This is a genomic window from Gemmiger formicilis, from assembly GCF_900167555.1.
Classification (GTDB): domain Bacteria; phylum Bacillota; class Clostridia; order Oscillospirales; family Ruminococcaceae; genus Gemmiger; species Gemmiger formicilis.
Window position 1 is genome coordinate 1 of record NZ_FUYF01000008.1, and the last position, 115,343, is coordinate 115,343.

The 115,343-nt window shown below is 55.8% G+C and carries 101 protein-coding genes, 4 tRNA genes and 2 pseudogenes (1 of these 107 running past the window's edge); 29 read left to right on the forward strand and 78 right to left on the reverse strand.

Annotated elements, in window-relative coordinates:
- Positions 1–131 precede the first annotated feature (131 nt).
- On the reverse strand, positions 132–797 hold the full coding sequence (locus B5D32_RS08105; protein ID WP_078784560.1) for a DUF6100 family protein: 666 nt from the start codon (positions 795–797) through the stop codon (positions 132–134).
- Complete coding sequence (locus B5D32_RS08110) at positions 787–1,326, reverse strand: DUF5697 family protein (RefSeq protein WP_078784561.1); 540 nt, start codon at positions 1,324–1,326, stop codon at positions 787–789. The genes B5D32_RS08105 and B5D32_RS08110 overlap by 11 nt, the downstream gene beginning before the upstream one ends.
- 444 nt (positions 1,327–1,770) lie before the next feature.
- On the opposite strand from B5D32_RS08110, the gene B5D32_RS08115 reads away from it, so the two are divergent.
- Positions 1,771–2,454: an alpha/beta hydrolase-fold protein gene (locus tag B5D32_RS08115; RefSeq protein ID WP_242943420.1), complete on the forward strand. Its 684-nt coding sequence runs from the start codon at positions 1,771–1,773 to the stop codon at positions 2,452–2,454.
- A gap of 1 nt (position 2,455) precedes the next feature.
- Complete coding sequence (locus tag B5D32_RS08120; protein WP_078784562.1) at positions 2,456–2,890, forward strand: YaiI/YqxD family protein; 435 nt, start codon at positions 2,456–2,458, stop codon at positions 2,888–2,890.
- Between the two features lie 72 nt (positions 2,891–2,962).
- On the opposite strand, the gene B5D32_RS08125 is transcribed toward B5D32_RS08120, so the two are convergent.
- Positions 2,963–4,123 carry a HipA domain-containing protein gene (locus B5D32_RS08125; protein ID WP_078784563.1) on the reverse strand — a complete coding sequence of 387 codons (1,161 nt, stop codon included), beginning with the start codon at positions 4,121–4,123 and terminating at the stop codon, positions 2,963–2,965.
- Positions 4,124–4,938: 815 nt separating this feature from the next.
- Between B5D32_RS08125 and B5D32_RS08130 the strand changes: the two genes are divergently transcribed.
- From B5D32_RS08130 to B5D32_RS08145, 4 genes are all read left to right on the forward strand, one after another.
- Positions 4,939–5,628 carry a response regulator transcription factor gene (locus B5D32_RS08130; protein WP_078784564.1) on the forward strand — a complete coding sequence of 230 codons (690 nt, stop codon included), beginning with the start codon at positions 4,939–4,941 and terminating at the stop codon, positions 5,626–5,628.
- A complete protein-coding gene (locus B5D32_RS08135; RefSeq protein WP_078784565.1) occupies positions 5,625–7,061 on the forward strand; it encodes a sensor histidine kinase in 1,437 nt (478 codons plus the stop codon). Before B5D32_RS08130 ends, B5D32_RS08135 begins: the two co-directional genes overlap by 4 nt.
- Before the next feature lie 481 nt (positions 7,062–7,542).
- Complete coding sequence (locus B5D32_RS08140; protein WP_078784566.1) at positions 7,543–8,097, forward strand: RNA polymerase sigma factor; 555 nt, start codon at positions 7,543–7,545, stop codon at positions 8,095–8,097.
- On the forward strand, positions 8,090–9,259 hold the full coding sequence (locus B5D32_RS08145) for a DUF4179 domain-containing protein (protein ID WP_078784567.1): 1,170 nt from the start codon (positions 8,090–8,092) through the stop codon (positions 9,257–9,259). The genes B5D32_RS08140 and B5D32_RS08145 overlap by 8 nt, the downstream gene beginning before the upstream one ends.
- A 222-nt stretch (positions 9,260–9,481) precedes the next feature.
- On the opposite strand, the gene B5D32_RS08150 is transcribed toward B5D32_RS08145, so the two are convergent.
- Entirely contained in the window at positions 9,482–10,495 is a 1,014-nt protein-coding gene (locus B5D32_RS08150) for a SpoIID/LytB domain-containing protein (RefSeq protein WP_159447012.1), read from the reverse strand.
- A 109-nt stretch (positions 10,496–10,604) separates the two neighbouring features.
- Here B5D32_RS08150 and B5D32_RS15205 point away from each other — a divergent pair, with 109 nt between their 5' ends.
- A complete protein-coding gene (locus tag B5D32_RS15205; protein WP_159447013.1) occupies positions 10,605–11,429 on the forward strand; it encodes a hypothetical protein in 825 nt (274 codons plus the stop codon).
- A 139-nt stretch (positions 11,430–11,568) separates the two neighbouring features.
- Here the strand turns inward: B5D32_RS15205 and B5D32_RS08160 are convergent, their stop codons facing one another.
- The gene (locus B5D32_RS08160) at positions 11,569–12,150 is read right to left on the reverse strand and encodes a hypothetical protein (RefSeq protein WP_078784570.1); all 582 of its coding nucleotides are present in this window, start codon (positions 12,148–12,150) and stop codon (positions 11,569–11,571) included.
- A 232-nt stretch (positions 12,151–12,382) separates the two neighbouring features.
- Between B5D32_RS08160 and gap the strand changes: the two genes are divergently transcribed.
- Positions 12,383–13,411, forward strand: coding sequence for a type I glyceraldehyde-3-phosphate dehydrogenase (gene gap / locus B5D32_RS08165; protein WP_078784571.1), 1,029 nt, complete (start codon positions 12,383–12,385; stop codon positions 13,409–13,411).
- 254 nt (positions 13,412–13,665) lie between these two features.
- Here gap and B5D32_RS08170 read toward each other — a convergent pair whose 3' ends face one another.
- Both B5D32_RS08170 and B5D32_RS08175 read right to left on the reverse strand, forming a co-directional pair.
- Positions 13,666–13,992 carry a type II toxin-antitoxin system RelE/ParE family toxin gene (locus B5D32_RS08170; protein WP_078784572.1) on the reverse strand — a complete coding sequence of 109 codons (327 nt, stop codon included), beginning with the start codon at positions 13,990–13,992 and terminating at the stop codon, positions 13,666–13,668.
- Entirely contained in the window at positions 13,985–14,251 is a 267-nt protein-coding gene (locus tag B5D32_RS08175) for a type II toxin-antitoxin system Phd/YefM family antitoxin (protein WP_078784573.1), read from the reverse strand. The genes B5D32_RS08170 and B5D32_RS08175 overlap by 8 nt, the downstream gene beginning before the upstream one ends.
- Before the next feature lie 184 nt (positions 14,252–14,435).
- Between B5D32_RS08175 and B5D32_RS08180 the strand changes: the two genes are divergently transcribed.
- Positions 14,436–15,071: a DUF6709 family protein gene (locus tag B5D32_RS08180; protein WP_078784574.1), complete on the forward strand. Its 636-nt coding sequence runs from the start codon at positions 14,436–14,438 to the stop codon at positions 15,069–15,071.
- Positions 15,072–15,135: 64 nt separating this feature from the next.
- Here the strand turns inward: B5D32_RS08180 and B5D32_RS08185 are convergent.
- A pseudogene (locus B5D32_RS08185) lies at positions 15,136–15,521 on the reverse strand (metal-dependent transcriptional regulator).
- Between the two features lie 52 nt (positions 15,522–15,573).
- On the reverse strand, positions 15,574–16,452 hold the full coding sequence (dapF, locus tag B5D32_RS08190) for a diaminopimelate epimerase (RefSeq protein WP_078784575.1): 879 nt from the start codon (positions 16,450–16,452) through the stop codon (positions 15,574–15,576).
- Positions 16,453–16,573: 121 nt separating this feature from the next.
- Here dapF and acpP point away from each other — a divergent pair, with 121 nt between their 5' ends.
- From acpP to B5D32_RS08205, 3 genes are all read left to right on the forward strand, one after another.
- Complete coding sequence (acpP, locus tag B5D32_RS08195) at positions 16,574–16,810, forward strand: acyl carrier protein (protein ID WP_078784576.1); 237 nt, start codon at positions 16,574–16,576, stop codon at positions 16,808–16,810.
- Between the two features lie 40 nt (positions 16,811–16,850).
- Positions 16,851–18,290, forward strand: coding sequence for a proline--tRNA ligase (gene proS, locus B5D32_RS08200; RefSeq protein ID WP_078784577.1), 1,440 nt, complete (start codon positions 16,851–16,853; stop codon positions 18,288–18,290).
- Between the two features lie 296 nt (positions 18,291–18,586).
- A complete protein-coding gene (locus tag B5D32_RS08205) occupies positions 18,587–19,675 on the forward strand; it encodes a calcium:cation antiporter family protein (protein ID WP_078784578.1) in 1,089 nt (362 codons plus the stop codon).
- 191 nt (positions 19,676–19,866) lie between these two features.
- On the opposite strand, the gene B5D32_RS08210 is transcribed toward B5D32_RS08205, so the two are convergent.
- The 14 genes from B5D32_RS08210 to B5D32_RS08270 all read right to left on the reverse strand — a co-directional run bounded on the left by B5D32_RS08210 (position 19,867) and on the right by B5D32_RS08270 (position 32,529).
- On the reverse strand, positions 19,867–21,327 hold the full coding sequence (locus B5D32_RS08210) for a UDP-N-acetylmuramoyl-L-alanyl-D-glutamate--2,6-diaminopimelate ligase (protein ID WP_078784579.1): 1,461 nt from the start codon (positions 21,325–21,327) through the stop codon (positions 19,867–19,869).
- A gap of 229 nt (positions 21,328–21,556) precedes the next feature.
- Positions 21,557–22,783, reverse strand: a complete 1,227-nt coding sequence (locus B5D32_RS08215; RefSeq protein WP_078784580.1) for a carboxylate--amine ligase — start codon at positions 22,781–22,783, stop codon at positions 21,557–21,559.
- Positions 22,784–23,063: 280 nt separating this feature from the next.
- On the reverse strand, positions 23,064–24,914 hold the full coding sequence (asnB, locus tag B5D32_RS08220) for an asparagine synthase (glutamine-hydrolyzing) (protein WP_078784581.1): 1,851 nt from the start codon (positions 24,912–24,914) through the stop codon (positions 23,064–23,066).
- Between the two features lie 204 nt (positions 24,915–25,118).
- On the reverse strand, positions 25,119–25,580 hold the full coding sequence (gene sufU, locus B5D32_RS08225) for a Fe-S cluster assembly sulfur transfer protein SufU (RefSeq protein ID WP_078784582.1): 462 nt from the start codon (positions 25,578–25,580) through the stop codon (positions 25,119–25,121).
- The gene (locus tag B5D32_RS08230; protein WP_370755163.1) at positions 25,577–26,791 is read right to left on the reverse strand and encodes an aminotransferase class V-fold PLP-dependent enzyme; all 1,215 of its coding nucleotides are present in this window, start codon (positions 26,789–26,791) and stop codon (positions 25,577–25,579) included. Before B5D32_RS08230 ends, sufU begins: the two co-directional genes overlap by 4 nt.
- Positions 26,772–27,854: a SufB/SufD family protein gene (locus B5D32_RS08235; protein ID WP_078784584.1), complete on the reverse strand. Its 1,083-nt coding sequence runs from the start codon at positions 27,852–27,854 to the stop codon at positions 26,772–26,774. Before B5D32_RS08235 ends, B5D32_RS08230 begins: the two co-directional genes overlap by 20 nt.
- An 11-nt stretch (positions 27,855–27,865) precedes the next feature.
- Positions 27,866–28,054 (reverse strand): hypothetical protein, encoded by a 189-nt coding sequence (locus B5D32_RS14900; RefSeq protein ID WP_143402709.1) that lies wholly within the window; start codon positions 28,052–28,054, stop codon positions 27,866–27,868.
- A gap of 64 nt (positions 28,055–28,118) precedes the next feature.
- Positions 28,119–29,537 (reverse strand): Fe-S cluster assembly protein SufB, encoded by a 1,419-nt coding sequence (sufB, locus tag B5D32_RS08240; protein ID WP_078784585.1) that lies wholly within the window; start codon positions 29,535–29,537, stop codon positions 28,119–28,121.
- Complete coding sequence (sufC, locus tag B5D32_RS08245; protein WP_078784586.1) at positions 29,534–30,292, reverse strand: Fe-S cluster assembly ATPase SufC; 759 nt, start codon at positions 30,290–30,292, stop codon at positions 29,534–29,536. Before sufC ends, sufB begins: the two co-directional genes overlap by 4 nt.
- A gap of 206 nt (positions 30,293–30,498) precedes the next feature.
- Positions 30,499–30,575 (reverse strand) — tRNA-Asn (locus tag B5D32_RS08250).
- Between the two features lie 321 nt (positions 30,576–30,896).
- Positions 30,897–31,382, reverse strand: a complete 486-nt coding sequence (locus tag B5D32_RS08255) for a GNAT family N-acetyltransferase (RefSeq protein WP_078784587.1) — start codon at positions 31,380–31,382, stop codon at positions 30,897–30,899.
- Positions 31,383–31,491: 109 nt separating this feature from the next.
- Complete coding sequence (locus tag B5D32_RS08260; RefSeq protein ID WP_078784588.1) at positions 31,492–32,187, reverse strand: L-ribulose-5-phosphate 4-epimerase; 696 nt, start codon at positions 32,185–32,187, stop codon at positions 31,492–31,494.
- Between the two features lie 153 nt (positions 32,188–32,340).
- Positions 32,341–32,416: transfer RNA gene (locus B5D32_RS08265), tRNA-Gly, on the reverse strand.
- 36 nt (positions 32,417–32,452) lie between these two features.
- Positions 32,453–32,529: transfer RNA gene (locus tag B5D32_RS08270), tRNA-Asn, on the reverse strand.
- A 162-nt stretch (positions 32,530–32,691) separates the two neighbouring features.
- Here B5D32_RS08270 and B5D32_RS08275 point away from each other — a divergent pair.
- Positions 32,692–32,775, forward strand: a tRNA-Leu gene (locus B5D32_RS08275).
- Between the two features lie 164 nt (positions 32,776–32,939).
- Here the strand turns inward: B5D32_RS08275 and B5D32_RS08280 are convergent.
- Both B5D32_RS08280 and B5D32_RS15795 read right to left on the reverse strand, forming a co-directional pair.
- Complete coding sequence (locus tag B5D32_RS08280; protein WP_078784589.1) at positions 32,940–34,214, reverse strand: tyrosine-type recombinase/integrase; 1,275 nt, start codon at positions 34,212–34,214, stop codon at positions 32,940–32,942.
- Between the two features lie 66 nt (positions 34,215–34,280).
- Complete coding sequence (locus B5D32_RS15795) at positions 34,281–34,421, reverse strand: helix-turn-helix domain-containing protein (protein WP_478292484.1); 141 nt, start codon at positions 34,419–34,421, stop codon at positions 34,281–34,283.
- Positions 34,422–35,097: 676 nt separating this feature from the next.
- On the opposite strand from B5D32_RS15795, the pseudogene B5D32_RS08285 reads away from it, so the two are divergent.
- A pseudogene (locus tag B5D32_RS08285) lies at positions 35,098–35,595 on the forward strand (type I restriction enzyme endonuclease domain-containing protein); the annotation flags it as partial.
- Between the two features lie 46 nt (positions 35,596–35,641).
- On the opposite strand, the gene B5D32_RS08290 reads toward B5D32_RS08285, so the two are convergent.
- The 4 genes from B5D32_RS08290 to B5D32_RS08300 form a co-directional block, all read right to left on the reverse strand.
- Positions 35,642–35,827 carry a helix-turn-helix domain-containing protein gene (locus B5D32_RS08290; protein ID WP_159447014.1) on the reverse strand — a complete coding sequence of 62 codons (186 nt, stop codon included), beginning with the start codon at positions 35,825–35,827 and terminating at the stop codon, positions 35,642–35,644.
- Position 35,828: 1 nt separating this feature from the next.
- Complete coding sequence (locus tag B5D32_RS14910) at positions 35,829–36,251, reverse strand: RNA polymerase sigma factor (RefSeq protein WP_143402710.1); 423 nt, start codon at positions 36,249–36,251, stop codon at positions 35,829–35,831.
- Positions 36,252–36,592: 341 nt separating this feature from the next.
- Positions 36,593–36,916, reverse strand: coding sequence for a helix-turn-helix domain-containing protein (locus tag B5D32_RS08295; protein WP_078784591.1), 324 nt, complete (start codon positions 36,914–36,916; stop codon positions 36,593–36,595).
- A 157-nt stretch (positions 36,917–37,073) separates the two neighbouring features.
- Positions 37,074–37,634: a hypothetical protein gene (locus B5D32_RS08300; RefSeq protein WP_078784592.1), complete on the reverse strand. Its 561-nt coding sequence runs from the start codon at positions 37,632–37,634 to the stop codon at positions 37,074–37,076.
- A gap of 631 nt (positions 37,635–38,265) precedes the next feature.
- Between B5D32_RS08300 and B5D32_RS08305 the strand changes: the two genes are divergently transcribed.
- Together B5D32_RS08305 and B5D32_RS08310 are read left to right on the forward strand one after the other, a co-directional pair.
- On the forward strand, positions 38,266–40,365 hold the full coding sequence (locus B5D32_RS08305) for an LPXTG cell wall anchor domain-containing protein (protein WP_078784593.1): 2,100 nt from the start codon (positions 38,266–38,268) through the stop codon (positions 40,363–40,365).
- Between the two features lie 49 nt (positions 40,366–40,414).
- Entirely contained in the window at positions 40,415–40,873 is a 459-nt protein-coding gene (locus B5D32_RS08310) for a hypothetical protein (RefSeq protein ID WP_078784594.1), read from the forward strand.
- 242 nt (positions 40,874–41,115) lie between these two features.
- Here B5D32_RS08310 and B5D32_RS08315 read toward each other — a convergent pair whose 3' ends face one another.
- The 41 genes from B5D32_RS08315 to B5D32_RS08515 all read right to left on the reverse strand — a co-directional run bounded on the left by B5D32_RS08315 (position 41,116) and on the right by B5D32_RS08515 (position 88,690).
- Positions 41,116–42,405, reverse strand: coding sequence for a glycoside hydrolase family 16 protein (locus B5D32_RS08315; RefSeq protein WP_242943421.1), 1,290 nt, complete (start codon positions 42,403–42,405; stop codon positions 41,116–41,118).
- Between the two features lie 83 nt (positions 42,406–42,488).
- The gene (locus tag B5D32_RS08320) at positions 42,489–43,334 is read right to left on the reverse strand and encodes an HAD family hydrolase (RefSeq protein ID WP_078784595.1); all 846 of its coding nucleotides are present in this window, start codon (positions 43,332–43,334) and stop codon (positions 42,489–42,491) included.
- A complete protein-coding gene (locus B5D32_RS08325; RefSeq protein WP_078784596.1) occupies positions 43,321–45,660 on the reverse strand; it encodes a glycoside hydrolase family 65 protein in 2,340 nt (779 codons plus the stop codon). The genes B5D32_RS08320 and B5D32_RS08325 overlap by 14 nt, the downstream gene beginning before the upstream one ends.
- A gap of 12 nt (positions 45,661–45,672) precedes the next feature.
- Positions 45,673–46,527, reverse strand: coding sequence for a PIG-L deacetylase family protein (locus B5D32_RS08330; RefSeq protein ID WP_078784597.1), 855 nt, complete (start codon positions 46,525–46,527; stop codon positions 45,673–45,675).
- 6 nt (positions 46,528–46,533) lie between these two features.
- Positions 46,534–47,373 carry a carbohydrate ABC transporter permease gene (locus B5D32_RS08335; RefSeq protein WP_078784598.1) on the reverse strand — a complete coding sequence of 280 codons (840 nt, stop codon included), beginning with the start codon at positions 47,371–47,373 and terminating at the stop codon, positions 46,534–46,536.
- Positions 47,370–48,275 (reverse strand): carbohydrate ABC transporter permease, encoded by a 906-nt coding sequence (locus tag B5D32_RS08340; RefSeq protein ID WP_078784599.1) that lies wholly within the window; start codon positions 48,273–48,275, stop codon positions 47,370–47,372. Before B5D32_RS08340 ends, B5D32_RS08335 begins: the two co-directional genes overlap by 4 nt.
- A 75-nt stretch (positions 48,276–48,350) precedes the next feature.
- Entirely contained in the window at positions 48,351–49,652 is a 1,302-nt protein-coding gene (locus B5D32_RS08345) for an ABC transporter substrate-binding protein (protein WP_078784600.1), read from the reverse strand.
- A 146-nt stretch (positions 49,653–49,798) separates the two neighbouring features.
- Entirely contained in the window at positions 49,799–51,529 is a 1,731-nt protein-coding gene (locus tag B5D32_RS08350; protein WP_078784601.1) for a sensor histidine kinase, read from the reverse strand.
- Positions 51,513–53,111, reverse strand: a complete 1,599-nt coding sequence (locus B5D32_RS08355; protein ID WP_143402712.1) for a response regulator transcription factor — start codon at positions 53,109–53,111, stop codon at positions 51,513–51,515. Before B5D32_RS08355 ends, B5D32_RS08350 begins: the two co-directional genes overlap by 17 nt.
- Positions 53,112–53,175: 64 nt before the next feature.
- The gene (locus B5D32_RS15675) at positions 53,176–54,849 is read right to left on the reverse strand and encodes a M23 family metallopeptidase (protein WP_078784603.1); all 1,674 of its coding nucleotides are present in this window, start codon (positions 54,847–54,849) and stop codon (positions 53,176–53,178) included.
- Positions 54,836–54,973, reverse strand: a complete 138-nt coding sequence (locus B5D32_RS15210) for a hypothetical protein (protein ID WP_159447015.1) — start codon at positions 54,971–54,973, stop codon at positions 54,836–54,838. Before B5D32_RS15210 ends, B5D32_RS15675 begins: the two co-directional genes overlap by 14 nt.
- Positions 54,974–55,063: 90 nt before the next feature.
- Positions 55,064–55,498: a DUF3846 domain-containing protein gene (locus B5D32_RS08365; RefSeq protein ID WP_078784604.1), complete on the reverse strand. Its 435-nt coding sequence runs from the start codon at positions 55,496–55,498 to the stop codon at positions 55,064–55,066.
- A 5-nt stretch (positions 55,499–55,503) separates the two neighbouring features.
- Complete coding sequence (locus tag B5D32_RS08370) at positions 55,504–57,789, reverse strand: VirB4-like conjugal transfer ATPase, CD1110 family (protein ID WP_143402713.1); 2,286 nt, start codon at positions 57,787–57,789, stop codon at positions 55,504–55,506.
- A gap of 47 nt (positions 57,790–57,836) precedes the next feature.
- Positions 57,837–58,169, reverse strand: a complete 333-nt coding sequence (locus B5D32_RS08375) for a PrgI family protein (protein ID WP_078784606.1) — start codon at positions 58,167–58,169, stop codon at positions 57,837–57,839.
- Position 58,170: 1 nt separating this feature from the next.
- Positions 58,171–59,001 (reverse strand): VirB6/TrbL-like conjugal transfer protein, CD1112 family, encoded by an 831-nt coding sequence (locus B5D32_RS08380; protein ID WP_078784657.1) that lies wholly within the window; start codon positions 58,999–59,001, stop codon positions 58,171–58,173.
- Positions 59,002–59,061: 60 nt separating this feature from the next.
- A complete protein-coding gene (locus tag B5D32_RS08385; protein WP_078784607.1) occupies positions 59,062–59,916 on the reverse strand; it encodes a nucleotidyl transferase AbiEii/AbiGii toxin family protein in 855 nt (284 codons plus the stop codon).
- Positions 59,913–60,506 (reverse strand): type IV toxin-antitoxin system AbiEi family antitoxin domain-containing protein, encoded by a 594-nt coding sequence (locus B5D32_RS08390; RefSeq protein ID WP_078784608.1) that lies wholly within the window; start codon positions 60,504–60,506, stop codon positions 59,913–59,915. Before B5D32_RS08390 ends, B5D32_RS08385 begins: the two co-directional genes overlap by 4 nt.
- Before the next feature lie 81 nt (positions 60,507–60,587).
- Positions 60,588–60,920 (reverse strand): TrbC/VirB2 family protein, encoded by a 333-nt coding sequence (locus B5D32_RS08395; RefSeq protein ID WP_143402714.1) that lies wholly within the window; start codon positions 60,918–60,920, stop codon positions 60,588–60,590.
- Entirely contained in the window at positions 60,877–62,718 is a 1,842-nt protein-coding gene (locus B5D32_RS08400; RefSeq protein WP_078784609.1) for a VirD4-like conjugal transfer protein, CD1115 family, read from the reverse strand. The genes B5D32_RS08395 and B5D32_RS08400 overlap by 44 nt, the downstream gene beginning before the upstream one ends.
- Before the next feature lie 5 nt (positions 62,719–62,723).
- Positions 62,724–63,548: a hypothetical protein gene (locus tag B5D32_RS08405; RefSeq protein ID WP_078784610.1), complete on the reverse strand. Its 825-nt coding sequence runs from the start codon at positions 63,546–63,548 to the stop codon at positions 62,724–62,726.
- Entirely contained in the window at positions 63,549–64,118 is a 570-nt protein-coding gene (locus B5D32_RS08410) for a PcfB family protein (protein WP_078784611.1), read from the reverse strand.
- Positions 64,048–65,478 carry a relaxase/mobilization nuclease domain-containing protein gene (locus B5D32_RS08415; protein WP_078784612.1) on the reverse strand — a complete coding sequence of 477 codons (1,431 nt, stop codon included), beginning with the start codon at positions 65,476–65,478 and terminating at the stop codon, positions 64,048–64,050. The genes B5D32_RS08410 and B5D32_RS08415 overlap by 71 nt, the downstream gene beginning before the upstream one ends.
- Positions 65,475–65,789: a plasmid mobilization protein gene (locus B5D32_RS08420; RefSeq protein WP_078784613.1), complete on the reverse strand. Its 315-nt coding sequence runs from the start codon at positions 65,787–65,789 to the stop codon at positions 65,475–65,477. Before B5D32_RS08420 ends, B5D32_RS08415 begins: the two co-directional genes overlap by 4 nt.
- Before the next feature lie 118 nt (positions 65,790–65,907).
- Positions 65,908–66,312, reverse strand: a complete 405-nt coding sequence (locus B5D32_RS08425) for a recombinase family protein (RefSeq protein WP_078784614.1) — start codon at positions 66,310–66,312, stop codon at positions 65,908–65,910.
- A 3-nt stretch (positions 66,313–66,315) separates the two neighbouring features.
- Positions 66,316–67,059, reverse strand: coding sequence for an adenine nucleotide alpha hydrolase family protein (locus B5D32_RS08430; protein WP_078784615.1), 744 nt, complete (start codon positions 67,057–67,059; stop codon positions 66,316–66,318).
- A 75-nt stretch (positions 67,060–67,134) separates the two neighbouring features.
- A complete protein-coding gene (locus B5D32_RS08435) occupies positions 67,135–73,275 on the reverse strand; it encodes a prealbumin-like fold domain-containing protein (RefSeq protein WP_078784616.1) in 6,141 nt (2,046 codons plus the stop codon).
- A 67-nt stretch (positions 73,276–73,342) separates the two neighbouring features.
- Entirely contained in the window at positions 73,343–74,089 is a 747-nt protein-coding gene (locus tag B5D32_RS08440; RefSeq protein ID WP_078784617.1) for a DUF3849 domain-containing protein, read from the reverse strand.
- A complete protein-coding gene (locus tag B5D32_RS08445) occupies positions 74,086–74,499 on the reverse strand; it encodes a hypothetical protein (RefSeq protein WP_078784618.1) in 414 nt (137 codons plus the stop codon). Before B5D32_RS08445 ends, B5D32_RS08440 begins: the two co-directional genes overlap by 4 nt.
- Before the next feature lie 74 nt (positions 74,500–74,573).
- Positions 74,574–74,969 carry a hypothetical protein gene (locus B5D32_RS08450; RefSeq protein ID WP_078784619.1) on the reverse strand — a complete coding sequence of 132 codons (396 nt, stop codon included), beginning with the start codon at positions 74,967–74,969 and terminating at the stop codon, positions 74,574–74,576.
- Between the two features lie 57 nt (positions 74,970–75,026).
- Positions 75,027–75,377: a type II toxin-antitoxin system RelE/ParE family toxin gene (locus tag B5D32_RS08455; RefSeq protein WP_078784620.1), complete on the reverse strand. Its 351-nt coding sequence runs from the start codon at positions 75,375–75,377 to the stop codon at positions 75,027–75,029.
- Positions 75,374–75,640 (reverse strand): type II toxin-antitoxin system prevent-host-death family antitoxin, encoded by a 267-nt coding sequence (locus B5D32_RS08460; RefSeq protein ID WP_078784621.1) that lies wholly within the window; start codon positions 75,638–75,640, stop codon positions 75,374–75,376. Before B5D32_RS08460 ends, B5D32_RS08455 begins: the two co-directional genes overlap by 4 nt.
- A 65-nt stretch (positions 75,641–75,705) precedes the next feature.
- Complete coding sequence (locus B5D32_RS15680; protein ID WP_143402715.1) at positions 75,706–76,425, reverse strand: CAP domain-containing protein; 720 nt, start codon at positions 76,423–76,425, stop codon at positions 75,706–75,708.
- A 69-nt stretch (positions 76,426–76,494) separates the two neighbouring features.
- Positions 76,495–82,809, reverse strand: coding sequence for a helicase-like domain-containing protein (locus B5D32_RS08475; protein ID WP_242943422.1), 6,315 nt, complete (start codon positions 82,807–82,809; stop codon positions 76,495–76,497).
- 95 nt (positions 82,810–82,904) lie between these two features.
- Positions 82,905–83,243 (reverse strand): TnpV protein, encoded by a 339-nt coding sequence (locus B5D32_RS08480; protein ID WP_078784624.1) that lies wholly within the window; start codon positions 83,241–83,243, stop codon positions 82,905–82,907.
- Positions 83,244–84,124: 881 nt separating this feature from the next.
- Positions 84,125–84,634: a YodL domain-containing protein gene (locus B5D32_RS08485; protein WP_078784625.1), complete on the reverse strand. Its 510-nt coding sequence runs from the start codon at positions 84,632–84,634 to the stop codon at positions 84,125–84,127.
- 69 nt (positions 84,635–84,703) lie between these two features.
- Complete coding sequence (locus B5D32_RS08490; RefSeq protein ID WP_078784626.1) at positions 84,704–84,961, reverse strand: hypothetical protein; 258 nt, start codon at positions 84,959–84,961, stop codon at positions 84,704–84,706.
- A 13-nt stretch (positions 84,962–84,974) separates the two neighbouring features.
- Positions 84,975–85,487 carry a hypothetical protein gene (locus B5D32_RS08495; RefSeq protein ID WP_078784627.1) on the reverse strand — a complete coding sequence of 171 codons (513 nt, stop codon included), beginning with the start codon at positions 85,485–85,487 and terminating at the stop codon, positions 84,975–84,977.
- 141 nt (positions 85,488–85,628) lie between these two features.
- Positions 85,629–86,033, reverse strand: coding sequence for a DUF3846 domain-containing protein (locus B5D32_RS08500; RefSeq protein ID WP_078784628.1), 405 nt, complete (start codon positions 86,031–86,033; stop codon positions 85,629–85,631).
- A gap of 11 nt (positions 86,034–86,044) precedes the next feature.
- Positions 86,045–86,980, reverse strand: coding sequence for a ParB/RepB/Spo0J family partition protein (locus B5D32_RS08505; protein ID WP_078784629.1), 936 nt, complete (start codon positions 86,978–86,980; stop codon positions 86,045–86,047).
- Entirely contained in the window at positions 86,937–87,743 is an 807-nt protein-coding gene (locus tag B5D32_RS08510) for a ParA family protein (protein ID WP_078784630.1), read from the reverse strand. The genes B5D32_RS08505 and B5D32_RS08510 overlap by 44 nt, the downstream gene beginning before the upstream one ends.
- An 11-nt stretch (positions 87,744–87,754) precedes the next feature.
- On the reverse strand, positions 87,755–88,690 hold the full coding sequence (locus tag B5D32_RS08515) for a DUF3991 and TOPRIM domain-containing protein (RefSeq protein WP_078784631.1): 936 nt from the start codon (positions 88,688–88,690) through the stop codon (positions 87,755–87,757).
- Positions 88,691–89,531: 841 nt separating this feature from the next.
- Here B5D32_RS08515 and B5D32_RS08520 point away from each other — a divergent pair.
- Both B5D32_RS08520 and B5D32_RS08525 read left to right on the forward strand, forming a co-directional pair.
- Positions 89,532–90,176 (forward strand): type II secretion system protein, encoded by a 645-nt coding sequence (locus tag B5D32_RS08520; RefSeq protein ID WP_078784632.1) that lies wholly within the window; start codon positions 89,532–89,534, stop codon positions 90,174–90,176.
- 161 nt (positions 90,177–90,337) lie between these two features.
- Positions 90,338–91,672, forward strand: coding sequence for an MFS transporter (locus tag B5D32_RS08525; protein ID WP_078784633.1), 1,335 nt, complete (start codon positions 90,338–90,340; stop codon positions 91,670–91,672).
- A 69-nt stretch (positions 91,673–91,741) separates the two neighbouring features.
- Here the strand turns inward: B5D32_RS08525 and B5D32_RS08530 are convergent, their stop codons facing one another.
- The 4 genes from B5D32_RS08530 to B5D32_RS08545 form a co-directional block, all read right to left on the reverse strand.
- Positions 91,742–92,344 (reverse strand): hydrolase, encoded by a 603-nt coding sequence (locus B5D32_RS08530; protein WP_078784634.1) that lies wholly within the window; start codon positions 92,342–92,344, stop codon positions 91,742–91,744.
- Positions 92,345–92,351: 7 nt separating this feature from the next.
- The gene (locus B5D32_RS08535; protein WP_078784635.1) at positions 92,352–92,573 is read right to left on the reverse strand and encodes a YdbC family protein; all 222 of its coding nucleotides are present in this window, start codon (positions 92,571–92,573) and stop codon (positions 92,352–92,354) included.
- 78 nt (positions 92,574–92,651) lie between these two features.
- The gene (locus B5D32_RS08540) at positions 92,652–93,590 is read right to left on the reverse strand and encodes a class B sortase (RefSeq protein WP_078784636.1); all 939 of its coding nucleotides are present in this window, start codon (positions 93,588–93,590) and stop codon (positions 92,652–92,654) included.
- Between the two features lie 218 nt (positions 93,591–93,808).
- Complete coding sequence (locus tag B5D32_RS08545; protein WP_078784637.1) at positions 93,809–94,147, reverse strand: hypothetical protein; 339 nt, start codon at positions 94,145–94,147, stop codon at positions 93,809–93,811.
- Between the two features lie 637 nt (positions 94,148–94,784).
- On the opposite strand from B5D32_RS08545, the gene rfbA reads away from it, so the two are divergent.
- From rfbA to B5D32_RS08595, 10 genes are all read left to right on the forward strand, one after another.
- Positions 94,785–95,669 carry a glucose-1-phosphate thymidylyltransferase RfbA gene (rfbA, locus tag B5D32_RS08550; RefSeq protein ID WP_078784638.1) on the forward strand — a complete coding sequence of 295 codons (885 nt, stop codon included), beginning with the start codon at positions 94,785–94,787 and terminating at the stop codon, positions 95,667–95,669.
- A gap of 18 nt (positions 95,670–95,687) precedes the next feature.
- The gene (gene rfbD / locus B5D32_RS08555; RefSeq protein ID WP_078784639.1) at positions 95,688–96,593 is read left to right on the forward strand and encodes a dTDP-4-dehydrorhamnose reductase; all 906 of its coding nucleotides are present in this window, start codon (positions 95,688–95,690) and stop codon (positions 96,591–96,593) included.
- A 3-nt stretch (positions 96,594–96,596) separates the two neighbouring features.
- Entirely contained in the window at positions 96,597–97,661 is a 1,065-nt protein-coding gene (gene rfbB, locus B5D32_RS08560) for a dTDP-glucose 4,6-dehydratase (protein WP_078784640.1), read from the forward strand.
- A gap of 243 nt (positions 97,662–97,904) precedes the next feature.
- Positions 97,905–98,783, forward strand: a complete 879-nt coding sequence (locus B5D32_RS08565; RefSeq protein WP_078784641.1) for a hypothetical protein — start codon at positions 97,905–97,907, stop codon at positions 98,781–98,783.
- A 245-nt stretch (positions 98,784–99,028) separates the two neighbouring features.
- Positions 99,029–99,508, forward strand: coding sequence for an Lrp/AsnC family transcriptional regulator (locus tag B5D32_RS08570; RefSeq protein WP_078784642.1), 480 nt, complete (start codon positions 99,029–99,031; stop codon positions 99,506–99,508).
- Positions 99,508–100,686 (forward strand): pyridoxal phosphate-dependent aminotransferase, encoded by a 1,179-nt coding sequence (locus B5D32_RS08575; protein WP_078784643.1) that lies wholly within the window; start codon positions 99,508–99,510, stop codon positions 100,684–100,686. Before B5D32_RS08570 ends, B5D32_RS08575 begins: the two co-directional genes overlap by 1 nt.
- Positions 100,687–100,703: 17 nt before the next feature.
- The gene (gene ispE / locus B5D32_RS08580; RefSeq protein ID WP_078784644.1) at positions 100,704–101,600 is read left to right on the forward strand and encodes a 4-(cytidine 5'-diphospho)-2-C-methyl-D-erythritol kinase; all 897 of its coding nucleotides are present in this window, start codon (positions 100,704–100,706) and stop codon (positions 101,598–101,600) included.
- 53 nt (positions 101,601–101,653) lie between these two features.
- Positions 101,654–102,247 (forward strand): stage II sporulation protein R, encoded by a 594-nt coding sequence (locus tag B5D32_RS08585; RefSeq protein WP_078784645.1) that lies wholly within the window; start codon positions 101,654–101,656, stop codon positions 102,245–102,247.
- Between the two features lie 225 nt (positions 102,248–102,472).
- Positions 102,473–105,802, forward strand: a complete 3,330-nt coding sequence (locus B5D32_RS08590) for a PD-(D/E)XK nuclease family protein (protein ID WP_159447016.1) — start codon at positions 102,473–102,475, stop codon at positions 105,800–105,802.
- 85 nt (positions 105,803–105,887) lie between these two features.
- Positions 105,888–109,376, forward strand: a complete 3,489-nt coding sequence (locus B5D32_RS08595) for a UvrD-helicase domain-containing protein (RefSeq protein ID WP_159447017.1) — start codon at positions 105,888–105,890, stop codon at positions 109,374–109,376.
- Between the two features lie 225 nt (positions 109,377–109,601).
- Here the strand turns inward: B5D32_RS08595 and B5D32_RS08600 are convergent, their stop codons facing one another.
- The 4 genes from B5D32_RS08600 to B5D32_RS08615 all read right to left on the reverse strand — a co-directional run bounded on the left by B5D32_RS08600 (position 109,602) and on the right by B5D32_RS08615 (position 114,075).
- On the reverse strand, positions 109,602–110,342 hold the full coding sequence (locus B5D32_RS08600; RefSeq protein WP_078784648.1) for an amino acid ABC transporter ATP-binding protein: 741 nt from the start codon (positions 110,340–110,342) through the stop codon (positions 109,602–109,604).
- Positions 110,335–111,159 (reverse strand): amino acid ABC transporter permease, encoded by an 825-nt coding sequence (locus B5D32_RS08605; RefSeq protein WP_078784649.1) that lies wholly within the window; start codon positions 111,157–111,159, stop codon positions 110,335–110,337. The genes B5D32_RS08600 and B5D32_RS08605 overlap by 8 nt, the downstream gene beginning before the upstream one ends.
- A gap of 80 nt (positions 111,160–111,239) precedes the next feature.
- Positions 111,240–112,166 (reverse strand): transporter substrate-binding domain-containing protein, encoded by a 927-nt coding sequence (locus tag B5D32_RS08610; RefSeq protein WP_078784650.1) that lies wholly within the window; start codon positions 112,164–112,166, stop codon positions 111,240–111,242.
- Positions 112,167–112,344: 178 nt separating this feature from the next.
- Complete coding sequence (locus B5D32_RS08615; RefSeq protein ID WP_078784651.1) at positions 112,345–114,075, reverse strand: carbon starvation CstA family protein; 1,731 nt, start codon at positions 114,073–114,075, stop codon at positions 112,345–112,347.
- 382 nt (positions 114,076–114,457) lie between these two features.
- On the opposite strand from B5D32_RS08615, the gene B5D32_RS08620 reads away from it, so the two are divergent.
- On the forward strand, positions 114,458–115,343 hold the 5' portion of the coding sequence (locus tag B5D32_RS08620; protein WP_078784652.1) for an alpha-amylase family glycosyl hydrolase. It continues 683 nt past the right edge of the window; only the first 886 of its 1,569 coding nucleotides appear in the window; its start codon is at positions 114,458–114,460; its stop codon lies beyond the right edge, outside the window.

Below are 115,343 nucleotides of genomic sequence, written 5' to 3' on the forward strand. Positions count from 1 at the left end.
CAGAAGAAATAGAAATCACCTCGGAATTTAACCGTGCCTTCTTTGACTCCGGCGAAAGTCGCTGCCGATTGGGGTATGAATCGGCTTACAACAACGCGGAAAAGTCACTATCAAGCATAGGTATCTGATTTTTACGAAATTTTCGGAAAAAGTGGAGGTCGATTTTCAGCCGATTCTGGGGCGTTCAGCCATGCTGAGAAGCAATTTTTAGGCATAACGGTTATCACGGTAGAGGACGAATATCCAAACCGGGTCGTCTGGAAAGAATCGCACAACGCCCCGGTATCGTCTGTCAGACAGAATGTAGCAATGACATCTATGACAGCTTTCAGTTCCAGATTGTCATAATCCCGCACGGCTTTGATTGGCAGGTTGCGGTCGTAGATATGTTCCACACAAATCACGCAATCGGAAAAGTGGGGAAGCGACCCGCTTTGTACCAGCGCGGCCTGAAGCGGCAGCAAAAGAAACTTGCAGCCGTCCCGCTTCTTTTTATCCGGCAGCAGCGCAGGGAGCAGCACACGCAAGTAATTGGTGTCCGCCCACACGCGGATGCCTTGCACCTCGGCTGCCTTGGGATAGTAATAAATCGGCGGCTCGTTAGACACAGAAAAGAACATATTGCGCAGATGTGCCGTGCTTTTCTCGCTGAGAAGTGCCGCGCTCTCGGCAGTTTTGGCGAACTGCATTGGGTCGGGCACGGGCAGCAGATGTTCCATCTCGTACAGCTTTTTGTGAATGTCGATGAGTCCGCGCTGCTCCAAGCGGATACGATTCAAAAGTACGTCAGGATTCAAGCGCGGCCTCCTTTTTGTAGTAGCTGACGGTGCCGTCTTCGGCTACCGTGCAGAATCCGGCCGCCTGCGGAATGTCCAGCAACTCAATCTGGGCAGCATCATCGACCACCACAATGCGTTTGCCTGCATCTTTTTGTGGCTGTCGCAGAAGCTGGCAAATCATGGTTTCTTTGCCCTGCGGGATAGGCACGATTTCATACAGTTCTCCGTTTGCAAAACAGAGGATCGATGCCGGAAATTCTCCAACAGCGTGATATTCCACTTGATCTATAAAATCGAGTAGAACCCAGATGCAGCGGGATAAGTCTTTATCTGCGCCGTTTTGTGCTTCTTGATTTGCGTAGCAGCGGCCATTCCTATCGCGGAAGACGCGTCCCTCTTTCAGCATATGGGCAAGCAAAGCTTTTGCCGTCGCTTCCTTTTCGGGGAAGAATCGGCAAAGCTGTTCTTCGGTCAGACCGGGGTACAGCGAAATGTTATGCAGCATTTCAGCAGCTTCCCGCTGATAGATCGCTGCGCGGTTTTTCAATACAATCACCATCCTTATTGCGCATTAAGGACGCATAAAGGCGTATTAGGTACTGCCAACAGCATAGCCACAGGCCGCTAATACGCAATCAATACGCCCTACTGCGTATTAAACTTTTTATTGCGTAATCATTGCGTCAAGGCGGACGTATTACGGTCATCTGCAAAACCTCCCAAAATCAGAAAATGCCCAAAACAAAAAGAGCCGTGCCTGAAAAAGTCAGGTACGACTCCGGGTGAAAATGTCCAACCTTTTTGGCTGAACCCTATTTTGAACATACTAATTGTAACACGCGGGATTATACACGTATATACAAGCGCAATGCGGATGTTGTGCAGATGTGATGCAAGTGCAGCAAAAAACTTTCAAGGCAGTGCATCCGGCGCAATCTTGATTCTTTGGTGTGCAGGCATTATAATGCAAAGGAAAGGAATCGTCATTTTTATGGATAACCAATTATTGCAGATGCAAAACAGAACCTGCCGCATCTACGGCACTGCCAGCGCCGAATACCTGCTGCTGCAAATGGTGGATGAACATGACCTTGCAGGGATGGAACGAGAAGTTGAAGCCATACATCGGCAAACCACACAACCATTTTTGCTGGCCGCTGTCCAAGTCAAGGATTGGAACGACGATTTGTCGCCTTGGCCTGCACCGCCCGTATGGGGCAAGCAGGGCTTTGGCGGCAGGGCAGGGGATACGCTTGCATGGCTGGCGCAGGCTGTGCCGAGCATCTGCCGGCAGTATTCTATAAAGGAAGACTGCAAGGTTGTTTTGGGCGGCTACTCACTGGCTGGACTGTTTGCTCTGTGGGCGGCAACACAAACGAACGCGCTGTATGGCGTGGCGGCGGCTTCGCCGTCCGTGTGGTTTCCCGGTTGGCCAGAATACGAAGCGGCGCACCCTATCCAAGCGCAGCGTGTTTATCTCAGCCTTGGTGACCGCGAGGAACATACCAAAAACCAGCCGATGGCGGCAGTGGGCGACAACATCCGCGCCCTGCACACCGCCCTGACCCGGCGCAGCACAGACAACGCGCTGGAATGGAATGCAGGCGGCCACTTCAAAGATGCAGACTTGCGGACGGCAAGGGCATTTGTTTGGGTTATGGAAGGAAAACAATAAAGTGACGATTCTGATTGATGCCGATGGCTGCCCGGTGGTGGATTTGACTGTGCAGACAGCCGGAAAGTACAAAGTACCCGTACTGATCCTATGCGATACCGCCCACCAAGTCCAGCGTGACGGCGCACAGACATTGACCTTTGACAAAGGTGCCGACAGCGTAGATTTCGCGCTGGTGAACCGTATACACCCCGGCGATCTTGTAATTACGCAGGATTACGGGCTGGCAAGTATGTGTCTGGCACGCCGCGCCCTCGTGCTGAACCAAAACGGCTTAGAGTATACGCCCGAAAATATAGACGGCCTGCTGTTCCGCCGCCACGAAAATAAAAAGCTCCTTCGTGCCGGAAAGCACCCTAAAGGGGCATCCAAGCGAACGAAGGAGCAGAACATGGCCTATAAAAATGCCTTAGAGAAAATCTTGCAGACTGTGTGAGCGCCATAACAAAAACAGCCTTTCCCGCGTGCTTCCAAGAAAGCATAGGGAAAGGCTGTTTTTATTTCAAAGTTATTGCTTCGCTTGCAAGATTTTACAGCGCACTGCCAGAGCATCAACCAAGATGTTGGCACGGTTTGGCTCACCGAAATGCGCTTGTTCAAAAATTGCAAGAACCTCATCTTTACAATCATCCAGCGCAGCAAGATTCAGCGCTGGCAATCCATCTCTTGCAAGGGCAAGCTGTGCCTGCTGTGTGGCAGCGAACGGTTTGGCGGGGGCATCGGCCAGTGCGTCGATTTTGGAGGCGTACTGGTCGAACCAAAGGCTCGTGCCGCTGTCAAAAATCGGTGCGAAACCGACCCATTCCAGCGTTACTGCGTCACGGATAGCGCCAAAATTGCCGAAGTGACGATCCTGATTACAAATCAGATAATCCAGAATCATCATCTGTTGCAACCGCTCGGGCACATCCGGGATACCCAGCTTTTCACAGCAAGCGAGGAAATGGTCGTAGGCGCTCACACCGTCCGCGCGGGGGAAAGCCGAAAAGATATAGTAGGCGCTGACAAAGTCCTGCCGGTCGGTTGTCATATTCGGGCAAACGGAATAGGGCTTGTCCCCCTCAAACAGCAGGCTGTATTCCACATGCGGGATGCCCACCTTGCGGCAGAGCAGGGAAGCGACAACCTCGTTGAACGGCTCCTGCTGGGCCATGCCGCTACCGCCCTTTACCAACACACGCTGGCAGTTCAGAATCTTCCATTTCTTTTTCAGCCAGCCGTCCGAGGTGTTGCAGGGGGAGGCAAGGTCAATGCTGTCCTGCTGCGGAATCTGCCCAAACAGAATGTTGCCGACATCTTCCGAAAAATCATTATTATAGAAATTGACCTTGCTCCATTCCAGTGGCTGTTCTGCAGGATTGAGCCAGTATTGATCGGACAGGCTTAGTGCAAAGCACTTCATCATCAAAGTGCTGGCGGACAGCTGTAACTTCTTCTGAACCTGCAAATCCTCCAGCGCACGGTGAAATCCCGAACGGCTGGCAGGGATGGTACGTCCGGCCAACCAAAGATTCAGATTCTTGGCAAGCTCCTTGTGGTCGGGGGCGTATAGTCCAATCGGCAGGTGAGCAGGTTGCAGCACATCGTCTACACGGTATACCGTGCCGCTGATGTCATTGACGCTCAGCACGGCAACGACAGTTTCACGGTGCATCAAAATATACTTCATATGTCCAGCCCACCTTTCAAATAAGTTATATCCATATTATACAAGGCAATGCGCATTTTAGCAACATTTTGTTGCGTGATGATTCTACTTTCTATGCCGCATAGCAACCCGTGATGTATGAAATCTGTATTGAAGAATTGAAACTGATTCCTATATCAAAAAATCCGTATGCGTGTTCAGCTATCATTCCTGTCTGCCAGCATAGTGTTCAAAGTTGTCACGCAGCAATAAAAAATAGCGCCTCAATCCGATTGCATACAGCAACAGATTAAAGGCGCTGTTTTGTTGTCCTGCACATTAAAGACAACAATGTGCCCAAAACGGCTCACAACACTTTTAGATCGAAAATCGAGGCGTTTTATCGCGTTGAGTTCCCTGTGTTTTACCCCCGTATTTACCCCCATTTGGGAGTAAAGTACATGGATTTATGTGGATTTACATGAAATGGAGGATGGCTTAAAACAGCGTATCTATGAAAATATATTGAGGTTTTTGGAGAATTATAGATATATAAAAAGTACCGCTGAAGCTACGATACCTAATTTCATATTTCAAAATTCTCCTTTGAATTTTTGCTGAATTTTTGCCATGCGGATCGGCGCACAGGCCGATTTACATATATAAATGTATTATAGCAGATGCGTTCTTTTCTCTCAAGCCGTTTTTGAAATAATCTTCCCCGAGGTGCGCCGCCTGCGCAGAAAAACCGCAAAAATTTCCCAGGAACCCGACGATCTGTTCTTTCTTTGTCCACAATTATGCGGTATAATACTCTTGTATTGATACCGCCGCAGGCGGGCAAGGAGGAAACTAAGATGGCAAATGAGAAAATTCTGGTCGTTGATGACGATAAAAATATCTGCGAGCTGCTCCGACTGTATCTGGTCAAGGAGGGCTACAACGTGACGATGGTCCACGACGGCGGCGCAGCGCTGGCAGAGTTCGACAAGCTGCACCCGGATCTTGTGCTGCTGGACGTTATGATGCCGGTCATGGACGGCTGGGAGGTCTGCCGCAAGCTCCGTGCCAAGGACAACACCCCCATCATCATGCTGACCGCTAAGGGCGAGACCTACGATAAGGTGCTGGGTCTTGAGCTGGGCGCGGATGACTACATCGTCAAGCCGTTTGACGCCAAGGAGGTCACGGCCCGCATCAAGGCCGTGCTGCGCCGCTCCTCCGCCAAAGAGGAGGAAAACAAGGGCGTTTACGACTTTGACAATCTGCACCTTGACATGAACCGCTATGAATTGAAGGTCAAGGGCAAGGTCGTTGAGGCCCCGCCGAAGGAGCTGGAGCTGCTGGCCTGCCTGGCCGGTCACCCGAACCGCGTCTACACCCGTGACCAGCTGCTGGACGAGGTCTGGGGCTTTGAGTATTACGGCGACTCCCGCACGATCGACGTCCACGTCAAGCGCCTGCGTGAAAAGCTGGAGGGTGCGTCCGAGCAGTGGAGCCTGAAAACCGTCTGGGGCGTCGGCTATAAGTTCGAGGTCAGGGAATGAGCCGCCGCAACACGATCAGCCGCGAATTTTTCGCGACCATCGCCGCCGTGCTTGTGCTGGGGCTCAGCGTTATGTGCGCGATCCAGGCGGCACTGTCGGCGGCGTACTTCATCGGGGAGCGCAAAAGCTCGCTGACCGATGTGCTCAACGGCGCGACAGCGCTGAGTGAGCGATTCGCCGATGAGGGCTCCATCGTCACAAAGCCCCTGCAGGGGGAGGATGTGCTGGAACGCGCCCACAGCGGGTTTGAGCTGTTCAACACGGCCTCCGGTGCGCTGGTGTTCATCGCCGACGAGAACGGCCAGATCCTGCTGCATACGGGGGACGACGCCTTTACAGGCGCAGGCGTGCCCGCGTCCTACATTGACGAGCTGAACGAGGGATACGACATTTTTGAGACCGGCACGCTGGACGGTGTCTACTGCGCCAAGTATTACACGGCGGGCCGCCGCATCACGGTGGGCGGGCAGGACGGCTACCTGTTTGCCGCCAGCCCGATGGCTGCGCTGGGCAGCTACATGACCGATATGCTGACGATGTTCGGCATCTCGGCGGCGGTCATCCTGATTTTGTGCAGCATCCTGTGCTGGGTGCTGGCCAAGCGCATCACCGGCCCTATCGAGGACATCAGTGAGGCCGCGCGCCGCCTGGGCAGCGGGGACTTTACGGCCCGTGCGCCGGTGGACGGCTGCGTGGAGCTGGCTGACTTTGCGACCACCTTCAATAACATGGCTGCGCGGCTGCAGACCATCGACAATTCCCGCGGGCAGTTCATGGGCAACATCGCCCACGAGCTACGCACGCCCATGACGACCATCAAGGGCTTCATCGACGGCATGCTGGACGGCACGATCCCGCCCGAGGAAACAAAGCATTATCTGGGCATCGTCTCGCAGGAGACGGGCCGCCTGGCGCGGCTGGTGCAGAACATGCTGGACATTACCAAGCTCGAGGCGGGCGAGGTGCCCATCCACGCGCAGACCTACGATCTGTGGAAAACCGTCACCGACGTCGTGCTCTCCGACGAGCAGCGCATCGAGGACGGCAAGATCGACATCCAGGGTCTGGGCGGCGATCCGCTGCTGATTTACGCGGACCCGGATTTTGTGCATCAGGTCGTGTATAATATTGTGGATAATGCCATCAAGTTCACCCCGGCGGGCGGTACGATCAGTTTTGCCGCCGAGCGCCGCGGCAATATGGTGGAGGTGCGCATCGAGAACACGGGCGCAGGCATTGCCCCCGAGGCTTTGCCCTTTGTGTTTGAGCGGTTCTACAAGGAGGACCGCTCCCGCGGCATGAACACCCGCGGCAGCGGACTGGGACTGCATATCTGCAAGATTTTGGTCAACCTTTCCGGCGGCCAGATCCACGCCGAGAGCGAGGAAGGCAACTGGTGCCGGTTCGTGTTTACGCTGCCGGCAGGGCAATAAGCAACCGCATAACAGACGCTGCACAAAAGCGGCGTCTGCTTTTTTGTGCGTGAGAAAGGCTTCCCCCTCGGGGGAAGCTGTCAGCGGCCCCGCCCGCTGACGGATGAGGGGTAGGTGTGCCACGGCAACCCGTGAACGGGCAATCGCGGCGAACTCCCCCCTCATCCGGCCCTGCGGGGCCACCTTCCCCCAAGGGGGAAGGCTTAGACTGTCGAAAAAGATGTGCTCACCCCTTGGCCCCCTCTGCGAGGGGGCTCCGCCCGCAGGCGGTGGGGGAGAGAACTGTACGGCTTTCCGAAATATTTCGGGCTATGGCAAGGTTCTCTCCCTCCGCCCCTTCGGGGCACCTCCCTCGCAGAGGGAGGTTTTTCGACACGCTGCACCTTCCCCCTCGGGGGAAGGCTTTTTTGGGTAAACCTGTAAGATTTCCCGCCCCGTCCCGGTCTATATAGTTGGAACGACAAAAAAGGAGGAACCACCCATGAAAGACCGGGAATTGACCCGTCTGCTGCAGGCACACCCGGAGGAGGGCCTGGAGGCGGCGATGCTTGAATATGCGCCGCTCGTCAAGGGCATTCTCTGCCGTATCCTGCCGCAGAACCCCTGTGACCGGGAGGAGTGCATGGCCGACGTGTTCGTTGCACTCTGGCGCAGCGCCGCAAAATTGGAGGCCGCTCGCACACCGCTGCGCCCCTGGCTGGCCGTCGCGGCGCGCAACCGCGCCATTGACTGCTACAACGCGCTGCGCCGCCGCGAGACGGTGACACTGGACGACGGCCTGGCCGAGACGCTGGGCGAGCTGGCCGAGTTTGACAGCGCGACCACCGAAGCCGCCGACCTCGTCGGTGCGCTGGTGGCGGCTATGACGCCGCCGGACCGGGATATTTTTCTGCGCAAATATTATCTGCTGCAATCGGGTAAGGAAATCGCCGCTGCGCTGGGTATGAGCGTGGAGAGCGTCAACACCCGGTTGAGCCGCGGACGGGACCGTCTGCGCCGTGAACTGACCGCGAAGGGAGTGTATAGCCATGCGTGACAAAAATTTTGATGTGGATTTGTTGAAAACGCTGAACGACCAGCCTATGCCGGAGACCCCGCTGACCGACGACGAGTTTACCCGCGTGCTGGACGCTGCCTGCGGCCGGCTGCCGCAGAAAAAGCCCGCCGGGCACCGCCGGTTCCCGTGGGGACGGGTGGCCGCAGCCGCCGCGGCCTGTCTGGCCGTGGGGCTGGGCAGCATCAACTTTGCCGCGCCCGCTGTGGCCGAGCAGCTGCCCGTAGTGGGCAGCCTGTTCAGCTGGATGAACCGCGGCGGGCAGGACGACTATGTTTCGCTGCAAAGTGAGCAGCTGAACAAATACGCCGAGACGGTGGAATCCACCGCCGAGACCTCCGACAGTCCCTACACCCTGACATTGGGGCAGGTCTTCAACGACGGCGACTGGCTGCGCATCAGTTTAATGCTGACGAGTGAGGATGACAGCTTGGCCGGGTCCAACGCCATCGGCCCCCGCGAGGACGCCGTAGAAAAGGCACTGCAGAACGGCGGCGGGCAGTACGGCACGCTGGTGCTGGACAACGGCATTGAACTGAGCGGCGGCATTAACTTTGAAAAGCGCGACGACCATACCTTTGTGGCGGGCCTGAATTATGAGCTGTTCCTGACACACGAAGATCTGGCCGGGCACACCGCGACGCTGACGCTGTCCGATCTGGTGGCCTGCAATAAGAGCATCGTGGAGACCGACGGCAAGAGCTACTGGCACTATGACTATGCCGACCAGACCCCGCTGCCCGGCACCTACACGCTGACGTTTACGATCCCGGAAGTCAGCGACGCGGGCGTGCGCACAATGGATACTCCTGTGGAACAGAACGGCATTACACTGCAAAGCGTCAGGGCGACGCCCGCTGCGACAAAAGTGCTGCTGACCTTCCCGCCGGAGCAGCACTGGGTCAGCGTAAAGCTCTACACGGCAGACGGCACAGAGCTGGGCCACGAGCGCGGCGAGGGCGGCTGGTGGACGGACGGCGCATGGACGGCCGACCCGGCGGACTTCGACCACCCGGAACAATGCACCAAGGCCAGCTATGACTACTTTGCTGCCGTGCCGGAAAATTGCCACAGCCTGACGGTGAAGGTGTATGATTTTGATACGGATGCGGAATTGACAACGTTTACGGCGGAGCTGCCGTAAAGGGCGAGAGGCTTCCCCCTCGGGGGAAGCTCAGACTGCCGAAAACCGCTTGTAGGGGCGAGCATTGCTCGCCCGTGCCCGTTTGCCTTGCAAAAGACTGTCCCGGAAAAAGCGTTGCTGCGGCAAGTTGGCGGGCGACCAATGGTCGCCCCTACGCACGCAATAAGGCAAGAATGCAATTTATTGACGGGCTGGGCTTCCCCCAAGGAGGAAGGCAGGGAATCACTCTATAACCTCACACCCCGGAAAATACCACTCCAGAATCTCCCGCCACGTTTTGCCGTCCTCCGCCATTACCTTTGCGCCGTACTGACTCAGGCCGACGCCGTGGCCGTAGCCGTGGGTGGTGAAAACAAACGCATTCTCCCCGGCGTCATACGCCACGGTGAACGCCGCGCTCCGCAGACTGAACGCACTGCGCAGACGTGTGCCCGTAAACACCTGCCCGCAGACGGGCATCTGCGCCACATAGCCCGCGCTGTCCAACACGCCCTCGCCGAACCACCCGGCGGGGGCGTTTGGTATCTCGTCGGTGTCCAGGCCAAGCCCGGTCAGGATCGTGTATACCTGCTCGGCACTGTAGGTGACGGACGTTTCGAACCCCGGCGCATCGGCGTCCCACGGCGACGCGACACCCTGTAAGTACGGCACGGCGGTCAGCCACACGTTCTGGCTTGCCTCGGTCTGCCCGGCGCTGCTGCTGTGGTAACAGGCCGCGGCGGGCGCACCGTCCCAGCACAGCACGGCCCCGGAGACCTCGTCCGCCAGCGCGGCCAGCCTGCTATAATACGCGGCAAAATCGCCGCCCCACCGCGCGCGCAGCACCTCGGCGCTCGTCCAGCCCGCGCACTGGGCGCTGTTGCAGGTGAACGCCGCGCCGCCCAGACTCAGGGCATAGCTGTGGGCGGCGGCCATCTGGGCTAAGACCGCGTCGTCGGGCCAGTCGGGCGGCAGCTCGCTGGCGGCAGTGCCGATCAGAAACTCCTGCACGGATACGGTGATCTCATCACCGCCGTCGTTCAGCAAAATAGGCGCATCTGCGTCAAAGCTGCGGCTCTCGGGCGCGGCGGGCAGCACGGGCTGCGGTGTGGCGGCAGGGGTGTCAACGGCGTCCGGCAGCACAGGAGCCGACGCTTCAGGCATCGCGGCGGCGGGCTTTGCCAGCGGCAGGGCGGCAAACGGCGCGGCAAACGCCAAAAGGCCGAGCATCACCGCCCGGCGGAATGTTTTCCTCAAGGGGCAGACCCTCCTTGCAATTTGCGGCGCGCGGTTGTACAATAGGGATATTCCGCGCGGCCTGTCCCAATATACGCGGGGGCCGCCGCTGCTATGAAAGAGGAACACCATGAAAAATAAACATCCCCACGCCGCTGTGGTGCTGGTCCTGGGCCTGGCCATGGCGGGGCTGCATCTGGCTGACCTGCTGCTCTGGTCCGAGGCCGACACCGGCTTTGCCGCTGCCGGGTCGGTCTGGCTGCGGTACATCCCGTGGCTGGCGGCGTTTGCGCTGCCCTACCTGCCCGCGCGGCGGGCGGCGGCGCAGCCTGCCGGTCTGCAGGATACCAACAAGCCGCTGGGCGTCTGCATGGCGCTGGCCGGTGCGGCACTGCTGGCCTCCGGCGTGGCGGCGGGCAATACGGCCCGGTATGCCATCCTGTACCCGGAGGTACTCTCCGGGAGCTGCCCGGTCTGGGCCGCGTGGGCGGACCTGCTGCTGCCGATCTTTGCCGGTGCGTGGCTGCTGAACTACGCCGTGCGGGCGTTCAGCGGCTTCGGCCTGCAGCGCCAAAGGCTGGGCAGCTCGCTGCTGGCGGGCGCTGTGCCGCTGGTGTTTCTGTGGCGGCTCATCTGGCGGTTCCAGTTTGCGCCCGCGTCGCTCTGCCGTATGCCCTGCACGCTGCGGGTGCTGAGCGCTGCCGCCGCACTGCTGCTGGCTGTGGTGCTGATCAAGATTTTTCTTGTGCCGGGTCTGCCCTGCGGGCATACGCTCTACGCAGCGGGGACGGGTGCGTTCCTGCTCTGCACCGGACTGGAGCTGCCCCAGACCCTGTTTGAGGCCGCCCGCGGCATGCTGACCCTGCCCGACCTGCTGACCGGCATCGGCATCGGCCTGTTCGGCCTGTGCGGTCTGGTGTGTGCGTGGGAGGCGTGCGGGAAAGAGACGGAATAAAGCAAAAAACACTCCCGTTGGCGGGTGGCGAAAAAGCCCCTCCGGCCATCGCTGTCGCTCGGCCACCTCCCCTGTGCGGGGAGCTGGCCGAGCCTGCGAGGTCTGAGGGGCTTTTCCCGCTTCCGGGAAGAAACTGCTTTTATTCCACATCCTCCACGCAAAGCCCGTCCAGATATACCTTTGCCGCGCTGTAGCGGTCCAGCACGAGATCTGCCGGGGCGGGCGGCTCGCGCAGGGGCAGAGCGGAGGAGAGCGGCAGCCGCACCGCGGCGGCCCAGGGACCGCTGCCGGTGGCTGTGACATACGCCCCGCAGCGGTGCAGCAGCGCTGGCAGGTCGCCGGGCATCCGCGCCGGATCGCCGCCCTGCAGGGCCAGCACCGCAGCACCCTGCTGCGCCGCCAGCCGCACGGCGGCGCGGCGCTCACTGCGCAAAACTCCGCGCAGAAACGTCAGTACGGTGCCCTGCAGAAGCGCCCGGGGCACGGCAGCGGGCAGCGGGGCGTATGCCGGGCAGAAGTACAGCCACCCCGCACGGCAGTCCGCCAGCTCCCGCACGGCGGCGCAGAGCGCGTCCAGCTCGGCGTTCAGCTCCAGTGCGCGGGGCGGCGGGGGCGCGGTCAGGGCCTCCGCCGTCAGCACCAGCCGCAGCGACGGCAGAATGTCCGCCCCGCGGGCCGCCGCAGCCGCCAGCGCCGCGCGTGTCGGGCCGAAAACCGGCATGAGCACTCCCTCACCTTCTGTGCAAATTCTGGGGTTAGTCTGCCCCGCAGGAAACGGTTTTGCGCTGGAAATGGCTGGGATTTCAAAATTTCCGTGGATTTTTTGAAAAAATGTGTTAAAAGAATAACAGACCCCCTTGCAGAATTGTGAAAAATGGGGTACAATAGTACCATACCGACGAGCGGGTGACCGCTCATAAGGTGAAAAAGACAAATCTTGGGAGGATTTCACTATGGCTGTTAAAGTTGCTATCAATGGTTTTGGCCGTATCGGCCGTCTGGCTTTCCGTCAGATGTTCGAGGCTGACGGTTACGAAGTCGTCGCCATCAACGATCTGACCAGCCCCGCTATGCTGGCTCACCTGCTGAAGTACGACACCGCACAGGGCTCTTTCCTGGGCAAGATCGGCGAGAACAAGCACACCGTTGAGGCTGGCGAGGATTACATCGTCGTCGACGGCAAGAAGATCACCATCTACGCAATTAAGGATGCTAAGGATTGCCCCTGGGGCGAGCTGGGCATCGACGTCGTTCTGGAGTGCACCGGCTTCTACACCAGCAAGGCTAAGGCTGAGGCCCACATCCAGGCTGGCGCCCGCAAGGTCGTTATCTCTGCTCCCGCCGGCAACGACCTGAAGACCATCGTCTACTCCGTCAACGAGAAGACCCTGACCGCTGAGGATCAGGTCATCTCCGCTGCTTCCTGCACCACCAACTGCCTGGCCCCCATGGCCGACACCCTGAACAAGACCTATCCCATCGTCTCCGGCATCATGACCACCGTTCATGCTTACACCGGCGATCAGATGATCCTGGACGGCCCGCAGCGCAAGGGCGACCTGCGCCGTGCTCGTGCCGGTGCCCAGAACATCGTTCCTAACTCCACCGGCGCTGCCAAGGCCATCGGCCTGGTCATCCCCGAGCTGAACGGCAAGCTGATCGGCTCTGCTCAGCGCGTTCCCGTCCCCACCGGCTCCACCACCATCCTGGTTGCCGTTGTCAAGGGCAAGGACGTCACCAAGGAGTCCATCAACGCTGCCATGAAGGCTGCTGCCTCCCAGAGCTTCGGCTACAACGAGGATCCGATCGTCTCCTCTGACGTCATCGGCATGCGCTACGGCTCTCTGTTCGATGCCACCCAGACCATGGTCGCCAAGATCGACGACGACACCTATCAGGTTCAGGTCGTTTCTTGGTACGACAACGAGAACTCCTACACCTCTCAGATGGTCCGCACCATTAAGTACTTCGCTGAGCTGTAATCTGCGAGTAGCTTAACTGCGAATAGCAAATAGCTGAAACCGCCCTCTCCGGGTCAAACCGGAGAGGGCGGTTTTTGGTTACGGTTTATTGCGTTCGCTGATGTAGTCTATCAGATTGTAAACCAAGCGCTTTTCCTGCTCGGTCATGCCGCGCAGACTGAAATCAAGCTATCACTTCCTTACGCAAAAGAAGCTGTATAATGGGGATAGATTCTATGCAGTAAAGCAGCGGGAGGGTAAAAACATGGATACACTTAGATTTTTTCATCCCGCAAAAGGCGCTTGAACAAGCGCGGATAATTGCTGGCACCATGCGCAATGTGATAAACGTAGACAGTATCACCCAGAACGCGGTATACACAGATGTACTTTCCCGCGACAACATAGCGATACCCATCCCGGAGCAGCACTTTATCGCGGGGAAGTGAGCCGGACAGCGGGAAAAGCTCCAGCCGGGAAAGCGCATCAAAAATTTTGTTTGTGATTTTACGTGCAGAATTTGGTCCGACAAGATTCCTGTGCAGTTGTGCGATTTCTTCCAGCTCACGCTGGGCGGGTTCAAGAAGGACAAGCTTAACCATGCTGATAAATCGCCTCCAGCCGCTTGCGCGATTCGTCCAGCGTGTAGGTAGGGGTACCAGCCAGCCGGGCCTGCTCCGCGGCCTCGAGCCTTGCGCGCAGCTTCAAAGCCTCCTCGCGCTGCTCGAAGGCTTCGATGCTCATGACAACAAGGTCGCCTTCACCGTTTTTTGTGATGTAGATCGGCTCGCCCTCGTTATGGGCCAATTCGGAAATCGTGCCGTAGTCATTGCGAAGCGCAGTGGAAGATTTGATGATCATGGAAAGCACCTCCTATAGTATTCTCTTATAATTCTAGCAGAATTATACACGGATTGCAAGGCGGGAAAGCACACCGCCCCATATAAAACCGGGAATATATTCTGCGCCGCCGCCCCCGTTGACTCCCTCTCCCCGTTCTGCTACAATAAACCCATCCCGATGCAAACCGGAGAAGGAGAAAACTATGCCGCACTCTCACAAAAAGAAAACGCTTGCTGTAAAGTGCTGCCTTGCCGTCGGACTGCTGGCGATTGCGGTGGCCATCGGCGTGCTGTTCGGGCCGTCTGCGCTTGTGCTGGCGCAGGGGCCGACCCGCATTGACCCGCTGGCGGACAACGACGTCGGCGCCCTGCAGGGGAAGTACCTGGAAGCTGACCTTGACACACTGGTAGGCTGCTACGCCGAGACGGCCCCGCGCGGGTACATCATGCCCGTCAATACGCCCGGCGCGACGATTTACATCGGTGTCGAACTGCCTAAGAGCAAACTGGCGGACGCAGACGCCGTTGTGGCGGACACCCAGCGCATGGTCAATGATGCGGACGGCAGCTACCGCTGGGACGGCTCCCGGGTGACGGTGCGCGGCACGCTGCAGCCCATGGACGCCGAAACCGAAGCACAGTTCCGCGCGTATTTGCGCGAGGCCGGTTTTGGCGACGATGAGATCGGCCCGGATGATACCTGCACCTTCCGCCCGCTGGTGCTGACCGACGGAAAAATCAACGGCCATAGAACCGGCCTGCTGATTTTCGCATCTGCCGCCGCCCTGCTGGCGCTGTTCGGCGCAGTGGGGATGACCCTTGCCGCGCGGAAAAAATAAACGAATAAACGCAAGAAAAAGGCATGCGCATCAAACGGTGCACATGCCTTTTTGGCTGGTGATTTTACAGGGGCTGCTTTGCCTGCTCGGCCTTTTCGGCAAAGGCAATCATCTTGCTGTAGGTCTCCTCGCTCAGGTCATGCTCGACCTTGCAGGCGTCTTTGGCGGCAACATCCGGGTCAACGCCTAGCGCCACAAAAAAGCGGTCAGCTTGCGGTGGCGGCCATAGATGCGCTGTGCGATCTCCATACCGGGCTGCTCCAGCTTGATGAAACCGTCCGGGTCCATCGAAATATATCCGTTCTCACGCAGATTTTTCATCGCCACACTGACACTCGGCTTGGAGAATCCCATCGCAACGGCTATGTCGATGGAGCGCACAGAACCCTTCTGCTCCTGCAGCATCAGAATTTTTTCCAGATAGTCCTCTGCGGATTCGTGAATGTTCATGGGCAAAGCCCCCTTCCAGACTGAAATACTGTTCAAATTGTTATTACTTACATCATACCACACCGCGCGGTGCTTTGCAAGGCTGAATCAAAACGGTTCCGCTAAATGTTGCTGCGGCGTCGCCGGTCAAAAGCACGGTGTCGTCCCGCTGTACACACACCTCCAGCGTGCCGCCCGGCAGCTGTACTAAAATGGGCGCGCCGCGCGGACAGCGGCCTGTCAGCACCGCCGCCGCGGCCACGGCGCAGGCCCCGGTCCCGCAGGCCAGCGTGGCCCCGCTGCCGCGCTCCCACACCGTCACAGCCAGCCCGGTGGGACTGATGGGCTGGGCAAACTCCACATTGATGCCGCCCGGGAACGCCGGGTGGTGCCCCAGCGCACGGCCCCAGGCGGCCAGCTCCGCCCCGGCGGGCGGCGGCTCGTGCGTAAAAAGTACGCAGTGCGGGTTGCCCACGGCTACACAGTGCACCCTCCACGCGCGCCCGCCTGCGCAGAGCGGCACATCCAGCAGCGGTCCGCCGCCCAGCCCCACGGCCCCCACGGCGTCCGGTGCTGCCGTAAAGCGGCCCATCTCGACCTGCCACAGCCCGTCCCCGACCCGGTGCAGCACCCGCTGCCCGGCAGAGGGCGTGTCGATACGGATACAGTCCCGCCGCACGCCGTGGGTGTATAAAAATTCCGCCGCGCAGCGCACACCGTTGCCGCACATGACCCCCTCGCTGCCGTCAGCGTTGAACATCCGCATGGCCGCGTCGCCGTCGGCCCGCAGTGGGGGACAGAGGTAGATAACCCCGTCCGCACCCACCGAAAAATGCCGCCGCGACAGCTGCACCGCCCACGCGGCGGCGTCGGGCGGCAGCCCCGCAGCGCGGCAGTCAATGTAGATATAATCGTTGCCAGCACCCTGCATTTTGGTAAAATTCAGCTTCACTTGCCCACCTCCCCGCAAATCCTATGCAATGTGGCATAAAATTAACACTTACCCCCTTGACATTCACCCGCAGATACGCTATATATTAAATGTATATCTGTGTTTATAAAGGAGTTAAATTATGGATTCCGAAGTTTTCAGCCGCATCCGTGACTACCTGGCCGACCAGCTTGAGGTCGAGCCTGAAAAGATTACCCCCGACAGCGACATTGTCAACGATTTCGGCGCAGACAGCCTTGACGTTATTGATATGATCACCACCTTGTCCGACGAGTTCGGCGTTGAGATCCCCGATGAGGACATCGAGAACTTCCACACCGTCGGTGATGTGGTCAACTATCTGGAGGAGCGTATCTGAGCGCCTGTCCCCGGTTTTACAAAGTGTGAGGAAAAGAGAAATGGCAAACGATAAGAAAAAAATGGTCGAGGCGATCACCGCTCAGGAGGTCGACTTCGCCCAGTGGTACACCGACATCTGCACGAAGGCCGAGCTGGTCGAGTATTCCAGCGTCAAGGGCTTTGTTGTGCTGCGCCCCTATGGCTACGCCATCTGGGAAAACATCCAGAAAAATCTGGACGCCCGCTTCAAGGCCACCGGCCATGAGAACGTGGCCATGCCTGTGCTCATCCCCGAGAGCCTGCTGAAGAAGGAGGGCGAGCTGGTCAACGGCTTTGCGCCCGAGGTCGCCTGGGTCACCGCCGGCGGCAGCGACCCGCTGGAGGAGCGCCTTGCGGTGCGCCCCACCAGCGAGACGATGTTCTGCGACCATTTCAGCCATGTGCTGCACTCCTACCGCGACCTGCCCATGCTGTACAACCAGTGGTGCAGCGTCGTCCGCTGGGAGAAATCCACCCGTCCGTTCCTGCGCACCCGTGAGTTCTGGTGGCAGGAGGGTCACACCATCCACGAGACCGCCGAGGAGGCCAAGGCCGAGACCGAGCAGCAGCTGAACTGCTACGCCGATTTTGCCGAGCACGACCTGTGCATCCCCGTTGTCAAGGGCCGCAAGACCGACAAGGAGAAGTTTGCCGGTGCCGAGGCGACCTACACCATCGAGGCGATGATGAAGGACGGCAAGGCCCTGCAGAGCGGCACGAGCCACTACTTCGGTGACAAGTTCAGCCGCGCCTATGACGTGACCTTCACGGGCCGCGACAACACCCTGCAGTATCCGTTCCAGACCTCCTGGGGCGCGTCCACCCGCCTGATCGGCGCCATCATCATGACCCACGGCGACGACGACGGCCTGATCCTGCCCCCGGCCATTGCGCCCATTCAGGTCGTGATCGTGCCCGTAGCCGCCCACAAGCCCGGCGTGCTGGACAAGTGCCGCGAGCTGGCCGCCGAGATCGGCAAGTATGCCCGCGTCAAGCTGGACGACAGCGACAAGCAGCCCGGCTGGAAGTTTGCCCAGTGGGAGATGAAGGGCGTGCCCGTGCGCCTGGAGGTCGGCCCCCGCGACATCGAGAACGGCCAGTGCGTGCTGGTCCGCCGCGACACCCGCGAGAAGCAGTTTGTGAAGTTTGAGGAGCTGGCCACGGCCATCCCCGCCGCCATGGAGGCCCTGGCAAAGGACCTGTATGACCGCGCCCTGCAGAACCGCGAGAACCGCACCTACAGCGCCACCACGATGGACGAGGTCAAGCAGCTTGCCAAGGAGCACACCGGCTTTATCAAGACGATGTGGTGCGGCGACCTCGCCTGTGAGGAGGCCATGAAGGCCGACGCTGGCCTGTCCAGCCGTTGCATGCCCTTTGCCCAGGAGCACCTGAGCGACGTCTGCCCGGTCTGCGGCAAGCCCGCCCAGAAGATGGTCGTCTGGGGCGTAGCGTACTAAGGCAACACCGCACAATTCCCGCCTAACGGCTTAAGCACCGCTCCGGCGGCTGCGGCACGGCATCTGCGTTGCCAAAATGCTCGATAATACACAAAGTATTATCTGCGCTTTTGGCTTAGCAGCTGCCGCACCTCGCTCGCCGTATCGGCACTTAGAATTATGCGGTATTGCCCTAAGAAAAAAGCGGTGCCCCGGCACCGCTTTTTTGTTTACAACCGTAGGGGCGGATTCCATATCCGCCCGTCAAACGGCGGCACGGCTCGGGCGGATATGAAATCCGCCCCTACGATACAACGATGAAAATTTTAGCTGCAACTTTATTAGTCTACGCCCTCGGCCTGCTGTTTACAGCGGTGGGCAGTCGGCTGGCGGGGCGGTGCACTACCTGGTGCTGCGCCCTGCTTGGGCTGCCCATGTGGGTCGTGGGCGGCACGGTGGCACCGTTCTGCCTGGCGCTGCCGCAGCTGATGCTGGCATTTCTGGCGGCGGGCATGTCGGTCACGGCGCTGGCCGTCGGCACCGCACTGGCGGGCGCTGTCACGAATCTGGGTCTGGCGCTCTCCGTCTGCCTGCTGCGCAAGAGGCACTGCGCCGTGGCGGACCGGGACGAGTTCTGCCGTAAATGCCTGCTGCTGCTGGCGGCCTGCGGCGTGCTGGCCGTGTTTGTGCGGGACGGCGAATTGAGCTACACCGGCACCGGACTGCTGATGCTGCTGTTCGTGCTCTTTGTCATGATGAGCATTGTGTTCCAGCACAAATTCACCTACGGTGATACGATCAAGGCGGTCTCCACGTCCGAAAAGCACCCCAGCCCGCAGCTGGCCGCGCAGGAATACGGCTACACCGCCCACACGATGGCCTTCCCGGTCATGAACGTTCGGAACGCACTGACAAATCTGGCGGGCGTCGTGGGCGGGCTGGCCCTGCTGGCGGGCGGTGCACAGGCGCTGCTCTACAGCGCCACGACGCTGGCAAACCTTACAGGCACGATCCAGGCCCTCTGGGCGGCGACGCTCATCAGCTTCGGGTTCTGTATCCCTCTGCTGGTCGAGGCGCTGAATCACCCGCTGGGCTCGGTCTGGAAGTGGTTCTCGGTTCGCTGCCGCTACTACCCGCCGGATTCGCTGCCCATCCAGCTTTTGAACAGCGCGATCCTGAACCTGACGCTGGCGCTGCCGATTTCCAGCCTGATGTACCGCCACAAGCTGCCCGTCGGCGCGCAGTTCCGCAGCTATGAAGTCCCCGTCTGCGCCGCCATGGCGCTGGTGCTGTTGCTCCCGCCGCTGTGCAGGCACAAGCTGAAGCGCGGGCAGGGGTGGGTGTGTTTGGCGCTGTATTTTGCGTATCTGGCCGCCGCGTTGTTGCTGCCAAGAGCCGGGGCGTAAAGGATGTATGCTTCTGCTGTCGAAAACTTGTGCGGAGGGGTCAAGACCCCTCCCTACGATACCGCTTTCCAGGGTTCTGTAGGGAGCGGTCTTGACCGCTCCGTGCCCGCTTACCATTGCAACATACAATAAAAACCCTGCAACGCAACAGCGGCCCACACTTCGTATCTCCCGAAGTGTGGGCCGCTGTTTTATTTGCTTATCTCCGCGCAAGCCTCTTTAATGATCTCCCGCTCGACGAAATGCAGCTTCTTGCCGTTGATCAGCTGGTAATCCTCGTGGCCCTTGCCCGCGAACAGAACGATGTCGCCGGGCTCGGCCATTTTCACCGCGGCATAAATCGCCTCGCGGCGGTCCGTGATGCAGGTGTAGGGTGCGCCGGGAGCCATGTGGCCCGCAATGTCGCGGATGACGTCCTCGGGCGGCTCGTTGTCGGGATTGTCACTCGTGATGATCGTATAGTCGGCGTAGGCGCTCGATGCGTCGGCCAGTTCCTTGCGGCGCACCTGCGTGCGGCCACCCACCGACCCAAATACACAAAGTAAACGGTGCGGATCGTACGCCCGCAGCGTTTTCAGCGCACTGGTCAGGGCCAGCCCGTTGTGGCTGTAGTCCACAATGAAGGTGCGCCCGGGCAGACCCTCGACGACTTCAAAGCGGCCCTGCACGGGGGTGTGGACCAGCGTGGCGGCGGCTTGAGCAGGCGTCACGCCGAACGCGCCGCACAGTGCGACGGCGCACAGCGCATCCGAAGCGCTGAACGTGCCGGGGGACATGACCTCGATGTGGGTCGTTTCGCCCGCGTGTACGCAGTCAAAGTCAACGCCGAGGGCGGTCTGGCTGCGGTACTGTGCCAGATTCTGCCCGTGATAGTCGGCGGCATTCTGGATGCCAAAGCTGATCTGTTCGCCTTTAAAGCCCTCGCGCATGAAAGCGCTGTAGGGGTCATCCACGTTGTAAACCATCGTGCGGGCGTTGTATTCTGCAAACAGGCGGCGCTTGGCGCACTTGTAGTCCTCAAAATCGGGGTGCTCGCCGGGTCCGATGTGATCCTCCGACAGGTTCGTGAAGGCCACGACCTCAAACGGCACGCCGTCCACGCGGTGGTGGCGCAGCGCCTGGCTGCTGACCTCCAGTACGCAGTGGCGTACGCCCGCATCCAGCATCTTGCGGAACAGCCGGTGCAGCTCGAGACTCTCGGGCGTTGTATTGGCGGTAGTCTCGTGCACGCCCGCAATGTCCACGCCGTTGGAGCCGATGTAGGCGCAGGGCAGACCGGCCTCGGTCATGATGGCCGAGGTCAGCAGGGCGGTGGTCGTCTTGCCCTTTGTGCCCGTAATGCCGATGAGGTGCAGCTCGTCGGCGGGGTTGCCGTAGAAATCCGCACCGATGACGGCCAGCGCCGCGCGAGTGTCGTCGGTGACGATCTGCACGGCGTCCGCGGGCAGGCCGACCCTATGCTCCACCAAAAACGCACGACAGCCGTTTTGGTAGGCGCTTTCGGCGTAGGTATGCCCATCCAGCCACGCACCGACAAGGCAGACGAACAGCGAGCCGGCGCAAGCCTTGCGGGAGTCGTAGGTGATGGCGGTGATGTCCGTTTCGGAGGCACCTGTGTGGGAGATACGTTGGACAAGGTCGTTTAGCTTCATGATAACGTCCTTTTTAAAATAAGAAAGAATAAATAATAAATAATAAAGAATGTGGAGTTTTCTCCCTTTGGTCGAAAACGAAATCCGTAGGGGCGCATTCTATATGCGCCCGCGGAAGTTTGCCTTGCCGCAAGCGGGCACGGGCGGATATGGAATCCGCCCCTACGCTTTTTGAGCGGAGCGCCAGCGACGCGATTCACCACATTTATTATTTCTTATTTGTTATTTATTATTTGTGTACCGGGTAATACGTCTTAAACTTCTTGAACTGCCTTCTCAGCTGCTCCAGCACGCAGGCATAGCGCACGGGGTTCCACAGCAGGTCGGGCTTGTACAGCAGACTGCACGCCTCCTTGCCCTGCGCTTTCAGCGCCTTGGCGCGGGCGACGAGGTCCTTGTCCTCGGTGTAGGTGAAGGCCACCTGCGCGGGGACGTGGTGCCAGAACACCTCATTCTTGTTCAGCACGCAGTCGGTGCCGCCGTCGTTCCACTTTTCCACAACCAGCCGGGCAATGTTCATGCCGGTGGCGGTCACATAGTAGTTGCTGCGGCCCTGGCGCAGGTTGATCTCAAACACGCGGTAGTCGCCGGGGGTGCCGCTGTACTTGATGTCAAAGTTGGAAAAACCGGTGTAGCGGCAGGCCTCCAGCATCTTGCGGATGTTCTCCACCAGCGGCAGGGAGGTCGTGTCCTCACTGACGATGGCGGCATGGTTGCCCAGGCCGTGGGGGGTGTGCTCCTCGACCATCGTATGGCCAAGGCACATGGCGCGGACCTTACCGTTCTCGTCGGAGAACGCCGTCAGCACGCGCATGTGGTCGTCGCCGCCCGGCACCATCTTCTGCAGGACCATGCGGTCCGGGTAGCCGCTGGCATAGATCGTTTTGACGATCTCGGCGGCCTCGGCGGGGGTGGCGGCGGTGTAGACCTTCTTCATCGTGTCAAACGGATGCTTCCAGTAATCAACGCTGGACGACGGCTTGACGATGATGGGGTAGGCAAAGCCCAATTTATCCTCGGTCAGCTCGGCGGCATCGACAGGTGCGGTCAGGATTTTCGAGTCGGGGTAGGGGATGCCGAACTTCTCGCAGACCTCGTAGAACTCGGCCTTTTTCTGGATGGAGCCGTACAGGTCGGCGGCAGGGCCGGGGGCGATATACTCGGTCAGCTCGGCCTTGCGGCGGATGATCATCGCGGCGTAATCGTCGGTGCAGCCGAACAGATAGAGCCGCTTGCCCTTATGCTGTGCCGCAAACTCGTGCAGAATGCGCAGCATCGTGTCCTCGTTGTCCATATCGGGCACGGTGGTAAAGTGGATGATTTTGGAATACTTGGTCGGAGCCATCGGGTAGCGGCCATAGGCGTAGCTCTCGACGCCGTAAGCCTCATGGAACGCCCGGGCAAAGTTGTAGCAGTTCAGGTCTGCACCAAGGAATACAGGGATAATGTCGGACATGGTTATGTGCATCTCCAATTTTCAATAGGATTTTGTTCAAATAATAAAGAATAAATAAGAAATAATAAATATTGTGGAGTTTTCTCCCGCTGGTCGAAAACGAAATTTGTAGGGGCGGATTCTATATCCGCCCGTACCCGTTTGCGGCGGCGCATACTTTCGCGGGCGCATATGGAATGCGCCCCTACGGGATTCTTTTGAGCGGAGCGCAGCGACGCGGTCCACCGCATTTATTATTTATTATTTCTTATTTTTTATTTGGAAAGCATCGCTTTCCCGCTCACGCATCAAACTTCTCAAAGAACTGCTCATGCCAGGTCAGGAAGGTGTAGGCAGTCCAGATCTTGCGGCGCTCGTGCTTGGGGTCGGCCAGCATGGCGACGAGCTTGTCCTGGTCGAAGTACTCCGCCGCCACATCGCTCGTGAAGCTCTTGCGCACCTTGGCGGAAAACGCCGGGTCCTCGAGCCACTTGGCAATCGGTACGGGGAAGCCCTTCTTCGTGCGGTTGGCCCAGGCGTCGGGCAGGGTCTTGTTGGCAGCGGTGCGCAGCACGGCCTTCGTGTCGCCGCGCAGCTTGTAGCTGTCGGGGTAGGTCTGGGCCTCGCGCAGGACCTCGCGGTCCAGATAGGGCACGCGCAGCTCAAGGCTGTGTGCCATGCTCATCTTGTCGGCCTTCAGCAGAATGTCCCCGGGCAGCCACAGATTCAGGTCAAGGTACTGCTTCTTTTCCAGCTCGCTCAAGTCCTTGACGCGGTCATAGATCGGCGCGGCGACCTCGCGGGCCGTGGGGCCGACGCGGTACTTAGGCTTCAGAATGTCGTAGGCATCCTTCTCCTCAAAGACGTGCGCCTGGCCGATGAACCAGTCCTCGGGGCGGCCGCTGCCCTTGATGATGAAGTCGTGCCCCTTGAAGTAGGGCAGGTGCTGGCTGGCATCGCTGGCCAGATGGCGCAGCGGCGCGGGGATGTGCTTATACTTCTGCATCAGCGGGGTGTCGGCGTACCACTCGTAACCGGCGTAGATCTCGTCCGCGCCCTCGCCGGACAGCACCACCGTGACATGCTGGCGCGCCAGCTGGCACAGGAAGTAGAGCGGTACGCTGGACGGGTTGGACTGGGGCTCGTCCATGTGGTACTGGATGTCGGCGAAGGCGTCGAGGCACTGCTCTTTCGTCAGCATCTCGCGGTAGTTCTTGATGCCGAGCTTCTGGCTCAGCTCGCCCGCCTCGGTGGTCTCGTCAAATTTATGCGTGCCGTCGGGGCTTGCAAAGCCGACGGAGAAGGTCTCGTCGGGCATCAGGCAGGCCGTGATATAGCTGGAATCGACACCGCCGGACAGGAACGCGCCCAGCTTGACGTCGCTGATGCGGTGGGCGGCCACGCTCTCCCGCACGCGGGCATCTATCTCATCGGCGGCGGCCTCGTAGGAGAGCGCCGTGGGGTGGCGGAAATCGACATCCCAGTAGCGCTCAATCTGCATCTTGCCGTCCCTGTAGGTGAACCAGTGGGCCGGGGGCAGCTTGTAGGTCCCCTTGAAGAACGTCTCGTTCATGGCGCTGTACTGGAAGGTCAGGTAGGGGCGCAGGGCCTCGGCGTTGACCTCGCGGCGGAAGCCGGGGTGCTCAAGCAGGCTCTTGATCTCGGAGCCGAACAGCAGCTCGCCCGCGTCAGTCTGGGTATAATAGAACGGCTTGATGCCGAAAATATCGCGCGCACCGTACATCTCGTTCGTTTTCGTGTCCCATACGACGAAGGCAAACATGCCGCGCAGCTTGGCGGCCAGCGCCGTGCCGTACTCCTCATAGCCGTGGATGATGACCTCGGTGTCGCAGTGGGTCTTGAAGATGTGCCCCTTGGACTGCAGCTCGGTGCGCAGGTCCATGAAGTTGTAAATTTCACCGTTGAACACGCAGACAACGGTGCCATCCTCATTGTACATGGGCTGCTTGCCTGCGGCCAGGTCGATGATGCTCAAACGGCGGAAGCCCAGCGCAATGGCCGTGCGCGGGTCGTCGCCGCTGATATGGTAGCCTTCCATATCGGGGCCGCGGTGGATAATGCGGTCCGCCATTCTGTGCAGGATGGCCTCGCGCTGTTCACGCAGACCGGTAAAGCCAACAAAACCACACATGGTACATTCCCTTTCTCTCTATAGGCGCAATCATAGGATTTTAACTTATATATTTGTATATTGTACCACAGATGCGGGGAAAAGAAAAGTAGACGGGGAAAATATGTGAAGAAAAGTGAAGCGCAAAATGGCTTCCCCCACAGGGGAAGGCCTGACAAACAAAAGCGGCAGGATGCCGAAACATCCTGCCACAGAAATATAACGTTACGCTTCCTCTTCCGTCGTCACCTTATCGGTTTTCCCCTCGCCGTCCAGTGCTTCTTCCAGCGTGTGCCAGGCCAGCACGGCGCACTTGACGCGGGCAGGGACGTGGGCAATGCCCTGCAAAGCGGCTACGTCCTCCAGGTCGTCCAGTTCCTCGGGCGTGATCTTGCCCTTGATCATCTGGAAGTACAGGCTGATGAGGCGGTGCGCGTCCTCGACGGTGCGGCCCTTCACAAGGTCGATCATCAGCGAAGCCGACGCCTGCGAGATGGCGCAGCCGCTGCCGATAAACCCGGCGTCCTCGATTTTGCCGTCCTTCACGCGGAGCTGCAGCGTGATGTCGTCACCGCAGCTGGGGTTGACACCCTCCAGGCTGTGGGTCGCCCCCTCGACGGGGTGGCGGTTCTCTTTGCTGCGGCTGTTCTCGGTAATGATCTGGGTATACAGTTCGTTCAGGTTCACAGGCCCATCACCTTTCTGACATTTTCAAGATTTTCCAGCAGGGCGTCCACGTCCTCGGGTGTGTTGTAGATCGCCACGCTGGCGCGGCAGCAGCTGCCGATGCCCAGGAACTCCATCAGGGGCTGGGCGCAGTGATGCCCGGCGCGCACGGCCACGCCGCCCGCGTCCAGAATCGTCGCTACATCGTGGGGATGTACGTCGTTGACATTGAAGCTGACAACGCCGTAGCGGCCCTCGGCCACAGGCTCACCGTAGACGGTCAGCCACGGCATGGCGCGCATACCGGCCAGCATACGGTCCAGCAGCGCATGCTCATGGGTCTCCATGGCCTCCCAGCCGATGCCCTTCATATAGTCGATGGCGGCGGCAAAGCCGACCTCGCCGCCGACGTTGCGGGTGCCGGCCTCAAACTTGCGGGGGCCGTCGGCCCAGGTCGCGCCGCTTTCATGCACAGCGCCGATCATATCGCCGCCGCTCATGAACGGGGGCATCTTTTCCAGCAGTCCGGCGCGTGCGTACAGCGCACCGACGCCCATGGGAGCGTACAGCTTGTGGGCAGAGCAGGCCGCAAAATCCACGTCCAGCTTCTTGACGTCCACGGGGGTGTGGGGCGCGCTCTGGGCGCAGTCCAGCACGACCACAGCGCCCACGGCGTGGGCACGCTTCACAATTTCTTCCACAGGCGCGCGCAGACCCAGCACGTTCGAGACCATCGCCACGGCGACGACCTTCGTCTTGGGAGTGATTTTTTTGTCCAGCTCCTCGGTGGTCAGGCGGCCGTTCTCGCCGGGATACATATAAACCAGCTTCGCGCCGGTGGCCTTGGCCACACGCTGCCACGGCACCATGTTGGAGTGGTGCTCGGCCACGGAGATGACGATTTCATCGCCCTCATGCAGAAAATTCATGCCGTAGCTGTAGGCGACGAGGTTCAGACTCTCCGTCGTGTTCTGGGTGAACACGATCTCGTCGTCCTCTGCGTTAAAGAACTGCGCTACGGTGTGGCGGGCTCCCTCGTGGGCGTCGGTGGCGCGCATGGCCAGCTCGTAAACGCCGCGGTGGGGGTTCGCGTTCTCTTTCGTATAGTAATCGACCACCGCGTTCAGGACCTGCATGGGGTGCTGGGTCGTGGCGGCGCTGTCCAGATAGACAAGGCGATTGCCGTTTTCGTCGGCAGCCAGAATCGGAAAATCAGCCGTCCAGTTCATCATTCAGCCTCCGTGCAACATTTTCACGTACTTCATCCTGCAAAGAATCCAACGGGATCTTATCAATGGCCGGGGCAAAGCGGGCGTCCACCATCAGGCGGCGGGCCTGTGCTTCGCTCAGGCCGCGGGAGCGAAGATAGTAGAGCTTGCTCTCGTCGAGACGGCCTACGCTGGCGGCGTGCTGGCCCTCGACCTCCTCCTCACCGCAGAGGATGAGGGGGGCGGTACGGTTGCGGGCGCTGGGGCTGAACAGCAGCACGTCCTCGCTCTCATGGCCGACGCCGCGCTTGGCACCGCGCTGGAAATCGACAGTACCGCGCAGAATTTTATCGGCGCTGCCGGTCAGCACACCGGCGGTGTGCATCTCGCACAGGGTATCCCTGCCGGTGTGGACGGACACATCGTTGAAGTCCAGCACGTCATTGCTGTGGCCGAAGTAGACGGCATCGAGATCGTACTCGCACTTGTTGTGGTTCAGCAGGGTGCGGGCACCGCAGGCGACGACGGAGCCGCCCAGCTCAATGCGGACCTGCTCCACGCGGGCGGAGGTACCCTGCTCAATGGCAACGGCGTTCCAGCGGCGGGCACGGTTGCCCAGCAGCTGCACCTGCACCAAAACTACATGCGCACCCTCGGCGGCGCGGATGCGGGTCAGGTTGGCGGAGACGCCGCCCTCGGCATCGCCGCGCACGACCTGTACGACGGTCAGGCTGCTGCCCGCCGCCGCGTCGATGGTCAGATAGGTCAGTGCGTGGGGGTGGTCGGCGTCGAGCGCCGTCTCAAACACGACGGGCGCGTCGGCGGTGCCGGTCACGGCCAGATGGTTGACAAGGTTGGCGTTTGCGGCCAGCCAGGCGTCGGTCTCGGCACCCATGCCGCTGGCGGCAAAGCTGCCGAAGTCAGCCGCGGCGGGGGCCGTCACACCGGCGGGCAGGGCAGGGGACAGCGCCTCGGCCTTAGCCCAGCCCGCGGCGGGCACGGCAGGCAGTGCCGCCGACGCCGAGGCATAATTCACGCCCAGCGGATTCCAGGTGGAAACCGGGAGGCGGTTCATGGTTGTAGTCATAGCAATATCACCTAAATATTATCTATTGCAAATAATAAATAAAAAATAATAAATAATAAATGTGGTGGAGCGCGGTGCTGGCGCACCGCTCGAAATTCCTCTGCCGCCGTAGGGGCGCATTCTATATGCGCCCGCCCTGCCGTTGGCAAGGTGCCACGGGCGGATATGGAATCCGCCCCTACGGTTTTGTTTTCGACCATAGGGAGAAAACTCCACATTCTTTATTATTTCTTATTTATTATTTTTTATTTCTGACGCATTGCGTCAGCCAATGCTTCCCTTCATCTCCAGATGAATCAGGTTGTTCATCTCCACCGCATATTCCAGCGGCAGCTCCTTGGCGATGGGCTCGGCAAAGCCGCCGACGATCAGGGCGCGGGCGTCCTCCTCGGTCATGCCGCGGCTCATCAGGTAGAAGATGGCCTCCTCGCTGATGCGCCCGATCTTGGCCTCGTGGCCGACGTCCACGGCATCACAGCGGATGTCCATGGCCGGGATCGTGTCGGAGCGGCTGCGGTCATCCAGCATCAGGGATTCGCAGCTCACGCTGGACTTGCTGCCCCTGGCGTTCGGCAGCACAACGACGGACGAGCGGAAGTTCGACACGCCGCCGTCGCGGGCAATGCTCTTGGTGGAAATATGGCTCGTCGTGTTCGGCGCGGCGTGCACGACCTTGGCACCGGTGTCCAGATCCTGCCCGGCACCGGCAAACGTGATGCCGGTGAACTCCATGCGGGCACCCTCGCCCTGCAGGACGCTCATCGGGTACAGGCAGCCCGTGTGGGAGCCGAACGAGCCGGAGACCCACTCGATCGTGCCGCCCTTTTCGACCCGCGCACGCTTGGTGTTCAGGTTGTACATATTCTTGGACCAGTTTTCAATCGTGGAGTAGCGCACGCGCGCACCCTCACCGACGAAAATCTCGACGCAGCCTGCGTGCAGGTTGGCGACGTTGTACTTCGGGGCCGAGCAGCCCTCGATAAAGTGCAGGTATGCGCCCTTGTCCACGATAATCAGGGTGTGCTCGAACTGGCCCGCGCCGGGGGCGTTCAGGCGGAAGTAGGACTGCAGGGGAATGTCCACATGCACGCCCGCCGGGACGTAGACGAAGGAACCGCCGCTCCACACAGCGCCGTGCAGCGCTGCAAACTTGTGGTCCGTGGGGGGCACGCACTTCATGAAGTGCTCCTTCACCATGTCGGCGTAGGGGCCGGTCAGGGCGCTCTCCATATCGGTGTAGACGACGCCCTGCGCTGCGACCTCCTCCTTGACGTTGTGGTAAACGACCTCGGAGTCGTACTGTGCGCCGACGCCCGCCAGGCTCGAGCGCTCGGCCTGCGGAATGCCCAGACGCTCAAACGTGTTCTTGATGTCATCGGGCACTTCGCTCCACTTGCCGCGCATCTCGGTGTTGGGGCGCACGTATGTGACGATATTGCGCATGTCCAGCCCCTCCAGGGACGGGCCCCAGTTGGGAATGGACGCCTTGTTGTAAATGTCCAGCGCCTTGAGGCGGAATTCACGCATCCAGTCGGGATCGTGCTTTTCTTTAGAGATCTGCTCCACGATCTCTGCCGTCAGGCCGGAGTTGACCTCAAACGCCGCGTTGACCTTGTCCTTGATGTCGTAGACACTGCGGTCAATCTCGGCGACCTCGGTCTTTTCAGTCTCGAAGGCTCTCATTTGGCTTCGTCCTCCTTCAGCGCGGTGAAGCCTTCCTCAATGATCTCATTGACGAGGCTGCCGTCGCCGGTGCGGACAATGCGGGCGTCGTCCAGCACATGGACGTAATCGACCTGCAGACCCTCCAGGATCTTGGCGTTGTGGGTGATGATGATGAGGGCGTTGTCCGCGTTGTGGTACGCCTTGATGCCGCTGGCAACGGTCTTGACCGCGTCAACGTCGAGGCCGGAGTCGGTCTCATCCAGCAGGGCCAGCGCGGGCTTGAGCATGAGCAGCTGCAAAATCTCAGCCTTCTTCTTCTCACCGCCGGAGAAGCCGACGTTCAGATAGCGGTCCGCGTAGGACGGGTCCATGTTCAGGGCCTCCATCTGGGCGGCCATCTCGCGGCGGAACTTCATGACCTTGACGGGCTTGCCGGTCACAGCACCGGCAGCCGTGCGCAGAAAGCTCTCCAGCGTGATGCCGGGGATCTCCTCCGGCGTCTGGAAGGACAGGAACATACCTGCGCGGGCGCGCACGTCGGCGGTCTCGTGGGTGATGTCCTGCCCGCGGAAGATGATCTGGCCGCGGGTAACGGTGTAGCGGGGATCGCCCATCAGGGCGCTCATCAGGGTGGACTTGCCGGCACCGTTGTGACCCATCAGTACGTGGGTCTCACCGGCGTTCACCGTCAGGTTCAATCCGTCGAGAAGGACCTTATTTTCCTCACCGACGACGACCTGTAAATCTTTGACTTCCAGCAGCGGGCTGCTCATGGAAAAAACACCTCCAAGTGGTATAACCGGGTTTTTGGGCACAAGTGTCCCCCGGATAGTTTTGCTCTACCGAACTATACTATACTATTTTTATAGGGATTGCAAGAGGGGAACGCAAGAAATTGACACAGAACGATGAAATCGGCCAATTTTCAGCCGATTCGGGGCAAAACAAAAAGGCTCGAAGCGAATGCTTCAAGCCTTGATGGCTGCCCCAGTCCGACTTGAACGGACGACACCCTGATTAACAGTCAGGTGCTCTAACCAACTGAGCTATGGGGCAATATTCAATTGCTGTCGCCGTCAGACGACTTTTATAGTATAGCAACCTCGAGCGCCATTGTCAAGTGGATTTGCGAAAAAAGTTGAAAAAGTTGAAAAAGGCCGCTCTGCCGCAGCGGGGCGTTTCAGCGGCGAGCTCTGATTTATGGCAATACCGCATAATTCTAAGCGCCGATACGGCGAGCGAGGTGCGGCAGCTGCTAAGCCAAAAGCGCAGATAATACTTTGTGTATTATCGAGCATTTTGGCAACGCAGATGCCGTGCCGCAGCCGCCGGAGCGGTGCTTAAGCCGTAAGGCGGGAATTATGCGGTGTTGCCTTATCAAAACGAAAGCCGCATCTGGTGCCACGCGGCATTTCCATGGGTGGATTTGTCCGTCACACCCTCATCCTGAAACCCGAATTTTGCGTAGTAGGGGAGCAGCCGCTCCTTGCAGGTCAGCACAAGCCCCTTGCGGCCCTGCTGCCTGGCATCGGCAACGGCCCGGCGGAGCAGCTGCCCCGCGCAGCCGTGCCTGCGGTACTCCGGCAGCGTGTTGACACCGAAGATCATCTGCCACGCGCCCTGCTCGTTGTGCAGGGCGGCGTCCTCGTACATCACATCCGTCAGGTCCGGCTCGTCCGTGACAAAGCCGTCCACGAAGGCAAGCAGCTTATCCCCCTCATACAGCAGCCAGAAGTGATTGCCGTAATACTGCACTCTGTCGATAAATTCCTTCTCCGTCGCGGCCTCTGCGGGCGGAAAGCATGCCGTCTCCACAGCGGTCAGTGCGGCAATATCCTTCCGGGAAGCGTGCTTTATAACCATGCGTTGTTCCTCCTGGGGACATAAGCTCTTACCCCTCTGCTATACCACAAAGGCATCGGCCCCCGGGCGTTTCAATACCAGAGATTTCAATACTTGAGAAAGAACCTGTTTACTTTTGCCCGTAATAAGCGTTGGGGCCGTGCTTTCTCATAAAATGCTTGTCCAGCACATGCTGCGGCGCGGGCAGGGCACCGGGGTCGACGGTCAGGGTCAGGATCGCCATGCGGGCGACCTCCTCGAGCACAACGGCGTGGTATACGGCCTGCGCGGCATCCTTGCCCCAGGTGAAGGGGCCGTGGCTGGCGCAGAGCACACCGGGCACATACAGCGGGTCGATGCCGCGGGCTTTGAACGTCTCGACGATGACCTTGCCGGTGTTCTTCTCGTAATCCTCGTCGATTTCCTCCGGCGTCAGCTCCCGCGTGCAGGGGACAGGGCCGTAAAAGTAATCGGCGTGGGTGGTGCCGAAGGCGGGCAGGTCGCGCCGCGCCTGGGCAAAGGCTACCGCGTGGGTCGAGTGGGTGTGCACGATGCCGCCCAACTGCGGGAAGGCCCGGTACAGCTCGAGATGCGTTTTGGTGTCGCTGCTGGGGTTTAAATCGCCCTCGACCTTGTTGCCGTTCAGGTCCATAACAACGAGCATAGCGGGCGTCAATTCGTCATATTCCACGCCGGACGGCTTGATGACAAACAACCCCTTTTCGCGGTCAATGCCCGAAACATTGCCCCAGGTGTAGGTCACAAGCCCGCGGCGGGGCAGCTGCATATTGGCCTCGTAGACCTGCTGCTTGAGTTCTTCCAGCATAGTGTACCCTTTCTGTGCCCGGCCCTGCCGGATTTTGGATGCTACCTTGATGTTACCTTTATTATAGCAGGCACTGCGGCAACTTTCCAGACCTGTTTTGAAAAAACAAAACAACCCCGCAGAAGCGATTGCTTCTGTGGGGTTGTTGCTAAATGGAGCGGCCGACGAGGCTCGAACTCGCTACCTCCACCTTGGCAAGGTGGCGCTCTACCAGATGAGCTACGGCCGCATAAAAAATCACCGAAGATAACTCGGTGATTTTTGTTGGCTGCCCCAGTCCGACTTGAACGGACGACACCCTGATTAACAGTCAGGTGCTCTAACCAACTGAGCTATGGGGCAATATCCCTGACGCCGTCAGGCGACGCTAATTATTATAGCGGCATGAAAACCGTTTGTCAATGCCTTTTGACAAAAAAATCGGAAAATTTGTCCGCAAAATCCCGGCGCGGATGCCTTGACAATTTGGCATGGGGCTGGTATACTAGCAAAGTACCTACATACGCCGGTGTGTTGGAATTGGCAGACGAGACGGACTCAAAATCCGTTGGTGGTGACACCGTATGGGTTCGACCCCCATCACCGGCATTCCTTATACCTAAGCCTTTTAGCGGCTTAGGTATTTTTTGTGTGGCAGACAAGATTTCGGCTTGTCTGCCATTTTGTCTGCCACTTTTACCCCAAATGGCAGACAAAACGGATTTATTTTCCGTTGGTTTTGGCGGACAAGTTCGCCCAACGGAGTTTTTCTCCTAAGCGATTTTTCGTTTGGGAGATTTCTTCTTTTCGGGAAGTTCGCCAAGGTTGATTTTGCTGGCAATCATATTCGCGGCTTCCATCTTGCTGTCCACGTCAATGTGGGCGTAAATATTGGCCGTGGTGGAAAAGCTGGAATGCCCCAGCCACATCTGTACCTCTTTCATCGTGACTTTGTTCTTGATGAGCAGACTGGCGCAGGAGTGGCGGAGGTCATGGTAGCGAATCGGGCGAAAACCATTCTTCAAGAGCATTTCGCGGAAAACCCGTGTCACATAGTCCGGGGTCACAAGATGCCCCATATCATCAACGCAGATATAGTCCTTATATTCCTTGCAATAGCTGTTGCCGCAAAGTTTCATTTGCTGGCGCTGGCGTTTTTGGGCTTTCAGTAAAGCTTGTTCAACTGCGGGAATCAGCGGCAAACTGCGGAAGCTGGACTTGTTTTTCGTCCGGCACTTGGAAACGTCCACCATTTTGCCATCCACATTGATGCGTTCAAAGGTGCGTGAAATCGTGACGATTTTCCGTTCAAAGTCGATGGCCGACCATTGCAGACCGATTACCTCGCTGCGGCGCAATCCATAGAACGCAGCAAGCATGACAGGAAGTTCCATTTTGGTATTTGCAAAAATAGGCAGCACTTCCATCAATTCATCCGCTGAATAATAGCTGGCAACAAAGTTGTCTTTTTTGGGGCGCTCCACTTCGGCAGCCGGGTTATAGGGAATCAGTTTGAGTTTTACTGCGTCCGACAAAGCCTTGCGGATGTTGGCATGGTAATGGAGAACCGTGTTCCCACTTACTCCACGCTTGTTGATTTCATGGGTGTAGAACATCTCAATATCCAGCACCGTGATTTCATTCAAGCGTACTTTCCGTGCGGAAAAATACGGCGCAATCCACGATCTGACATTTTGGCAATAGCCGGAGTAAGTGACCTCTTCCCAACTTTTGCGTTTCCATTGCAACCAAAATTCAAGATAATTGGAGAACAGCATATTGGGATGTGGTGTATTCCAACTTTCCTCGGTATCTTCTGTGGCGGCTGCGGCGACGCGCTCTTTTACACCATGCACTTCTTCTCCGGCGCTGGCCGCGCGAATCATCGTCTGGAGCAGCGCCTTGGCCTTAGTTGCATTGCGGTCGGTGGACAACCCCGTACTCAGCGTTTTGCGGTTTCGTTTTCCTTTTTCATCCGTGGGCAGATTCAGAACCACATAATAGAATCCGTGTTTTTGCGTAAGATAGCCTGTAACTTTCGTTTTCATTGCGTTGCTCCTTTCCGACTATCTAACGGTATAGATGGCATCTATATGATAGCGGATATATGCCTTTTACTCCACACTGTCGGTTGTCGCATTGACAGTGTTGCAATCTTCGGGTGTTTCGTTCTGCAAAAAGCGAATTACGTTTACCTTGGGGATGCGGTAACTGCGCCCAATGCGAAACGCCTTGATTTTCCCTGCATTCAGCATACATATGCCGTTTTCTTACTCACGGGCCGCGAACCGCCCAGCATCTCGCAAAGCTGTGGTACGTCCACCACATCGGGATATTTGCGGAAAATTTCTCGCTTTCCAATCGGCTCTCCCATAGTCGTCAACTCCTCTCATAATAATTGCGGATTTAATTCCACAAGCATAGCGGCCACTTGTGGAAAACAAGTGACCGCCATAATCTGAAATTAAATTGTATATCCTATTCGACACTACTTCCCGGATATAAGGGCGAACCACCGACCTGGCTGCTGGAAACAGCTCCCGCTTCCTGTACCACATTGTTGGCAGTACCGCCGACGCCTTGAGAGCATCGCCACGGTGCGTATCATGATTGCTGGCCCTTCGCTTGAGGTATGTGTTCCACGCCACCTCTCCCGCCTCTGGGGGGCGCTCCACCGCCGTGAAAGCAGTATCATCGCGTCAGAGCCGGGACGCACCTGCCGAAGCGCTCCTTGGGTTGCGGCAGGGCCAGTTTTATGTAGCCGGTGATTCGGATATTCTGCTTTCAAGGTTCTCAAGGGGAGAGGGTCTTTTTTGTCCCTCTATATATATCATCGCAATTAAAAGCCAAATCGTGCAAAAAAATCAAAAAAATTTTATAAATTTTACTATAAGCCCCCAAAAGCTATCAAATTTTGCTATAATAAAGCTAGAATTGCTGAAAAAATTGATTGCGGAGCAGGTGCAGATTTACCGTCACACCAATGTGGTAAAGTCGCAGAAGTTCAGCGAAATTATGCAGCGGGCAATGAACTCTTATCTTAATGGTATGCTGACCAACGAGCAGGTCATAGAGGAACTTTTGAACCTTGCAAAACAGATGGCAACAGCCAACAAAGAGGGAGAGCAGCTTGGCTTAACGGCAGATGAATTGGCATTCTATGATGCGTTGACAAAGCCGCAGGCAATCAAGGACTTCTACGAAAACACGGAACTTATTGCTATCACTAAAGAACTGGCAGATACATTGCGAAAGAACCGTACTATAGATTGGCAAAAGCGTGATTCTGCGCGAGCCAAGATGCGTATGATGATAAAGCGTTTGCTCAAAAGGCACCGCTACCCGCCGGAAGGGATGGACGATGCCGTGCAAACCGTTATGACCCAGTGTGAACTGTGGACAGATAATAACGATATGGAATCAGCCTAAAAGAGAAAGTGGCCGCCGCACTGAATTGCGACAGCCACTTTTTTAGTTAAATTTTGAATGCGGATACAGCCCGCACAAATTCAAGAATCAAGGACTGATATAAATCTTCATCGAAGTGTCCTTGTATAATGCTGCACTTTTTCAGCAGAGGATCGTAGCGATTAAGCAATTTCTCCATCGCCTTTTCATTCCCCTGCTGGGCCAGTAAAAGGGTGTTTTTGAACATTCCCATTTTATTTTTCCTCCATTGCTTTGCGAATTTTGTCACAGGCGCTGTCACGGCGGCGCCTGACCGTACTGGCATCAACTCTCAACTTAGCAGCCGTAGCCGTAACGGAAAGACGGTCAATGTACAAGGCTATCATAACCTCGCACTCTTTCAGTTCCAGTTTGGGCAAATATTTTCGAATAGCTTCCCACATCAGCTTGGATTCAATACTTTCCTCCAATGAATTACCTGAGCGCATGGATTGAGATTCAATATCCGAATCACAATCTTCAATCGAGCACTCATGTTCCTTAATCTTCATTAGTGCGCGGATATAATTTGCTCGCTGATTGTATACCACTCTTGTCAAATAGCTTGTAAGGCGCGCGGCTAATTCTGCATCCTCGCCGTAAATCCAATACTTATCGGCAATATTTTTCTTTGCCATCGTAAACCTCCTGAATTTTGAGTTTCATTGAATAGACCTCAAAACTCGGAGGGGCGCGGGCAGAAAACGGCGGTCCTCTGCCGCCAAAACAAAACAGAAACAAAAAAATACGCCAGATGGTTATAAAAACCATCTGGCATACGAATAATATACGAAAAACTACGCGACGAAGGGACTTTTGAAAGGACACAGTAGCGCTTGAAGTTTTCCCTGCCTTAATACGGCATGACTCCGCTTACCGGAGCGTCAAGCACATCTGCCATGCAATACGCCTTTCCACTAAATAAGCCCTATAAAAAGAAAAGCCCGGCAAGCCAAAACTTGTCGGGCAGAAAGTGGATTTACTTTTCTTCCATCCAACCAAGGAATGTCTGCAATTTCTGTATGTCACCGTCATCGAGGTCTTGCAGTCGGTTAAAAATGTTGATACGGTCAGTTTCGTCCCCAGCACCGGTAAAGAATTCCTGCGGGGTTACGCCGAGGTATTCACAGATGCGCAGAAATTCGTGCATTGAGGGCAATGCCTTGCCGATTGAAATACTGCGCATATAGCTGCCGCTTTTGCCAAGGTCAAGGCTCATTTTATGTTCAGAAACGTGGAGGCGATGGCGCAGCTGCGTGATGCGCTTACGGACAAAATTCTCATATTCGGCTACCTGTAGCAAGCAGATACACCCTTTCCCATTTATACTATAATATGTAAATATTGTAATATAAATCGCGGTAGAGCGTTCAGCATTGATGTATCAGTTTTCGCGGGATTGCCAATTTATTGACGATTGAATACTGAATTTTGAAAAAAGTTTTTTCAGGCGTGGTGTATCAGATAAGCAGCAGGTCGGGAAAGCGCAAAATATGGTCGATATGAGCAATCGCCCCGGCTAATGTATCAAAGCGCCCCTCGCACGGATCGGGCACCTCAGTTAAGGTAGTGGGGTCTGCCGTAAGACCGTTTTTCTCCAGCCACGCATCAAACGCCTTGCGCATCGCTGCGGCGTTGGCGCGCTTATTCTTGTCGGTGGCACACTCATCGAGGTAGATAATGGCATCATATTTGTGGGCTGCGGTGTTATGGGTAATTTCAGCAAAGGTGAACCTGTTTATATAGATATGGAATAAGAGTTCCACCCCCAACTTGTGCAGCTCGGTTTCTGCGCGCTGGCGCTCGGAAATTTGCGCTTTTTCGCCCAACGCAGTGCGCAGCTTCCGGAACAATTCATCCCCGTTTGCAGGATAGAACGCAGTACCCTTGGTGTCCTCAATTTCCTCAAAGCAGTACGCCTGCCGCGAGGGCGACAGCATCCCCTGTTCAGCCAGCTGTATGGCATCGACAAGATCCTGCCGATAGGATTGCGATAACGACATTGCGAATTCCTTTTTCATAAAAGATCACTCCTTGTTTATAATTGGTGAATCTAGTATGAATTATAATTCTTATTCGTGTCGAAATCGCTCGAAAGCAAGGATACGAAGGGGAAAATTCATACAACAATCATCAAAAAGAAAAGGAGCAGTTTCCAACAAACATCTGGTATCACGATATGCTAGTAATGGAAGAGGTAATGCGTTTAGAATAGTGACCGACAATATTTTGAACGCTACTTGTGGTTTTATGGAGAATCTGCTATAATATCTATGTTTATTTGTGAGGAATGGAATTGATATTCTTTTCTTACTAAAATTACGGAAGGAGGGCTTGACAATGATGCTCAAAGGCGCGAAAATGGCTCGGCTCGGCTCGGCTCGGCTCGGCTCGGCTCGGCTCGGCTCGGCTCGGCAGTAGTATTGCGCCTTTTATTCAGTGTGTCAAGCTCTATTACATCAAATCGTCAGGTAAAATCCGGAAGCAGGGTGAACTATGCCCTGTTTTCGGATTTTTTCTTTTGTGGGAAGGGGGAACACTACTGAAACTTTACGCCTGATTGTCAGGTATTGCGGATGCTTCAATCTATTTTATCGGTACGCTTACTGCGGCAACAATTTTTGATGATTCAAACACACAGGAGGAATGAAAATGAAGAAAAAAGTTCTTAGCCTTCTGCTAACGCTTTGCCTTGTCATGACTTTCGTACCAATGGCGGCGTTTGCAGCGGAAGCTAACAAAATTTCAATCACAACAGTAGATGAGCTTTTGCAATTTGCAAAAGCTGTGGACAATGGCGAATATGACGATAAAACAGATGCGGTTGTATCGCTGGATGCAGATTTGGATTTAACAGGTGTTGCGTGGACACCAATTGGCAGCGTATTTGCTGCTGATGGAACTCTGCAGCATTACTTCAGCGGCAAATTTTACGGAAACGGGCATACGATTTCCAATTTAGATTTTTCCGAAAATTATGGAAAAGCAGAGTATCCTTCTTTCGGATTTTTCAGTGAGGTTTACGGCGCTGAAATTTCCGGTTTGACAATTCAAGGCAAGCTGGATGTGTCTAATTCAGGGTATGTCTATTTTGGAACGGTAGCGGGCGCTGCGGTAGACAGCAAAATTTCTGACTGCGTTTCAGATGTGTCGTTCACGGATAAAGACAAAAATATTAACGGCACTGCGGCTTTGTGCGGATATGCGATAAATAGCACAATTGAATACTGCCAAAACAAGGGGGATTTTTCAGTAATGAAGGACACCTCCCAATTTTGGATGGGCGGTATCGTAGGTCGTGCTGAAAACAGTACCGTGCAGTATTGTGTTAATACAGGCGATATGACCTCTTGGACACCCTATACCGGCGGAATTGTTGGGCAGCTGTATCAAGCCTCAAAAATTATCAATTGTTATTCCACCGGGAAAATGGTTCCTCTTGGCAATGGAACTACGGATTTCGGCGGCATTGCAGGCACAGTTGGTGCAGGTACAGAAATCAGACATTGCTATTTCGCTGGTGAAATGGATTTATCTCAATATACTGCGACTCCACCTTATAAGCGTTTGGGCGGTATTGCAGGCAATGTTTCTTCTGATACACCTGTTTTTGGAAACAATTATTTCGTGGAAACTGAAAATGTCCCTGCTTGCTTTAAGTATCCGGATGCTGGAACAGCAAAGACCCTTGAATATATGAAAACCGAGGATTTTTGTAATGAAATCAATGCTGCCGGTGGCAATTATCGATTTAATTCAAATGGCACACCTATTCTGCCAGCACCGAAATATGCAGTTTCTTTTGTTGTAACACCTACCGAACTGACAAATGTTATCATCAAAGTGAACGGTCAGGAAGTAACAAACCCCGCCAATTTGGAGGCAGGTACTTACCCTGTCAAAGTAAGCGCAGATAATTGCGAGGTTTTTAATTCCAATATTACGATTACGGCTGATACAGCAACTCATACGCAGACCATTGCAATGACTTATTTACCTGCCGACTACACTAAGGTCGACGAAGCCATTGCCAAGGCAGATGCTCTGAACAAGGACAACTACAAGGATTTCTCTGCTGTAGAAACTGCTGTCAATGCTGTTGTCCGTGACAAGAATATCACTGAACAGAGCGAAGTGTATGCCATGGCGCAGGCTATCGAAGATGCAATTATTGCCCTGCAATACAAGGACGCTGATTATACTAAGGTAGATGCAGCCATTGCCAAGGCAAAAGCACTGAACAAAGACAACTACAAGGACTTCACCGGCGTGGAAGCCGCTGTCAAAGCTGTTGTCCGTGACAAGAACATCACTGAACAGAGCGAAGTGGATGCAATGGCGAAGGCTATTGAAGATGCTATTGCTGCCCTGCAATACAAGGATGCCGACTACACCAGAGTCGATGCAGCCATTGCCAGGGCAAACGCACTGAACAAAAATGATTACAAAGACTTCTCCGGCGTAGAATGCGCCATCAGAGCAGTTGCACGCGGCAAGAACATCACTCAACAGGCAGAGGTTGACGCCATGGCAAAGGCTATTGAAGATGCCCTTGCTGCCCTGCAATACAAGGACGCTAACAAGACAACACAGCCCACACCGGCACCTGCTGCAACAGCCACACCTCAGTACACCATTCCGCAGACCGGCGACACAAGCAACCCTGCTTTGCTGGTTGTCCTTATGCTTGTCAGCGGTAGTGCAGCCATTGGAACAGCCGTTGTTGCCAGCAAGAGAAAGAACAACAGATAACTGAACAGCCCCCGTTCCATCTTCCGGGCAAAGCAAAAGCGCCGCAGCGATGCGGCGCTTTTCTATTGCCACAAAGCAGCAAATAGCGGGCTTTCCCATCATAAGCGACAAAGTTATATTCCCAACCGTCGTAAAGCCCCTCATATCAAATAAAAACGTCCAAAATCGCCCCGAAAGCGAACAGTTTCGGGAGATGTTGGGCGTTTTCTATTTTCAAAAGCAAATCCGCAAACCCGGCGCGGGCAAGGATGTGATGCAAATGCCCCGTATGCCGAAATATCTCAAGAGAGAATGGGCGTTCTTTCTTGGAGATTGCGGACGGAAGAAATATAACCCGCTACCCAGCGACAAGCTGCTGAAGGGGATGCAGCTCATCCACAACAAACCGTTCTTCCGGATACTTGCCCGGCTGAACATACAGAATACGGATTTTGTTTTCGTTAGACATTGCAATAACTCCTTTTTGACAATAAAAATACCGCTGTATCGGGTGATACAGCGGGGGTGACAAAGAATATGTGTATTCATACATTAATACGGCATGGCTCTGCTTACTGGGACGTCAATCACTTTTACCATACAATACGCCTTTCAAATAAATAAGCCTACCCGAAAGAAAAAGCCCGGCAAGCCAAAAACTTGTCGGGCCAAAAGCAGACTCACGGTTCTTCTATCTAACCAAGGAATAGCTGCTTTTTTTGTATAGCATTGTTATCAAGGTCTTACAGTCGGTTATTAAATCATCTATCTTCAATTAGTTTGAATAAACCTCCATTGGCTTGTCCAATATGTTGTTGGCACATTCCCATACTGAATCAGCCATTGGTAATCTTCTGTATGGATCGAATAATCCGGCTGCCAACGATTGATTAGTCGCGTATAGCCATCAACCTCCGACTCTGTCCACTGTGCGCTCCACCATGTTGTTGGAACCTCGCCATGCTCTACATAGCCGGTCAAATTTTCAATATGCAGGTATTCGCCGGTTTTACAGTTTTTCAGCAAAACATAGTCACCGCGCTTTACCTTTTCCCATTTTGCATAGGCTGCATTTTCATCGGTGAGAGGACCATACTTCACTGCGGTGCTGTCCGGGTCGATGTACATATAGTGACCAGTCTGACGATTCTGGATGTTGTACTCCTTTGTCACCTTCTGGTAACCTTCATTGGATTTCCACACACGGATGTAATCTACTGCCCATTCTTTGGGCCAGACATCGTTGTGTTCGCCAGAGCCGGCGTCCGTGTAAATGTTGAGGATCATTCCCATGTCATAGTCAGGTGCGCCCTCAATCGTGTAATAGAGTTCATTGTCATAGTAGAATTTCAGGCTGTCAGGCGTCCAGTCTACCGCATAGATATGAAATTCGTTAGAGGGATCACCAGAGGGAAGTGCAGAATCAGTAATCTGCCAGTAGTTTAGGAAGTTGGGGTCATTCCAGCCATAGGCTGCAATTCGCCAGTTGTTGCTACGGCTGAAGAACGTTTCGAGAATATCAATCTCGCCGGTTTGCTTTGAGTTAAACCAGTCATCTGTGTCCTGCTGCATACCCACAAGCCACCAAGCCTGATGTCCGCCGCCACCACAGTTTGCGAGTTTTGCGCGCATTTCAAAATAGCCATAGGTGGTTTTGTAGCCATACCAAGTTTCACGGTTATGGTTGTCAGATGTGCCGCTGAAATTATGAATCCAACTCTTGTCAAAGGACATAATAGCGGAAGATTTCACGGCTCCGTCATGTGCAGGGCACCACGCTTCTTGGTCCTCGGTGATATACTCGACTAAGCAGCCATCCTCAATACGATAGTTTGCTTTTGCCGTTGAGGGGTCCTCACACCAATGAGGCAAATAATAGTCTGTCCACTTTGTGGTATCCAAAGTCGGCTCGTTGAATTCTTCTTGAAAATCCAATGTATAGCCTTCTTTTGTCGTGGGGTTTGCGGGATAGTCCTCGGCATACGCCGTTGTGCCAACAAATGTGACACAAGCCATGAACATGAATGCAAGTGATAAGAACTTGTAGATGTTGTGTTTCACAATAGTATCCCCTTTCCTAAGCGACTCATTTTGTTACCATAAAGTAATTAAATTTCACCTCCCGGCACACTATTCCTTATCGTTCACTGCTCACGCAGAAAAGTCAAGAAGGTTTGGATGCCTCCGCCAAGTTTCTTTACCTGTTCGGGTCTTACGCCCTTCAAGTCGGAGACATCGTAGAAATCGCCGTTTTGGGTCGTTTGGGTCATCATACCGGCATCACTGCCGAAAATGGAATCCGTGACGCCAATAAACTCATCGCCCCAGAAGCAGCAATCCTCGGCAGCAAAGCCGAAACGCGCAAACAATGCGTCCACGTTATCACTTTTGCCGGTGGGGCCGACTTCCAGATATTTTGCATCGGTTGTAGCGCGCAGCGGCATTTCCGGCGTACCGAAGGATTCTGCCATCGCAATGACCGTTTCAATGCTGTCAATGCCGTGCTGCTGCAAGATGTGCTGCAGGCGGGCAGCCTCGCCCTCCTGCAAAAACAGATTCTCGCCGCGGTTGTTGGCGGGCATCAGGTCGATCTTGCAGTAATTCGGGCGGCTGAAAACAATATCGGTGTTCATGCCGTATTTTTCCAACAGCTCGCGGTGGATGCGGTAGCAGGCATCGTGTACGGCAAGGATGCCCTTGGCATCCGGCACACGGTCAACAAGGATGGTCGGCTGCCCTGTAGCATCATACCCATAGTCGAACGCGCCGCGCCCCAGACCGAGATACAGGTTTTCCAGCTGCTTCGGCGTAAAATAGCTGTGCAGCTTTCCGCCTGCAATGTTCTCGTAGGTCGTACCGCTGACTATGCAGAGCTTTACCCCTTTATCCAGCAGCGGGCGCATTGCGTTGACGGCATCCTCGACAGGCGCTTTGCGGGAGAGAACCGCTGTGCCGTCCCAATCAAAAAAGATTGCTTTATAGTGCTTCATGGCAGGTTGCCCCTTTCTCGGTCAGTTCGTAAGGCTTGCCCTCGACAAGGAAGTTGACAGCATCGCCGCTTTGCAGCGTGATGGTCCAGCCGTCCGGCAGCACATCCACTGCCAGTACGGACTCTTTGATTTTCACAGTGAAGTGATAGCCGTTCCACGCTTCGGGAATATAGAATTTGAACTCCGGCACACCGTTTACAAGACGCAGACCGGCAAAGCCAAAGACAATGCTCTGCCATGTGCCGGCCATATTGGCGGCATGGATACCGGCGTAGAAGTTGTCATGGTAATCATCCAGATCCATCCGGGCAGACTGGGCAAAATAGGTGTAGGCGTCCTCGTGACGTCCGATACGGCTTGCCAGAATACCAAAGATGCAGGTGGAAAGCGAAGAATGATGCAGCGTTACGGTCTGATAGAAGTCGTAATTGCGCAGCAGCTCCTCATCGGTAAACAACGCACTGTACAGCATCATACCCATGATGGCATCGGCCTGCTTGCTCATTCGCTGGCGGTAGATGAACAGCGGGTGGTAGTTTTCGTACAGAAGATGCCGCTTTTCCGGCGGGATACGGGAATCATCCCACGGCTTGCGAAGCATAAAGCCATCGTCCTGCAAATAGACCTGCCGCTTTTCATCATAAGCAAAATACATAGCATCGGCTGTCTTTTTCCACAGGGCAGGCTCGTCCGGATCGAGCTGAATTTTTTCGATCAGCTTTTGGTAAGCATCGGGGCGCTGTTCCTTCAGCGTTTCCAGCGCGTTGACGGCGGCATACAGGTTCTGCTGCGCCATCAGGTTCGTATAGAAGTTATTGTCCACAATGGCATTATACTCATCGGGGCCGGTCACGGAGCAGATGCAGTATTTGCCGCCGCGGCACTCGGCAAAGCAGCCTACATCCGCCCAGACGCGGGCCGTTTCGCACAGAACCTCGGCTGCTTTGTCGGCAAGGTAGTCAATGTCGTTGGTGACAGTAACATAGAGCTGGAACGCATAGGCCACATCCGCATTGATGTGGTACTGCGCCGTACCCAGCGGGAAGTAGGTAGATGCTTCCTCACCATTGATCGTGCGCCAAGGATACAATGCACCGATGGGATGCCCCAGCACACGGGCACGGTCGCGCGCTTTATCCAGGGTGCTGTAGCGGTAGTCCAGCAGACTGCGTGCAAGCTCCGGCTGAGTATAGACAAAGACCGGCAGGACATACATTTCGGTGTCCCAGAAGTAGTGACCCTCATACCCTTCGCCGGACAAGCCTTTGGCACCCATACCTGTTCTGCCATCACGTCCTGATGCCTGCATGATATGATACAGGTTGAAGCGCAGTCCCTGCTGCAGAGGCACATCGCCGTCCACGCGAATATCGGCAGTCTCCCAGAAGTGCTCCATCAGGGCAGCATGGGCGGCAAACTCCTTATCATATCCGTCAGCGGCAAAGGCAGTCAGTTCCTCATTCACAAACGGGAGCATGGCATCCTTGTCCATATCAAGGGAGTCGGTGTAGACGGTCAGCTTTTCCAGTGTGATCGTGTGACCCTGCTTGGCGGCAAAATCGTATTCGATCCAAGCATCGACATCGTTTGCCTGATGCCGGGTCGCAGCTGCTGCCTCCGAGAGCAGATGCACCGAGCCGCAGGCCATCGCCAGCTTGCTGTTGACAGCGGTGCTTTGGCAGGTCATAGTTTTGTCATCGGCGGTCAGTGCATCGGGCAGCAGATGACGCCCAAACGGACCGTAGTCCACCAGCGGATTTGTGGTACGAGTATGGTTTTCCACATCGGCGTCCAGTGCGCTGTGCAGCGTCAGCGTACCGCTGAAGTTCACGGGGGTAACGCTGTAGCGCTGTGCCATGCGGTTTTTGTGAGCAAGGCTGACAAAGCGGATATTTTCCACCCGGACAGTTTTACCGTTGGGGGAGATCCATTCAAAGCTGCGCACGACCTGACCGTGCTTCATATCCAGTGTGCGGCGGTAATTTTGCAGTGTGCCGGTACGGATGTCCATAGGCTCACCGTCAATCACAAGACGAATCGTCTTGCAGTTCGGCACATTCAGGATCGTCTGGCTCTCCGTCGGGAAACCGAAGTTCCACTCGCCGTAGCGGACGTGCTCCTGCTCGTACAGCCCATTGAGGAAATTGCCCTCCAAGCCGTGCTGCTCGTCAAAATCGTAGGCTTCCTCATGGGTGCCGCGGGTGCCGATATAGCCGTTGGAAAGCGCAAACGTCGTTTCGTTGCGGTAGTTCATCGCAAGATCAAGGTGATCCTCCGTTACATTCCAAGGCTCAAAGGGATAAATTGGGGTCTTGTTGGTATCCATTGCAAATTCTCCTTACAGGTCTACTTTCCAGAATACCTCGTCTGCTTTTACAAACGAATACAGAAAATCCACGGCATCCGGCTTTAAGGCCGTTTTATGGCAGGAAATGGCGCGGTGCTTGAGGTTCTGCGCCAGATCTTCGTTCAGCATTTCCTGCGGAACGGGCAGAACGATACGATTCTCCCAGCGCAGTGTACTGGCACTTTCCAGTCCCTCCGGGCAGGTCAGCGGACGAACACCGTCACGCAGCGGCCAGTTTTCATCCCCTGCGGGCGAATGGACAATGCCGGTATAGAGGGTCGGAACTTTTTTGCCAGCCTCACGGCGGCTGCGCAGTTCATCGCAGATAAACTGGTACAGCCCGCTGTGGTCACCGTGGGTATCGCAAAGTGCCGTGGTAATGATGCTGTCCGGTTCGATTTCGTCGAGTACGGCTTTCAGATCCTGCACAAAGCCGGCTTTTGTATACGGCGCAGGCATACCGAAATGCTGCGCGTGGAAATCCGGCTTTTCGGGCAGACCGTAGGTCTCCGTGCCGCAGTGGGAGGGATGAACCTTGTTCTCATCGGTTTCGTCATACAAGCCAGCAAGGAAGCTCTCCGCCCGCGGCATACCGGTGTCAGCATAGCCGAGGAAGGTAACCTGCTCACCGGGAACCCCCAGCAGTTCCACGCCCGCCAGCGTTTCACGCAGACGCGCATAGCCTACGCTGTGGTCGTGACAGCCGTAGTCGCCGTTGGTCACCATTACCACATGGGGGTTCAGCCCCGCATGGGCAGCCGAATACAGCACACCGGCCGTCAAAAGCAACTCATCGTCCTGATGGGGAACGATTACCATGATTTTACCAAAATCTGTGATTTTCATTTTCAATTACCCCTTCACAGCACCGGCAGCAACACCGGCAATAATATACTTCTGCATGAACAGATAGAAAATCATCAAAGGTGCAACGCCCAGCATCATCATCGGGAACATAGCAGTCCAGTCGGTGGAGAACTGACCGATGTTGCGGGAAACCTCCTGCAGGATGACATCGTTGGCACGGCTCTGCAGGAAGAGCAGCGGGGTCATAAACTCGTTCCAGACATTCAGCGTAACGATGATGATAACGGTTGCCATGACCGGCTTGAGCAGCGGAAATACGATGGTGAAGAACTTCTGAATCGTGCCGCAGCCGTCGATTTCAGCGGCCTCCTCCAGTTCAACAGGCACCGTAGAGTGAACGAATTCACGGAAGAGGAACACCGCCTGCGGCATATTCACAGCCACATCGACAAGAATGACGGCGAAAGGGCTGTTCATCAGGTGCAGCGCCTTGACGATCTTGTACAAGCTGACAATGTTCATCTGAAATGGCACGACCAGACCGGCCAGAAAGAACAGGAACAGTCGACCGCCGAGCTTGGAGCTTGTGCGCGCCAGTGCATACCCGGCCATACTGCCGAACAGCACGATGAGAAAGACGCTCATTGCCGTGATAAACAGTGTGTTGGCAAACGCACGGGGAAACTCCATCTTCTGCCATGCATCAATGTAGTTTTGCAGATTGATAGTGCTGGGCAGCGCCAGTGGGCTGGCGGTAGCCTCCGCAGGAGATTTCAGCGTTGTGACGATCAGATAGTAAATAGGGACAGCCCAGAGAACAGCGAGCAAGACCATCAATGTTTCGGTAATGATCAGGCCGCGTCTTTCAAATTTACGCGTATTCATTGAATAGAGTCACTCCATTTCTGCATAATCGTGTTCATGATGGCACTCAGAATCATAACGACAACGAAGAAGCAAACGCCGAACGCCGCGCCCTGATTGTAGAAGCCGTCCGAGATGCCCTTGCGCATCATGACCATCATAACGGTCTGGGTGGCATCGCCGGGGCCGCCGCTGGTCATCGAATAGATGACATCGAATGCCTTCATGCCGCCGATCAGGCCGGTGACAGCCACGATTTTGACCGAGGGGCACATCAGCGGCAGCGTGATACGGAAAAAGCGGGTAAAGCCGCTGGCACCGTCGATCTCTGCTGCCTCGTACAAATCGCCCGAGATGCTCTGCAGGTTGGCGAGAAAGATGACCATAGCCCAGCCGGTCCACTGCCAAATCTGCGTGAGCAGGACAGAGTAAAGTGCGTTTTGCGAGGTGAAAAAGTTGAAAGTCGGCAGCCCCACCTTAGCTAGCAGATTGTTGATAAGGCCGTAGTTGGAGGAGGAAAGGATAAAGTTCCACAGGTAGCCGATGATCAACGAGGAAAATACTGCCGGGAAAAAGAAGGTCGCGCGCAGCAGATTGCGGGTGCGCAGCTTCATATTCAGGATGACAGCCAGCGGCAGACCCAGCACGACCTGCGCCCCGGTCAGCACCACGGCGTAAATCAGCGAGTTTTTAATGGCCGTGCGCATCAGGGGCGAATTCAAGACCTTGATATAATTGTCGATCCCGGTAAAATGCAGATTTATGGGATTCATATCGGTATAATCGGTAAAGCTGTAATAGATCGTAAAGAGGAACGGCACAATACTGAACACCAGATATACGATCAGCGCCGGTGCCACAAACATGGCAAAGTATTTGCCCAATGAACCGGGCACATACTTTTTTTTGGTCTTTGTAGGCATTTCTGACCTCCGTTTTTTGAAAAAAAGAGCCTCAAACCCTCGATTGAAAGTTTGAGGCCATGGTTACGAATTGATTTACTTGCTCAGCAGCTCAGCAACGGCGGCATCGACGTTAGAGAGCGCAGTGGAGAGGTCTTCCTCACCCAGCAGGTATTTCTGCATCTCGGTGCCGTAGTCCTCGTGCGCACCGGCAGCAGAGCCCCATTCATTCCACGGGCAGTAGACATTGCCGGCATCAATGGCGGATGCAACGCTGGAGTAGACATCAGGCAGGTCAAAGGAAACACCACTCATGTAGGAGGAACCGCCCTGGTTGTTCTCCCACAGGGCCTTCTGACCTTCCTCGGTAGCGATAGCAGCCAGAACCTTGAGGGCTGCTTCCTTGTTGGCGCTGTTCTCGTTAACGGCGAAGCCGCAGCCGGGGCCGCCGATCAGCCAGCCGGCGCTGGCCTTGGTGCCGTAGAAAGGCATCATGTTGAGATTGAGGTCAGGGTTCTTGGACTGGATGGCCTCCAGATCCCACGGGCCGGAGCAGAACATAGCGGCATTGCCGGTGGCGAACTCTTCCAGAGCCTGATCGTGGTCGATACCGGTCATATCGGTGGTGTAAACACCGCTGGTGATCATCTCGCTCCACTTTTCGAGGTACGGATTCCAAGTGCCGTTCAGAGTAGCCTGACCCTCGCGATATTTGCCGCCGAAGTCTTTGCCCTCATCAGTGGAGAGGTACTCGGCAGTGACAAACGCCATGGAGTTCTTCAACATCGGCTCCCAAGATTTCAGACCGGCAGCCAGCGGCTTGATGCCGAGGTCTTGGAACTTCTTGCAGACATCCAGATACTCGTCAAAGGTGGTGGGCAGTGCAATGTTGTTCTGTTCGAACAGATCAACATTGTAGTAGATGCCCTCGAACCAAGAGATGCCGGGCAATGCGTAAGTCTTGCCGTCATAGCTGTAAACGGAAGTGCCAGCATCAGAGAACTTCGCGCCGAGGTCGCTCACATCGGCCAGATAGCCAAGTTTTGCGTGCTTCAGGGCAGAAGCGGGAGATTCGCAGATGATGTCGGGACCTTCACCGGCAGAAAGCTGGGTATCCACGATGGTGTCGTAGTTGGAGTTGTCGATGAACTGATACTCGATCTGAACATCGGGAACAGCCTCGCCCAGATAGTCAAGCAGTGCCTTGACGGTGTCCTCGCTGTTCCAGTAGGTCATGCGCAGCGTAACCTTGTCACCGGATGCGGTGCTTTCTGCCGTAGTGCTGCTGGCAGTGCTTTCAGTGGCGGTGCTGCTTGAGGTGGCGGTAGAGGAGCCACCGCAGGCGGCGAGGGACAGAGCCATCGACGCTGCGAGCACGGATGCGATTGCTTTTTTCATGTTTGTTTTCCTCCTTGCAGTGTGTTCTGCTTTCGATGGCTTTATTGTACCCGAAATGTCCAAAATGCGAAATAGAACATTTTTTCGAAAACTAACACTATTTTACAGAACACCCCACCGACAGAAATTGTATCGGTGGGGTGCAATCAGGCTTCAGTGGGTGTTTCTTTTTCCAATGTACGGTTCAATTTCAAGGTGAAGCAGGTCTCGCCGTCCTCTGTGATTGATGGGAAAAGCCCGCTGCCGGAGCCGTAGTACAGCTCAATGCGCTCACAGATATTATAAATACCGTACCCTGTACCGGGGGTGCGCATGACTTCGGCCACCTTTTGCAGGTCGATAGCGCCGCCATTGTTGATGACGCGGAACACGATAAACTCATCCTCGCCGCGGCATTCGATGCGGATATGCCCTTTTCCGTCCTCCTCTTCATACTCTAAGCCGTGCTTGACGGCATTTTCCACGATGGGCTGCAGCATGAAGTTGAGCATCCGGTAATCAAGCTGGCTTTCCTCAATGTCGTATTCGGCATCAAAGCCGTTGTCATGGGTCAGCTGTTGGATACGCACATACGCCTTGATGTTTTCCAGCTCCGAGCGCACCGTGGTTAAAGGCTGACCGTTGTTCAGGCAGGTGCGGTAGAATTTTGCCAGCAATCCCGTTATCTCGCTGATGTCATCATTGCCGGAGCGCAGCGCCTTCCACTTGATGTTGGACAGACTGTTGTACAGGAAATGCGGGTTGATCATCGCCTGTAGGGCGCGCAGCTCACTGGCTTTCTTTTCGATCTCCATCGTATAGACCTGATGGATCATATCATTCAGCCGGTGCGTCATCTGCCCCATGCTGTTTGTCACCACGCCGATTTCATCGGTATCCGTGGTGGAAAGTTCCTTATCCAGATGTCCTTCTGCCACATATTCTGCGTATTCCTGTAATTTCAGGATGCGGCGGGTCAGGGCTGTAGCCAGTAGGTTAATGACGGCAATGGAAAGGAACAGGCAAATCAACACCACTAAAATCGTTGTATTCAAAATCGGCTGCAATTCTTTTGTGATGTTTGCTTTGTCCAGATAGTAATAAATGCTCCAATCGCTGACTTCCATTCGGCTTTTATAGAGCATCCCCTGTTCAAGTGCAGCGGTCTCGCTGCCATCCTCAGCCAGCAGGCGCACGGCTTCGTCCAAAGCATCCACGCCGCTGTTGCGGGCATAGACGGTCTGACCGTTTTCGTCCACGATACGGATGCCATTGTCCAGATAATTCATACTGTCAGTGGCATCCAGCAGCGAGGCCGGATAACAGAACATCCGCAGCACCGCAATGACCTCACTGCTGGAATTCGTATCGAGAATCGCACGGTTGGCACAAATCTCCGTCCCATCGTAGGTCCAGTGGGTCGCATAGCTGTCCAGCGCCTGCTGATACCAAGCCTGCTGGCTTACGGTATCATCCACCGGCAGCAGGAAGTTGCCGATTTTGTCGCGGACTTTTGTGGAGTAGACCTCCATTCCCTTGACATAGGCGTCCCCTGCGATAAAGTACCAGAAGGTCGGCTCCACCGAGGTGTTCATGACCTGCGCCATCGTGGAGGCGTTGTGGCCACTATTTTCCAGCGCGTTGCGGAATGTCAGGTTGTAGGCAAGAAACCTCACCGTGGAGCCCTCCCGCTGGAAGCGGGTATCCAGTTCTGAGGTCAGGCGCGTCAGGTTGCTTTCCATCGTGCTGCGAATTTGGCGTTCGGTGTTTTCCTTCGACTGCTGGTAGCTGTAAATGCCCAGCACAAGGATCGGCACCATAACCAAAATACTAAAGCTGATCAGCAGCTTACTGCGAATAGGCAGCTTATAGGCGAACCATTTATACAATGCTTTCATCGCGTTCGCCCTCCCTGTACTGGCGGGGCGTTACGCCGAAATAGTTCTTGAACAGCTTATTGAAGTAGGAGGGGTTGTCGTAACCGCAGTTCCTGGCAATTTGGGAAATTTTCAAATTGCCATCTGCTACCATGCGCCGCGCCTTGTACATACGCAGGTCTGTGATGTATTTGATAAGATTCTGCCCCGTCATCTGCTTAAAGATGTAACTCAGGTACGAAGGCGTAATATATACTTTTTCCGCGATGTATTCCAGGCTTAACGGTTCGCCGTATTCGGCATCCACAATTTTCTGCACCTGACGAATGATAGCGGAGCTGTCCTCCGTTTGCGGTTCTGGTGTTCCCTGCAAAGATGCCATGATTTCTTCCAGCACACCGCACATGGCTGCTGCCGTATTGCAGCTTAAAACCCGATTGATACCGCGCCCAATTTCGTTGCGGTCCTGTATGCCGTAAGCACGGTACATCTGCGCGAGCAGATCATACAGGACATGATACATATACATCTTGCTCAAAGAACAGTTCTGCCCAAGCTGCTGTATCAGGCGTTGTACCGTGGACAGAAAAATCTCCGGGTGATGTTCATTCAATGCGGCCTGCACCTCGGCACGGAGCTTTTCTATGGCTTCTGCATAGTAGCTGACCGACTCACCGATCTCCTTCTCCAGCAGGAGCGCATCGGGTGCTTCATACAGTTCGTTGCGAATTCTTGACAACGCTTGCGCACGGGCAGAGATATTCTCCAAGCCGGTGAAATCTATGCCCAACAGCAGCGATGCCTCGCAGCCATTCTGCCGGAGTTTTTCCTGTATGCCTTTTAGCTTATCGCCCAGACGATCAGACAAATCATATTTGCTGTAAAAGAGGACGAATGCTTCATCTGGGTAAGTATTGATGTATTCAAACTTATATTTCGTACAATCCTTCAGCATTTGACAAAACGCATCTTCATTTGTAGCAAAGTAGTCATTCTCGGTCTGCACATGAAGTAAGCAAAGCGTCTGTCCAGAAAACCATTCTTCCGTAATGTGTGCTTTCCCCAAGCCCGTTCCTGTCACAAGGCGGAATAAAAGTTGTTGACGATATTCCTCGCCGCGCTGCTGCTCATCTTTTTTCTTTTCAGCCAGCTCATCGCACTGTGCCAGAATCTGTGCCATAACGCGCTGGAACTCATCGACCTCGATGGGTTTTAGCAGGTAGCTGACAGCCTGCGCCGCCATCGCCTTTTTGGCAAACTCAAACTCCCCGTAGGCGCTGAAAACGAGGATACGCACATCGGGGTATTTTTCAAAAGTGTGCCGTGCCAGCTCCAAGCCGTCCATCTGCGGCATTTTTACATCCGTAAGTAAAATGTCGACGGGGTGGGTTCGCATATATTCGAGCGCCGTTTTCCCGTTGGTTGCCTGTGCGACCTCCAACGGTAGTTTATATTTTTCAATCAGGAAAGAAATGCCTTCGCGCTCGATGGATTCATCATCGACGATCAAAATTTTGTACATTTTGCACCTGCTCTGTCTAATTTTGAGTGTAGTGTTTTGCCTTTTCACATTTAAGTATACAGTATGTGCAAAATTATTCAAGACACTTTCTTAAATTTTGTTGATTTTTCTGTACAATAGCTACCGAAACACCAGCGCACTACCATTACTGTGCGACCACTAAATCCAAGGGGTTCATTCTCACGCCGTTTTGTATCACCTCGAAATGCAGATGGAAACCTGTGCTGTCGCCGGTATTGCCTACATAACCTATAACCTGCCCTGCCGTTACCGCTTCACCTGCGGTAACGGCAGTTTGCGTCATGTGGGCGTACCGCGTGGACAGGCCCGCGCCGTTGTCCAGCAAAACTTGGTTGCCGTAGCTGTTGTTCCAGCCGGAAATGATGACCGTGCCGCTGTGGGCGGCGAGGATAGGCGTACCCTCCGGCGCGGGAATGTCCGTACCGCGATGCCCGGAATTACCGTAAGCGTCGTCGTCACCAAAATTGCAGGAAATATAGGTGTGGCCGGGCAGCGGCCAACATAACTCGCCATCCTCGATGATGCCGATGCCGCCGCAGAGGGCAAGCAGCGTAGGGCGCATTTCATCGGAAAGCAGTTCGTGCAATATGTCTTTTTGGTCTTGGGTGAAATTGTACAACTCGGCCAGTTCATCCACAGTTTTGCTGTTGACGATGATGTGCAGGATGTATTCAGTCTGCTGCTCCGGGTCTGGGTCGTCCTCGGTGGGTTCGGGAGTGGTGTCTACTTCTTCGACCTCGTAGGTGATTTCGTGCATAGACCAAAAGGCGTCTTGAATACTCTGCTTTTGGGCGGCATTGATAACGACAACGTCGCTATCGGAGTTTAGGTTGGTATGTACCGCAAAGATGGCCAGCACCTCCGGCCAGTAGCTTGCCCATGTGTGACCGTTCTCGTAGTCGTAGGTGATGGTAGTTTCGCTGCACTCCGGGTGGGCAGATACGATGTCATTGATGGCCGCGCCGAAGTCGGCGTTGGTGTCGGCTACGATTTCGGCAATAGGGATGCTGTTGGGATCGCCGGATTCATCGGCAAACAAGATGCCCATCGGTGAGCCGATCACTGCCGCAGCCGCGCCTATGACCATCGCCAGCAACAGCACCACGCCGCCCGCGCCAAGCAGCGCCAGCAGCGATTGCGCGGCGCGCCGCACAGTTTGGGAGAGCAGGGCTTTGATTTTGGCTGCGATATAATGAACGCCACGGCTGATTGCTTCAACCGTGGTTTGTTTATTGCTGATTGTGGGCAGCTTGGGCGCTTGGGTAACGAGAGGAGCGGTATTGCCCGCCGCTGTGGCAGCCGTCTGCTTTTGCAGATAGCGGCGCACAGCCTCGCGGCTCAGGTGCTGCCGCTTTAAGCGCTGCTGCATTTGGGCTCGGTAGGGCGGCGGTGCTGGTGTGTCCGATGGCGACACAGGGGCTTGCGGCGCTGGTGTTTTGGCTGAGATGGCCTTTTGCCGGAAACGCTGCTTTTTGAACATTTCCCTGCGCTCGGTCTGCGTGGGAACAGTGACTTTTTCTTTTTCAGTCGGCTTTGATGCAGATTGGGTGCTGCACCGCAAGGTGAGATTCTTCCGCTTCTCCTGCATTGCACGAAACTTGCGGTAGCTCATGCGGGCGGTGCTTTTGGCGGTGTTGCCTGTACGGGCAGCCACATCGGAAATGCCCTGCTGCACCTCGGTTTGTGCGTATTCTTCGGGTGATTCCTGCCGCTGCTCGGCGGGGCGTTCGCTCTGCGCCTTGGCCCGCATAAGTGTTTTGCGCACAAGCTGCTTGCGCTTTGCTTTAATTCCGGGCATCGTCAATTACCACATCGTCCAACTGGCGCGCATATTCCGGGTAGTTATCCATCACCTTGCAGCGGTTAAGGTGGGTTAAGTATGCCCTACGATGGGGAGGGGTCATAAATTTGGGGTCGGTCATGGTGGTATCCTCCTATTTTATATAAAAGTTGTGCTTCTTGATTTCTACGGCGAGCGGCACCCCGCTTTTTGTTTGTGCAGAATCATGGTGTTAGCGCTCCCCGTGGTCGATGGGCTTGACTTTCAGTTTGTTGCCGTCACGCTGGAATTGTTCGTACTGTTCGGGGGTGCATTTCATCGGCAGGAAGCTGTGTACCATAGGGAGAAAGGCGATTGGGTGGTGGTAGAGCTTTTCATAATAGGCCATCTGTTCATCGGTCAGACTGATAAGGCCGTCATCACTATCCCCACAAACAATGAAAGACCCGGCAATGCAGCCATCATACCCATAAAGACGGTTTGGCGGCAAATCAAGGTCCTGCGCGGCGTCATTGCTGATAATGCAAGCGTTATCCCGCCACGGATGGCAAACGGTTAGATCTTCGCCTACAAGTTTCTGTCGTGCTTCGTATGTGTTGGGAATTGTGCGTTCCTCCGGGTATTTACCGGGCTGCACATACAGCACGCGGATTTCATTTTCACTCATAGGATTCACTCCATTTCACCGGGTTTGGTCGTGAGTAATTTGTAAGTCTTAGTATCCTTGGGCTGTGGGTTGTTGAATGGGATAAGGCTGTTGCCCATCTTGATGATACCCTCACCGGGTTGGGCCAACAGCAAATATTTCCGCTGCGGCTCGGACAGGCCGTACAACTCCACCACGCTGTCAATGTCCTTGGTTTGGCGCAGCATGACCACAAATTCGGAGTTTGCCAGCATGGCATAGGCGGTGTCATTGGTAAGGCAGTCCTGCACATTTTGCGTGATGCCGGTGGCGTAGGCGTTGTACTTTCTGAATCGCTTCCAACTTGTGTACAGGAAATTGGCGCTTAAAGAATCGCGCAGCAGCAGATAGATTTCGTCAAAGTACACCCATGTGGCGGCCTTGGGGTCGTTGCGTTCGTTGCTCATAACAGCGGTGTTGATGTACTCCAGCATAGAGAGCATGGCAACAGGTTTTAACTGCTCTCCCAAACTTTGGATGTTGAAGCAGATAAGGCGGTTGCTCATGTCCACATTGGTGGGCTGGGCGAACGCTTGCATACTGCCGGTGGCGAAAATCCGCAATGCAAGCGCGATTTCCTTTGACCGTTTATCGCGCTGATTGTTCAGTGCCATCCACAAGTCCTTGATAGTCGGGCATGGCGCGGTATAGTGGGATTCCATCAAGGGTTTGTAGATGTTTTCAAGGGCATCATCAATCAGACTTTTATCACCGGCCAGAATATGCTCCTTGCCCATTATCTGCTCACACAGGCTCAATACAAATTCTGCCTTGGCAACATGGGGAGGTATTTTCGTTGCCTTATCGTATTTGAAGTCCAGCGGATTAAAGTGCGTAGCGCTGTCCACCGAGATATTCACAACCTCGCCACCCAATTCCTGCACGAGGGGCGCGTACTCATTTTCGGGATCTACGACATAGAAACGTGCTTTTGTGAAGCGCAGATACAGCATCAAAATTTCCAGCTTAACAAACATGGATTTACCGCCGCCGGAGGTAGCGACAACCATTGCATTGCCGTTGACAAGGCTAGTGCGCAGCCCGATGATGAGATTGCCTGTCACGGCGTTTCTGCCGTAACAAATGCCACCCGGTGTGAGAATTTCTTGCGTATTGAACGGTACAAGTGCTGTCAGCGATTTCGTCAGCATCGTGCGCACACTTTCAATGCGCCGCAGACCGTAGGGCATGGCCGTGTTAAAGGCACGTTCCTGCTGAAAGTACAACTCGGTGAATCGGCAGTTATAGTTCGCCGCCGTGGTTTTCAGTGCATCGGTTTCCAGCGCGAGATCTTCCAGTGTGTCAGCGAAGTAAGTGACGGTGAGCAGGCTCAAAAACATCTGCTGGTCATTTTCCGTCATTTCTTTACGGATGCTGGCAATGATGCGGTCCTGCTCCTGCGTCCGCTGCGGCACGGAGGAAGTGAAGTCCAGATTTTCCACGGATTTCTTATTGAAACGGACTTTCTCGGCATCGGTTTTCATCTGCGCATTGTCAATTTCTTTGAAAGCATCCTCGGTTTCCACCGGCTCAATGTCGATTGATAACACAATGTATGGCACTTGCTGAAGCAGTGCGGAGATAAACTTATCATCAAGCTGCTGCGGGTACTCGCTGATCGTCATGCACTTGGCATAAAAATCCTCGATTTCAATATGCTTTTTGCAAAAGCGGATGCAGTCCGGGGCGATAGAATCGCGGAAGTCCTGCCCCAGTTTGGCGCAATTATCAAAGTCGAAGTTAAAACGACCCTCCTCGGAAATGCGGAAAAACTTGTGCAGTACCTCCAGCCGTGCGCGGTTGTCCAGCGGCGTGACGGCACATTCCAAGGCGGAAAATGCAGACAGCAAATGCCCCTGCACCTGTACAAAGCGTTCGCGGGCCTCTTTTACGCCGGGTTTGTTCGTGGACACGATGATGTACTTATGCTGCACCACATTTCCATTTTCGCGGGCGTTGGCCTTGATTTGGCGGTTGCGTTCGGCGCGGAGGGCATCAAAGCCGTCGTTCTCGCGGTGGTACAGCACATCACGGGCAAAGGCTTTTTCATCCATGCGCTGGCTGACGATGCAGACTTGCATCCAGCAGTCAGCAGGGATGCCCGCGTAGACCGTGCCAAGCTGCGTTAAAATATTCTGCTTGGCCGCGTCACTCTGCATGGCGTAGTTGATGTCGCTGATTTGCCACATCATGCTGAACACATTTTCCGATTGCCAAACACCGTCTGCATAGATTCTGTCGATGGGGATGCTCTGCTGCACGGAACGGGGCATTTTATAGCTGCCGCGCGTTTTTCGCGTAGATGCGTACTCACTTAGTCTCAATGCTTATCACCTTTTTTCTTTTTGCAATATTTGTTTTCGGTTTTCCATAACCGCCAATCGTTTCTGATAACTGTGCTGTCTATTACAACAAGCAGGAATTTTTCAAAGGTTAGACAGTCATAAGTAAAAAATCCTGCTGCTGCAATCGGCGCAGCGGCCACAATGCAGACCCAGCCCGCCGTTTCATGACCCAACAGCGAGGTCAGCCCCAAATAGACCGCAACTGCCACGGCAATGGCCGCGCCGGAGCAAATCATCTGCCGCAGATTCAGCCCCAAAAAGATTTCCTCTTGGTAATGGCGGATTTCTTTATTTATCGGAATTTGCATATTACAATCCCATCATTTCATGGATAATTCGGTCAGAGCCTTTGATAAGGCCAACCAATACGAGCATATTGAAAACTGTTTCCGCAAGATAACTCCACACAATAGTGGTCGCCTCGCCGCTGGCTACTGTTGGCGTACTGACAAACGCCGAGTAAATCACGCAGGCCAGCACAATGACCGCACCCTCTAAGCACACGCCGACATAACTTTTCAAAAATGATATGCCCACGGATTGTGTGCTTTCCCCCGCAAAAGCCGCCAGCGGCAGCGGAGCCAGCGCTGTGTACATATACAAGCGGAAAAAACGGCCATACACGGTAAGGATCATTACAAAGGAAAGCACCGTAATGAACAAGCTGCCGAGAATCGTTACGAGCCATAGCGGTATGCTGGCGAGAAATCCCACATTTTCGATAGCCGTTTGCATTTCTGCGGGCAGCGACACCATAGCTTCTGAGATACCGCCCATGCTGTCGGCCATATCTGTGACGATGCCGTTACAGATGGAAAACACATTCAGCATAATGTCCATGCCATATCCCACAAGTGCCTTTGCCGCCACAAAGCGGAGAAAGTAGTGGATAGCAGCTTCGGGGCGTTTTAACTCGTGAAAATTCATTGTGTTTTTGCATAGCGATATAGCAAAGAACAGCACGACCAGTGCATAGCCAATGCCAACCATACCATTGTGCAGTGTCTGCATCACGCTCCACACTGCGCCGCCCTTAAAAGTTTGGGGGCCGGTTGTCACCAGCCCCCATAACTCGCCCAGCTTTCCATTCCATGTGGAAAAAGCATTGTTCAGATTCTCAACGATCCAGTTTTGATTCAAGTTTTCACCCACTTTCAGATAAAAGAAAACAGCCGACAGAAAGTCTGCCGACTGCATAGCTTAATTAAAAAAATTGTTTGTTATTAGGGTGTCCATTGTAGAAGCAACTGCATCACACACTTCATCAAAGCTGATGGTGGAAGCGTAGTCGAAATCTTTTCGGTAATTATCCCATTGCCTACGCATAATCTCGCTGTTTCGCACCGCTTCCACAATTGCTCTATAATCTTGCAAAATCGAATCAGAGCCTCGCTTACTGGCTGTAGCCATCAGTGCCGCCCCTAAAGCGGGAAAGTCTATATTTTCTGCTTGCAGTTTGGTAAGGATATAGACATCATAATAATCTCTTGGCCGGGTATTCTGGTCACCGCGAGATATTACAGTCTCCAGCTTTTCCGCCAGAATGGTGGCCAAATTGTATGCCATAACTTGAATATGACGATCTTCCAGCATCAACTTGTAGTCATATTGAATTTCGCGTGGTGTGATTTTATCGCCAGTAGTAATGTCCAGCTTTAAGGGAACTGCCATAGGCGGAAAATCGGCTGTCAAAGCTACGCGGTATCCAGTATATTCATCACCCTCCCGGATTTCACCAATGCTTTTGAATGTAAATGTGATGTCATCGTCAACAGGAACGGTGAGAATCTTCTCTATCATTTTTTGGACGGTATCCTGCGTAACTGGATAACCCTTTATGGTAGCATCCATATCCATTGTCGCTCTGGAGTTCAGCCCCACCATAGAGGAAATTAAAAAGCCACCTTTGATAATGTAATTATCCCGATACGGGGATAATGATACCCGCTCCAAGAATCGTTCCAGCATATAATTTTGCAGAACAAGCTGTGCGGAAATCTGGTTTTCTTTCGCTAGCTTTTTCATAATCGCTTTCAGCTGCATAGCGTTTTTCATAATAGTACCTCCAAATAAGGACGCAGCCGCTTTTCTACGCGTAGTTGATGAGCATATTCCGAAAGCAAAGGAATGTTCTTATCTTTACGGCCAGCGTACCGCTTGAATGCATCTGTAATGATCTGAATATCCGTGTGGCTGATGGGCTTTAGAATTTCACATAGGGTTTTTTCTGCATTGTAGGCCCGGACTGTATTTCCGGCAGGGGTGTCAACCAGCGCGATTCCGAGACTGTAATAAGGCTCTTTCTTGCAAGAGCATAAAATCCCCGCTGCTTTTGGACTGGATGTATTATATCCATAGGGAAATGCCATGTGAAACTTGTGTGGTGTCCTGTCAGTCAAATCATGCAGAAACAGTGCGGTATCCAATGCAAATACACCACGCTTATATCGCTCTTGAATGGATACAAATTCATCCTCCCAAACTTCCGGCAGGGTATATACCCCACGGGAGACCTGATCTAATCGGCCTGTATCGGCCAAATATTTCAAACTTCCGCGTGATATTCCGGCAGAAGAAATCATAGCAGCAGTTACGATGCCATTATTTTGGGAAGCCAACTCTATAATCTTCGTTGTAGAATCCATAGCACACACCTTCTCTTGAATTGACTTTTATGCTAAACATTATACGCTTATTTAGCATAAAAGTCAACGAGACGGCATCGCTTACAGAATCATATCAAGAATATCCTTTGCAAAGTAAATGACCACGCCGCCGAAGAACGTCATAAAGCCTTGCGCACGCTGGCTGGCATCGTGGCCTTTGAGAGCAAGGCCGATTTGCACGATGCCGAACCCCAGCAGGATCGCACCAATGGCTTTGATGGCGCTGAACACAAAGTCGCTCAGATTGTTGATGGTCGTCAGCGGATCATCTGCAAACGCAGGCATGGCCATAACAAAAGCAGCGGCAACCACCGTCGCCGCCACAAGATAAAGGCGCTTGATTTTGCGGTCAGTCACCTTGGTCGTATTGAGAGAAGTTTTCTTCATTTTCATAATAATTTTCCTCCGGGTGTTTTTCTAAGTAGTCGAGCTGTTCGTACATTTCTTCGGTGATTTCGGGCGCTGTCGCGGCAGCAACAGCGTCCATTGTAATAGTAGCGGCGTCGCCCATATAGTCGGGCGGCATTACATAAGGCTCACCTCCTGCATCGGATGTATATTTTACATTCGGGTGATGAAGCAGATTATACTTTTTGTCGATGACAGGGTCCTCGCTGCGCATCAGCAGCAGGCACTCATCGTCACGCATACGGCGGATTTCATCGGGCATACACAGTTCACGGCCAGCGGTTTGCAGGCTGTCGCTGCTGCTGCCTCGGCTGCCTTTGCCAATGCTTTGGCTTTTGGTGCGTTCGGTTTCCTTGCCGAGAATTTTGGAAAGATATTCGTAGGTACCGTACTCGTTGCCGCCGAGGTAAAGCAGGGTGTCACAGTTTCCGATTATGCCTTCCCAATCGTCTTTGAACAGGCTTTTTAGCTGGGCAATGTTTTGCAAAATAATGTCGCAGCTGATATTGCGGCTGCGGCAGACTGCCAAGATATTTTTGAAGTTCTTGGGCAAGGCAACATTTGCAAACTCGTCCATCATCAGCCGCACATGAACCGGCAGCGCACCGTTGTATTCCGGCGTGGAATCTGCCAAACGAAAAAGCTGGTCAAAAAGCTGCGTGTAGAGCATCGTTGCAATGAAATTAAAAGTTGTATCATTGTCGGGCAAAACAATAAATAATGCCCGCTGCTCCAGCCCCATACGCGGCAGGAACATTTCATCGCGCGAAGTCATTTCTGCAAACTTGCGGGAGTTGAACATGTACAAGTTTGCCGCTGCCGAAATCAAAATGGATTGCAGCGTCTTTTTCGCACCCAACATAAAAGACTTGAATTGCAGGACAGCGGGGTGCTGCGGGTCACGTCGCTCCAATTCTCCGAACAGCATCATCAGGGGATTCTCGACCATTTCATTCTCACTGACCTGACAATTTAGAATCATGTACATCAACGTCGAGAAATTCTGCTCACTGGCGGGGGCTTCGTACATCAGATAGAGAATCAGCGCGGAAATCAGCAGCACCGAGGAATCATCCCAAAACTTATCACCACCGCTGGGGGCATCCTTGGGTTTGGTGTTGTTGACGATGGCGAACGCCAGCTTGATGGCGTCCTCATCGGTTTCGAGATAGGCCATCGGATTGTAATGGCCTTGAAAATGCACAAGGTCAAGCACTGTCACACTGATTCCGTTCATTTCCATAATCCTACCCTGTGTACGTAGCAGTTCCCCCTTGGGGTCCAGAAAAAGATAAGAGCCAATCAGTTGCAGCGCATTGGGCTTCACATAAAAGCGTGTCTTGCCGCTGCCAGATCCGCCGATTACGATAATGTTGAGATTATGTTTATGCGCGTGGCTGTCGGTGCTGAAGCGTACATTCTCGGTCAAAATGTAATTTTCTTTGGGGGCTTTGGTATTGCGGTACTTGATGTTTAGTCTGTGGGCGCTGCCCCACTTGGCCGTACCATGTTCCGCGCCGGGGTGGCGGTCTGCTTGGTCGAGCATATAGCAGTAGACGGCCAACGGATAAAGCACCAGCACCGCCAGCAGAAATTTTGGAGTGCTGGCGCACCAGCGCAGCATGGATGGGGTGTGCAGAATTTCGGACAACACTGCGGTGATTTCTGCCAGCCCCTGCGCCTGTTCAGTTGCCTGTGCCAGCGCTGCGGCAGCAAACAGCAGCGGTATCAGCAATAGCCCGTACAGAATAATTTCTGTGCGGCGGTCCTTATTCGGGCGCATGATATTTAGCGGACCTCATCCCGCTGCGGTGCGCTCTGGCCGCGCTGCAGGCCAAGTGCCTTTTCTACAGTGTCTCCAATAGTCACAGACAGTTCCCGAATTTCTTCCAGTGCTTTTCGTTCCTCGCCGGGTGGAATGTGGGTGCTCATCCCGTCCAAAACAGCAGCAGCGGTATCGGGCATCGGCAAGGCAAAACGCCCGCAAAACTCCACCGATACTGCCATCGCCGTTTTTCGTAGATAGGGCGCTTGGGAGATACCCGGCGTGTGTTGCTCTGCGGTTGCAATGACGATTTCGGCGGGCAGTCGTGCCAGCGCTTCATGCTGCGGCATGGCCGTTGGAAACACAATCGAGTGTTGCTCGGCATCGTACCCGATAACACCCTCATTTTGAAAAATGATGTTGACCGGAGAAAGGCGCTCCAGTTCCTTGATGGCCTTGTCCATCTGTTCCGGCTTGATTTCGGGGATGGGATACGGTTTGTTGCCGTAGGTCATGGACACATCGAAAATCGAACCGACATTATAATAGCCGTTGACCCGCACAAGCTGCGGGATGCCTTTTGCCCCTTTGTTTACGCGCCGCCCGAATTTATCCCAGTCTCTGGCGGTCAATACGGCCCGCGCTTGCGGCAGGGTTTGCAGCACAAGTGCGGCATTGCCGGATGTGATATGGTTGCCAAGCCGTCCTCTGCCGTACAGATAATCGGCAAGACGCTGGCCGTCCTGCACGACTTTCTGCAATGCGGATTTCTGTGCGGCAATGGTTTCTTTGAGTTCGGCTTGCTTTTTCGCTTTCCATTCCTCGATGGGCAATCGCTGTTCGTACATTTATCGCTCCTCCTTCGCAGTAATATCCTGTACTTTTTCCTGCGCCTGAGCTGCTTTCTGCGCTGCATTTTTCAGTGCCATAATTGTGGCCCGCACAGATGGGCGGGGGTCAATATCCAAAGGATTCTTCCCGCGCGTCAACAAGCTGTCGCCGGATTGACGGCGGGTTGGGTCTTTTTTTCGGTCTGCCGTAGTGACCTTGGGAATGGCATACCCAAGCTGCTCATAGATACGGTTCAGTTTAGCGACATCTTCGGCTTTGAACATGACATCTACTTTTTCGTTCTGTGCCTTATCTTTCACAACAGCAAACAGAACGCCGTACTGCTTGGCCAATTCCTTAAACTGTCCCACGTCTTTGCTTTGCAGGGCAATAATTTTCAATTCTTTGCCCTCCCGCAGCAGACGGTCAAGGCTGGTTTTGCCTTTCACTTTAGGATTTTCCTTGGCGTAGGCCAGCGATAAGGCCAGTGCATTTTTAATACCCAGCGCAGACAGCTTAATGGCTACTTCGGTAACCTGTAAGGCTTCCCGCACCATCTGATCGGCTGCTTCGCCTCCGTTGTTCATCCTGTTTCACCTCATTTCGTTCTTCTTGTGCGGCGAGTTCTGCTTGCCGTAGTTTTTCCTGCACCTCGGCGGCATCTGTTTCGATGTCGGAACAGATGTAAACCTCATGGCGCAGGGCTTTCATTTGCTGGGTCAGTGATTTGATTTTCTCATCCTGCGCGGCACGTTCCGGCTCACGCTTTTGCCGATATAGGACTTTGCGCTGGCGGGCAAGCTGTTGGATTTGGACTTCTGCATTTTCCTTGTAGGCCAGCAGTTCATCCATAGTTTCAATATGGTTTTCCCATAGGAATTTCGTTTGCTGCTGGTATCGGCTGAACAGCAGAAAATCCTCACGCAGCAAAAAGTAGCAGCGCTTTGTGCTCTTGCCGTGGTAGGCTTTCCGCAGCAGGGCGCAGTAGTGATAGTAGCAAGCCATAAAGCCGGACACCTTGGGATACCGGCGCGGCAGCTTGCCGAGATACCGCGCTCGCCGCACAGTGGGCTGCCATTTCGGTTTTGCCGGGGCGTATTCCTGCCGGTATTCCTGCTGCATTTCGGTGGGCATACGGTGCAGTTGGCGGTAATACTCCCGCAGCGCTGTCTCGGAAAAGCGCGGGTCGAGCCGGTCAATGCGGATATTTCGCTGGGCGTCTTTATGGCGCACAGCCATGTGTTCCACACGCGGGCCGTATTTGACCGTGTAGCCCATGTTCTGCAATTCCGTGATAAGGCCATCAAAGCTGTCGGCGGCAGCAATAGCCTGTTCCACATCTTTGCGTACCATACCACGAATGGTAGGCTTGCCGGTTTGCCCGCTCAACCATTCGTCATAAGATTTTCCCTTGCCGTCTGTTTCGATGACGGACAGCCGATTCTCTCTGCAAAGTTCATCCGATACCTGTCGGATTCCGTGGTAGTAGGTGTCAAAGTTGTTGCGGAACATTTTTCCATCCGCATAGGATACCGAATTGACGACTATATGATTGTGCAGGTGGCCTTTGTCCAAATGGGTGCTGACCGTACACTCAAACCGATCCGCAAGAAACCGCTGTGCAAATTCACAGCCAATCTCGTGTACTTGGTCGGGCGTGGCTTCACCGGGGCTGAAACTTTGTATGATGTGGTAGGCCAAAACTCCCTTATCCGTGGGTTGCTCCCACAATCGTTTGGTTAATTCCATGCTCATACAGGCTGTCTCCGGGTCACAATGAAAGCCTGTCACATACAGTTGATGCTCTGTCTTATCTTGGTTCTGCGTATAGGATAAGAGCCGCCTTAAATCATCATCAGCAAATTTTTCAGTTTTGTTTGGATTGCTGGTATAATCCAGACATCGTTGCAGATGATGCTTTACTGCTTTGATTTTTGTATAAGCTATTGGACCCCACCTCCCTTAATGTACCTCCATATTTGCTCCATGATTTGTTTTGCAGTCAGCAAGTCGGTATTACTTACTTTTCCGCTGGCGTTGGCAATGTGGGCAAGCTGGTTTAGATTGTTGCCAAGGGCTGCAATTTGGCGTGACATTTTTATGTAGTCGGCTGTCGGACGCTCCAGAAGTGGAGCGTTCATCAATACTTTGCGCAGCACTTGCTCTTGATTTAGCCCTGTGCTTTTACTTAAATACCGCAGTCGTTCCTGCTCGTCTTGATTGAGCCGTAGGAGTTTTTTATAGGTTCTTGCTTTCATAATTCACCATCCGATGCAGGGGTTTTAGGGGTATTCCCCTAACAAGTGGGCGATGTGATATCACATTGCCGTGCTTGCTCGTACTGTGCCATAGGCACAGTACGCCGCCTGCTGAAAATCACCACGGCAGCTGCAACCCCTTTCGGGTAGCATAGCGTTCGACCCGTCTGGCTAACCGAAACATATTTACCCGGTCACGCAAACTGTACTCGGTGGCTGTGACCTGTATGCCGCGCTGCATGAGCCGCTTGAAAAAGGAGTACAAGTGGCGCTCCTTGCCGCTGATCTGCCGCATACGGCAGATGTAAACGCGGTCAACTTTTCCACCCTTAATCTGCTGCATCATATCGCGGTAGCCGGGGCGCAGCAGCCAGCCGCCGCGCTCGTCAATGCTTCCACCGACAATATCACAGCCGTCATGCAGAGCCTGCATTGAGCAAACTTTATAGCTGTTCATTGTGCCATCGTAGTCGCCGGGAATTCGCGCGTACACCCACGCGCGGGGTCTTTTCTGTTCGTCCATTGTTCACCGTTCCTCATAAAAACTTAGTTGTTCGCCCTCCTGCAGAAAGCGTTCGTCTATCTCACGAAAAGTGCGCCGCCAACTAAAACGTTCGGTGGGTTTATTCGGCACGTCCTGTAATTCAAGCAAAAGCTGCCAGAGTTCGGGGTGGTATCTGTAGAGATGCCGCAGTTCGCTGATTGATGCGTTCGGGCAAAACCAACAACCCCCGCGTTTAGTGAAGTCATACAGCGGGGACAGCAGCTCCTCAGCTGCGCACATAGACCTCGCTTCGGGTTCGGCCACATGGTACTTGTCCAGCAAAGAAATCTGACCGGGCTTTAATCGTGCCAGTCGCTTGGGTTCATCTGCGGCGATGCCGATGTACTGCACCGTGTCCGGGGGCAATGCCTTCTGATATGCCTTGATCGGCGGCAGCTTGCAATCCCGCTGAATTGTACAGCGCCCACTCAGAGGGAATCCCGAAAGCATCCCCTTGGTTTTTCCTCGTGTGACAACATGGTAAAAGCAGGATAGATAGGTCTTTTCGGAGCGCAAAACCCGTGTCGGGATGCCGCGCTGTTCAAAATACGGGATTGCTGTTTCGTGGATAAATCGGTTGTGTTCGGGCAGCTCGCCGGATATTTTCTCGCTGAACATGACCTCGCAATACACAAGTTCGTCCAGCGGTTCACCATGCTGCAAGGCCAGCAGCGCGGTGGCGATACTGTCTTTTCCGAAACTGCAACTTAAAATGTGTTTTGCCATCTTCTCTCCTATAAAAATAGGGAGGGCCGCGCGGTCCTCCCCGTAAAAAAGTATATTTCATTTTCCGATTATTCCTTAGTCCTCGGTGTCCTCGTCATCATCGTCACGGGGCGTAATATCTTTGCGGCGGGCGCTCTTGTGGATCAGAACGGCCAGCCCTGCAAGAGAGATTCCCGCAATCGCCAGCAGCAGCCCCAACGGAGAATTATCGCCGGTCTTAGGAATTGTCAGCAGCGGCGTGGGGGTTGCAGTGGGTGCAGCGGGCGCTGGGGTCGTGTTCGGCGTGGGCTGCGGAGTATGGTCCGGGGTCGGCGTGTTGTCGGGGGTAGGTGTCGGTGTGTCATCGCGGACATCTTTCATTACCACGGTCTGCATCTCGCCGGTGGGCAGAACGGTAAAGTCGATACTTTCTGCAACCTTGTAGCCGTTGGGTGCGGTGATTTCCGTCAGTGTATAATCTCCTGCTGGCATCTTTTCCACATAATGTGGTTCGTTTGTGGAAATCCAACGGTCAATCTCGGTGCCGTCCTTGTCCTTGATAACCAGTTCTGCGCCGGGAAGTTCTTCCTTGGTGGTAAGGTCTTTCTTGGAAATCTGCACCTTGGTAATATCATCCTGCATAATAACGGTGGCATCGTCCAGCAGTTTCCAGTCATCCCACTTCCAGAACAAAATGTTCTTGGTGGTCAGATAGTAAACTTCGCACTCCTCCAGAGGATTGCCGCCCTCGTCAGTTTTCTGAATCAGGCGGAATGTAATATCATCGGCCAGTGCGTACCCATCAGCGGCGCGGATCTCCGTCAGCGTGTAAGATTCACCGAAATGCAGCCCGGTCACGCGATGCGGCTCATCGGTGGACACCCATGTGGTTACGGTATTGCCGTCCATGTCCTTGATAGCAAGGGTCGCACCGGGCAGTTCCTCGTCGTTGGTAAGGTCGCGCTTGCTTACCCACATTTCCGTAGGCTTATTGGAACAAGTGTTATCCAACACCATGACAGCTTGTCCGTCATAGGTGAAAGTAACCTCCATCGGCTCCTCGTTGACGTAATAGCCGAGAGGGGCGCGGAGTTCCTTGACGATGTAATTACCGCTGTTGGTGGTGGCGTCCTTGCGGATGCTGCTGCCGTAATACTCGCCGCGAATAGGAACATCGCAGTCAAAATAGGTGTAGCTGTCTGCGCCGGTTTCGGGGCTGGTGGCGACCAGTTCGCCCGCTGCAAACAGCAGTTTGCCGTCCACGCTGTAAATATCATCAGCCGTGTACAGGTTGAATACCGCACCGGCAAGGTATTTGCCGGTTTCGCGGTCAACCTTGTAAACGCCGACTTTGGCTTTTTCGCGGTCATTGTAGAATTTCAAGGTCTGCTGCTCGGTGAAATCGGCGTTGGCATCCTTGCTGCGCACGACCTCAAAACTCTGGGAAGATGCAGCGCCGTCAACCTTGGCAATGCTCGTGGCCATAACCACATCGTTCAACTGGGCATCCCAAACGAAAGTGACATCATAGCTGTCAGAAGTGCCGACATAGCCGTAAGGCGGTTTGGTTTCCTCGATATGGTAGCTGCCCAGCGGCAGGGTCACGCTGACTTCGCCAATCGTGCCGTCATGGATTACAGACAGGAAATCGTAGGTGGCCTTAGTGCGGGCCGGGGCAAAAGCGGCAATGTCTGCGCTGCCGTCGCCGGTAGTGACTACGGCGACTACATCGCCCTTGGCGTACCAGAGCGTGCGGTTGCCGTAATTGTCAAGCTGACGATCCTGCGTGTAGATGTCCTCGGCTGCCGTGATGGTGTACTCGGCACCTGCCAGCGGGCGAGTTTCGTAAGTGAAATTGCCATTCTCAGCTTCGCCGGTCATCCACGGGTCAATACCGTCCGGCGCAGACTGCCAGCCGGTCAGCACCTCGCCGGTCTTGCGGATGGTCAGCTTGCCGAGGGTTTCGTGGTTGGAATACTTCTCACCAATCACCAGCGTATCCATGCCGTTTTCGTTTTTATCACCGGTTGCCTGATAAATGCGGTCGGTGGTAATGGTAAAATCGACATAGTGGCTTGCATCGGCAGCCCACGCATTGTAATAGCCGTTGGGTGCGGTGGTTTCCACAATGCGGTATTTGCCCAGCGGCAGTTTTTCGGGCAGGGTCAGGATACCCTCGGCGTTGGTGTAGAAGGTGGTGACATTCTTGGTCAGATGCCCGTTTACGGTGTCGGTCATACGCACCAGCTTGGGTGCGCCGTTTTCCATGCGGTAGTTGCCGTCATCGTCCAGATAGTAGATCTGGAACGCCGTACTCGGCAGCAGCACGGGCTTGCCGGTTTCCTCGTCCAGCTTGGTGATGCGCAGGTAGACCTCGATTTGCTCGTCCAGCACGGTAAACTTCTGGTAGATGTCAGAGGCAGTAAGCGCGCTGCCCTTGGGCGTTGCCATCGCGCTCATCGGGCTGTTACGGTCAATGACCACCAAGTACGGTTCCGCCTGATACAAATCCTTGGGAACGGTGGTTTCGACCACCAGATAGGTGCCGTAGGGCAAGCCCTGCACACGGATGTTGCCGGTATCGTTGCTGAAAATCTCAGCCAAGCGATACTCGTTGGCGCTGCCGGTGGGCTGCCAGCCGTCGCCCTTGCCGTTTTTGTTGTCGCCCGCTGCAATCAGCGTTTTGTTGTAGGCGGCAATTTCAGCGGCGTTGACCTCGTAAGTTCTGGCAACCGCCTGTCCCTCGTCGGAGAAATCCCACTTAGGATGGTCATTGTTGTAGTTCTTGTCGAGGTAGCAGTCCAAAATGCTTTGCAGGCTGTAAGCACCCGTCTGGCTTTGGGTAAACTGTGCGGCTTTGGACAAGTCGGACACCAGATAAAAGGTAAAGCCCGCGTCCTCCAGCTCCTGCCCGTTGGATTCGCCGCTGGAAGAAATGATTTTGCTGATTTCCACATTGCCCTTGGCGATTTGGTCTTGGCTTTCGGTTTGGGCATTGTCGCGGTGAACGTGGTAGTTTGCCCTGTACACGGTGCTGTCGTCGGCAAAGGTGGTTTTCTCTACATACCAGCCTTCATCAGCGTAAGCAGGTGTAATGTAGTAGTTGTGTTCATCGCACAGATAGCCGTTGGCAAAGGAAAGCGAATAGGCATCGTAGGTTACTGTGCCGTCTAATGCCTTGCCCTTGGTGATGGTGCTGAACTGGTTTTTGTACATCCAATCGGTGTACTGCCCGCCGCTGCTTGCCAGTGCCACGACCTGCCCGGTGGCGGCTTTGGTGCGGCTGTCCACCGTGGGGCAGGTGCCGGAAACAACAAGAGCGCCGTCACGCAACGGAATGACCGTGCCGGTGGAGCGCTCTACTACATAATATTTGCCGAGGTACAGGTTTGCAAAGGTCAGCCAGCCGTCCTCGATTTTGGCACTGGCTACGAGATGGTCTTTTTTGAGAATCGGCAGATAATCCGATACCCACTGCCCGCCGTTGTCGCGGATGGTCGTGTGCCAGAGGGGGTTGCCGTCTGCATCCACGATTTTGGAATAGTCCACAACACCGGTCACACCGTCCGGGTGGGTGATGTCCTCGGCAGCGTAGAGGTCGTACACGGCACCGTCCAGCGCGGCGTTGCCGTGATTTTCAACGTACTTTGCAGCGTCCAAGTCCACCTTGGAAATGCTGATTTCGCCCAAGGTACGGTCGTTTTTCATAACGCCGTCCGTGGCGGTGGTGGTGTAGCTGTCCTCGTTGGCCGCTTTGCCGCTGTTGTCGGTGTTGTAGCTGCGGTTAGGGTTCTTGTACACATTGGAAATCGTGACAGTGGTTTCCACGCCGCCACTGGTAACCAGCTTGGTGCCGCCCTTGTCGGCTGTCAGGATGTCGGCATTGTAGTCGGCATTGTCCAGCCATAGCACTGAATTGTCGTTGGCTTCGGTGATTTCGATGTAATAAGCGCGCTTGCCCAGCGGAGTGTTGGCCATGCCGGGATGATTGATGTCTGTCCAATCGCCAAAATAGCCTTTGGGCGCTTTGCTTTCCACAAGGATAAACTTGCCCGCATTGCGCTGGGTGTAATACAACGTGTGGCGCATCGCGTCATTGACGGCATAGGCGGCGCTGTTGATGACCGCATAGCTGCCGCCGCCTTGGCGCTGTACGCTGTAGGTGTTGTAGCCCCCGGTGGGCTGGTATTTGCCGGTCACCACATCCCACTGATAGATCTCATACTGGGCATCGGCTGCGATCTGGCTGCCGGTTTCGCTGTCGCTTTTCTTGAGGTTGACCTGCAAACTCCACTCGTCATTTTTCATGACATAGTCATTGTTGGTGTTTGCGGGTACCGAAATCGTTTGGCTGCTTCCGTTCGTGCCCCAGTACTTGCCGAATCCATACGGTACTGTGATTTCTTCATAGCGGAACTGGATGCTTCCCAGCTGCGCTTTAGCCGCTGCTATAGCATTGTTGACAGCGTTCTGGGCCTCACCCTGCAATTCCGCAATTGCTGAATCGCGGGCGCTGCTGGCGGCCGCATCAGCAGCCTCCTGCGTGGTGAAAGGACCAACCTGTCCGTTGCGGGTGCCGGAGGTCTTTGTGACCGAGTAGTGCAGACTCCAGCTTGCACTGGCATCGCCGCCATTATTCTGGTAGTTGTCATCGGCGGTATGACCGCTGGTGGTCACAGTTTGCTTGCCGGCAGGGCTGATAGACCAACTGCCGCCCTCGATGGTGCCGGATTTGGTGATGGGCTCGATCTCAATGGTCGCGCCATCGACTTTTTCCTGTGTTTTCAGCTGGACCTTATCCGTGCGGATTCCATAGGAAAAATCAAAACTGCCGCTGGCGGTCTGGGCAGGTGCCTCCCAGCTGGCATAGTATTCCTGCACAACAGGTTCCGGCTCAGGTTCCTCCTCACCGATCTCAGGACCGATCAGGGCAACGGTCTGCCATCCTGCGCGACCGGGATTATAGATGTAGGTGTAGTAATCGCGGGCAGAGGCGTAGGTTTCCACGCCGTTCAGCAGCTCGTCGGCAGAGGCAAGATAAATTTCCGCGGCGGTGCTTTCGGGGAAGCTCTCGATAATATACATCTGCACATCGTCATAAATTGATGCGCAGAAATCCAAAAGAGAGGTTTCTTCACCCTCATCAGCGGAAAAAACTGCGGGCAGATCGTCTGCATCACCCAAAGAAAGCTGGTTCAAGCCGCCCCAGATGCGAATCTGGTTGCCGTAGTGGTCACCGGGGATGCACTGGTCTGCGTTGACCGTGGAAGTGTTCACATAAGTGTACGTTGGGCATCCCGCAGGCTGACCGTTGGCACCGTGGGTGCAGCAGTAGGCGGGTTCGCCGTTGAACCAGATCAGCCAAGTGCCGTTGACTTTGGCAACCTTGGTAATTTTGCCGCTGGTCACCGCAGGGGTGGGGCGCTCGGCAAAGGCGGCAATTTCGCTGTCGGGGAAGGGGTACTCGGCAGTCGCATTGCGGTCGATGGTTACATTTAATGTCTTAGTCAGTGTGCTGCCGTCCGGCGCAGTGTAAGCCAACTGCGCGGTAAAATCCGCATCTGCCTGTACATACACACCCAGCACAGCAGCAGAGGTTTCGCTGTATTCGTTGTGTAGCAGGCTTTCTGTGTTTTCAACAGGTGCGCCGTAGTAGTCCAGCAGGGTCACACCGTCCGGCAGAATTAGATCAAGGGAACTGCCATCGGCGGGGTACTCCACCTGTGCCAGAATGGGAACAATGGCATAGTCTGCGCCGTCCAACAGGGGCGCGGCCATGGTAAGGCCATCATTGTCCAGTGCAGCGGCGGTCAGATAGCTGCCGCTGGTTTCTTCCAGTTGGCTTTCGGGCCACTCGGAAATACCGATTTTAGTTTCACCGGTGGCAACCGGCAGACCCTCGCTGCCGATATAGGAACCAATGGGTGCGTTGGGGAGGTCGGTGTACAGTTCCGCGCCGACAATGGCAGCAGAGATTTCTTCTTCAGCGGGCTGCTCTTCTGCCGTTTCCGGGGTAGCTTCGGTTACATCCTCGCCGGGGTCTGGGCTGCTCTCGTCGGTCTGGCCGTTGTCTGTTTCAGACGGCTCGGTCTGCTGCTCCATCTGCACGGTTTCCTCGGTGGGCTGCGGTGTGGGTTCCTCCGCAAACGCTGCACCGGGCAGCATGGAGCAGAGCATTACCACCGCCGCAAACAGCGCAGTAACGCGATGCTTCAATTTATAATGTGTTTCTTTCATTGTGAAATCCTTTCAAAACAGAGATTTTTTCACGAAAAAAAGCGCCTGCAAAATGCAGACGCTGCGGTTATCTTTCGGGGGTATCCTGAGCGGGCTGGGCTTTGGCTTTTTCAAATTTTCGCACTTGGTTTACAAAACCGTCCAATAGGCAGGTATGCGCTTGTAGGTCAGCGTAGTAACAGGAACGGTCAAATCCACGGCGATCCATATCTTTGATCGTGCGAATGGAATCTGCCCATGCTCTATTTGTGCGCGAAATGCGACCATCTCTATCACGGGTTTGAATGGCCGCTGCCAACACATATTTTGTGCGCTCCAAACCATATTCCGCCACTACCTGTTCAACAGCGCCAGCGCCCAGCCGCATACCATCAAAGCGCTGTGCAAGCGCTGCGTCAATCTCGTCCCGACACCTTTCATTCAAGTGGCAAGACGCATGGTACTGCTGCAATTCGCCGTGTTCGCGGGCATAAGTGACGGACTGTCGATATACTTTGGGTGGGTTCTGCTGCTGCTCCTTTTTCAGCAAGTCATCTGCACGGTCTTCCACGCACTGAGCCACAATGCTCATATAATCGGTTTCCAGCTTAGAAAAATCCTTATACACATCCGCCAGCGGCACGGGAGATTTCAGCAGCGCCCGCACCTGTGCAGGGGTGAGGTTCACTTCTTCCGTTGCAAGAATAATGTCCTCACGGACGCTGTACTCGTAGGCGTGATGTAGAATTTCTTCTGGCGGCTGTGCGGTCAGCCATAGGCAATAGGCGCTCTGCTCCACCCGCATTTTTTCGCAGAGCTGCTCCTGCAGGGTCATTCTTTTGCCTCGCACACCAAAGAATTGGTTTCCAGCACATGACGCCAAAAATCGACCTGCCTGTCATAAGACATATTTTCATAGCAGACATCAATCAGCGTTGCATACAGCTTTTCCTCATCTTCAGGGGAAATGGCAAGAGAAATATTGTTTTGCGAACAATAGCACAGGTAATCAACAAGGTCGCCCATAGTATCTGCACCGCTGTTCTCCAACAATTCTTCCCACTCGTGCGGAAAATCGAGATCTTCCAGCACAATATCCACCGTGTCGTCACACATAGGAATGCTTACGGTTACTTCTTCTCCCGGATGCGGGCTGAAGCAGTCCAAAATAGGTAAACAGCCGGAACTCCCGGCTGCATCTGCCAGCGTGTTTGCCAGCAAGCTCATCATTTCATCGTGCGTCATAAAATCCTCCGAAGCAGATAAGATCCCACAAAAATTACGACTGCATACTGAATAAATCACTTCGTGTATGCAAATCATTCAACATCTCTCCATTCCAAGGAGTTGTTTTCAAGCATATCTTCCCAAAATACCATCTTGCCGTCCATGTCCATATTCTCATAGCAGATTTTGAGCAACGCAGTAAAAAGAACATCATCGGCACTTGAATTTTCGGATTTGCTTTTGTTCAGATAATCGGCAACGTCTCCAATCGTTTCAGCACCGATTTTTTTCAGTAACGGTTCGCACTCCTCCGGCCAGATTTCGCTGCCCACCGGCATGATGCGCATAACACCGTCAATAGGATACTCTATGCGAGTTTTATCCTCCTCGCACTGTGAGAAACCGTCTATAACGCTAATACAGCCCTCATACCTTGCCTTTGTAAGCAGGGTCACCGCTAATTCTTCAATAAGTTCGTCATAAATCATGTTTTCCTCCAATAGAAAAAGCGCCCACAAAAGTGGGCGCTTGGGTAAAATATTCAGTTATGAGAACACAGGCAAACTTCCGTTTGCTGCATCCGTTTTCAAAATGGTGATCCAGTTGCTTTTTCCGTAAAGGAATCGCACTATATGCACGGTCTGCGTGGCATCGTCCACCGTGTAGAACGCAAGGTAGTTCATAACGATGGTGAAGCGGATTCCCCACAAGGAAAGTAATTTATCGGCTACGACTTCAAATTTGTGCGGGAATTCTGCCAGCGCACCGATTTTTTCATCGGCTACATCCAACAGCTTGTCGGCGGCAGTTGGATTTTTCAGTACAAGGTCGATATAGTCGTAGGCGTTCGCCATATCTCGTTCGGCGGCTTGGGTGACATGAATGTTGTATTTCATCTGCGCTCCCTGCGGTGGCGCAAATCAGCCATAACATCGGCAAAGGGGCGTGTGTTCCCAGCGTCAATGTCGGCAAGGCCCTCTTGCAACTTGCTGTACAGTTCAATGCGGCCCGCCATTTCCTCGTAGGTCTCCATGCTCATAACGGCAAGGTCGCCCTTACCGTTTTTGGTAATAAAGACCGGCTCGTTGTAGGCATGGCAGTAAGAGGAAATATCATTGTAGTTGTTCCTTAAATCTGCGCTGGAACGAATGTTCGGCATAGATAGCACCTCTCTTTCATACAAAAATTATATCATAATTTCTGTATGAAAACAAGCAAAATCTATCAATTAAATGTCACAGTCCAATAGGTGTACTGCCCCTCTGCGGTCTGGCAGAACCAACAGCCGACACCCATGCTCGTAAAGCTGGCGTTGGTGATGTTGGCGTAGTGGGCAGGACTGTTCTGCCAATAGCTGCATACGCTGCTGGCCGAGCCGATAGGACCGGCTGCGCAGATTTCGCTGCGGGTAGTCATGCCGCTGTGGTCGAACTCACCGCCCGCGACAAAGCTCTCGCAGCGGGCATCTGCCGCCGCGCTCAGCCCGCCGTCCATTGCCAGCGGGGAAAGTCCCGACGCCGCACGGATGGCGTTGATGTTCTCCTGCACAGCCCAGTATGCGCTGTCGCTGCTGTCGATGCTCCACCATTGCTCCGTACCGGCTGCGAGGTCGAACGGCACCGCACCATAACTCATACCAACCTGTGCCGGAGTGTCTGCTACGGTTTCCTCCACCGGGGCTTGCGTGGGTTCTGCGGTGGGGACTGCCGTAGGCTCTGCTGTCGGCACGGGCGTGGGGGCCTGTGTCGGTTCGGGTGTCGGCGCAGGGGTTGCAGTCTGCGCAGGTTCGGCAGTTGCAGCAGCTTCCACCGGCTGCGCAGTTTCTTCGGTGGTCGGTGAGATTTCCACCAGCGCAGCCGGTTCAGCCGCAAGAGTTTCATCCGCTGCCGCTGCACACCCGGACAGCGCCAATACCATGCCCAATGCAACAATAGATTTTTTCATAAAAACTACTCCTTTCATCCTTGGGGTGGTCGCGTATACGATTTGCTTTTCTGTCTTTAATCATAAAATTTATCGTTCCTCCTGTCCACGCTGTCGATTGTCGGTCTGACACTGTTGTTCCGGCTCGGTGTCGGTCACAATGTCTTTGTCATTCATGTTCAGCAGTCCCTCCAGCACCGCAAGGCGACTGCTTTTTTCAGCAAGCTCTGCGGCCTGCGGAAATGGCCGCTTGACTTCTTCCTCGGCGCTGGCAAGCTGCTGTTCCAACTGGATTTGCATATTGCGGGTCTTTTCAATGCTCGGTTCAATACCATTTGCCAAATTGGAAAGGCGTGTCAGATTGCCCAGCACATCAGCTCCCAGCTGAGTGCTGTATGTACCAGAGCCAACCAATCTTGCATGGTACTCGTTGCCAAAAGACAGATGTTGGATTTGCAGTTCCATACCCTTGAAATACCCGATAGGTACGGGCTTATCGCTATTCAGCGCCAAGCCCAGCAGCCCCAACAACGCTTTTCCAGCCGGTTCTTTTTCGTAGTAAACTTCCTTTTCCAACTGGATACAGAAAACATCTTTGCCGTCCGCATCCACTACGGAATGTTCCTTTACGGTTACGGCATCTACGGTGGCATTTTCAATCTGTTCTTTGCATTTTCGGATTTCAGCCGGGAAACCGATGGCAATTTTGTTCTCCAGTTCATAACGCTGGCTGTCATGGGCAGCTTTCAGTGTTTTGAGACGGGTCAACTGCACGTCCAAGTCCATCTTTTCCTTGATAAGCGGATTGCCTGCCGCCAATGCCTTGACCTCGGCGTAGGACAGCGCGGCCTCGTCCATATCATTGCAGCTGCGAGCCGGAGATTTTGAGGTCATGATCTGCCCGATGAATTTCTGCTTATTCTCGATAAGCTGCCACGAGTAGGCATCAAATGTGCCCTCCGTTACATAACGGAAAACATAGACCGCCTTATTTTCATTGCCCTGTCGTAATATTCTTCCCTCACGCTGCTCAATATCAGATGGCCGCCACGGTACATCCAGATGGTGCAGCGCAATCAACCGCTTTTGGACATTGGTTCCGGCTCCCATTTTGGCGGTGCTGCCCATCAGCACACGCACTGCACCGCTGCGAACTTTTCCGAAAAGTTCCGTCTTGCGGGCATCGGTGTTTGCTTCATGGATGAAGGCAATTTCTGTTTCGGGGATTCCGCGTTCGATCAGCTTTGCTTTCATGTCATCGTAGACATTGAAAACGCCCGCCTTGGGCGTGGACAGATCGCAGAAAACAAGCTGCGCACTGCGTTGGGGCATGGTCTGCTCCCATATCTCAAAAATTTTGCCCACACAGATATTGACCTTGCTGTCAGGGTCATCGGGCAAGTCGGGGTCGATCAAGCGCTGATCCAGCGCCAATTTGCGTCCGTCGTTGGTGATTTTCAGCATATTGTCCTCATAGGGCTTTACCATTTTATTGCGGATTTTATCGGCCCGTTCGCCCAATTCCGTCACCATCTGCTTTTGTATTTCAGAGGGCTTTAGCTGGATGTTGGTCGGCTTGCCGCCCACAAGGGAAGGGACAGGCAGTTTCAGCATATCTGCTGTTTGAATATCGGCGCATTCTTTGAACATTGCCATAAGTTCCGGCAGATTGAAAAAACGAGCGAAGCGTGTTTTTGTGCGGTAGCCGGTTCCCTCCGGCGCAAGTTCGATGGCTGTGACGGTTTCGCCAAAGGTGGCCGCCCAACTGTCAAAGTTTGCAAGGCCGTTGCGTTCTAAGGTGTACTGCTGCAAATAGCGCTGCATGGTATACAGCTCGGTCATGCTGTTGGAAATGGGTGTGCCTGTGGCAAATGTTACGCCCCGCGCCCCGGTGATTTCATCAAGGTACTGGCACTTCATAAACAGGTCACTGGCCTTTTGGCTCTCGGTGGTGCTGATACCAGCGATGTTGTGCATCTTAGTAACGGTCATGAGGTTCTTGAAATTGTGTGCTTCATCGACCATGAGGGAGTCTGCGCCCAGTTCCTCAAAGGTCACCACATCATCCCGCTTCGGGGCGTCCAGCAAATTTGACAGCTTGGTTTTCAACTGCTTTTTCTTACTTTCCAACTGCTTGACGGTCAGGCGGCTGTCGCTGTTGTCCATGCTCTCCAACTGTATTTCCAATTCGTCAATTTGCTTGCGGATAAACTCGGCTTTTCTGGCATCGGAAAGTGGAATCTTTTCAAACTGGCTGTGACCGATTACCACAATGTCATAGTTGCCGGTGGCGATTTTGGCACAAAACCGTTTACGGTTTGACTTTTCAAAATCGCGCTGCGTTGTCACCAAAATGTTTGCATTGGGGTACAGCTTCAGCGCTTCACTGGCAAATTGGCCTGTCAGATGATTTGGCACGGCGACAAGTGTTTTGCTGCATAATCCCAATCGCTTTTTCTCCATCGCGGCGGCGACCATCTCATAGGTCTTGCCTGCACCGACAACGTGCGCCAGCAGTGTGTTGTGCCCGTACAAAATATGTGCAATGGCATTGCGCTGGTGGGGCCGCAGTGCGATTTCCGGGTTCATACCGAAAAACTGGATATGGCTGCCGTCGTACTCACGGGGGCGGATGCAGTTGAACTTTTCATTGTACAGCGCCACCAAACTTTCCCGGCGTTCACGGTCCTTGAAAATCCAGTCTTTAAAAGCATCTTCTATCATCCGCTGCTTGGCCTGTGCTTCTTCGGTGGCAGGACCATTGAGCTTATGCTGCTCCTTGCCGTTTTCGTCATAGATTGTATCGTAAATTTTGGTGGCCCGCAGGTTGAGTGCGTTCTCCAACAAATGATAGCCGTTGATACGTTTGGTGCCGTAGGTGTTCGTGACGCGGATATTATCGTTGCCCTGGCTCTTGTTGGAAATATACCAGTTATTCAGGTATTCATTGTAACTGACAGCTATTTTTTGTTCGCGGTAGGTTGACTGAAAAAGTTCATCGGCAAACTGCTTGATGATTTCCGGCCCGATCCATGTGACACCCAACCGAACCGTTATTTCGCCCGCCGTCAAGTCCTTGGGCTGCACCTGTTCCAACGCTTCTACATTGATGCGGAACGCCGGGTCTTGGTCGGCTGCAACATGAGCAATACGCAGCTTTTCGCGTACATTGCCGGATAAATACTCGTCTGCCATAAGGTAAACAGGGCTGCCGTCCTCCTGTTTGCGGAAAGGCTCTACAAAAATAACGCCCGCCAGTTCCTTGGCAAGCGTCGCTTCATCTTTCCCGGTAAGGTGCATCATGTAAGGCATATCGACCTTGGCATGTTCCCCGATGCTCAGTGCCAGAGCGTCCGATGCCGTGTCGGCGTGGTCGGGTATCTGTGCAGAGCGGATAGTCCTTTTGGTGAACATATCCGACTTGCTGATAAAGTTTCCTTTTTCATCGACATTTTCCAGTGAACACAGCAAATAGTAGCTGCTGTCATCCCGGAAAGACAACTCCGCGCTGCGGCTGTTGATTAGGCCGTGCTTGGCGCGGAAGGCATCATACTGGCGGTTAAGCTGGGCTTGCAGACGGTGGATTTCCTCGTCCGACAAGTCCTGCAACTGCGCATCGATCAGAGCGCGGGTGGTATCGCGCAGTTCCACCAGTTTGCGGATACGCTCGGCAGATGCTGCGTTGGGATTACATTCCCGCATGACTGCGCCTTCGCGGTAATAGATTTTATCGTCCTTTACCGTGTAGCTGAAATTACGCACAAAGGGATCGGCATCAATGTACTTGGTGTCCTCGCCGCTTTCTTCCTGCACAGAGATTTCGGCTTTTGTCAGCGTGGCGGTCAGATGCTGCATGGCAGTGTCGATTTGCGTTTCCAGCAACGGCTTTCCGAAACGATCCACCGCATCGGGGTCTATTGGCTGGCAGGTGGGAGTCGGGCCATACGGACCGGAGACTATCTCCATCTTGCCGCAAATCATTTCAGGGTGCTCCACAAAGTAGTGGTTCATAGTGATGCCGTTGGCATCTTCTGCAAGGTGCAGCCAAGGCTCGTCCTGCTGGCGCAGTGTGTCACGCTTTTGCAGGAAAATTACATCCGTCATAATTTTAGTGCCGCTGCCCTTGAACGCATTGTTGGGCAAGCGCACCGCACCGATGAGGTCGCAGCGCTCGGCAATGTACTTGCGGGCGCGGTCATCCTTTTTGTCCAATGTGCCGCTGGAGGTGATGAACGCCATGATGCCGCCGGTGCGCAGCTTGTCGATGCTCTTGGCAAAGAAATAGTCGTGAATGGGAAAATGCAGCCGGTTATACTGAGGGTCATTGACTTGGAAATTGCCGAAAGGCACATTACCCATTACGCAGTCAAAATAGTTGTCGGGGAGAAGCGCATTTTCATAGCCGGTCACTTGGATATTGGCCTTTTGATAAAGTTGTTTGGAGATGCGGCCTGTGATGCTGTCCAATTCTACGCCGTAGAATTTGGCATCACTGCTGCCAAAATGTCCGTGTGCGAGAAATGCGCCTGTGCCCATGCTGGGTTCTAGGATTTTGCCGCCTTTTACTCCGAAGCGTTCCAGTGCGCGGTAGATGGGGTGGATAACGGTGGCGGGGGTATAAAACGCCGTCAGGGTACTGCTGCGGGCAGCTTCATACTCAGATTCAGACAATGCTGCTTTCAGTTGGCTGTACTCGTTCGACCATGTACTTTTGTTCGGGTCGAACGCATCCGAAAGCCCGCCCCAGCCCGTGTACTGCGCTAAAATTCTCTGCTCATCCTCAAAGGCAGGGCTGCCGCCGTTCGCTACGCGCTGCTCAATTTCTTTCAGCTTTTGGATGGCGGCAATATTGGCTGCAAACTTTTCGCGCGGTGCTGTCGGCAGGTTATCCAGATAAGGGGCTTCATAGGTAATGGGTTCGCGGTGGTAAGGTTCATCTTCTGCCGAAAGCCGTTCTACATCCGCCATAACCTGTGCCACAAAGGGGCTGGGTTCTTCGATGACTTCGCCCACGATGGGTTCAGCAGTTTCTTCCGGCTGCTCTTGGCGGCTTGGAACTTCCGGGGCGGATAGGGCTGCATTTTTGGGGTTGGCCGCAAGCAGCCGCGCAAATTCTTCATGGCTGACGGCACGGCCTACCAGCGGGAAACTTTCATCCCGCAGATGAATGTTTTCCCTGCCGATTTCCTCGACGGTAAAGGGTCTGGCATCTTCCAGATAAACCGTACTGCCGATAGTTACAGGTGATTTTTCGACTTTTCTTGTAGTCGGATGATGCTTTTCAAACTCTGCTTCGGCGGTATTGATAAAATCCGAAAAAGCGCTGTTTTCAATGCCCTGCGCAGCAAGCTCGTGGTTATCTTGGAAGTAGTCGATATGGACAATGTTACCGTCAACTTCATAGCGGATTTCGTTCCGCAGAAGATTGGCATACACTTGGATCTCGTGCTCATCGTCCTCGGTGGTAGAGTAAGCAAACTCCACGCGGGTCAAGTCGGAGAAATTCGGCTCGTTTAGCCCCTCATTCTCGCAGAAATCCGTGATGGCGTGTTTTGCATGGGCGAGTGCGGCATCGTTCGCTGCGCGGGCGGCTTGCTGTTCTGCTGCCCATGCCTGATAGGGGGCTTTTTCGGCATCGGTCAGATACTGGTCGTTGTAAACCAAAAGCCGCAGGCGTTGGGCAACCTCTTTCCACTTCAAAACGCGGCGATACTCGCCGTCCTCTGTACGTCGGGTGATTTCAAGATTTTTGCCCATGTGGTCAAGAAAGCCATGCCCACCATCACGGAAGATCCATGTGCCGCCGCCGATGCCGTATTCTTTTTTCAGCCAGCGGGCTTGATCTTCCTCGATAGGAAGTACCTGTGCAGAGAGATATTGCTGAATGCGAAATTTGCTATCTTCAAACCCGCCGCCTTTGCACAGTGCATCGGTAATATCCTGCTCCGTAATGTACTTGCCGGATGCGTCAATGATGGGCTTGTTCCACTTTTTGGCTTCTGCCGCAAGGTCGATATTTTTTGCTTGCTGCTCATGGCTCGGCAGCCCTGCCTTTTCAGAATCTTCGGGAGTAAGAGTAAGCTGCTCCATCTGCTGCTGCACGGGTGCTGCTTTGATGGGAACCATCAGACGCCCTTGCTCGATAAGGTCAGCAATCTTTGCGGCAACAGCATCCCATGTCAGATTGACCTGTGCTGTTTTGGTAAGATAGTTGCCCTCCCAAAGTTCAAGGTACATATCATGCCGGATAAAACCCACGGTATGGTCATCCACGAACAAATATGTATAAATTTGCTTGTAACAGTGCTTGCAAAAGGCGCTGCGCTCGGCAAGGTCGGGATGCTCATTGAAATATTCCAGAATAGCCGCATTGTCGGCACGGCTGGAGGATTCTTTCGCCAGCAAGCCTAGAATCAGTTCATCGCTCAGCGGCGGCAAATCAGAAATGGGTACAGAAAAAGCGGAGGGCGTGGTATCGCTCTCCGCTTGGGGTTCTTGTATTACAGGCTGTAAATCTGCTGCATCGCCGGTTCCTCGGCTTGGCTCTGCAAGGCGTTCATCCACTGCGTCCAGCCCATCGGGTCTGTCTGCCGGTTCGGGGCGGTGCTCTGCTGCATCAGCGTCTGCATCGTCTGCTCGATTTGCCGGTGTACTGCGTTGTCCATCTCCGCCAGATGCGGGTACAGCGTTCCCTCCAACAGCATCTCGTCGAACACCATCGGCGCGTTCTCCAGCAGGAATTTCCGCCGCAGGCTGCCGTACTTGCCGATTTCCGGCATCGGCGGCTCGTTCAGCGTCAGCGCCGGGATTTGGTAGCCGTTCACCATCATGTACTCCATTGTTGACCTCCTTGGTGTTATTGGTTTCTTCCTGTTTGTCACCATAATAGCGGACTTTTTCGGCGCGTGCAACACTGTCAATTTCTCTCGTGATGCTTCCGATCTGCTGCATGAGAGGCCGTGCCGCCTGTTGGCAAGCGCTGCCCAAACACAGAGTGATGCGGTTTGTATCAAACTGGTTCACAGACTCAAGGGCAGACAGGTCCAGCCGCGCAGTATCCACGCCGCACCGCAGCGCGGCCATATACAGACAGCTTTGGGTGATAAGCTGTATAAATAGCTGCCGCTGTTCGTCCGGCTTGGCCCACTGTAAGCTGCTGCCGTCTATGGCTTTTCCCAGTGCGGTTGTGAACATGGCGCTGCGCTGGGCAACGCAGGATGTAGAGAGCATGAGTAGGGCGCTCTGGATGCTGTCAGCGTGATTATCCGCTACGATTTTATCCCAAACAGGCCGCCAGTTCTGGTCTGTAATGACCCACGGCAGCGCGTCGGGGACCTCCGCACGGGGGATGGTATCGGAAATGTCAAACAGATACCGCAGCCGGGAAGAATTTGCCCGCGTGTCAAATACCGCGATACCGTGTGCGCCGCGCTTGACCCAGCGACCCGCATTATTATTCCAGTAAGCTATGTCGGCCACGGCTGTGGCGGTGGGGCTTTGTTCGTGAATCAAAAGCTGGTTCGGGAAACTATAATTATAAGCAATGGCCGCTGTCTGCAAAAATGCTTTCCAGCGGTCGCTGCTCTCCGTGACGGCTTGCAGTTGCTTTTTGGCAAGTGCACGGATACTTTCATATTTTGCCATTTACTACTCCTCATCGTTCATAAGGTTCCGGTTCTGATTGTTTCAAATTCTCTAACTCCGGCAATAGATAATCAACCTAACGATAACCATATTCATCTACATAGAAAGCCTGTGTTTCTCTCCTGTTGTGGATCACAATAATATCACTGATGGAAACAGAACGCATCTTTTGAGCATTGGGACGGTTGCCTTGGTTATGCGCTATATAAATATCTTCAGGCTCATCCCAGCGTTCCATCCGTCCACTATAAACGAGTTTATAATCCGCAGCCTTCATACGGGTTTTCGCATAAGCATAGTTTCTGAAAACGAAATTACGGTTACTGGTTTGGTATATCTCATAAGGGTAAGTCTGTCTCTTTTCTTTACGAAAGCCGCCCGGCCAATAGATGTCCCGCGGCAATTCCAATGGCTTGTCCATCTTATCCGGGAACACAACCGGGGTAATCGGCATACCAACCTCAGCGGCTTTCAAGATTTCCTTTCTAAACTTGTCTACATCTGTAAAGGGAGTAACATATCCGATTATTTTTCCATCATCACTAAGATATTCGATGTAGCCAATTACGTTATCAGAATTTCCCATTTGGTTTACCTCAATAAAAAAGACCCTGTACAAATTTGTACAGAGCCTTGTGTGAATACTAATTCGGTTTTAGGCGGGACGATTATTGCTGCGTTCGCTGCGCTTGATGCCCATGAACGGAGGAACCGAGGAACGGGTCAAGCCTTGTTCACGCGCCTTTTGCAGTTGGTATTCATGCAGTGCAATCGTATCCAAGAGATCCCGCATTTCCTGCGTCGCACGATAGTAATTGATGCCGTATCGCTTGCATACAGCACTTAAATTGTTCAGCATTTCGATGCTTTCTTTGGACATACGCTTCACTTCAATGTCAATATGCTCGTTCATACGTGACCTCCTTTTATGAAAGATAAGTGTTAAATATTGTAAGTGCAGCATTATCCGCGATCATCAACATAATAGGACCGCCAGACTGCTTTGAGAAAATGCGGACCGCACCAAAATCACTTATATAATGTCTGGCCAATTCATCAGTTTTTGCTTCAAAGGTTACAACGCCATTTTTTCCACTGTCGATAGAAAGCTGAATGCCAAAAGCAATCATCATCCGCCCAATATCGACATATTTTCGATGCGAAACCAGTGTGGGATTGCTGTCGGGGTGGCTTTCAATATATTCGATATAAACAAACATGCTCTCCGGCGTTTCACGATATGCACCCAAAGCAACGATTTCTCCATCCTCGGTTTTGGCTGCGTATTTCTCTAAATCCGGGTCACCGATAAATTCGCTTGTCCAATCCGTTTGCCAGCAGGATTTTGTACCGGCAAGGTCAGCGTCTGTGGCACGATCTATTTCAATGGGGATTTTTCGTTCGGTTGCTGTTTCTGTAACAAAATATTGCAGTATCATTTTCTCACCCCTGATTGTATTATATCGAATTGTCATGGAAAAATCAATAAATGATTATTGCCCACTCTTTTCCAAACAGCTAATTATCTCCATCATTTTGTATTCTGACGGAGATTTTAAGATAAATGATGGAGATGATCATCATCGTTCAAGTCTTTCCCAAAAAGACAATTTACCTCCATAGCGCTCGTCCTGTGGTCGCACTTTGGCAGCGGGCAGTTCATCGCTTGCCATATCCGCGACTTGCGGGAGAAAAAGTAGTCGGCTGTATCGGTCTGCCTGATCCTTGGATAGCCCTATGACCTTATCGCCATTTAGTCCGCAAACGAGAAAGCGCCCACGAACAGTCACGCCCTCGTCATTGACCTGTCTGTTATATTTCAGTCGGCTTTGGGCTTTGCTGCATATCAGCCCGATGCGAGGTGTGCCAAACGGTTTTAGAATTTGGCTTTCACCCTCGATTACCTCGGAAACCGCAGTCGCCGCACTGGAAAAACCCGCTTGATAAGGGCAGTAGCTGGGTTCAACAACTAATAATCTCGTCATCGGTGTCCCCCTCATCTGCTGCCGTGCTGCTGGGCGCGGGCATAGTTTTCCAGCAGTTTTACGATAACCTGCTGCATCTGGTCGCTCGTAAATCCTTTGGGGAAATAGCGTTCAACTTTTGCAACGGGAATCATAAGCTGCGGGTCACGCGGCTTTACACTTGGCGGCTTGGCGGCCATAATATGCTGGATTTTTTCTGGTGTCAGTACGCTTTCCTTGCTGGCTTCTTTGAGCTTTTGCGCCTGTGACAGTGATGGTGTGCAACCCTCGGATTCCATGTAAGAGAGGAAGTCCTCTTGTTCTTCGGGGGTAAGGTAGCTAAGTTCTACGGCGGGAGTCGTTTTCAGACGGCCCTCATCTACCATCTGCATTAAAGCTGGCGTGAGGTTGTTCAATGCAATAAATCTTTTTACCTGTGACCTACTTTCTCCTGCATCAGCTGCAACTTTTTCAGAAGCCCATAAATTCGGCCCAACTTGGGCCGAATTATTTTTTGACGGTCTACCGGCCTTTCTCTTTACAGCTTCCAGCTTCATCTGATACGCTTTCGCCTTTTCACTCGGTAGAATATGCTCTCGTTGGCAGTTACTGTCCACCATCAGAATAATAGCAGTATCATCGTCCATATCCCGCACGATGCAGGGCATAGTCTCCACGCCAGCCCGCTGACTGGCATGGCAGCGACGGTGGCCAGCTACAATTTCATACCCACCATCTTTCCGGGGGCGGACAATGGCCGGGGTCATGACACCGTATTCCTTGACACTGTCCACCATTTTGTCCATCTCGTCATCGTCACGAACTTGAAAAGGGTGATTCCGAAAGGGATGTAGTTCCGTCAGTGGCAAAATTTGGATTTTCTCCAGCTTTGCATCCTGCCGTTCCTGCTCACTCGAAAACAGATTATCGAGCGAGGGCAGATTGATGTTGCTGCCGTACTCTCTCATTCTCCGTCACCTCCTTGGCAAGCGCTTTGTATGCCAAACTGGCCGGGCCGTTGGCATCGTAGGTCAGCACGCTATGTGTACTGGCGGCGCTTTCTGCTGTGCGCGTACTGACCGGGATTTCTGCACGGTAAATTTTCAGCGCGTGACCGTAGGCGCTGCGCAGGGCAGCACACACATCTTTGGAAAGGTTGGTGCGCTTGTCCACCATCGTCAGCACAATGCCGTCAACATCCAGCCGGGAATTGATACGGCGCTTCACTTGGTTGACGGATTTGAACAGGGACACCAGACCTTTGAGGGCGAAATGCTGCGCCTGCACAGGAATCAACACCCTGTCAGCCGCAACAAGCGATGCTACGGTGATGATGCCCAGCGAGGGCATACAGTCGATCAAGCAGTAGTCGTATTTATCCTTGAACGGCTCCAATGCCTGTTCCATGATTTTCTCGTGCGCCATAACGTTTACAAGGCTCACTTCCATATCGGACAGACCAATGTCGGAAGGAATGAAATCCACCTTTTCTTCATGGTGAATTACTACTTCTGGCGGCTTTTCGTCCTTGATAACCGATTCCATTAGGTCGCTGATTGTTGCGCCGTTTTCGGTGCCCTCATAGCCGAGATAGCTGCTCAAATCGCCCTGCGGGTCGGCGTCCACCAACAGCACCTTGTAGCCCATAGCCGCAAGTGCTGTGCCGAGGTTTACTGTGGTGGTCGTTTTGCCCACACCGCCTTTTTGGTTTGCAACTGCAATAGTTTTCATGTTCCGCTCCTTTACCGTTCCATGCTGATAAGTCTACGAGCCGCCAGCAGATAGTCGTTATAATCCTTGCCTATGGCCGGGGGCGTGTCCTGTACGATATATCCGCGTTCTGCAAGCCGTTTCGCAACAATTTTTGTGAAGTTTCGTCCGGGGTCGTCACGGTCAAAGCAAAGCGACACGCGCTTTACTTCGGGATGCTGCTGCAAGAAGTAGTCAATCGGCTGATGGTTCAACCCGCCCAGCGCCAAGTAGTGGACACTGCGCCACGGGGAATCATGTTTGTACTGCCGCAGCGTTGCGCCGGACATAGCATCAATGGGGGCTTCGTAGATCTCTACGGTATCGCAGTTTTCCGATTCGGCGGGAATCAGAAAGCCATACTGTTTTTGGCTGCCCGCGACATCTCCGCGAAAGCTGCCTTGACAACCGCGCTGAAAAGCAGAGCGCGGTACGCCGTTTTCATCTTTGCCCACAAAAACGCAGTTGCGGTAGTTGCCGCGCGTAGTTTGGTACAGGATACCGCTGTTCACGCAATAACGCAGTACCTTCGGACTGATACCGCGGTGCAACAGATAGGCCGTTGCAGCTTCGGTGTTCCTGTCAGCAGGCGGCAGCACAAAGGGGCGGGATGTCTGCTGCTGCACAGGTGCTGCCTTAACCGTCTGAACAGAGACCGGCATCGGTGTCATTTCGTTCAGCAACCGTACCGCTGAGACAAAATCCATGCCCTCGACCTTTACCAGATAGTCGAGTGCATTGTTGCCACCTTTGCTCTGCGAAAACCAGTGAAACAGCCCATTTGCAGGCGTGATAACAAGGCTGCTGTGCGTCTTGGTGCAATACTCCTTGTCCGTTTTGCGAACCAGTTCGCCGGGGTGATAGGTTTCGAGATACTGCACTACGCTGATTCGCCGCGCAGCCTCGATGTTCTTTTGATATTTGCCCATGATGACCTCCGATTTTTGAAATTAAAAAAGCACCTTGCCTGTGGACAGGTAAGATGCTTATAAGAGCCGATATTCTCTTTTTCAGTTGGCTGTTTCTTCAGCCAGCTGGAGAGGGGGTGTGGGGGAGAGGAACGCGCCGCAGCCCATTCCTATAAAAAGATACAGTTTCCCCTTGGATAGTTTTGACAAGTGTAACAAAGTGGCAGAATGACAGTTTTTGAATAATAGCGGGTCGCCAAACCGTTAGATAGTAGAAAAATGTCCGCTATTGGGTACTGCCGTTTTTTATGTGCTTTTATTTTCCGAATGCAATAGTTTTTGGTCTGCCATTTTTGAAAGATTGTCCACAATGTAAGAACAATTTTCGATTCCGTTGGGTCTGCCAGCTTTTCAATCGAGAGTGCGTTCGAAAATTGAAAATTATGCCGTAATGCGGCATCTTTTCGTTGAAGAAGAGCAGAAAATAAGTTCCTTGAAATTCCTAAAAACACCGCATATTTCCGCTCATTTGGGGCGACTCAAAATCCGTTGGTGGTGACACCGTATGGGTTCGACCCCCATCACCGGCATTCCTTATACCTAAGCCTTTTAGCGGCTTAGGTATTTTTTTGTGTGGCAGACAAAGCGGATTTATTTTCCGACACGCGGAGTTCCTATGCTGACGATACTGTGCCTGTTTTGCGTAAAAGTCAATACGCCAAACAGTTTTACAGAGTCCTAGCCGGAACAAATTTGTGATGCAGGAACGGGACGTTTGTTGACGATTTCTCGCAAATCTGCTATCAGTATAATGGGTTAGAGTGACATTAAACGGAAGTACGTCAAATTGTTAGGGGCTTACATGGAAAGAAACAATCGCAAACGCGGGTTCACATTGGTTGAGCTTATTGTTGTGCTGGTAATTCTGGCGGTTTTAGCAGCTCTGCTTGTACCATCGCTTACCGGATATATAGACAAAGCAAAAAAGAAAGCTGTGATAACGGAGGCAAGAGATGTGTGGACAGCGTCGCAGGCTGCCTTGTCGGAGTGCTATGCCCTGTACCCGGAGAGTTTTACTGCCAACTCCGCAAACAATAAAAGCAACTGCAGGTTTTCTGTCTACATAAACAATAAATGGGTAGACAATGTAGGCAAAATTTCTAACGCCGCGCTGAATGCATTGCAAAAGAACCCAAAGGATACGGTGGAAGCGGGGACGGCAAGCCGCAGAGTTTCCGCCATGGTCTTGGCGTATTTGGACAGTGCAAACAAAAACAATCCGCGCTATACATTTTACGATGGCAAGGTAATCACCAAAGATACAAAGCCAAGTACGTATTTTGATAAAACACCAAAGTCCACGGACATAATCATACAGCTTTTTCATACGGTTGATGGCAAAGTCATTGCGTTGAATTTCGGAAAAGATGGCTATATGGTAACAATCGTTCCCGGACAGCAAATTATCTGTGAGTATGATGGGAAATGTCTGGATTTCAGAGGATGATCCGGCGCCTATCAGCCGCGGGAGACCCCTTTTACCACAAAAATCGTCAAATTCGCGCAAAATAAAAAACAATCGCCACGTAATTATAGACAAAACGACCAAACAATGCTACAATATTCCTATTCCGGGGCGAAACGGCCCCGTCAAGAAGGAGCATTGCCGTGAAGCTGAACAACCGTCGCACGATTCTGGTGGGCCTGGCGTTTTTGTCGATCTGTACGTTCTGGCAGATGTACGACAGCGTGATGACCCTGATCCTGACCGACACCTTTAAACTGAACGAGACCTTCGCCGGGGCTATTATGGCGGCAGATAACGTACTGGCGCTGTTTTTGCTGCCGTTCTTTGGCGCACTGTCCGACAAGACCAGCACTCGCATCGGGCGGCGGATGCCGTTCATTGTGGGCGGCACTGCATTGGCGGCCGTTTTGATGAACCTGATCCCACTGCTGGATGACCGCTATGCGGCAAACCCCAGCACCGGCACGCTGGTGCTGTTCATTATAGTGCTGGGTCTGCTGCTGGTTTCCATGGGCACCTATCGCTCGCCCGCGGTGGCGCTGATGCCCGACGTGACCCCTAAGCCGCTGCGCAGCCGTGCAAATGCCATCATCAACCTGATGGGAGCCGTGGGCGGCATTTTGTATCTTGGGCTGGCGGCGCTGATGTATCCGGTGTCCAAAACCAAGGGGGTCGGGCATGTCAGCTACCGCCCGCTGTTCTTCATCGTCTCGATGATCATGGTCGCGGCGGTGGCAATTTTGTACCTGACCATCCGGGAGCCGAAGCTCGGGGAGGAAAACCGGAAGCTCGAGGCAGCCCACCCCGAGTGGAACCTGGCCGCCGACGACGGCGCCGGCCATGAGGTCCTGCCTGCGCCGGTCAAGCGGAGCCTTGCGTTTCTGCTGCTCTCCATTTCGCTGTGGTTCATCGGATATAACGGCGTTACGACGTGGTTTACCAAGTACGTGGAGGCCGTCATGGGCGAGGGCCTGGGCGGCGCGTCCACATGCCTGCTGGTGGCAACGGCGGGTGCCATTGTCTCATACATTCCCATTGGTGCGCTGGCTGCAAAAATTGGCCGCAAGCGCACGATTCAGTGCGGCATTGTGCTGCTGGCGACCTGCTTTATGCTGGGCTACCTGCTGACGACGATGTACACCTCGATCCAGCCGATTATGTACGTGGTGTTTGCGCTGGTCGGCCTGGCCTGGGCGGCCATCAACGTGAACTCGCTGCCGATGGTCGTCGAGATGTGCCGCGGCAGTGACATCGGCAAGTTCACCGGCTATTACTACACCTTCTCGATGGCGGCGCAGGTCGTCACGCCCATCGTGGCGGGCTCCCTGATGCGGGCCATCGACTACCGCGTGCTGTTCCCGTATGCCGCGCTGTTTGTGGCGCTGAGCTTTGTGACGATGTGCTTCGTCAAACACGGCGACGCCAGAGCCGAGGCGAAGAAGGGGCTGGCAGCCTTTGAGGACATGGACAGCTGACCCGTTGAAAAGTTGAAAAAGCGCTGCCGCACGGAAGAACTTTCCGTGCGGCAGCGCTTATTTTGTTGGTTATTTGCTTTTCGGGTGGCCGTTCTCGACCTCGCTTGTGCCCTGCTCCATCAGATAGGTGGCGGTAAGGTCGGCGATATGCAGCTTGACGGCGAGGGGATAGGTGTTGTAGGCGTCGCTGACGGCAAAGCTGCCGCCGCGCACGGCATCGTCAAAGCCGCCCATGTGCCAGCGAATGGCGATGGCCTCGGCGGTTTTCAGCCGCATGAAATGCTCAATTAAATACACGCTTTTCTCGCCGTGGCCGTAGGGCAGCTGGTCAGCCACCTGATAAAATGGGACCTTCTCCCACTGGCCGGTAACGTCGTTCTTGACGTTGCGGGTGCCGACCTTGTAAAAGTTCGCCTTGCACAGGTCGTGCAGCAGGCCGCAGATGGCGTAGCTCTCGGCGCTTTCACCCTCGGTGAAAAAATGCTGCATCATCGCATTGTAGACGTTGATGCTGTGCATGACCAGGCCGCACTCGCACGCGCCGTGAAAGCGGGTGGACGCGGGCGCAGTGAAAAAATCCGTCGTTTCCAGCCAGTTCAGCAGGCGGTCAGCGCCGGGGCGGGTGATGTTTTTGTTGTAGATCTCCACAAATTCGGCGTGATAGTCCTGCATACGAACCTCACAGCTCCATGTCGTCCAGAATGCCCTTCAGGGTCTTCAGCTCCTCCTCGGTCAGGCTGATGCCCTTGGCCATGCGGCTGCCGTCGGGGGACCAGTCGCGGATGTCGTACTTCGGCGGGTTGCCGTTCCAGCTGACCATGTTCAGCTGGCGCTCCCAGCCGCGGGCGTTGGTGGAAAGAACGGCGATGCGTTCGGTAACTTCATAGGTGAATTCTGCCATGATTACAGACTCCTTTTATCAATAATACTGGGTCAAGCAACATCATAGCCGATTCTGCCGGAAAATGCAAGAGCAAAATCAATCGATCCGCACGGCCAGCAGGGCAAAGCGGGCGTCGGTGTCGGGGTGGGTGTCGCCGCAGGTCGAGAGCGTCAGCAGCTGCGCGCCGTACTCCGGCATGACGCCGGTGTCATACAGTGCCTTTTCGGTGATGGCCCTGACGCGGTGCTGCCAGTCCAGCTTGGTGTCGGCGTCAAAAAAGGTGTAGTAGGGCAGCGCGTCCGCGCCGAGCGTGGTATCCACCGCGGCCACGACCTGCCAGGTGCCGCCCTCGTACAGTGTGTCAAACGTGAAGGTCGGGTGGGCTTTGTAAAAATCTTCGTCCCGGTAGCGCACGAGCTGGCCGAACATCGAACCATCGTGCATATTGTGGCCGTAGATCAGCCAGTTAGCCGTCGGCGCGTCGGCGCTGACCGAGCAGCGCTCATCCAGAAACAGCGTGCCGCCCACGGCGTAAAAGCGGTCAAAGCCGCGGCGCAGGTAGTATTCGTTGTCGCCGGGCGTCTGCACGACGGGCAGGTCGATGTCCGTCCCGTCGATGCGCAGCCAGCCGATGAGGTCGGGGTTTTTCTCGTAGAGTGCCCGGTACCGGGGCAGAATTTTGCCTGCGGCTGCGGCAGGGACTGCTGCTGTCTCGGGCGTGGTGTGGGCGCTTGCGTCGGCGCGCTGGGTGTCGGCCAGGGCGTCCCGCGTCGCGGCCAGCGGCTGCACAGTCACATGGGTGGGGGCGGGCAGGGGCGTGACCGCCGGGACGGTGGGCACCGCCGCGGGGGCGTCCGGCTGCCCGCCGCGGAAAACCGTCTGCCGCACCAGCAGCACGGCGGCCAGGGCCAGCGCCGCCAGGCCCGCACCGCGCAGCACCCGCACATGGCGGCGCTGGCGCGCGCGCAGCCCCGTGCGGGCTGCAAAGGGGTAATAGGCGGTATCCCCGCGCAGCTTGCGGTAGCGCTTGGGCATGGCGGCGGCTCCTTTCGTAGCTTCCTGGCCCCCTCTGGGAGGGGGCTCCGCCCGCAGGCGGTGGGGGAGAGAACCTTGTCACGGCCCGAAATGCTTCGGGCTGCCGCAAGGCTCTCTCCCTCCGGCCCTGCGGGGCCACCTCCCTCCCAGAGGGAGGCAAGGGGGCGGACAACTTCTTTATTTAAAAACAAAAAAACGCCCCGCAGGGCGTTCACAGCTCAAATTTTGCGCAGCATCAAAAGACCGGCAGAGCAGATCAAAATCAGCCCGACGACACCGGCCAGATACATAACGGGGAAATCGCCCGTGGCCGGGGTCTCGGCAGGGGCAGGAGCCGCGGTGGCGCTGGGCGTCGCGCTGCTCTGCGCGGTTACGACCTCGACCTTGGCGGCGGTCTCATTCACCTTGACGGTGGAGTCGGACTTCTGGGTGCGGGAGGTGGAGCTGGTGGGGGTGGCCGTGGCCTGTGCTGCGGCAGAGGATGTATTCAGCGCGCCGCAGGCAGCCAGCAGCGCGACGACGACCACAAAAAAGGCCGCACAAAAAAAGCGCTTCATCGAGAAAACGCCTCCTTAATTTCAGCTTTTCATCTGTATGGAAAACGATGCAGTAACGTGCCATCGTGATTTGTTCTTTTTGTATTGTAGCACAGCGCAGGGGGTTCGTCAAGCTATTGCAAAGAAATAGTAACAAAATGGCAACAATTTGGGCACGCAAAAAGGCTTCTCCCTCGGGAGAAGCTGCCCGCGGAGCGGGCTGATGAGGGCAAAGTCTGCCAACGCTGCCCGCTCACGGGAGCTTGCGGGAAGTCCGCCCTCATCCGACCCCTGCGGGGCCGCCTTCCCCCGAAGGGGAAGGCTCAGACTGTCGAAAAAGGTGCGCTTACCCCTTGGCCCCCTCTGAGAGGGGGCTCCCGCCGCAGCGGGTGGGGGAGAGAACTGTACGGCAACCCGAAATATTTCGGGCTATGGCAAGGTTCTCTCCCTCCGCCCCTACGGGGCACCTCCCTCGCAGAGGGAGGTTTTTCGACACGCTGCGCCTTCCCCCGAAGAAGAAGGCTTAAACCGCTCTATTTCCCCTCTTGCGTGCGGCCCCGAAATGCGGTATAATACTCTTAATCGTATTGTGTGAGATTATGCCCCAATGGGATGGGCGGCGCGCACGGCACCGAGAATAAAAAAGGAGTTGTAAACGATGAAAGGTATTATCCTGGCCGGCGGCGCCGGCACCCGACTTTACCCGCTGACGATGGTCACATCCAAACAGCTGCTGCCCGTCTATGACAAGCCGATGATCTACTATCCGCTGTCTACCCTGATGCTGGCGGGCATTCAGGACATTTTGATCATCTCCACCCCCACCGACACCCCGCGCTTTGAGGCGCTGCTGGGTGACGGCAGCCAGTACGGCCTGCATCTGCAGTACAAGGTCCAGCCCAGCCCCGACGGCCTGGCCCAGGCGTTTATTCTGGGCGAGGAGTTCATTGGCGACGACTGCTGCGCCATGGTCCTGGGCGACAACATCTTCTACGGCGCGGGCTTCTCCAAGCGTCTGAAAAATGCCGCCGCCAACGCTGCCAATGGCCGCAGCACCGTCTTTGGCTACTACGTCAACGACCCCGAGCGTTTCGGCGTCGTCGCGTTTGACAAGGACGGCCACGCCACCGACATTGAGGAAAAGCCCGCCAACCCCAAGAGCAACTACGCGGTCACGGGCCTGTACTTCTACAACAGCGATGTTGTCAAAATGGCCAAGCAGGTCAAGCCCAGCGCCCGCGGAGAACTGGAGATCACGACGCTGAACCAGATGTATCTCGACCAGGGCAAGCTGGATGTCCAGCTGCTGGGCCGCGGCTACGCCTGGCTCGACACCGGCACGATGGACTCCCTCGTCGAGGCGGCTACCTTTGTGCAGACCGTCGAGCAGCGCCAGGGCATCAAGATTTCTGCCCCCGAGGAGATCGCCTACAAGTACGGCTGGATCACCAAGGAAAAGCTGCTGGAAAGTGCCGCCCGCTACGGAAAATCCCCCTACGGCCAGCATCTGAAGAATGTCGCCGACGACAAGCTGCAATACTGATAGAGTAGGGGAATACGCATGAAAATTCTGATTACCGGCTGCCGCGGGCAGCTGGGCACCGAGCTGCAGCACCAGCTTTCCGCGGAGGGCTGCGCCATCGGCCCGCTGCCCGAGCGCCTGCGCAAGGCCACCGTTATCCCGGTGGATGTCGATGAGCTGGACATCACGGACCGTGAGGCCACCATCAACTACATCCGCCGCCACCAGCCCGACACCGTCATCAACTGCGCCGCCTTCACGAACGTGGACGGCTGCGAAACCGCCCGCGACGCGGCCTTTAAGGTCAACGCCATCGGCCCGCGCAATCTGGCGCTGGCGTGTGAGAAGGTCAACGCGCGCCTGATCCACATTTCCACCGACTATGTGTTCCCCGGCACCGCCAACGGCGGCGTCGCACTGGACGAGTGCGCCGTGCCCGCGCCGATTTCGGCCTACGGCCAGACGAAGCTGCTGGGAGAACAGTATGTCGAGCGCTTCTGCCGTCGGCACTTCATTGTGCGCACGGCATGGCTCTACAGCAGCTACGGCAAAAACTTCGTCAAGACGATGATCCGTCTGGGCCGGACCCACGATAAGATCACCGTCGTCAATGACCAGCTGGGCAACCCGACGAATGCCGTTGACCTGGCCTACCACATTCTCAAGCTGGCTGTCAGCCACGATTACGGCATCTACCACTGCACCGGCAACGGCATTTGCAGCTGGTATGATTTTGCCTGTGCCATCATGCAGGGCGCAGGGCTTAGCTGCAAGGTCGAGCCTGTGACCAGCGCCGAGTATGCCGCCGCCAACCCCGCCAGCGCCAGCCGCCCGGCGTGGAGCGCACTGGAAAACCGGATGCTGCGCTGCACCGTCGGCGACGAGATGCGCGACTGGCAGGACGCCCTCAAGGACTTTTTTGCAAACTGGAATGGAGAACTTTAATATATGAAAACCTATCTTGTGACCGGCTGCGCCGGTTTCATCGGCTCGAACTTTGTCCACTACATGCTGGAAAAGTATGAGGACATCCGCCTTGTCAACCTCGACAAACTGACCTACGCCGGCAACCTCGAGAATCTGCAGGACATCGAGGACGATGCCCGCCACATCTTTGTACAGGGCGACATCTGCGACAAGGCACTTGTGACCGACCTGATCGCAAAGTACGACCCCGACTACGTCATTAACTTTGCGGCCGAGAGCCACGTGGACCGCAGCATCAAGAACCCCGAGATCTTCGTCGAGAGCAACGTGCTGGGCACGGTCAACCTGCTGCAGTGCTGCAAGGATGCCTGGTATGACGCCGCCGCCAAGACCTGGAAGGAAGGCAAAAAATACCTGCAGGTTTCCACCGACGAGGTCTACGGCGCACTGGGCGCCGAGGGCTATTTCATGGAGACGACCCCGCTGTGCCCCCACAGCCCGTACTCTGCCTCCAAGGCCAGCGCCGATATGTTCGTCAAGGCGTTCCACGACACCTACGGCATGCCGATGAACATTACCCGCTGCTCCAACAACTACGGCCCCTACCAGTTCCCCGAGAAGCTGATCCCGCTGCTCATCAACAACGCCAAGCAGCACAAGACGCTGCCCGTCTACGGCGACGGTATGCAGATCCGCGACTGGCTGTATGTTATGGACCACTGCAAGGCCATTGACATGGTCGCCAATGGCGGCAAGGACGGCGAGGTCTACAACGTCGGCGGCCACAACGAGCGCCCGAACATCTTCATCGTCAAGACCGTCATTGCCCAGCTGCATGACCGCCTGAAGGACGAGGGCATCAGCGAGGAGCTGATCACCCACGTTGCAGACCGCCTCGGCCATGACCGCCGCTACGGTATCGACCCCACCAAGATCAAGGAGGATCTGGGCTGGTACCCCGAGACCCCGTTTGAGAAGGGCATCGTCCTGACCATCGACTGGTATCTGGCGCACCCCGACTGGATGGCTCACGTCACCAGCGGCGATTACCAGAAATATTACGAGCAGATGTATAAGAATAAGTAAGCACACGCAGCCTTCCCCCTTGCAGAGAATGTAGGGGCGAGCAGTGCTCGCCCGTGCCCGTTTGCGGCAGCGGAAACCTCCGCGGGCGGATATGGAATCCGCCCCTACGTGTAGGGGGCGATGCTCGTCATCGCCCCGGGAGCCTTGCGGCTGCCGCTCGGCCCCTCACCCGGCCCTGCGGGCCACCCTCCTCTCGGGGAGGGCTTTTTCACTCAATCCCCCAAAAGGAGCAACACATCCACAATGGCAAATTACAGAGAAGAACATATCCGCAATAACCGCCGTCTGGCACGGCAGGTCGTGGGCGCGGCGGCACTGCTGCTGGCACTCATCGGCCTGTTCACCGTGCTGGGCTGGATCGTCGGGCTTGTGCGCGCAGCGCTGGACGACACGGACCTGCGCAATGAGTACCGTGACCGCCTGTACGGTATGGTCATGCTGGACCCCGTCGCTTTTGACGACGTGAACAGCGTGGACGAGGGCATTTTCAAACAGGCCGCCATCTGGGGCACTGTCTATCAGGTGCAGAACAGCGGCGGCAGCCTGGACCAGTACGAGCGCGACCCCGACACCGGCTCGGCCCTGATCCCGGCGCTGGAGATCGACACCTACATCTCCAACCTGCTCGGGCCGGACTACCAGGTGACGGAGGGCACGTTCAGCACGGCGGAGTTCGTCTACCAGTACGACGAAGAAAAGCAGGCCTATCTGGTGCCCGTCACCAGTTCGGTGGCGCTGTACACGCCGACGGTGGAAAAGATCACCAAGAAGGACGGCCAGCGCATCGTGACCGTCGGCTATGTGCCGACGTCGTCGAACAACGCCACCGGTGAGCTGTCCCTGACCGCGCCCACTGAGCCGACGAAGTATATGGACTATGTCTTTACCCGCGGCGAGAACCGCCAGTGGTACCTGACCGCCCTGCGCGACAGCAATATGCAGGTTGAGGTCACGCCGATCCCCGCTCCGACGGATGCCGTTGTGGATAACATGCAGAACGAGGAAATGGGCACGTCGGATGCCGCGAGCACCGAGCCAGCGCCCGTCCCCGAGGAAGGCGCTGAGGCCGCCCCGGATGCCGAAAACCTCGACGATACCGGCGACGCCCCGGCAGAGGGGTAACCCTGAATTTGAAAAGTGCCCGCTTGTGCCATGCGCATGAGCGGGCGCTTTTTTTGCGGCAATGTTGTAGGGGCCGGGCATGCCCGGCCCGCGGCCATCCCATAAGAGGTCATCTATGGCAAGGTTGCGGGCCGCACATGTGCGGCCCCTACAGCTCGACTGCAAAAATCCGCCGGACACTAGTGCAATCCGCTGCGGAATATGGTATAATACATCTATATATACTTGAGTGAGGTGTACCTACTATGGAAGAACTGCTTCGCATTCTGGAAAAGAACGCCCGTATGCCGATTGAGGACATCGCGGCGATGTTGGATAAAACGCCTGAAGAAATCGCCGCCATGATGGATGAGGCCGCCGCAAAGGGCTATATCCGCGGCTATGAGACGCTTGTGGACTGGGAACAGGCAGGTGTCAACCTCGTCGAGGCTGTCATTGAGCTGCGCGTGACCCCCCATAAGGCCCGCGGCTTTGACGACATCGGCATGACGATTGCTCAGTTTGATGAGGTCGACACCGTGCTGCTGATGAGCGGCAGCTATGATTTGCAGGTCATCATCAAGGGCCGCAGCTTCCAGGAAATCGCCATCTTCGTGGCCAAGCGCCTTTCCCCGCTGGACGACGTGCTCTCCACCGCGACCAGCTTTGTGCTGCGCCCCTACAAGCGCGGCGGCCGCCTGTACCTGGCCGAAGAACCCGATGAAAGAGAGTGTACCGTCCTGTGATGAACTACGATGAGCTGCTTGCCCCTGCCGCCAAGGCTATGCGCCCGTCCGGCATCCGCAAGTTCTTTGATCTGGCAGCCGATATGCCCCACTGCATCTCGCTGGGCGTCGGGGAGCCGGACTTTAAAACGCCGTGGAGCGTCCGCGACGCGGGCATCCGCAGCCTGGAGCTGGGCCGCACCAAGTATACGGCCAACTCCGGCTTAAAGGAGCTGCGCGGCGAGATCTGCAATTACTTACAGCGCCGCTTTGATTTGCACTATAAAGAGGAAAACGTCCTGGTCACCGTCGGCGGCAGCGAGGCCATCGACCTGACCATCCGTGCGGTGGTCCAGCCCGGGGATGAGGTCATCATCCCGGAGCCGTGCTTTGTCTGCTATGAGCCGATCACCCAGCTGACCGGCGGCGTGCCCGTGCATATTGCCACCCGCGCCGAGGATCAGTTCCGCCTGACCGCCGACCAGCTGCGCGCGGCCATCACGCCCAGGACGAAGCTGCTGATCTTCCCGTATCCCAACAACCCCACGGGCGCAGTCATGAGTGCCGCCGAGATGGAGGAGATCGCCGCCGTCCTGCGCGAGACGAATGTGCTGGTGCTGTCCGATGAAATTTACTCCGAGCTGACCTACGGCCTGGACCGCCACGTTTCGATTGCGTCGCTGCCCGGCATGGCGGAGCGCACGATTGTGGTCAACGGCTTCTCCAAGTCCTACGCCATGACCGGCTGGCGGCTCGGCTACGCCGCCGGTCCGGCACCGCTTGTCAAAGTCATGACGAAGATCCACCAGAGCTGCATCATGTCCGCGCCGACCACGAGCCAGTACGCGGCCATCACGGCGCTGCGCCAGTGCGACGACCAGATCGAGATGATGCGCGACGAGTACAACCGCCGCCGCCGCTACGTCGTCAAGGCGCTGAACGAGATGGGCCTGACCTGCTTTGAGCCGCGGGGCGCATTCTACGTGTTCCCGTCTATCCAGATCAGCGGCCTGACCAGCAGCGAGTTCTGCGAGCAGCTGCTGCGGGAAAAGGAGGTCGCCATCATCCCCGGCTCGGCGTTCGGTGCCTCCGGCGAGGGCTATGCCCGCATCAGCTACGCCTACAGCGTAGACCATTTGCAGACCGCGATGAAGCGCATCCGCGAATTTTTGACCGAACACGGCTGGATAAAGAAGTAAAAACAGGAGTGACCCCTATGCAATACCGCTCGGTAACGGTGCTGGCCCCGGCCAAGCTGAACCTGTCGCTGGACGTTGTGGGCACGCTGCCCAACGGCTACCATGATTTGGATATGGTCATGCAGACGATTGATCTGTATGAAAAAATCACGCTGCGCCGCAGCAATGATCTGTCCCTGACGTTGCCCGGCAGCTTTGTGCCGGTCAACGACAAGAACACCGCCGTCAAGGCGGCGCTGGCCTTTTTTGACTACACGGGCCTGCTGGCCGGTGTGGATATGACGATTTACAAGCGCGTGCCGGTCCGCGCGGGCATGGCGGGCGGCAGTGCCGACGCCGCCGGCGTGCTCGTCGGCCTGAATGAGTTGTACGGTGCGCACCTGTCCATGAGCGAACTGTGTGCCATCGGTGCGGGCATCGGCGCGGATGTGCCGTTTGCACTGCTGGGCGGCACCTGCCGCGTGCGCGGCGTGGGCGACCTGATGAAGGCCCTGCCGCCCTGCCCGGACTGCCGGTTCGTGGTGGCGATGCCCAGCGTCGGTGTCTCGACGCCTGAGGCGTTCGCCCGGTATGACACGATGGGCAGCCCTGTCCACCCCGACTGCGAGGCGCAGGAGCAGGCCATCCGCGACTGCAATTTGGCCGGGGTCTGCGCCGCGGGCGGCAACGCGCTGGAGCACTGCTCTGGTGCGGTGGAGACGCCCGCTATCTGCAAGACGCTGCGGGAGCATGGGGCCGTCATGGCCCAGATGACCGGCAGCGGCGCGGCGGTGTTCGGCATTTTTGACGACGAGAACGCCGCCCGCAGCGCTGTAGCCGCCTTGAAAAACGGCTACAAGCAGGTCTATCTCTGCAAGCCGACCCACGGCGGCCCCCGCGTGACGCTCCGCCGCCTGTTTGGGGCAAAAAAATAATGCTTAGAGTTTCCCCTTTCATCCCATACTCCGGTTGAAAGGGGAAATGTGTTATGACGAGCCATACCCGCCGTGTGCTGGAGCTGGGCGTTGGCCTGGGGCTGGCGCTGACGCTTGTACTTACCGCGCTGGCCGACTGGCACCAGCGCACCGCCGCCCGGGTGCGGGCTGATACGATCCGGCTGCATATCCTGGCCAACAGCGATACCTGGGACGACCAGCTGCTGAAATTGCAGGTGCGGGACGCCGTGCTGGCGGCCATCCCGGAAGCAGTGACCCGGGCCGACACCCCGCAGCAGGCCGCGGCGGCGCTGCAAACCGCTTTGCCCGCGCTGCAAAACGCCGCGGACAATGCCCTGCACCGCGCCCACAGTGCCCAGCCCGCCCGCCTGCGGCTGGAGCGGTTTGCCTTTGCTGCCCGGGATTACGGCGGCTTTGCCCTGCCCGGCGGGGAGTACACCGCCCTGCGCATTGAACTGGGCGCTGCCCGGGGCCGCAACTGGTTCTGCGTCCTCTACCCGGCTCTCTGCCTCTCCGGCGCACAGTCTGACTACCCCACGAAAGCGGAAAACGCGCTGGTGTTTGGAAGATATGAGGTGCGATGGGCGGTGAAAGACGCCGTTATGCAAATAATAAATAAAAAATAATAAATAATAAATGCGGTGGATCGCGGCGCTGCGCACCGCTCAAAAAAATAGCCGTAGGGGCGCATTCTATATGCGCCCGCAAGGTGTATCGCGCCGGGAACGCCCCGGGCGGATATGGAATCCGCCCCTACATTTTGTTTTTGCCGCAGGCAAAAGCGCCACCTTCTTTATTATTTCTTATTTATTATTTTTTATTTAAAAACGCCTTTTAAAAAGGAAACTACCATGCTGAATTTTATCCTCGGCCCCTCCGGGTCCGGTAAATCCTATCAAATGCTGGCAGAGCTGCGCACCCGCGCGGAGCGGGGAGAGCGCAGCATCCTGATCGTGCCGGAGCAGTTCACCTCCTCCACGGAAGGCGTGCTCTACCGCACGCTCGGCGACAGCCTGTCCGCCTATGTGGATAGCTACTCCTTCACCTCACTGTCGGAGGCGCTGCTGCGCCGCTACGGCGGGGCGGCGGTGCCGACGCTGACCGAGGCGGGCCGCGCGCTGCTGCTGCGCCGCGCGGCGGACTCGCTGCTGGACAAGGTCGTCTACTACAGCCGCCAGCGCCGCAGCGCGGCCTTCTGCGAGAAGGCCGCCCAGACGATCAGCGAGCTGAAAAGCGCCGGTGTCACGCCGGAAACGCTGGCGGAATACGCCAAAACGCCCGGTGCGGACCGCGAAAAGCTCGACGAGCTGGCACTCATTTACAACGCCTACGAGGGGCTGCTGGCCCAGAGCGCCATGGACCCGGGGGACCGCCAGCAGCGCGCGGCGGAGCGGCTGGACGCGGAATTCTTCGCGGGCCGGGCCGTTTTCATCGACGAGTTCGACACCTTCAACGCGCCCAAGCGTGCCCTGCTGGCGGCCATGCTGCCGGTGGCTGACGTGACGGTCTGCCTGTGCTGCGACGGTGAGCAGGATTCAGACGGCGGCATGGGGCTGTTCAGCGGCGCGAAGCATGTCATCCACACGTTAAAGCGGATGGCGAACGATGCGAACATCCCCACCCACACCGAGGTCCTGACCGCGGACCGACGCCACGCCGGCGCCCCCGCGCTGGCCGAGCTGAACCTGCTGCTGGCCGACCCGGCCTACACGCCGGAGCTTACCGTTGACCCCGCGCACCCGGCCATCACCTACCACGCCGCGGCGTCCCGTCAGGCCGAGGCCAAGGCCGTCGCCGCCGAGATCGCCGCCCGCGCACGGCAGGGCACGCCCTACAGCCGCATGGCGGTCATCTGCCGCAATGCCGACCAGTACTTAGCGCCGCTGCGGTATGAGTTCCGCCTGCAGAACATCCCGCTTTTCTGCGACGAGGCAACCAGCCCCGAGAATACCGCCCCGGCCCGTGCCGTGCACGCCGCGCTGGATCTGCTGCGCGGTGTGTCAAGCCGCAGCGTGCTGCGTCTGCTGAAAACCGGCCTTGTTGACCTGCCTGACACCCAGCAGTGCGCACTGGAAAACTATGCCTACACCTGGCCACTGACCGCCGCCGACTGGCGCGGGACCTTCACCCGCAGCGCGGCGGGCTATGCCGGGCGCGACACAGAGCAGGATGTGCAGACGCTTGCCGACGCCGAGGCCGCCCGCGCGTTTTTGATGGAGCGCGTCGTCGCCTTTGTGAAAAAAGCCGCCGGTGCGCCCGCCGCCGCGCTGACAAAGCAGCTTTACCTGTTCTTGCAGTCCCTCGGGGCCGAGGACGCGCTGAACCGTCTGGCCGCCGCGCTGCGTGACCGGGGCCGTCTGCCCGACGCAGATGAGGTATTGCGGGAGTGGAACGTTGTCATGGGTCTGCTGGACCAGCTGGCGCGGCTGCTGGGGGATGAGGTCTTTGCCCCCGCGGACTACGCCGAGCTGTTCACGCTGCTGCTGCGCACGACGGATATGGGACACATACCGCAGAGCCTTGACAGCGTCATTGTGACTACGGCAGGCCGTATGCGCCTGCCCGAGACCGATGCCGTGTTTGTGGTGGGCCTTTTGGAGGGCGAGTTCCCACAGACGCCCGGCGACCAGGGGCTTTTGACCCACGCGGACCGCGACCTGATGATGGCGCAGGGAGCCGAGCTGCCAGACTGCTTTGCCAATAAAGTCCTGCGCGAAGGCATCTGCTTTTATAAGGCGCTGACCGTCGCACGGAAGTATCTCTGGTTGAGCTGGCCCACCGCCGCCCATGCCGGGGACACGGCCCCCGCCAGCGCCGCGCTGGCCCCGGTGCTGCAATATTTGCAGGTGCCGCCCTGTGCGCCCACCGCGGTGCAGCTGGCGGCGGCCCCCGCCGCCGCGCTGGATATGCTCGGCACGCTGACGCAGGACCCCGGGCAGGGTGCTGCCGGTGCCGCCGTCCGCGCCGTGCTGGACGAAAGCCCGAATCTGGCCCCCGGCTATGAGGCCGTCCGCCGCGCCGCCGACACCGCCGGTGCGGAGCAGCGCGTCGAGGACACCGCTGCGCTGGAAGCCCTGCTCGGCCCGGGGCTGCACATCAGCCCGACCCGGTTCGAAAAATACCAATACTGCCCGTTCGGCTACTTTTTGCAGTACATTTTAAAGGCCGCGCCGCGCCAGAAGGCCGAGCTGGCCCCCAACATCAGCGGCACGCTGACCCACTGGGTACTGGAAAACGCCCTGCGCCGCCAGGGTGAGGCGTTTAAGGACCTGACACCGGAGGAATTGGAGACGCTCGTCAACGATCTGGTGGACGAGTACACCGCAGCCAACCTGCCCGGCATGACACTGCGGATGGAGTACCTTGTCGGGCGCATCCGCCGCAATCTGGTGGGGCTGCTGGGGTTCATCCAGCGCGATTTGCGGCAGTCGGGCTTTCAGCCCGTCGCGTTTGAGCTGCGCATTGATGACCGTCCCGATGCCGACGACCCCGACGCGCCCCGCGTTGACCCGGTGGAGCTGGACGACGGCGCGGGCCATACCGTGCGCATCGTCGGCACGGTGGACCGCGTCGATGCCATGCCGCTGGAAAAGCTGGGCCGCACCTACCTGCGCGTCGTCGATTACAAGACCGGCGGCAAGGAGTTTAAGCTGAAGGAGGTCTACTGCGGCCTCGACTGCCAGATGCTTTTGTATCTTTTCACGCTGGAGCGCAACGCCAAGCGGCAGTTCCCGGGCGCGGCGGCGGCGGGCGTCGAATACCTGCTGGCCGACCCCGCGCCCAAGAGCGTGGACCGCAGCGAGCTGGGCGACGATGCCGACCCCGCCCCGACCTACCCGATGAACGGCCTGCTGCTGGACGAGGAGAGCATCTACCGCGCCATGGACACGAAGGGCACCGGCGAGTTTGTGCCGCTGTCCTTCAGTGCCAAGACCGGCAAGCCGCTGAACGCCAAAAGCACGCTGGCCGACACGGCCAAGCTGGGCCGCATCCGCGACCATCTGGACGGACTTCTCATCGATATGGCGAAGAATCTGTACAGCGGCCACATTGACGCCGAGCCGCTCTGCACCGGCGGCAGATCCCCCTGCACTTACTGTGAGTTCCGCTGCGCCTGCACCCACCGCGACGGTGAGCACGAGAGAACGATCAACATCAAGGATGACCCGTTTGCGGAATGAGAACGCCTTCCCCCTTGGGGGAAGGTGTCTGCGGCGACAGCTTCCCCCCGCAGGGGAAGCCTTTTCATATAAAGGAGACACCCCCATGCCCGAACAACCCAAAATTCAATTTACCCCGGCGCAGGCGGCGGCCATCTCCGCGCGGGGCGGCAGTCTGTTGGTCTCGGCGGCTGCCGGCTCCGGCAAGACCCGCGTACTGGTCGAGCGCGTCGTCGGGCTTATCACCGACCCGGTCCACCCGGTGGACGCGAGCCAGCTGCTCATTATGACCTTCACGAATGCCGCCGCGGCCAAGCTGCGCGCCGACATCACGACCCGCCTGGCGCAGGAGGTCCGCGCCCACCCCGGCGATCTGCATCTGCGCAGCCAGCAGCTGCTGTTGCAGCGTGCGTCCATCGGCACGGTGGATGCGTTCTGCCTGCATTTTGTGCAGCAGCACTTTGCGATGCTCGATGTACCGCCGGATTTTGAGACAGCGGACGAGGCCGATCTGGCCCGTATTGAGCAGGAGACGCTGGCCGCGACGCTGGAGACTGCCTATCAGGACCCTGACTTTCGCGCCTTTGCCGACCTGTATGACCGGGGCCGCACCGACAATACGGCGGGGGACGCGATCCTCGACCTCTACCACTTTACCCGCGCGCTGCCCCACCCGGCGGCATCGCTGGCGGCCTTTGCCGCAATGTGGCAGCAGGACGCCCCGCCGAAGGATACGCTCTGGGGCAAAGAACTGCTGGGCATTGCGCTGGCCCGTGCACAGGGTGCCAAAACGCTGCTGGAAAGCGGCGCAGCCATTGCGGCCCGCGACGAGGCTGCAGACCGGGCCTACACCGCCGTCATGCAGGACGACGCCGCGCGGGTGAAAAACCTCTGCTACTATCTAAAGGAAGGCGACTGGGACAAGAGCCTGGCCGCGCTGGACGCCGTCCTGACCGGCTGGCGGCGCGCGGGCAGCGTCAAGGGCGGCAAGGATGCCAACCAGTGTGCGTCCGCCGCGTCCCAGCTGCGGGACCGTGCCAAGGACCAGATGACGAGCCTGCAAAAGGACGTGCTGCTTTGCACGGCGGAGGAGTTCGCCGCAGACCGCCGCCGCGCCGCGCCGCTGGTGGCCGCGCTGGTGCGGGCGACCCAGGCGTTTGCCGACAGCTGCTTTGCGGCCAAGTGCGCCGAAAAGGTGCTGGACTACGCGGATTATGAGCACCTGACGCTTGACCTGCTGCTGACCGAGACCAACGAGCGCACACCGCTCTGCGCCACGGTCAGCGCACGGTACGCCGCCGTGCTGGTGGACGAGTACCAGGACACAAATGCACTGCAGGACGCGATTTATTTTGCACTGGCACGGCCCGAGGCCGACAATCTGTTCTTTGTCGGCGACATCAAGCAGAGCATCTACCGCTTCCGCCTGGCCGACCCCGGTATCTTTGTGGACAAGCAGCAGCGCTGGCAGCCCCACCCACAGCCCGCGCCGCTGCCGTCCACGCTGGCGCTGGACGCGAACTTCCGCAGTGCGCCCGGCGTCATTGCGGGCATCAACTATCTGTTTGAGACCTTCTTCTCCCGGGGACTGGGCGGCGTCGATTACGGCGACGGCCAGCGGCTTGTGGTGGGTGGCGATAAGGACGCGGCCTATCAGGGCATGTGCGAGATCGACGTCATCGACGGCGCAGACGTGGACGGCGACGCCGCCGTCATTGCCCGCCGCATTGCCGAGATGGTCGGGCAGGGCTTCCCCGTGCGCGGCAAGGACGGCCCGCGGCCCTGCCGGTACGATGACTTTTGCATTCTGCTGCGCGGGCGCAAGGGCTTTGCGGCCTACGAGGGTGCGCTGCGCACCGCGGGCATCCCGGTGTTTGCGGACTCCGCCACCGACCTGCTGGACGAGCCGCACATCCGCCCGTTTGCGGCGCTGCTGCGCGTCATCGACAACCCTGCGCAGGACATCCCGCTGGCGGCGGTGCTGTTAAGCCCGATGTTCCCCTACACGGCGGACGACCTTGTGGCGCTGCGCCGCGCCCGACCCACAGGCAGTTTGTACGGCGCGGTGCTCTACAGCGAGCCGCAGCGGTTTGCGCTGTTCACCGACGCCCTGACCGAGTACCGCCGTCTGGCCCGCACGCTGCCGGTGGACGAGCTGATCGAGGAGCTGCTGGCCCGCACCGGCTATCTGGCCGCAGTGGGCGCATTGCCCGACGGCCCGCGCTGCCGCGAGGACCTGTTGAGCTTTACGGCCTGGGCTGCCGGTGCAGGCCGGGCGGGCCTGCCGTCGCTCATCCGCGCCATGGACGCCGCCGCGGCCAACGGCGGTTTGAGCCAGAGCGCAGGCGGTCAGACCCGGCCCGGGTGCGTCTCAATCATGACGGTGCACCGCTCCAAAGGGCTGGAATTTCCCGTGGTGTTCGTGGCCGACACCGACCACAAATTCAACCAGAGCGACGCCATCCGCCCGGTGCTGACCCATAGCCGGCTGGGCGTCGGCGTCATGCTGCGCGCGCCCCGTGCGGCCAAGCGGTTCAAAACGCTGCCTTACGCGGCGCTGGCACAGGCCATCCGCACCGAGACATTGAGCGAGGAAATGCGCGTTTTGTATGTGGCGCTGACCCGCGCACAGGACGCTTTAATTATCACGGTGCCGCTGAAAAAGACGGCGTCCTCCCTCAAGCTCCCGGCGCTCTGCGCTGCCGCCGAGGCCACCGGCCCCGAGGCCATGCGCAGCATGACGAGCTGGGCGGGCTGGATCTTGACCGCGGCGCTGCTCCACCCGGACAGCAGCGCACTGTGGGAGTACACGAGCTTTCTGCCGCATTACGGGCTGCACCGCGCGCCGCTGGCCATCCGCGTGCTGCCTCTGCCGGAGGAGACCGAACAGCCGCCCGCACCGCCCGCCCCCGCGGCAGACCCGGCAGTGGTGGAAATGCTGAAGGCCAGCTTTGCCTGGCGCAGTCCGCGCGAGGCGCTGGAAAAGGTGCCCGCCAAGGTCAGCGTCAGCGCCGTGGCCCACGCGGCGCGGCCCGTAGCGCTGGAGCGCCCCGCGTTCTTGCAGAAAACCGGCATGACCGGGGCCGAGCGCGGCACAGCCATCCACGCCTTTATGCAGAGCGTGCCGTTTGACGGCCCCGCGCCCGATCTGGACGCCGAGGTCAGGCGGCAGACCGACTTGCAGCTGCTTGACCCTGCGCTGGCGGACAAGCTCGATTTGGACGCCGTGCGGCCCTTCTTTGCAAGTGCGGTCTGGCGGCACATTCGGCTGGCAAAGCAGATTTTGCGGGAGGAACCGTTCATCACGGCTCTGCCCGCCGCCGAGGTCACGCCCGCCGCAGGGCAGGGGAGTGCCGCCGCGGAGGAGGTGCTGGTGCAGGGCATTGCCGATCTGGTGCTGGTCTTTGACGAGCACGCGGAGATCCTTGACTACAAGACGGACCGCAGCCGCGACGCCCAATATTACATTGACGAGTACGCCGCGCAGTTAAGGCTCTACCGCCGCGCATTTGCCCAGCGGCTGGCCGTACCGGTGACAAAGCTGACGATCTACAGCTTTGCCATCGAGGATGAGATCGACGTGCCGCTGGCGTAAAAACGCGCCGTAGGGGCCGGGCATGCCCGGCCCCTACGGCAATACGGAAACTTTTCCACAACCGCAAACGGGCGCGGCGGCCTGAGGGCAGGCCGCCCTACGTCCTCCCACTTACGGAATTTGCAGGGAAAAATTCCTCCCTCCCTGACCGTATCCCAATATCACAAACAAAAAAGGTCGTGCCGACGATCCATCGTCAGCACGACCTTTCGTATTTATACCAATTTACGCCTGCCGGAACCGGCTCAGGAACTCCACGGTCTTTGCATTCTGCGGGTGCTCAAAAATGTCGGCGGGGGTGCCTTCCTCGCAGATGACGCCGTCGGCCATGTAGACGACGTGGCTCGAAACGTCGCGGGCAAAGGCCATCTCGTGGGTGACGACGATCATCGTCAGGCCCTCTTTGGCCAGCTGGCGCATGACGGCCAACACCTCACCGACCATCTGCGGGTCAAGGGCGGACGTCGGCTCGTCGAAAAGCAGCACCTCGGGCTGCATCGCCAGGGCGCGGGCAATCGCAACGCGCTGCTTCTGGCCACCGGAAAGCTGGCGCGGCTTGGCGTGGATGTAGGGGGCCATGCCGACCTTCTCCAGATTCTCGAGTGCGGTCTTTTTGGCGGTCTCTTTGTCCTGGTGCAGCACGTAGCGCAGGCCCGCGGTGCAGTTGTCCAGCACGGTCATGTTATTGAAAAGGTTGAAGCTCTGGAAAACCATGCCCACCTTGGCGCGGTAGGCGCAGGGGTCGCTCCCCTTGGCCGTGATGTCACTGCCGTGGAACAGCACCTTGCCGTTCGTGGGCGTCTCCAACAGATTGATGCAGCGCAGCAGCGTGGATTTACCGCTGCCGGACGCGCCGATGATGCAGGTCACGTCGCCCGCGTTGACGGTAAAGTCCACGTCACGCAAAACAACATGGGTGCCGAAGCTCTTGGAGAGGTGGCGCACCTCGATAACAGGCTCAGACATGGGCTGCGCCTCCCTTCATATCCAGATTCTGGGACTCATGGTTCGGGTCCGGGGCATTGTACATGCCGCTGGTGTAGGCCAGCGAGTCAGTCGTGTTCAGGTCGTAGTTCTGCGGGCCGTCCAGCGCTTTTTCCCACAGGCGCAGCAGGTAGCTGGCGAACAGCGTCATCGTCAGGTAGATGACCATGACGATGGCCGCACTCTCAAAGTAGGTGTACAGCGCACCGACAACGCTCTTGTGTACAAAGAACAGGTCGGTGATCGAGATAACGCTCAAAACAGACGTGTCCTTGATGTTGATGATGAAGTTGTTGCCGATCTGCGGGATGATGTTGCGCAGCGCCTGCGGCAGGATGACGTGCAGCATCGTCTGCCAGTGGTTCATGCCGATGGCCTTCGCGCCCTCGGTCTGGCCCGGGTCGATGGAGACAATGCCGCCGCGGACCGTTTCGGCCATGTACGCGCCGGTGTTGATGGACACGATGAAAAAGCCGGCCTGCCACATGCCCATCTTGATGCCGAACACCTGCAAAAGGCCGTAGTAGATGAACACGGCCTGCACGATCATGGGTGTGCCGCGGAACAGCTCCACATAGCAGCGCAGGAAGATGTGCAGGATCTTCAGCAGCACGCGCTTCCACACGGGGTCACGCTGCTTGTCAACGGGGATGGTCTGCAAAGCGCCCACCGCAAAGCCGATCAGGCAGCCGAAAAACGTGCCGACCAGCGCCAGCAGCAGGGTCGTGCCCGCGCCGCGCAGGTACGAGAAGCCGTACTTTTGCAGCACTGTGGCACAGTTTGCGAAAAAGTCTTGCATGAGATTCTCCTTTATGATTCCTCAGCTTCACCAACACCAAGGCCCCTGCCGCGCAAAACGGCAGGGGCAGGCGGGCAAAATTACTCGCTCAGGGGCTGTACGCTGATGGCTTCGTCCATCATGGTGTTGTAGTCGTCGGTGGTCATGGTGGCCAGCACCTCATTGATGGCGTCCTTCAGGGCGGTGTTGCCCTTCTTCATCGAGATGCCGATGTTGATGTCCTCGTCGCTGACCTGGAAGTCACCGTCGCCGCCGCCGAAGTCCAGCATGACCAGGTCGGGATAGGCGGTCAGAGCAGCCTGGCCGGTGGGGTGGTCGGTGACGACGATGTCGCACGCACCACTGTTCAGGGCTACCAGCATGGCGGGGGCCGTCTCCTGCGCGGGCAGGATGTTGGCGTTCTCGATCTGCGGCAGGCAGGTGTCATACCAGATGGTGCCCAGCTGGCTCGTGGCGGTGGCACCGGCCAGGTCAGCCACGCTTGCAGCATTGGCATAAGCGCTGTCCTTCTTCGTCAGGGTGACGATGGAGGCATAGTAGTACGGGTCGCTGAAATCGACCTGCGCGGCGCGCTCCGCCGTGATGGACTGACCGGCAATGACGCAGTCCACGTCGCCGCTCATGACGGCGGGGATCAGGCTGTCCCAGTCCAGCTTGACGATCTGGACCTTCTGGCCCAGCGCCTCGCCGATCTTCTTGGCCATCATGACGTCGTAGCCGTAGGCGTAGTCGCTGGAGCCGCGGATCTCAACAGCGCCGTTGGCATCATCGTTCTGGGTCCAGTTGTAGGGGGCGTAGGCGCACTCCATGGCAACGGTCAGAGTGGTGGGGTCGCCGTCGCCGTCCGGGGCGGCGGTGGTGTCAGCGGCGGCCTCGGTGCTCTCGGCTGCGGTGGAATCCGCAGCAGGGGAGGCGGCGGAAGCGGTGTCGGCGCCGGAGCCGCAGGCGGTCAGACCGGCGGCCATCACAGCGGCAAGGCTCAGGGCCAGCGTGTTCTTGAGTTTCATGGTTTGTGTTCTCCTTTATAAATTTCCCTCATATTCATGCAAAAAGCCCCGGTGTTCCACTGTGCGGATCACCGGGGCCAAATGCCTTATGACTGCCGAATGGTGCAGTGTAATGCCGCGCCATTGCGGCTGAATAAATATTACCTCAATACGGTATATTTGTCAAGTGCTGTTTGGATTAAACAGCAGCCTTTTCGCTGTTCTTTTCGCTGGCCTTGTAGCCCTTGACACTGTGGAACACAATGTTCAGGCCGAGGACGATCAGCAGGATCGCAAGGATCAGCTGCAGACCGTTGGCGATAAAGACAGCGCCCCAGGTGGTCTCACCGGCGGGGATGGCAGTGGCGGCAGCGGCAGAGATGGCCTTGACCATTGCAATCAGGCGCTGCACCAGAGCGGTGAAGGTGACGCAGAGCATGATGACCAGCGGCGGGAACAGCATCTTGTTGTTGCGGCCCGTGACCTTGAGGAAGACGCACAGGGTAGCCAGGACCAGAGCGCTGAGCAGCTGGTTGGCGGAACCGAACAGAGGCCAGATATTGGCATAGCCGATCTGGGTCAGCAGGAAGCCGAACGCCAGCGTGACAAAGGTGGAGAAGTAGACGTTGCAGAACAGCTTGCGCCAGCCCTCGGCGTGCTCCATGTCATCCACGCTGAACAGCTCCTGGAAGCTCATGCGGCCGATACGGGCCACGGCGTCCAGACTGGTCAGGGCCAGAGCGGAAACGCACATCGTCATAAAGACGGTAGCGATGGAAACGGGCACGCCGAACATCTCAAAGAAGCCTGCGACGCCGCGGCTGAAGATCTGGAACGGGGTACCGGCGGCGGGGGTGCCGTCCGCAGCAGCGGCAGCACCGGCAACGCAGAGGGCCAGGACAGCCAGCAGGCTCTCGAGCACCATGGCACCGTAGCCGACCTTCAGCATGTCCTTCTCGTTCTCAACGGTCTTGGAAGAAGTACCGGAGGAAACCAGGCTGTGGAAGCCGGAGACCGCACCGCAGGCAACCGTGACGAACAGGATGGGGAACATGGTGCCGAGCTTCTCATTGTTGAAGCCGGTGAAAACGGGCAGGTTCATGGTGGGGTGGGCGACCAGCAGACCGACAATCGCACCGGCGATCATAGCGCCGAACATGAAGGTGGTCATGTAGTCGCGGGGCTGTTTCAGCAGCCACATGGGCAGAACCGCCGCAAAGAAGATGTAGATGAAGGTGATGTAGCTCCAGGCAGCCTTGCCCAGGATGATGGGGCAGTTCATGCCGACCACGAAGGACAGCACGATAAAGGCGATGCCGACGACGGCCTCTTTCCAGCCGGAGAAGTTGAACTTCTTCTGGATCAGGCCGAAGATGACGGCGAACACCATGAACATGATGGAGACCATGCCTGCAGAGCCGTTGGTGAAGGCGGCCTCGACCTGTGCGCCGTCGGCGTCAAAGGCGTTGAAGGTGCCGGCAACCATGTCTGCAAAAGCAGCAATGACGATGCCGCAGAACAGCCAGCAGAACAGCAGGAACAGCTTGCGGCCCGTCTTGCCGATGTACTTCTCGATCAGCAGGCCCATGGACTTGCCGTCGTTCTTGACGGAGGCGTACAGCGCACCGAAGTCGGTGACAGCGCCGAAGAAAACGCCGCCGATCAGGACCCACAGCAGGACAGGCAGCCAGCCGAACGCGGCAGCCTGGATGGCACCGGTGACAGGGCCTGCACCTGCGATGGAGGAGAACTGGTGGGCGAACACCGTCCAGCCGTTGGTGGGAACGTAGTCTTTGCCATCCTCCAGCCGCACAGCAGGAGTCTTGGCGTTGGGGTCGACACCCCAGGTCTTGGCGAGCCAGCGGCCATATCCGGCGTACGCACATACCAGGACAACCGCGGCAATCAGAACGATTACAAGCGTATTCATTTTACATGAATCCCTCTTTCCTATTAAATTTTACAATCGCTTGTGCCTACTACTTTACCGCGATGTTCGTAATTTGTCAACGAAATGTTCACAATTTAGCAATATGTCGGTTTTTGGTGCAAAATGTAGAAAATTTGTGGTTTATTTTGTCTGTTTTGCTGCGTTGACAAAGGGAGAAGAAGGGGATAGTATAGGGGTAGAAACGGATGAAACGTTTCCATACTCATGAAGCGGCAAACTGACAGGGAACGCCGTAGGGGCGGATTCCCTATCCGCCCGTGGCCGTGCGCGGCGGGGAAAACCTCCCGAGCGCACAGGAAATGCGCTCCTGCGGGCTGCCGTGAATATTCTATCTGTCTATTTATAGTAAAGGAGACATCTCATGAAACAGTGGCTGAAAGACGCAGTGTTCTATGAAATCTACCCCCAGAGCTTCTATGATACCAACGGCGACGGCATCGGTGATCTGCAGGGCATTATTGCCAAGCTCGACTACATCAGGGACCTTGGCTGCAATGCCCTGTGGATCAACCCCTGCTTTGATTCGCCGTTCAAGGATGCGGGCTATGATGTGCGCGACTACAAAAAGATCGCCCCGCGCTACGGCACGAACGAGGACGCCGCCGCGCTGTTCAGGGCCGCGCATGAGAAGGGCATCCGGGTGCTGTTCGACCTGGTGCCCGGCCACACGAGCGAGGAACACCCGTGGTTCAAGGCCAGCTGCAAGCCCGGGCACAACGAATACTCGGACCGCTTTATCTGGACGGATTCCTGCTTTGCCTCCGGCGACGGGATGCCGTTCATCGGCGGCGAGACCGAACGCAACGGCACGTATATCCTGAACTTCTTCAAGTGCCAGCCTGCGCTGAACTACGGCTATGGAAAGATCAACGAGAAGTGGCAGAAGCCCACCGACGACCCCGCCTGCGTGGCAACGGTGGAGGCCATGAAGGATGTCATGCGGTTCTGGCTGGACATGGGCTGCGACGGCTTCCGCGTCGATATGGCGTCGAGCCTTGTAAAGAATGACACTAAGAACAAAAAGTACACCTGCAAAATCTGGCGCAATATCCGGGATATGCTGGACGTCGAGTACCCCGAGGCCGCGCTCATCGCCGAGTGGAACGGCCCGCGCATGTCGCTGAAAAACGGCTTTGACATGGACTTTTATCTCAATTGGCAGGGCAACGGCTACAGCTGGCTCATGCGCAACTATGACGGTGCGATGGACTCGAACCCGCACAACATCGGCAAGGCGTACTTCTGCA

Excerpts from the sequence above, each read along its gene's own strand:
- B5D32_RS08590 (WP_159447016.1), top strand. The coding sequence starts at position 102,473 with ATGCTGAATTTTATCCTCGGCCCCTCCGGGTCCGGTAAATCCTATCAA.
- B5D32_RS08575 (WP_078784643.1), top strand. The coding sequence starts at position 99,508 with ATGAACTACGATGAGCTGCTTGCCCCTGCCGCCAAGGCTATGCGCCCG.
- B5D32_RS08570 (WP_078784642.1), top strand. The coding sequence starts at position 99,029 with ATGGAAGAACTGCTTCGCATTCTGGAAAAGAACGCCCGTATGCCGATT.
- B5D32_RS08455 (WP_078784620.1), bottom strand. The coding sequence starts at position 75,377 with ATGAAATACAACATTCATGTCACCCAAGCCGCCGAACGAGATATGGCG.
- B5D32_RS08485 (WP_078784625.1), bottom strand. The coding sequence starts at position 84,634 with ATGGGAAATTCTGATAACGTAATTGGCTACATCGAATATCTTAGTGAT.
- B5D32_RS08445 (WP_078784618.1), bottom strand. The coding sequence starts at position 74,499 with ATGACGCACGATGAAATGATGAGCTTGCTGGCAAACACGCTGGCAGAT.
- B5D32_RS08365 (WP_078784604.1), bottom strand. The coding sequence starts at position 55,498 with ATGAGTGAAAATGAAATCCGCGTGCTGTATGTGCAGCCCGGTAAATAC.
- B5D32_RS08145 (WP_078784567.1), top strand. The coding sequence starts at position 8,090 with ATGCGTGACAAAAATTTTGATGTGGATTTGTTGAAAACGCTGAACGAC.
- B5D32_RS15795 (WP_478292484.1), bottom strand. The coding sequence starts at position 34,421 with ATGCTGAATGCAGGGAAAATCAAGGCGTTTCGCATTGGGCGCAGTTAC.
- asnB (WP_078784581.1), bottom strand. The coding sequence starts at position 24,914 with ATGTGTGGTTTTGTTGGCTTTACCGGTCTGCGTGAACAGCGCGAGGCC.
- B5D32_RS08370 (WP_143402713.1), bottom strand. The coding sequence starts at position 57,789 with ATGCCCCGTTCCGTGCAGCAGAGCATCCCCATCGACAGAATCTATGCA.
- B5D32_RS08420 (WP_078784613.1), bottom strand. The coding sequence starts at position 65,789 with ATGAAAGCAAGAACCTATAAAAAACTCCTACGGCTCAATCAAGACGAG.
- B5D32_RS14900 (WP_143402709.1), bottom strand. The coding sequence starts at position 28,054 with ATGGTCGAAAACAAAACCGTAGGGGCGGATTCCATATCCGCCCGTGGC.
- B5D32_RS08300 (WP_078784592.1), bottom strand. The coding sequence starts at position 37,634 with ATGAAAAAGGAATTCGCAATGTCGTTATCGCAATCCTATCGGCAGGAT.
- B5D32_RS08490 (WP_078784626.1), bottom strand. The coding sequence starts at position 84,961 with ATGAACGAGCATATTGACATTGAAGTGAAGCGTATGTCCAAAGAAAGC.
- rfbD (WP_078784639.1), top strand. The coding sequence starts at position 95,688 with ATGAAAATTCTGATTACCGGCTGCCGCGGGCAGCTGGGCACCGAGCTG.
- B5D32_RS15680 (WP_143402715.1), bottom strand. The coding sequence starts at position 76,425 with ATGAAAAAATCTATTGTTGCATTGGGCATGGTATTGGCGCTGTCCGGG.
- B5D32_RS08130 (WP_078784564.1), top strand. The coding sequence starts at position 4,939 with ATGGCAAATGAGAAAATTCTGGTCGTTGATGACGATAAAAATATCTGC.
- B5D32_RS08350 (WP_078784601.1), bottom strand. The coding sequence starts at position 51,529 with ATGAAAGCATTGTATAAATGGTTCGCCTATAAGCTGCCTATTCGCAGT.
- B5D32_RS08320 (WP_078784595.1), bottom strand. The coding sequence starts at position 43,334 with ATGAAGCACTATAAAGCAATCTTTTTTGATTGGGACGGCACAGCGGTT.
- B5D32_RS08175 (WP_078784573.1), bottom strand. The coding sequence starts at position 14,251 with ATGATCATCAAATCTTCCACTGCGCTTCGCAATGACTACGGCACGATT.
- B5D32_RS08535 (WP_078784635.1), bottom strand. The coding sequence starts at position 92,573 with ATGGCAGAATTCACCTATGAAGTTACCGAACGCATCGCCGTTCTTTCC.
- B5D32_RS08605 (WP_078784649.1), bottom strand. The coding sequence starts at position 111,159 with ATGCAAGACTTTTTCGCAAACTGTGCCACAGTGCTGCAAAAGTACGGC.
- B5D32_RS08235 (WP_078784584.1), bottom strand. The coding sequence starts at position 27,854 with ATGACTACAACCATGAACCGCCTCCCGGTTTCCACCTGGAATCCGCTG.
- B5D32_RS08395 (WP_143402714.1), bottom strand. The coding sequence starts at position 60,920 with ATGAAAATGAAGAAAACTTCTCTCAATACGACCAAGGTGACTGACCGC.
- B5D32_RS08330 (WP_078784597.1), bottom strand. The coding sequence starts at position 46,527 with ATGAAAATCACAGATTTTGGTAAAATCATGGTAATCGTTCCCCATCAG.
- B5D32_RS08210 (WP_078784579.1), bottom strand. The coding sequence starts at position 21,327 with ATGAAGCTAAACGACCTTGTCCAACGTATCTCCCACACAGGTGCCTCC.
- B5D32_RS08545 (WP_078784637.1), bottom strand. The coding sequence starts at position 94,147 with ATGAAGCGCTTTTTTTGTGCGGCCTTTTTTGTGGTCGTCGTCGCGCTG.
- B5D32_RS08160 (WP_078784570.1), bottom strand. The coding sequence starts at position 12,150 with ATGCCGGTTTTCGGCCCGACACGCGCGGCGCTGGCGGCTGCGGCGGCC.
- B5D32_RS08400 (WP_078784609.1), bottom strand. The coding sequence starts at position 62,718 with ATGCGCCCGAATAAGGACCGCCGCACAGAAATTATTCTGTACGGGCTA.
- B5D32_RS08115 (WP_242943420.1), top strand. The coding sequence starts at position 1,771 with ATGGATAACCAATTATTGCAGATGCAAAACAGAACCTGCCGCATCTAC.
- B5D32_RS08340 (WP_078784599.1), bottom strand. The coding sequence starts at position 48,275 with ATGCCTACAAAGACCAAAAAAAAGTATGTGCCCGGTTCATTGGGCAAA.
- B5D32_RS15210 (WP_159447015.1), bottom strand. The coding sequence starts at position 54,973 with ATGACCGACCCCAAATTTATGACCCCTCCCCATCGTAGGGCATACTTA.
- B5D32_RS08595 (WP_159447017.1), top strand. The coding sequence starts at position 105,888 with ATGCCCGAACAACCCAAAATTCAATTTACCCCGGCGCAGGCGGCGGCC.
- B5D32_RS08335 (WP_078784598.1), bottom strand. The coding sequence starts at position 47,373 with ATGAATACGCGTAAATTTGAAAGACGCGGCCTGATCATTACCGAAACA.
- B5D32_RS08585 (WP_078784645.1), top strand. The coding sequence starts at position 101,654 with ATGACGAGCCATACCCGCCGTGTGCTGGAGCTGGGCGTTGGCCTGGGG.
- B5D32_RS08615 (WP_078784651.1), bottom strand. The coding sequence starts at position 114,075 with ATGAATACGCTTGTAATCGTTCTGATTGCCGCGGTTGTCCTGGTATGT.
- B5D32_RS08600 (WP_078784648.1), bottom strand. The coding sequence starts at position 110,342 with ATGTCTGAGCCTGTTATCGAGGTGCGCCACCTCTCCAAGAGCTTCGGC.
- sufC (WP_078784586.1), bottom strand. The coding sequence starts at position 30,292 with ATGAGCAGCCCGCTGCTGGAAGTCAAAGATTTACAGGTCGTCGTCGGT.
- B5D32_RS08450 (WP_078784619.1), bottom strand. The coding sequence starts at position 74,969 with ATGATTTATGACGAACTTATTGAAGAATTAGCGGTGACCCTGCTTACA.
- B5D32_RS08375 (WP_078784606.1), bottom strand. The coding sequence starts at position 58,169 with ATGCAAATTCCGATAAATAAAGAAATCCGCCATTACCAAGAGGAAATC.
- B5D32_RS08390 (WP_078784608.1), bottom strand. The coding sequence starts at position 60,506 with ATGGATTCTACAACGAAGATTATAGAGTTGGCTTCCCAAAATAATGGC.
- B5D32_RS08230 (WP_370755163.1), bottom strand. The coding sequence starts at position 26,791 with ATGATGAACTGGACGGCTGATTTTCCGATTCTGGCTGCCGACGAAAAC.
- B5D32_RS08205 (WP_078784578.1), top strand. The coding sequence starts at position 18,587 with ATGAAAATTTTAGCTGCAACTTTATTAGTCTACGCCCTCGGCCTGCTG.
- rfbB (WP_078784640.1), top strand. The coding sequence starts at position 96,597 with ATGAAAACCTATCTTGTGACCGGCTGCGCCGGTTTCATCGGCTCGAAC.
- sufB (WP_078784585.1), bottom strand. The coding sequence starts at position 29,537 with ATGAGAGCCTTCGAGACTGAAAAGACCGAGGTCGCCGAGATTGACCGC.
- B5D32_RS08260 (WP_078784588.1), bottom strand. The coding sequence starts at position 32,187 with ATGCTGGAAGAACTCAAGCAGCAGGTCTACGAGGCCAATATGCAGCTG.
- B5D32_RS08515 (WP_078784631.1), bottom strand. The coding sequence starts at position 88,690 with ATGGGCAAATATCAAAAGAACATCGAGGCTGCGCGGCGAATCAGCGTA.
- B5D32_RS08305 (WP_078784593.1), top strand. The coding sequence starts at position 38,266 with ATGAAGAAAAAAGTTCTTAGCCTTCTGCTAACGCTTTGCCTTGTCATG.
- B5D32_RS08480 (WP_078784624.1), bottom strand. The coding sequence starts at position 83,243 with ATGGAGTACATGATGGTGAACGGCTACCAAATCCCGGCGCTGACGCTG.
- ispE (WP_078784644.1), top strand. The coding sequence starts at position 100,704 with ATGCAATACCGCTCGGTAACGGTGCTGGCCCCGGCCAAGCTGAACCTG.
- B5D32_RS08255 (WP_078784587.1), bottom strand. The coding sequence starts at position 31,382 with ATGGTTATAAAGCACGCTTCCCGGAAGGATATTGCCGCACTGACCGCT.
- B5D32_RS08610 (WP_078784650.1), bottom strand. The coding sequence starts at position 112,166 with ATGAAACTCAAGAACACGCTGGCCCTGAGCCTTGCCGCTGTGATGGCC.
- B5D32_RS08410 (WP_078784611.1), bottom strand. The coding sequence starts at position 64,118 with ATGAACAACGGAGGCGAAGCAGCCGATCAGATGGTGCGGGAAGCCTTA.
- proS (WP_078784577.1), top strand. The coding sequence starts at position 16,851 with ATGGCAAACGATAAGAAAAAAATGGTCGAGGCGATCACCGCTCAGGAG.
- B5D32_RS08540 (WP_078784636.1), bottom strand. The coding sequence starts at position 93,590 with ATGCCCAAGCGCTACCGCAAGCTGCGCGGGGATACCGCCTATTACCCC.
- acpP (WP_078784576.1), top strand. The coding sequence starts at position 16,574 with ATGGATTCCGAAGTTTTCAGCCGCATCCGTGACTACCTGGCCGACCAG.
- B5D32_RS08310 (WP_078784594.1), top strand. The coding sequence starts at position 40,415 with ATGCGGCGCTTTTCTATTGCCACAAAGCAGCAAATAGCGGGCTTTCCC.
- B5D32_RS08180 (WP_078784574.1), top strand. The coding sequence starts at position 14,436 with ATGCCGCACTCTCACAAAAAGAAAACGCTTGCTGTAAAGTGCTGCCTT.
- B5D32_RS15675 (WP_078784603.1), bottom strand. The coding sequence starts at position 54,849 with ATGCCCGGAATTAAAGCAAAGCGCAAGCAGCTTGTGCGCAAAACACTT.
- B5D32_RS08405 (WP_078784610.1), bottom strand. The coding sequence starts at position 63,548 with ATGTACGAACAGCGATTGCCCATCGAGGAATGGAAAGCGAAAAAGCAA.
- B5D32_RS08565 (WP_078784641.1), top strand. The coding sequence starts at position 97,905 with ATGGCAAATTACAGAGAAGAACATATCCGCAATAACCGCCGTCTGGCA.
- B5D32_RS08505 (WP_078784629.1), bottom strand. The coding sequence starts at position 86,980 with ATGAGAGAGTACGGCAGCAACATCAATCTGCCCTCGCTCGATAATCTG.
- B5D32_RS08440 (WP_078784617.1), bottom strand. The coding sequence starts at position 74,089 with ATGACCCTGCAGGAGCAGCTCTGCGAAAAAATGCGGGTGGAGCAGAGC.
- B5D32_RS08325 (WP_078784596.1), bottom strand. The coding sequence starts at position 45,660 with ATGGATACCAACAAGACCCCAATTTATCCCTTTGAGCCTTGGAATGTA.
- B5D32_RS08345 (WP_078784600.1), bottom strand. The coding sequence starts at position 49,652 with ATGAAAAAAGCAATCGCATCCGTGCTCGCAGCGTCGATGGCTCTGTCC.
- B5D32_RS08280 (WP_078784589.1), bottom strand. The coding sequence starts at position 34,214 with ATGAAAACGAAAGTTACAGGCTATCTTACGCAAAAACACGGATTCTAT.
- gap (WP_078784571.1), top strand. The coding sequence starts at position 12,383 with ATGGCTGTTAAAGTTGCTATCAATGGTTTTGGCCGTATCGGCCGTCTG.
- B5D32_RS08425 (WP_078784614.1), bottom strand. The coding sequence starts at position 66,312 with ATGGACGAACAGAAAAGACCCCGCGCGTGGGTGTACGCGCGAATTCCC.
- B5D32_RS08435 (WP_078784616.1), bottom strand. The coding sequence starts at position 73,275 with ATGAAAGAAACACATTATAAATTGAAGCATCGCGTTACTGCGCTGTTT.
- B5D32_RS08430 (WP_078784615.1), bottom strand. The coding sequence starts at position 67,059 with ATGGCAAAACACATTTTAAGTTGCAGTTTCGGAAAAGACAGTATCGCC.
- rfbA (WP_078784638.1), top strand. The coding sequence starts at position 94,785 with ATGAAAGGTATTATCCTGGCCGGCGGCGCCGGCACCCGACTTTACCCG.
- B5D32_RS08135 (WP_078784565.1), top strand. The coding sequence starts at position 5,625 with ATGAGCCGCCGCAACACGATCAGCCGCGAATTTTTCGCGACCATCGCC.
- B5D32_RS08385 (WP_078784607.1), bottom strand. The coding sequence starts at position 59,916 with ATGAAAAACGCTATGCAGCTGAAAGCGATTATGAAAAAGCTAGCGAAA.
- B5D32_RS08500 (WP_078784628.1), bottom strand. The coding sequence starts at position 86,033 with ATGACGAGATTATTAGTTGTTGAACCCAGCTACTGCCCTTATCAAGCG.
- B5D32_RS14910 (WP_143402710.1), bottom strand. The coding sequence starts at position 36,251 with ATGGCAAAGAAAAATATTGCCGATAAGTATTGGATTTACGGCGAGGAT.
- B5D32_RS08530 (WP_078784634.1), bottom strand. The coding sequence starts at position 92,344 with ATGCAGGACTATCACGCCGAATTTGTGGAGATCTACAACAAAAACATC.
- B5D32_RS08140 (WP_078784566.1), top strand. The coding sequence starts at position 7,543 with ATGAAAGACCGGGAATTGACCCGTCTGCTGCAGGCACACCCGGAGGAG.
- B5D32_RS08460 (WP_078784621.1), bottom strand. The coding sequence starts at position 75,640 with ATGCCGAACATTCGTTCCAGCGCAGATTTAAGGAACAACTACAATGAT.
- B5D32_RS15205 (WP_159447013.1), top strand. The coding sequence starts at position 10,605 with ATGAAAAATAAACATCCCCACGCCGCTGTGGTGCTGGTCCTGGGCCTG.
- B5D32_RS08170 (WP_078784572.1), bottom strand. The coding sequence starts at position 13,992 with ATGGTTAAGCTTGTCCTTCTTGAACCCGCCCAGCGTGAGCTGGAAGAA.
- B5D32_RS08520 (WP_078784632.1), top strand. The coding sequence starts at position 89,532 with ATGGAAAGAAACAATCGCAAACGCGGGTTCACATTGGTTGAGCTTATT.
- B5D32_RS08290 (WP_159447014.1), bottom strand. The coding sequence starts at position 35,827 with ATGGGAATGTTCAAAAACACCCTTTTACTGGCCCAGCAGGGGAATGAA.
- B5D32_RS08215 (WP_078784580.1), bottom strand. The coding sequence starts at position 22,783 with ATGTCCGACATTATCCCTGTATTCCTTGGTGCAGACCTGAACTGCTAC.
- B5D32_RS08495 (WP_078784627.1), bottom strand. The coding sequence starts at position 85,487 with ATGATACTGCAATATTTTGTTACAGAAACAGCAACCGAACGAAAAATC.
- B5D32_RS08510 (WP_078784630.1), bottom strand. The coding sequence starts at position 87,743 with ATGAAAACTATTGCAGTTGCAAACCAAAAAGGCGGTGTGGGCAAAACG.
- B5D32_RS08125 (WP_078784563.1), bottom strand. The coding sequence starts at position 4,123 with ATGAAGTATATTTTGATGCACCGTGAAACTGTCGTTGCCGTGCTGAGC.